The 112,986-nt window shown below is 64.1% G+C and carries 103 protein-coding genes, 1 tRNA gene and 3 pseudogenes (2 of these 107 only partly in view); 54 read left to right on the top strand and 53 right to left on the bottom strand.

The genetic code is table 11. The features are described 5' to 3' along the window. From QQK95_RS24925 to QQK95_RS24865, 13 genes are all read left to right on the top strand, one after another. Window positions 1-686, top strand: partial view of a carbohydrate ABC transporter permease gene (locus QQK95_RS24925; RefSeq protein ID WP_027040434.1) — the 3' portion only. The gene continues 262 nt to the left of window position 1, outside the view; 686 of the gene's 948 nt are visible here — the last part of the coding sequence; its start codon lies off the left edge, out of view; its stop codon occupies window positions 684-686. After that, window positions 683-1,633, top strand: a complete 951-nt coding sequence (locus QQK95_RS24920) for a carbohydrate ABC transporter permease (RefSeq protein ID WP_010913114.1) — start codon at window positions 683-685, stop codon at window positions 1,631-1,633. Before QQK95_RS24925 ends, QQK95_RS24920 begins: the two co-directional genes overlap by 4 nt. After that, window positions 1,630-1,836 carry a hypothetical protein gene (locus tag QQK95_RS24915; RefSeq protein WP_284277033.1) on the top strand — a complete coding sequence of 69 codons (207 nt, stop codon included), beginning with the start codon at window positions 1,630-1,632 and terminating at the stop codon, window positions 1,834-1,836. Before QQK95_RS24920 ends, QQK95_RS24915 begins: the two co-directional genes overlap by 4 nt. 2 nt (window positions 1,837-1,838) lie before the next feature. Continuing rightward, window positions 1,839-2,951: an ABC transporter ATP-binding protein gene (locus QQK95_RS24910; RefSeq protein WP_284277032.1), complete on the top strand. Its 1,113-nt coding sequence runs from the start codon at window positions 1,839-1,841 to the stop codon at window positions 2,949-2,951. Beyond that, window positions 2,944-3,957, top strand: coding sequence for an ABC transporter ATP-binding protein (locus tag QQK95_RS24905; RefSeq protein WP_284277031.1), 1,014 nt, complete (start codon window positions 2,944-2,946; stop codon window positions 3,955-3,957). The genes QQK95_RS24910 and QQK95_RS24905 overlap by 8 nt, the downstream gene beginning before the upstream one ends. Before the next feature lie 72 nt (window positions 3,958-4,029). Further along, window positions 4,030-5,673 (top strand): dihydroxyacetone kinase subunit DhaK, encoded by a 1,644-nt coding sequence (locus QQK95_RS24900; protein WP_284277030.1) that lies wholly within the window; start codon window positions 4,030-4,032, stop codon window positions 5,671-5,673. Window positions 5,674-5,745: 72 nt separating this feature from the next. Next, window positions 5,746-6,348, top strand: coding sequence for a dihydroxyacetone kinase subunit DhaL (dhaL, locus tag QQK95_RS24895; RefSeq protein ID WP_284277029.1), 603 nt, complete (start codon window positions 5,746-5,748; stop codon window positions 6,346-6,348). Next, window positions 6,345-6,734: a dihydroxyacetone kinase phosphoryl donor subunit DhaM gene (gene dhaM, locus QQK95_RS24890; RefSeq protein ID WP_019862866.1), complete on the top strand. Its 390-nt coding sequence runs from the start codon at window positions 6,345-6,347 to the stop codon at window positions 6,732-6,734. The genes dhaL and dhaM overlap by 4 nt, the downstream gene beginning before the upstream one ends. A gap of 20 nt (window positions 6,735-6,754) precedes the next feature. Next, window positions 6,755-7,057 carry an HPr family phosphocarrier protein gene (locus QQK95_RS24885; protein ID WP_019862865.1) on the top strand — a complete coding sequence of 101 codons (303 nt, stop codon included), beginning with the start codon at window positions 6,755-6,757 and terminating at the stop codon, window positions 7,055-7,057. 41 nt (window positions 7,058-7,098) lie between these two features. Further along, complete coding sequence (ptsP, locus tag QQK95_RS24880) at window positions 7,099-8,673, top strand: phosphoenolpyruvate--protein phosphotransferase (RefSeq protein ID WP_284277028.1); 1,575 nt, start codon at window positions 7,099-7,101, stop codon at window positions 8,671-8,673. Between the two features lie 8 nt (window positions 8,674-8,681). Further along, window positions 8,682-9,107, top strand: coding sequence for a hypothetical protein (locus tag QQK95_RS24875; protein ID WP_284277027.1), 426 nt, complete (start codon window positions 8,682-8,684; stop codon window positions 9,105-9,107). Window positions 9,108-9,139: 32 nt separating this feature from the next. Then, a complete protein-coding gene (gene dhaK, locus QQK95_RS24870) occupies window positions 9,140-10,126 on the top strand; it encodes a dihydroxyacetone kinase subunit DhaK (protein WP_284277026.1) in 987 nt (328 codons plus the stop codon). Between the two features lie 71 nt (window positions 10,127-10,197). Continuing rightward, window positions 10,198-11,220, top strand: a complete 1,023-nt coding sequence (locus QQK95_RS24865) for a nucleotidyltransferase family protein (protein ID WP_284277067.1) — start codon at window positions 10,198-10,200, stop codon at window positions 11,218-11,220. A gap of 9 nt (window positions 11,221-11,229) precedes the next feature. Here QQK95_RS24865 and QQK95_RS24860 read toward each other — a convergent pair whose 3' ends face one another. The 4 genes from QQK95_RS24860 to QQK95_RS24845 form a co-directional block, all read right to left on the bottom strand. Next, a complete protein-coding gene (locus QQK95_RS24860; RefSeq protein WP_284277025.1) occupies window positions 11,230-12,216 on the bottom strand; it encodes a phosphoenolpyruvate carboxykinase (ATP) in 987 nt (328 codons plus the stop codon). After that, window positions 12,213-12,647: a lasso peptide biosynthesis B2 protein gene (locus QQK95_RS24855; protein ID WP_284277024.1), complete on the bottom strand. Its 435-nt coding sequence runs from the start codon at window positions 12,645-12,647 to the stop codon at window positions 12,213-12,215. Before QQK95_RS24855 ends, QQK95_RS24860 begins: the two co-directional genes overlap by 4 nt. Continuing rightward, on the bottom strand, window positions 12,647-12,931 hold the full coding sequence (locus tag QQK95_RS24850; RefSeq protein ID WP_284277023.1) for a PqqD family protein: 285 nt from the start codon (window positions 12,929-12,931) through the stop codon (window positions 12,647-12,649). The genes QQK95_RS24855 and QQK95_RS24850 overlap by 1 nt, the downstream gene beginning before the upstream one ends. A gap of 462 nt (window positions 12,932-13,393) precedes the next feature. After that, on the bottom strand, window positions 13,394-13,696 hold the full coding sequence (locus QQK95_RS24845; protein WP_284277021.1) for a hypothetical protein: 303 nt from the start codon (window positions 13,694-13,696) through the stop codon (window positions 13,394-13,396). 153 nt (window positions 13,697-13,849) lie between these two features. On the opposite strand from QQK95_RS24845, the gene QQK95_RS24840 reads away from it, so the two are divergent. Continuing rightward, complete coding sequence (locus QQK95_RS24840) at window positions 13,850-15,757, top strand: propionyl-CoA synthetase (protein ID WP_284277020.1); 1,908 nt, start codon at window positions 13,850-13,852, stop codon at window positions 15,755-15,757. A gap of 132 nt (window positions 15,758-15,889) precedes the next feature. Continuing rightward, complete coding sequence (locus QQK95_RS24835; RefSeq protein WP_284277019.1) at window positions 15,890-16,972, top strand: acyltransferase family protein; 1,083 nt, start codon at window positions 15,890-15,892, stop codon at window positions 16,970-16,972. Between the two features lie 139 nt (window positions 16,973-17,111). Here QQK95_RS24835 and QQK95_RS24830 read toward each other — a convergent pair whose 3' ends face one another. The 5 genes from QQK95_RS24830 to QQK95_RS24810 form a co-directional block, all read right to left on the bottom strand. Further along, window positions 17,112-17,744, bottom strand: coding sequence for a class I SAM-dependent methyltransferase (locus QQK95_RS24830; protein ID WP_284277018.1), 633 nt, complete (start codon window positions 17,742-17,744; stop codon window positions 17,112-17,114). A gap of 86 nt (window positions 17,745-17,830) precedes the next feature. Further along, complete coding sequence (locus QQK95_RS24825) at window positions 17,831-18,244, bottom strand: nuclear transport factor 2 family protein (protein ID WP_284277017.1); 414 nt, start codon at window positions 18,242-18,244, stop codon at window positions 17,831-17,833. An 84-nt stretch (window positions 18,245-18,328) separates the two neighbouring features. Continuing rightward, complete coding sequence (locus QQK95_RS24820) at window positions 18,329-18,928, bottom strand: NADPH-dependent F420 reductase (protein ID WP_284277016.1); 600 nt, start codon at window positions 18,926-18,928, stop codon at window positions 18,329-18,331. Window positions 18,929-18,964: 36 nt separating this feature from the next. Further along, window positions 18,965-19,717 carry an SDR family NAD(P)-dependent oxidoreductase gene (locus tag QQK95_RS24815; RefSeq protein ID WP_284277015.1) on the bottom strand — a complete coding sequence of 251 codons (753 nt, stop codon included), beginning with the start codon at window positions 19,715-19,717 and terminating at the stop codon, window positions 18,965-18,967. 49 nt (window positions 19,718-19,766) lie between these two features. Beyond that, on the bottom strand, window positions 19,767-20,501 hold the full coding sequence (locus tag QQK95_RS24810; protein ID WP_284277014.1) for an SDR family NAD(P)-dependent oxidoreductase: 735 nt from the start codon (window positions 20,499-20,501) through the stop codon (window positions 19,767-19,769). A gap of 267 nt (window positions 20,502-20,768) precedes the next feature. On the opposite strand from QQK95_RS24810, the gene QQK95_RS24805 reads away from it, so the two are divergent. Beyond that, the gene (locus QQK95_RS24805; RefSeq protein ID WP_284277013.1) at window positions 20,769-21,665 is read left to right on the top strand and encodes a LysR family transcriptional regulator; all 897 of its coding nucleotides are present in this window, start codon (window positions 20,769-20,771) and stop codon (window positions 21,663-21,665) included. Between the two features lie 102 nt (window positions 21,666-21,767). On the opposite strand, the gene QQK95_RS24800 is transcribed toward QQK95_RS24805, so the two are convergent. The 6 genes from QQK95_RS24800 to QQK95_RS24775 form a co-directional block, all read right to left on the bottom strand. Then, window positions 21,768-24,155 carry a polysaccharide biosynthesis tyrosine autokinase gene (locus QQK95_RS24800; RefSeq protein ID WP_284277011.1) on the bottom strand — a complete coding sequence of 796 codons (2,388 nt, stop codon included), beginning with the start codon at window positions 24,153-24,155 and terminating at the stop codon, window positions 21,768-21,770. A gap of 286 nt (window positions 24,156-24,441) precedes the next feature. Then, window positions 24,442-25,338 carry a UTP--glucose-1-phosphate uridylyltransferase gene (locus QQK95_RS24795; RefSeq protein WP_019862855.1) on the bottom strand — a complete coding sequence of 299 codons (897 nt, stop codon included), beginning with the start codon at window positions 25,336-25,338 and terminating at the stop codon, window positions 24,442-24,444. A 74-nt stretch (window positions 25,339-25,412) separates the two neighbouring features. Beyond that, on the bottom strand, window positions 25,413-26,396 hold the full coding sequence (locus tag QQK95_RS24790; protein ID WP_284277010.1) for a glycosyltransferase family 2 protein: 984 nt from the start codon (window positions 26,394-26,396) through the stop codon (window positions 25,413-25,415). Further along, window positions 26,386-27,336 (bottom strand): glycosyltransferase family 2 protein, encoded by a 951-nt coding sequence (locus QQK95_RS24785; RefSeq protein WP_284277008.1) that lies wholly within the window; start codon window positions 27,334-27,336, stop codon window positions 26,386-26,388. The genes QQK95_RS24790 and QQK95_RS24785 overlap by 11 nt, the downstream gene beginning before the upstream one ends. Beyond that, entirely contained in the window at window positions 27,336-28,325 is a 990-nt protein-coding gene (locus tag QQK95_RS24780) for a glycosyltransferase family 2 protein (RefSeq protein ID WP_284277007.1), read from the bottom strand. The genes QQK95_RS24785 and QQK95_RS24780 overlap by 1 nt, the downstream gene beginning before the upstream one ends. Window positions 28,326-28,340: 15 nt before the next feature. Next, window positions 28,341-29,513, bottom strand: coding sequence for a glycosyl transferase family 1 (locus QQK95_RS24775; RefSeq protein ID WP_284277006.1), 1,173 nt, complete (start codon window positions 29,511-29,513; stop codon window positions 28,341-28,343). 187 nt (window positions 29,514-29,700) lie between these two features. Between QQK95_RS24775 and QQK95_RS24770 the strand changes: the two genes are divergently transcribed. Further along, a complete protein-coding gene (locus tag QQK95_RS24770; RefSeq protein WP_284277005.1) occupies window positions 29,701-31,197 on the top strand; it encodes a lipopolysaccharide biosynthesis protein in 1,497 nt (498 codons plus the stop codon). Between the two features lie 53 nt (window positions 31,198-31,250). Next, window positions 31,251-32,273: a phosphoribosyltransferase family protein gene (locus tag QQK95_RS24765; protein WP_284277004.1), complete on the top strand. Its 1,023-nt coding sequence runs from the start codon at window positions 31,251-31,253 to the stop codon at window positions 32,271-32,273. Window positions 32,274-32,296: 23 nt separating this feature from the next. Here QQK95_RS24765 and QQK95_RS24760 read toward each other — a convergent pair whose 3' ends face one another. The 8 genes from QQK95_RS24760 to QQK95_RS24725 form a co-directional block, all read right to left on the bottom strand. Continuing rightward, window positions 32,297-33,376: a glycosyltransferase gene (locus QQK95_RS24760; protein WP_284277003.1), complete on the bottom strand. Its 1,080-nt coding sequence runs from the start codon at window positions 33,374-33,376 to the stop codon at window positions 32,297-32,299. Window positions 33,377-33,441: 65 nt separating this feature from the next. Next, a complete protein-coding gene (locus QQK95_RS24755; protein WP_284277002.1) occupies window positions 33,442-33,891 on the bottom strand; it encodes a hypothetical protein in 450 nt (149 codons plus the stop codon). A 13-nt stretch (window positions 33,892-33,904) separates the two neighbouring features. Then, window positions 33,905-35,347 (bottom strand): GMC oxidoreductase, encoded by a 1,443-nt coding sequence (locus QQK95_RS24750; protein ID WP_284277001.1) that lies wholly within the window; start codon window positions 35,345-35,347, stop codon window positions 33,905-33,907. A 64-nt stretch (window positions 35,348-35,411) separates the two neighbouring features. Further along, window positions 35,412-36,743 carry a UDP-glucose dehydrogenase family protein gene (locus tag QQK95_RS24745; protein ID WP_284277000.1) on the bottom strand — a complete coding sequence of 444 codons (1,332 nt, stop codon included), beginning with the start codon at window positions 36,741-36,743 and terminating at the stop codon, window positions 35,412-35,414. Between the two features lie 49 nt (window positions 36,744-36,792). Continuing rightward, window positions 36,793-37,674 (bottom strand): endo-1,3-1,4-beta-glycanase ExoK, encoded by an 882-nt coding sequence (gene exoK / locus QQK95_RS24740; RefSeq protein ID WP_284276999.1) that lies wholly within the window; start codon window positions 37,672-37,674, stop codon window positions 36,793-36,795. A gap of 168 nt (window positions 37,675-37,842) precedes the next feature. Next, window positions 37,843-38,235 (bottom strand): hypothetical protein, encoded by a 393-nt coding sequence (locus QQK95_RS24735; protein WP_284276998.1) that lies wholly within the window; start codon window positions 38,233-38,235, stop codon window positions 37,843-37,845. 288 nt (window positions 38,236-38,523) lie between these two features. Next, a complete protein-coding gene (locus tag QQK95_RS24730; protein WP_284276997.1) occupies window positions 38,524-39,546 on the bottom strand; it encodes a glycosyltransferase family 2 protein in 1,023 nt (340 codons plus the stop codon). Window positions 39,547-39,610: 64 nt separating this feature from the next. Next, window positions 39,611-40,735 carry a nucleotidyltransferase family protein gene (locus QQK95_RS24725; RefSeq protein ID WP_284276996.1) on the bottom strand — a complete coding sequence of 375 codons (1,125 nt, stop codon included), beginning with the start codon at window positions 40,733-40,735 and terminating at the stop codon, window positions 39,611-39,613. A gap of 517 nt (window positions 40,736-41,252) precedes the next feature. Here QQK95_RS24725 and QQK95_RS24720 point away from each other — a divergent pair. The 6 genes from QQK95_RS24720 to QQK95_RS24695 all read left to right on the top strand — a co-directional run bounded on the left by QQK95_RS24720 (window position 41,253) and on the right by QQK95_RS24695 (window position 47,091). Continuing rightward, complete coding sequence (locus QQK95_RS24720; protein WP_010913078.1) at window positions 41,253-41,405, top strand: lasso peptide; 153 nt, start codon at window positions 41,253-41,255, stop codon at window positions 41,403-41,405. A 129-nt stretch (window positions 41,406-41,534) separates the two neighbouring features. Then, entirely contained in the window at window positions 41,535-41,834 is a 300-nt protein-coding gene (locus QQK95_RS24715; RefSeq protein ID WP_284276995.1) for a PqqD family protein, read from the top strand. Window positions 41,835-41,922: 88 nt separating this feature from the next. Continuing rightward, window positions 41,923-42,333, top strand: coding sequence for a lasso peptide biosynthesis B2 protein (locus QQK95_RS24710; protein ID WP_284276994.1), 411 nt, complete (start codon window positions 41,923-41,925; stop codon window positions 42,331-42,333). Beyond that, window positions 42,330-44,252, top strand: a complete 1,923-nt coding sequence (locus QQK95_RS24705) for a lasso peptide isopeptide bond-forming cyclase (protein ID WP_284276993.1) — start codon at window positions 42,330-42,332, stop codon at window positions 44,250-44,252. The genes QQK95_RS24710 and QQK95_RS24705 overlap by 4 nt, the downstream gene beginning before the upstream one ends. Further along, window positions 44,249-45,238 (top strand): phosphoenolpyruvate carboxykinase (ATP), encoded by a 990-nt coding sequence (locus QQK95_RS24700; protein WP_284276992.1) that lies wholly within the window; start codon window positions 44,249-44,251, stop codon window positions 45,236-45,238. Before QQK95_RS24705 ends, QQK95_RS24700 begins: the two co-directional genes overlap by 4 nt. An 8-nt stretch (window positions 45,239-45,246) precedes the next feature. Next, window positions 45,247-47,091, top strand: a complete 1,845-nt coding sequence (locus tag QQK95_RS24695; RefSeq protein WP_284276991.1) for an ABC transporter ATP-binding protein — start codon at window positions 45,247-45,249, stop codon at window positions 47,089-47,091. A 23-nt stretch (window positions 47,092-47,114) separates the two neighbouring features. Here the strand turns inward: QQK95_RS24695 and QQK95_RS24690 are convergent, their stop codons facing one another. Further along, window positions 47,115-47,390, bottom strand: coding sequence for an exopolysaccharide production repressor exox (locus QQK95_RS24690; protein WP_284276990.1), 276 nt, complete (start codon window positions 47,388-47,390; stop codon window positions 47,115-47,117). Between the two features lie 600 nt (window positions 47,391-47,990). On the opposite strand from QQK95_RS24690, the gene QQK95_RS24685 reads away from it, so the two are divergent. Next, window positions 47,991-48,668, top strand: a complete 678-nt coding sequence (locus tag QQK95_RS24685) for a sugar transferase (protein ID WP_202356533.1) — start codon at window positions 47,991-47,993, stop codon at window positions 48,666-48,668. 84 nt (window positions 48,669-48,752) lie between these two features. Continuing rightward, a complete protein-coding gene (locus QQK95_RS24680) occupies window positions 48,753-50,012 on the top strand; it encodes a polysaccharide biosynthesis/export family protein (protein WP_284276989.1) in 1,260 nt (419 codons plus the stop codon). A 175-nt stretch (window positions 50,013-50,187) separates the two neighbouring features. On the opposite strand, the pseudogene QQK95_RS24675 reads toward QQK95_RS24680, so the two are convergent. Next, a pseudogene (locus QQK95_RS24675) lies at window positions 50,188-50,542 on the bottom strand (SDR family NAD(P)-dependent oxidoreductase); the annotation flags it as partial. On the opposite strand from QQK95_RS24675, the pseudogene QQK95_RS24670 reads away from it, so the two are divergent. After that, window positions 50,508-50,782: pseudogene (locus QQK95_RS24670) on the top strand (LysR family transcriptional regulator); the annotation flags it as partial. The pseudogenes QQK95_RS24675 and QQK95_RS24670 sit on opposite strands and share 35 nt — an antisense overlap. A 36-nt stretch (window positions 50,783-50,818) precedes the next feature. Here the strand turns inward: QQK95_RS24670 and QQK95_RS24665 are convergent. From QQK95_RS24665 to QQK95_RS24645, 5 genes are all read right to left on the bottom strand, one after another. After that, entirely contained in the window at window positions 50,819-52,132 is a 1,314-nt protein-coding gene (locus QQK95_RS24665) for an O-antigen ligase family protein (protein ID WP_284276988.1), read from the bottom strand. 270 nt (window positions 52,133-52,402) lie between these two features. Continuing rightward, complete coding sequence (locus QQK95_RS24660; RefSeq protein WP_284276987.1) at window positions 52,403-53,230, bottom strand: SDR family NAD(P)-dependent oxidoreductase; 828 nt, start codon at window positions 53,228-53,230, stop codon at window positions 52,403-52,405. A gap of 71 nt (window positions 53,231-53,301) precedes the next feature. Further along, window positions 53,302-53,787 (bottom strand): acetone carboxylase subunit gamma, encoded by a 486-nt coding sequence (locus QQK95_RS24655; protein WP_284276986.1) that lies wholly within the window; start codon window positions 53,785-53,787, stop codon window positions 53,302-53,304. Then, window positions 53,784-55,988 (bottom strand): hydantoinase B/oxoprolinase family protein, encoded by a 2,205-nt coding sequence (locus QQK95_RS24650; protein ID WP_284276985.1) that lies wholly within the window; start codon window positions 55,986-55,988, stop codon window positions 53,784-53,786. Before QQK95_RS24650 ends, QQK95_RS24655 begins: the two co-directional genes overlap by 4 nt. Window positions 55,989-56,002: 14 nt before the next feature. Then, complete coding sequence (locus QQK95_RS24645) at window positions 56,003-58,144, bottom strand: hydantoinase/oxoprolinase family protein (protein WP_284276984.1); 2,142 nt, start codon at window positions 58,142-58,144, stop codon at window positions 56,003-56,005. Window positions 58,145-58,254: 110 nt separating this feature from the next. Between QQK95_RS24645 and QQK95_RS24640 the strand changes: the two genes are divergently transcribed. From QQK95_RS24640 to QQK95_RS24615, 6 genes are all read left to right on the top strand, one after another. After that, window positions 58,255-59,025 (top strand): helix-turn-helix transcriptional regulator, encoded by a 771-nt coding sequence (locus QQK95_RS24640; RefSeq protein ID WP_284276983.1) that lies wholly within the window; start codon window positions 58,255-58,257, stop codon window positions 59,023-59,025. Window positions 59,026-59,128: 103 nt separating this feature from the next. Beyond that, window positions 59,129-59,878 (top strand): SDR family NAD(P)-dependent oxidoreductase, encoded by a 750-nt coding sequence (locus QQK95_RS24635; protein WP_284276982.1) that lies wholly within the window; start codon window positions 59,129-59,131, stop codon window positions 59,876-59,878. A gap of 229 nt (window positions 59,879-60,107) precedes the next feature. Beyond that, on the top strand, window positions 60,108-61,457 hold the full coding sequence (locus tag QQK95_RS24630) for a glucoamylase family protein (RefSeq protein WP_284276981.1): 1,350 nt from the start codon (window positions 60,108-60,110) through the stop codon (window positions 61,455-61,457). Continuing rightward, the gene (locus QQK95_RS24625) at window positions 61,447-62,976 is read left to right on the top strand and encodes a mercuric reductase (RefSeq protein WP_284276980.1); all 1,530 of its coding nucleotides are present in this window, start codon (window positions 61,447-61,449) and stop codon (window positions 62,974-62,976) included. Before QQK95_RS24630 ends, QQK95_RS24625 begins: the two co-directional genes overlap by 11 nt. Before the next feature lie 194 nt (window positions 62,977-63,170). After that, complete coding sequence (locus tag QQK95_RS24620) at window positions 63,171-64,403, top strand: glycosyltransferase family 4 protein (protein ID WP_284277066.1); 1,233 nt, start codon at window positions 63,171-63,173, stop codon at window positions 64,401-64,403. A gap of 36 nt (window positions 64,404-64,439) precedes the next feature. Continuing rightward, window positions 64,440-66,008 carry a glycosyltransferase gene (locus QQK95_RS24615; protein WP_284276979.1) on the top strand — a complete coding sequence of 523 codons (1,569 nt, stop codon included), beginning with the start codon at window positions 64,440-64,442 and terminating at the stop codon, window positions 66,006-66,008. Here QQK95_RS24615 and QQK95_RS24610 read toward each other — a convergent pair. Genes QQK95_RS24610 through QQK95_RS24600 form a run of 3 tightly spaced genes read right to left on the bottom strand, consistent with a single transcriptional unit; the run spans window position 65,991 to window position 69,117 of the window. Then, on the bottom strand, window positions 65,991-66,989 hold the full coding sequence (locus QQK95_RS24610) for a hypothetical protein (RefSeq protein ID WP_284276978.1): 999 nt from the start codon (window positions 66,987-66,989) through the stop codon (window positions 65,991-65,993). The genes QQK95_RS24615 and QQK95_RS24610 overlap by 18 nt on opposite strands. A 58-nt stretch (window positions 66,990-67,047) precedes the next feature. Then, window positions 67,048-67,623: a DUF1349 domain-containing protein gene (locus QQK95_RS24605; RefSeq protein ID WP_284276977.1), complete on the bottom strand. Its 576-nt coding sequence runs from the start codon at window positions 67,621-67,623 to the stop codon at window positions 67,048-67,050. 54 nt (window positions 67,624-67,677) lie between these two features. Then, a complete protein-coding gene (locus QQK95_RS24600) occupies window positions 67,678-69,117 on the bottom strand; it encodes an aldehyde dehydrogenase family protein (protein ID WP_284276976.1) in 1,440 nt (479 codons plus the stop codon). A gap of 240 nt (window positions 69,118-69,357) precedes the next feature. Here QQK95_RS24600 and QQK95_RS24595 point away from each other — a divergent pair, with 240 nt between their 5' ends. The 8 genes from QQK95_RS24595 (at window position 69,358) to QQK95_RS24560 (ending at window position 78,487) form a co-directional block, all read left to right on the top strand. Next, the gene (locus tag QQK95_RS24595; protein WP_064984434.1) at window positions 69,358-70,017 is read left to right on the top strand and encodes a TetR/AcrR family transcriptional regulator; all 660 of its coding nucleotides are present in this window, start codon (window positions 69,358-69,360) and stop codon (window positions 70,015-70,017) included. Window positions 70,018-70,186: 169 nt separating this feature from the next. Then, a complete protein-coding gene (locus tag QQK95_RS24590) occupies window positions 70,187-72,619 on the top strand; it encodes a GcvT family protein (RefSeq protein WP_284276975.1) in 2,433 nt (810 codons plus the stop codon). 81 nt (window positions 72,620-72,700) lie between these two features. Continuing rightward, window positions 72,701-73,954 (top strand): sarcosine oxidase subunit beta, encoded by a 1,254-nt coding sequence (locus QQK95_RS24585; protein WP_284276974.1) that lies wholly within the window; start codon window positions 72,701-72,703, stop codon window positions 73,952-73,954. A 10-nt stretch (window positions 73,955-73,964) separates the two neighbouring features. Continuing rightward, window positions 73,965-74,231 (top strand): sarcosine oxidase subunit delta, encoded by a 267-nt coding sequence (locus tag QQK95_RS24580; RefSeq protein ID WP_284276973.1) that lies wholly within the window; start codon window positions 73,965-73,967, stop codon window positions 74,229-74,231. Beyond that, complete coding sequence (locus tag QQK95_RS24575) at window positions 74,228-77,113, top strand: sarcosine oxidase subunit alpha family protein (RefSeq protein WP_284276972.1); 2,886 nt, start codon at window positions 74,228-74,230, stop codon at window positions 77,111-77,113. The genes QQK95_RS24580 and QQK95_RS24575 overlap by 4 nt, the downstream gene beginning before the upstream one ends. Continuing rightward, window positions 77,106-77,645: an aminomethyltransferase family protein gene (locus tag QQK95_RS24570; protein WP_284276971.1), complete on the top strand. Its 540-nt coding sequence runs from the start codon at window positions 77,106-77,108 to the stop codon at window positions 77,643-77,645. Before QQK95_RS24575 ends, QQK95_RS24570 begins: the two co-directional genes overlap by 8 nt. Before the next feature lie 129 nt (window positions 77,646-77,774). Then, on the top strand, window positions 77,775-78,326 hold the full coding sequence (locus tag QQK95_RS24565; RefSeq protein ID WP_284276970.1) for a hypothetical protein: 552 nt from the start codon (window positions 77,775-77,777) through the stop codon (window positions 78,324-78,326). Further along, window positions 78,272-78,487, top strand: a complete 216-nt coding sequence (locus QQK95_RS24560) for a helix-turn-helix domain-containing protein (RefSeq protein WP_284276969.1) — start codon at window positions 78,272-78,274, stop codon at window positions 78,485-78,487. The genes QQK95_RS24565 and QQK95_RS24560 overlap by 55 nt, the downstream gene beginning before the upstream one ends. A gap of 46 nt (window positions 78,488-78,533) precedes the next feature. On the opposite strand, the gene QQK95_RS24555 is transcribed toward QQK95_RS24560, so the two are convergent. From QQK95_RS24555 to QQK95_RS24490, 14 genes are all read right to left on the bottom strand, one after another. Further along, window positions 78,534-79,745: an epoxide hydrolase family protein gene (locus QQK95_RS24555; protein ID WP_284276968.1), complete on the bottom strand. Its 1,212-nt coding sequence runs from the start codon at window positions 79,743-79,745 to the stop codon at window positions 78,534-78,536. 154 nt (window positions 79,746-79,899) lie between these two features. Continuing rightward, the gene (locus QQK95_RS24550; protein ID WP_202324854.1) at window positions 79,900-80,385 is read right to left on the bottom strand and encodes a hypothetical protein; all 486 of its coding nucleotides are present in this window, start codon (window positions 80,383-80,385) and stop codon (window positions 79,900-79,902) included. Window positions 80,386-80,505: 120 nt separating this feature from the next. After that, window positions 80,506-81,066: an FMN reductase gene (gene msuE, locus QQK95_RS24545; RefSeq protein ID WP_284276967.1), complete on the bottom strand. Its 561-nt coding sequence runs from the start codon at window positions 81,064-81,066 to the stop codon at window positions 80,506-80,508. 63 nt (window positions 81,067-81,129) lie between these two features. Then, window positions 81,130-82,377 carry an SfnB family sulfur acquisition oxidoreductase gene (locus QQK95_RS24540; RefSeq protein WP_284276966.1) on the bottom strand — a complete coding sequence of 416 codons (1,248 nt, stop codon included), beginning with the start codon at window positions 82,375-82,377 and terminating at the stop codon, window positions 81,130-81,132. Between the two features lie 24 nt (window positions 82,378-82,401). Further along, the gene (locus tag QQK95_RS24535) at window positions 82,402-83,208 is read right to left on the bottom strand and encodes an ABC transporter ATP-binding protein (RefSeq protein ID WP_284276964.1); all 807 of its coding nucleotides are present in this window, start codon (window positions 83,206-83,208) and stop codon (window positions 82,402-82,404) included. A 71-nt stretch (window positions 83,209-83,279) separates the two neighbouring features. Next, window positions 83,280-84,617: an ABC transporter substrate-binding protein gene (locus QQK95_RS24530; protein WP_095200853.1), complete on the bottom strand. Its 1,338-nt coding sequence runs from the start codon at window positions 84,615-84,617 to the stop codon at window positions 83,280-83,282. Between the two features lie 86 nt (window positions 84,618-84,703). Continuing rightward, window positions 84,704-85,744 carry a branched-chain amino acid ABC transporter permease gene (locus QQK95_RS24525; RefSeq protein ID WP_284276962.1) on the bottom strand — a complete coding sequence of 347 codons (1,041 nt, stop codon included), beginning with the start codon at window positions 85,742-85,744 and terminating at the stop codon, window positions 84,704-84,706. 3 nt (window positions 85,745-85,747) lie between these two features. Beyond that, a complete protein-coding gene (locus QQK95_RS24520; protein ID WP_010913045.1) occupies window positions 85,748-86,647 on the bottom strand; it encodes a branched-chain amino acid ABC transporter permease in 900 nt (299 codons plus the stop codon). Then, window positions 86,644-87,570 (bottom strand): ABC transporter ATP-binding protein, encoded by a 927-nt coding sequence (locus QQK95_RS24515; protein ID WP_284276961.1) that lies wholly within the window; start codon window positions 87,568-87,570, stop codon window positions 86,644-86,646. Before QQK95_RS24515 ends, QQK95_RS24520 begins: the two co-directional genes overlap by 4 nt. Before the next feature lie 122 nt (window positions 87,571-87,692). Then, window positions 87,693-88,796 carry a dimethylsulfone monooxygenase SfnG gene (gene sfnG, locus QQK95_RS24510; RefSeq protein ID WP_284276960.1) on the bottom strand — a complete coding sequence of 368 codons (1,104 nt, stop codon included), beginning with the start codon at window positions 88,794-88,796 and terminating at the stop codon, window positions 87,693-87,695. Window positions 88,797-88,961: 165 nt separating this feature from the next. Then, window positions 88,962-90,422, bottom strand: coding sequence for an FAD/NAD(P)-binding protein (locus tag QQK95_RS24505; RefSeq protein WP_284276959.1), 1,461 nt, complete (start codon window positions 90,420-90,422; stop codon window positions 88,962-88,964). Then, the gene (ssuD, locus tag QQK95_RS24500; protein ID WP_284276958.1) at window positions 90,419-91,591 is read right to left on the bottom strand and encodes an FMNH2-dependent alkanesulfonate monooxygenase; all 1,173 of its coding nucleotides are present in this window, start codon (window positions 91,589-91,591) and stop codon (window positions 90,419-90,421) included. Before ssuD ends, QQK95_RS24505 begins: the two co-directional genes overlap by 4 nt. Before the next feature lie 255 nt (window positions 91,592-91,846). Further along, window positions 91,847-91,922 (bottom strand) — tRNA-Ala (locus tag QQK95_RS24495). 172 nt (window positions 91,923-92,094) lie between these two features. Further along, window positions 92,095-92,481, bottom strand: a complete 387-nt coding sequence (locus QQK95_RS24490; protein ID WP_027047671.1) for a TIGR02300 family protein — start codon at window positions 92,479-92,481, stop codon at window positions 92,095-92,097. A 206-nt stretch (window positions 92,482-92,687) separates the two neighbouring features. On the opposite strand from QQK95_RS24490, the gene aroA reads away from it, so the two are divergent. The 4 genes from aroA to QQK95_RS24470 all read left to right on the top strand — a co-directional run bounded on the left by aroA (window position 92,688) and on the right by QQK95_RS24470 (window position 98,694). Further along, entirely contained in the window at window positions 92,688-94,046 is a 1,359-nt protein-coding gene (aroA, locus tag QQK95_RS24485; protein WP_284276957.1) for a 3-phosphoshikimate 1-carboxyvinyltransferase, read from the top strand. A gap of 91 nt (window positions 94,047-94,137) precedes the next feature. Then, window positions 94,138-94,788: a (d)CMP kinase gene (gene cmk / locus QQK95_RS24480; protein ID WP_284276956.1), complete on the top strand. Its 651-nt coding sequence runs from the start codon at window positions 94,138-94,140 to the stop codon at window positions 94,786-94,788. A 209-nt stretch (window positions 94,789-94,997) separates the two neighbouring features. After that, window positions 94,998-96,695, top strand: coding sequence for a 30S ribosomal protein S1 (gene rpsA, locus QQK95_RS24475; RefSeq protein ID WP_284276955.1), 1,698 nt, complete (start codon window positions 94,998-95,000; stop codon window positions 96,693-96,695). Between the two features lie 133 nt (window positions 96,696-96,828). Continuing rightward, complete coding sequence (locus tag QQK95_RS24470; RefSeq protein ID WP_284276954.1) at window positions 96,829-98,694, top strand: hypothetical protein; 1,866 nt, start codon at window positions 96,829-96,831, stop codon at window positions 98,692-98,694. Here QQK95_RS24470 and QQK95_RS24465 read toward each other — a convergent pair. The 4 genes from QQK95_RS24465 to QQK95_RS24450 form a co-directional block, all read right to left on the bottom strand. Next, entirely contained in the window at window positions 98,679-99,386 is a 708-nt protein-coding gene (locus QQK95_RS24465) for an SDR family NAD(P)-dependent oxidoreductase (protein ID WP_284276953.1), read from the bottom strand. The two genes, QQK95_RS24470 and QQK95_RS24465, sit on opposite strands and share 16 nt — an antisense overlap. Window positions 99,387-99,625: 239 nt before the next feature. Beyond that, the gene (locus QQK95_RS24460; protein WP_284276951.1) at window positions 99,626-101,206 is read right to left on the bottom strand and encodes a 5-guanidino-2-oxopentanoate decarboxylase; all 1,581 of its coding nucleotides are present in this window, start codon (window positions 101,204-101,206) and stop codon (window positions 99,626-99,628) included. Continuing rightward, window positions 101,203-101,877: a TetR family transcriptional regulator C-terminal domain-containing protein gene (locus QQK95_RS24455; protein ID WP_284276950.1), complete on the bottom strand. Its 675-nt coding sequence runs from the start codon at window positions 101,875-101,877 to the stop codon at window positions 101,203-101,205. Before QQK95_RS24455 ends, QQK95_RS24460 begins: the two co-directional genes overlap by 4 nt. Next, window positions 101,847-102,719: a dimethylarginine dimethylaminohydrolase family protein gene (locus QQK95_RS24450; protein ID WP_284276949.1), complete on the bottom strand. Its 873-nt coding sequence runs from the start codon at window positions 102,717-102,719 to the stop codon at window positions 101,847-101,849. The genes QQK95_RS24455 and QQK95_RS24450 overlap by 31 nt, the downstream gene beginning before the upstream one ends. Window positions 102,720-102,933: 214 nt before the next feature. Here QQK95_RS24450 and QQK95_RS24445 point away from each other — a divergent pair, with 214 nt between their 5' ends. The 5 genes from QQK95_RS24445 (at window position 102,934) to QQK95_RS24425 (ending at window position 107,374) form a co-directional block, all read left to right on the top strand. After that, a complete protein-coding gene (locus QQK95_RS24445) occupies window positions 102,934-103,749 on the top strand; it encodes an ABC transporter ATP-binding protein (RefSeq protein WP_284276948.1) in 816 nt (271 codons plus the stop codon). 54 nt (window positions 103,750-103,803) lie between these two features. Beyond that, window positions 103,804-104,601 carry a transporter substrate-binding domain-containing protein gene (locus QQK95_RS24440; RefSeq protein WP_140888401.1) on the top strand — a complete coding sequence of 266 codons (798 nt, stop codon included), beginning with the start codon at window positions 103,804-103,806 and terminating at the stop codon, window positions 104,599-104,601. Between the two features lie 205 nt (window positions 104,602-104,806). Next, the gene (locus QQK95_RS24435; RefSeq protein WP_284276947.1) at window positions 104,807-105,472 is read left to right on the top strand and encodes an ABC transporter permease; all 666 of its coding nucleotides are present in this window, start codon (window positions 104,807-104,809) and stop codon (window positions 105,470-105,472) included. Beyond that, complete coding sequence (locus QQK95_RS24430) at window positions 105,472-106,281, top strand: ABC transporter permease (protein WP_284276946.1); 810 nt, start codon at window positions 105,472-105,474, stop codon at window positions 106,279-106,281. Before QQK95_RS24435 ends, QQK95_RS24430 begins: the two co-directional genes overlap by 1 nt. Before the next feature lie 91 nt (window positions 106,282-106,372). Then, window positions 106,373-107,374 (top strand): Ldh family oxidoreductase, encoded by a 1,002-nt coding sequence (locus tag QQK95_RS24425; protein WP_123168727.1) that lies wholly within the window; start codon window positions 106,373-106,375, stop codon window positions 107,372-107,374. A 49-nt stretch (window positions 107,375-107,423) separates the two neighbouring features. Here the strand turns inward: QQK95_RS24425 and QQK95_RS24420 are convergent, their stop codons facing one another. Beyond that, window positions 107,424-108,560, bottom strand: coding sequence for a DJ-1/PfpI family protein (locus QQK95_RS24420; RefSeq protein WP_284276945.1), 1,137 nt, complete (start codon window positions 108,558-108,560; stop codon window positions 107,424-107,426). Window positions 108,561-108,649: 89 nt separating this feature from the next. Between QQK95_RS24420 and QQK95_RS24415 the strand changes: the two genes are divergently transcribed. From QQK95_RS24415 to QQK95_RS24405, 3 genes and pseudogenes are all read left to right on the top strand, one after another. After that, entirely contained in the window at window positions 108,650-109,603 is a 954-nt protein-coding gene (locus QQK95_RS24415; RefSeq protein ID WP_284276943.1) for a GlxA family transcriptional regulator, read from the top strand. Window positions 109,604-109,849: 246 nt separating this feature from the next. Beyond that, window positions 109,850-110,017 (top strand): annotated as a pseudogene (locus QQK95_RS24410) (DoxX family protein); the annotation flags it as partial. Window positions 110,018-110,118: 101 nt separating this feature from the next. After that, window positions 110,119-111,096 carry a complex I NDUFA9 subunit family protein gene (locus QQK95_RS24405; protein WP_284276941.1) on the top strand — a complete coding sequence of 326 codons (978 nt, stop codon included), beginning with the start codon at window positions 110,119-110,121 and terminating at the stop codon, window positions 111,094-111,096. Between the two features lie 27 nt (window positions 111,097-111,123). Here QQK95_RS24405 and QQK95_RS24400 read toward each other — a convergent pair whose 3' ends face one another. Beyond that, a complete protein-coding gene (locus QQK95_RS24400; protein ID WP_284276940.1) occupies window positions 111,124-112,491 on the bottom strand; it encodes a cytochrome P450 in 1,368 nt (455 codons plus the stop codon). A 200-nt stretch (window positions 112,492-112,691) separates the two neighbouring features. On the opposite strand from QQK95_RS24400, the gene QQK95_RS24395 reads away from it, so the two are divergent. Continuing rightward, window positions 112,692-112,986, top strand: partial view of an NADPH-dependent FMN reductase gene (locus tag QQK95_RS24395; RefSeq protein ID WP_284276939.1) — the 5' portion only. 275 nt of this gene lie beyond the right edge of the window; 295 of the gene's 570 nt are visible here — the first part of the coding sequence; its start codon is at window positions 112,692-112,694; its stop codon lies beyond the right edge, outside the window.

Here is a 112,986-nt window from a genome sequence, read left to right as displayed (position 1 = left end):
TCGCCATGCAGACGACGGCGCATTTCGTATTCTGGACCATCCTCTTGCAGACGCTCATCGGCTTCACCCTGGCCTGGCTGATCGACCGGAAATTTCGCGGCCACGCGTTCTGGACGACGCTGATCCTGGTGCCGATGATGCTGTCGCCGGCGGTGGTCGGCAATTTCTGGCGCTTCCTCTACGAGCCGCAGATCGGCCTGTTCTCCTATGTCATCTCGTTCGTCAGCGGCATTCCACCGACAAGCATCCAGATGCTCTCCAACGTGTCGCTGGCGCCATGGTCGATCATCATCGTCGATACCTGGATGTGGACGCCCTACGTGATGCTGATCTGCCTCGCCGGACTGCGCTCCATCCCCGAATACATCTATGAGGCGGCCGAGGTCGACCGCGCTTCCAACTGGCGGCAATTCTGGTCGATCACGCTGCCGATGGCGCTGCCCTTCATCATGCTGGCGGTGCTGTTTCGCGGCATCGAGAACTTCAAGATGTTCGACATGGTCAATCTCTTGACCGGCGGCGGGCCCGGCTCGACCACCGAGGTCGCCTCGATCACGCTGAAGCGGCAGGCTTTCGAGAGCTGGCGCACCGGCTATTCCTCGGCCTTCGCCATCATCCTGTTCGTGGCGGTGTTCGGGTTGGCCAACATCTACGTCAAGGCGCTCAACAAGGTGAAGCAGAGATGAGCCTGACCACTGCCCATTCGGTCGTCGCACCGTCAGCGAATTCGAAACGCATCGCCGGCGCGATCATCATCGCCTATGCGCTGATCTCGATCGTGCCGCTCTTGTGGATCTTCGCCACCAGCTTCAAGACGCCGCCGGATTCGATCGCCTACCCGCCCAAGATCGTGTTCCAGCCGAGCATCGAGGGCTATTGCAATCTGTTTACGACGCGCACGCGGCAGACGCCGGAATACATCAACTCGCTGGGGCCGGCGACCGGCTTCTGCGACGAGACCGTGCGCAAGCGCAACATGGTGATCGCCGGCCCGTCCAACTTCCTGCCGCGCTTCCTCAACTCGCTGATCATCGCCTTCGGCTCGACCTTCTGCGCGGTCTTCCTCGGCACGCTGTCGGCCTACGGTTTCTCGCGCTTCAAGGTGCCGCTCGCCGACGACCTCCTGTTCTTCATCCTGTCGACGCGCTTCATGCCGCCGATCGCGGTCGCCATCCCGATCTACCTGATGTACCGCGAGCTTGGCCTGTCGGACACCGCGCTCGGCATGATCCTGCTCTACACGGCGGTCAACGTGTCGCTGGCGGTGTGGCTCTTGAAAGGCTTCATCGACGAGATCCCGCGCGAATATGAGGAAGCGGCGATGATCGACGGCTATACGCGGCTGCAGGCCTTCTGGCGCACCGTGCTGCCGCAAGCGACGACCGGCATTGCCGCGACCGCGATCTTCTGTCTGATCTTCGCCTGGAACGAATATGCCTTCGCGGCACTCCTGACCTCGGGCACGGCGCAGACCGCGCCCCCCTTCATCCCGACCATCATCGGCGAAGGCGGCCAGGACTGGCCGGCGGTCGCGGCCGGCACGACGATCTTCCTGGTGCCAATCCTGGTTTTCACCATCCTGCTTCGCAAGCAATTGCTGCGCGGCATCACCTTCGGCGCGGTGCGCAAATGAGCATGACCAAATCAGTCAAACGCAAATCGCGCTGGCCGGCCTGGGCCAGGCGCGGCCTGATGGAAAACATCGCCACGGCGCTGATCGCCATCGGCTTCCTGATGCTGTTCCAGCCTTTCGCGCTGTCGCTCTACACCTATTCCTTCATCACCATGCTCGCCGGCACGGTGATGTTCATCATCGTCTCGAAGTTCCCGGAATAATCATGGCCGAGATCCGTGTTCAGCATCTGAGAAAAGCCTTCGGCGATTTCGTCGCCGTGCAGGATTCCAACTTCGTCGTCGAGGATGGCGAGTTCTTCGTCATGCTCGGCCCGTCGGGCTGCGGCAAGACGACGACACTGCGCATGATCGCCGGGCTCGAACTGCCCACCGGCGGCCAGATCCTGCTCGGCGGCGAGGACGTCACCATGCTGAGGGCACGCGAGCGCGACATCGCCTTCGTCTTCCAGCTGTTCGCGCTCTATCCGCACATGAATGTGCGCAAGAACATCGGCTTTCCGCTCTTGGCGCAAGGCATGCCGTCGGCCGAAATCCGCGTACGTGTCGAGGAGACAGCAAAGCTCCTGCGCATCGACCATCTGCTCAACAAATCCGTCTCCGGCCTCGCCGGCGGCGACCGCCAGCGCGTCGCGCTCGGCCGCGCCATCGTGCGGCGGCCGAAATGCTTCCTGATGGACGAGCCGCTCGGCACGCTCGACACCGAGTTCCGTGACCTCATGGTCCACGAGCTGCGCGAGCTGCACAACCGCATCCACGCCACCACAGTCTATGTCACCCACGACCAGATGGAGGCGATGTCGATGGCCGACAAGATCGCTGTCATGAACCACGGCGTCATCGAGCAGTTCGGCACACCGCGCGAAATCTACGACCGCCCGGCGACCATGTTCGTCGCCGACTTCATCGGCTCGCCGCCGATGAATTTCCTGGGGTTTGGGGGCGGGCTCGCCAAGGGCGCCAAGGAGATCGTCGTCCAGGGCGCGAAGGTCGCGGTGCCGGAGGTGCGCGAGGATATCGCGCCAAGCGACATGGCGCTCGGCATCCGGCCCGAACACATCCGTTTCGACGATGCCTCGAAGCTGCGCGGCGCCATCTACGGCACCGAATATCTCGGCACCACGCAGATTGTCGCGGTGGAGACGGCCGACGGCATCATCAAGGCGCGGGTGCCGGCCGAAATCCGGCTCAATGCCGGCGACCATGTCGGCCTGGCGCTGAACAGCGCGCGGCTGTCGCTGTTCGACAAGGGATCGGGCCGCGCCGTGAGAACCGCGGTCCACGACACCGCCTCCCAGGGGAGAGCGCAGCATGGCTGACGTGCACATCAAGGACGTGACCAAGAGCTTTGGCGAGCATGTCGCCGTCAACGGTCTCGACCTGCATATAGCGGACGGCGAATTCGTCGTGCTGCTCGGGCCGACCGGGGCCGGCAAGACGACGACGCTGCGGCTGATCGCAGGGCTGGAAAGGCCGGACAGCGGCACGATCGAAATCGGCGGCCACAACGCCACGACGTTGTCGCCGGCCGAGCGCGACACGGCCTTCGTGTTCCAGCAATACTCGCTCTATCCGCATCTGTCGGTCTACGACAATCTCGCCTTCCCTCTGCGCTCGCCGGCGCGGAAAATCCCGGAGGACCAGATCCGCCGGCGGGTCGAGGACGTGGCGAAGATGGTGCGCATCCATCACAAGCTCGCCAATCGCTCGACCAAGCTTTCGGGCGGTGAAATGCAGCGCGTCGCCATCGGCCGCGCTTTGGTACGCAAGCCCGCCATCTATCTGATGGACGAGCCGCTGTCGTCGCTCGATGCCAAGCTGCGGGCGGACCTGCGACTGGAACTGAAGCGCATCCAGTCCGAACTCGGCGCGACCATGCTTTATGTCACGCATGACCAGATCGAGGCGATGACCATGGCCGACCGCATCGGCATCCTCGCCGACGGCGTGCTGGTGCAGATCGGGTCGCCGCGAACCATCTATTCGGAGCCGGCAAACCTGCATGTCGCGGCAAGGCTCGGCCAGCCGGCGATCAATCTTTTGCCGACCGGCCTGCTGCCCGATGGCGGCGCGCCGGCGGGCACCAGGACGATCGGCGCGCGCACCGAACATCTGACGATCGAGAAGGCCAGGAATGGCCATGCCGACGGTATCGTCGACTGGGTCGAGCACCTCGGCGACCAGAACCATCTGCATGTGACGGTGGGGCCGAAGAAACTGGTGACACTGACCGACCCCGACACCGATCTGGCGCAAGGCGACAAAGTGGTGATCCGCTACCGCTCGCCGCTCTATTTCGGCGCCGATGGACAAAGATTGATGTGAACGGTTTCGGTGTTTGCCCGCCAAGGGGCAACGCCGCATCTGATTGACGATCGCGAATACGGGACGAATTCGATGAAGCACTTTTTCAACCGCAGGGAAACGATCGTCACCGAGGCGCTGGACGGCCTGTTGCGCACCATCGGCTCGGGCGACCTCGCGCGCCTCGACGGCTATCCCGAGATCAAGGTCGTGCTGCGCGCCGATTGGGACAAGTCGAAGGTCAGTATCGTTTCCGGCGGCGGCGCCGGGCATGAGCCTTCGCATGCCGGCTTTGTCGGCAAGGGACTGCTGACGGCGGCGGTCTCCGGCGAGATCTTCGCCTCACCGAGCGTCGCAGCGGTGCTCGCTGCCATCCGCGCGGTCACCGGCCCGGCCGGCTGCCTGCTGATCGTCAAGAACTATACGGGCGACCGGCTTAATTTCGGCCTGGCCGCCGAGAAGGCGCGCGCCGAGGGCTTTCGTGTCGAGATGGTGATCGTTGCCGACGACATAGCTTTGCCTGACATCAACCAGCCGCGTGGTGTCGCCGGCACCTTGTTCGTGCACAAGATTTCAGGCCATCTGTCGGAGGCCGGCCGTGATCTGGCCGATGTCGCGGCAGCGGCGCGGGCGGCGGCGAAGGACATCGTCTCGCTTGGCATGTCGCTGTCGTCCTGCTCGATCCCCGGGCTGCCGCATGAAGACAGGTTTGGCGCGGACGACGGCGAACTTGGCCTGGGCATTCATGGCGAGCCGGGCGTCGAGCGGATTGCCTTGCAAAGCGTCGACAGTTTGGTCGCGATCATGGCGGAGCGCCTGGCGGCGCGGCTCGACCCGAATGCCAGCCATGCCTTGCTGATCAACAATCTCGGCTCGGTGCCGCCGCTTGAAATGTCGCTGGTTGCCAATGCGGTGCTGGCCTCGCCGCTAGCTAAAACCGTCACGCTGACGATCGGCCCCGGCCCGCTGATGACGGCGCTCAACATGAACGGCTTCTCGCTGTCGCTGATCCGGCTCGACGCGGCGCGCGAGGCCGCCCTGCTGGCGCCGGTCGGCCCGCATGCCTGGATGCCGGCCAAACCGGTCGCGGCGCCTGTCATCATGCCTATGGCGAAAGCAGCCGGACAAAGTGCGGCGCACAAGGCCAGCCAGGATGCCGGCAGCAGACGTCTGATCATCACGGTCTGCGAAAAACTGATTTCACTTGAAGCGTCATTGAACGGGCTCGACGCCAAGGCGGGCGACGGCGACACGGGCTCGACGGTGGCGACCGGCGCACGCAGCATTCTCGAGCGGCTCGACACGCTGCCTCTGGCGAACCCGGCGGCGACGCTTGGCGCGATCGGCGACATATTGAGCGCGTCGATGGGCGGCTCGAGCGGCGTGCTTTTGTCGATCTTCCTCACGGCGGCGGCACAGGCCCTCGGCGGCGGCGCCAGCTTTTCCAAGGCGCTGCTCGCCGGCCTTGAGCGGATGACCTTCTACGGCGGCGCCAGACCGGGTGATCGCACCATGGTCGATGCGCTGGAGCCCGCGCTGAAAGCGCTCGACACCAACGGACTGGAAGAGGCGGCAGCGGCCGCCCGGCGCGGCGCCGAGGCGACGGCCGCCATGGAGAAGGCGAAGGCCGGACGGTCGGCCTATGTCGGCACCAAATTGCAAGGTGTGGTCGACCCCGGCGCGCATGCGGTGGCCGAGGTGTTTTCGGCCGCCGCCACGCTGCTCGTCACGGCCTGACGCATGCACCAGTTGTCGAATGACCGTTCTTTCGCTACTGCCGTCAGACTGGAAACCGGGATTTTGGGCGATATGGCGGCGTTGAACCTTGCCAGGCTGATCGCGGTGGCCGCCGATACGATTGCCGCTCACGCCGAGGAATTGACGGCGCTCGACCAGGCGATCGGCGACGGCGACCATGGGCTGAACATGAAGCGCGGCTTCGAGGCCGTGCGGGCCGAGGCTGATGCGTTCGCTGCCAAACCCTTGCCCGACGCGCTGAAGGCGATCGGCACCAAGCTGGTGATGACGGTGGGCGGCGCTTCCGGCCCGCTCTTCGGCACGCTGTTCATGGCGCTGGGCAAGGAGATCGCGGCGGACCCCGATCGCAACAACCTGGCCGCTGCCTTCGGCAAGGCGATCGAGGCGGTGGCCGCGCGCGGCAAGTCGCAGATCGGACAAAAAACCATGCTCGATGTGCTACAGCCGGTGCATGATGCCTTGGCCGGGGGCAAGACGGCGGCGGAAATCGCCGACGTCGCCGACGCCGCCGCCGAAGCGACGATGCCGATGAAGGCGCTGCGCGGCCGCGCCTCGTTCCTCGGCGAGCGCTCGATCGGCCATATGGATGCCGGCGCGCGCTCGACCGCGCTGCTGGTGCGCTCGGTGGGGCAAGCGATCGGGGAAAGCGCATGAGCAATGTCGGGATCGTGATCGTGTCGCATTCGCCGCTGGTCGCGGAGGGCACGGCCGACATGGTACGCCAGATGGTGGGCGAGGAAGTGCCGCTTGCATGGTGCGGCGGAAACGGCCATGGCGGGCTCGGCACCAATGTCGAAGCGATCATGGGCGCCATCGACAAGGCCTGGTCGGAAGCCGGTGTCGCCATCCTTGTCGATCTCGGCGGCGCCGAGACCAACTCGGAAATGGCGGTGGAGATGATCGGCGAACCGCGTGCGCAGAAGATCATCGTCTGCAACGCACCGATCGTCGAGGGCGCGGTGATGGCCGCGACCGAATCCTCCGGCGGCGCTTCGCTGAAGGAAGTGGTTGCGACGGCGCATGAATTGTCGCCGTCGTGAGTGAACGGGATTTCTGAAAAATGTCCGCAGCCGCCGAAGCGACCGTCCTGATCACCCACGATGTGGGCCTGCACGCGCGCCCCTCGGTGAAGTTTACCAAGCTGGCCAAGACGTTTGCCGCCGACGTGGAAATCGCGCTGGCCGCCAACGGGCCGTGGTTCGACGCCAAGAGCATCGTCAAGGTGATGGCCGCCAAGGCGCCGAAGGGCACAGTGCTGCACATCAGGGCCAGCGGCAGCGGCGCCGATGATGCGGTGCGCGCGCTGATCGACCTGGTGCAGCGCGATTTCGACGAGGACGCCGGTCATGTCCGCTCGGCGTGAGGCTGGCGCGCTGCTTCGCCGTCCCGCTGGGAATGCGGGCCATGCGGATTGAGGGCGTTCCGGCCTCGGCCGGCTATGCCGAGGGGCCGCTGTTCGACCTCGACCGTCCGCCCGTCGTCTACGCAGGCAAAGCCACCGCCACGGAAGAGAAGACGTCGCTGGAAACCGCGATCGGCATGGCAGTGAGCCGACTTACGGCCATGGCGGAGGCCGCCGACAGCGACGCCGCCGGCATACTCGAATTCCACATTGCCATGCTGGAAGACGACGCCTTGAGCGGGCCGGCCTTCGCGTCGATCGCTTCCGGCCGGACCGCCGACGTGGCATGGCGAGAGGCGCTCGACGCCGAGATTGCCGGTTACGAGGCCTCCGACCAGGACTATTTCCGCGCCCGTGCCACGGACCTGCGCGATATCAGGGACCAGGTGCTGCGTGCCCTGACCGAGGACGTCGACAGCACGGCACCTACCGGTGCCATCCTCTGCGGCGAGGACATCGCGCCGACGCGCTTTCTCGAAACCGACTGGAGCCATGGCGGCGGCATAGCGCTGAAGGCAGGCAGCACGGCCAGCCATGTCGCCATGCTGGCGCGCTCGCGTGGCGTGCCGATGGTCGTGGGGCTGCGCGAAACACTTGCCAGTCTCGCCGGCATGGCACTGCTCGACGCAGAGCATGGGAGCATCGTGCTGGCGCCCTCGCCGGCGGAGATCGGCGCGTTCCGGCAGTTGTCCTCTTCCTTCGCCGCCCGCCAGGGCATGGCGCAGCGTTTTCTGGCGCGGCCGGCGGTGACCAAAGCCGGCACGGCGGTGCGCGTGCAGGTCAACATCGCCGATCCGTCCGATGTCGACGGCATCGACATCGCGACCTGCGACGGGGTTGGGCTGATGCGCACAGAGTTCCTGTTCGGCAAGAATCTGCCGGATGAGGAGACGCAATATCGCGCCTATCGCAAGGTGCTGGAATGGGCTGGCGACAAGCCGGTGACGATCCGCACCGTCGACGCCGGCGGCGACAAGCCGGTGCCGGGCTTCACCGTCGAGGAAGGCAATCCGTTCCTTGGGCTGCGCGGCATCAGGCTGTCGCTGGCGCGGCTCGACATTTTTCGCGTACAGATCAGGGCATTGCTGCGCGCCGCCCCACACGGCAATCTCAGGGTGATGTTTCCGATGATCGCCATGGCCGATGAGTATGTGAGCGCAGCCGCCCTGTTCGCCGAGGAGCAGGCCGCCCTTGCCGCGCGCGGCGTCGCCCTCAAGATGCCGCCGCTGGGCATCATGGTCGAGGTGCCGTCAGTGGCCATCGCGCCGGAAGCGTTCGCCGGCGTCGCCTTCTTCTCGATCGGCTCCAACGATCTGACGCAATATGTGATGGCGGCCGCGCGGGATAACGCTGCTGTGGCCCATCTCAATTCGGTCCGCCATCCCGCGGTGCTGCGGCTGATCGGCTCGGTCACCGCCTTTGGACAGGAAAACGGCATTCCTGTCAGCCTGTGCGGCGATGCCGGGGGCGATCCGGCAGCGATCCCTTCGCTGCTTGAAGCCGGCCTGCGCGATCTGTCCGTCGCGCCGGCGCAACTCGCCATGGCCAAGGCGGCCATATCACATGTTTCGGTCTAGGCGCCGGCATGGTTGACATCAAACCCGAACCCGGCTCCGAAGAGGCGATCCGCGCCTACAAGACGATCCTGTCACAGGTCATCGACCAGCGACCGTCCGGCATGCGCCAGCGCCTGGCCGACGCGCTCGGCAAGCACCGCAGCTTCGTGACGCAGATTTCAAGCGCGGCCTATACGGTGCCGATTCCGTCGAAGCATTTGCCGGCTATTTTTTCCGTATGCCATTTCAGTCCGGCCGAGCGGGATCAGTTCCTCGCCGCCTACCATCAGGCGCATCCGGGGAAAATGTCGATCGCCGCGGGCATGCGCAAGACGCGGCATGTGTCGCTCGTCGTGCCTGATTTCGGCGACGACAAGCAGAATGCGGCGCTCGATCGGGCGATCAACGAATTCATCCAGAAAATCACCAGCATCGCCGGCAAGGGTGGCAGCTGACCATTCCTTGCCGGGCTGTTTGGGAGGACGCCATGAAGAAATTTATGAACGCGGTAGACACGGTGCTGACCGAGAGCCTCGACGGTTTCGTGGCGGCGCATGCCGATATCCTCGTGCTTGGCGAGGAGCACAAATTCGTCCGCCGCAGGACCTTGCGGCCGGGCAAGGTGGCGCTGATCTCCGGTGGAGGCTCGGGCCACGAGCCGCTGCATGCCGGCTTTGTCGGCCATGGCATGCTGGACGCCGCCTGCCCCGGCCAGGTGTTCACCTCGCCGACGCCGGACCAGATGCTGGCGGCGGCGCAAGCCGTCGACACCGGCGCCGGCTGCCTGTTCATCGTCAAGAACTACGAGGGCGATGTGATGAATTTCGACATGGCGGCCGAGATGTCTGAAGGCGTCCTGCAGGTGGTGACCAATGACGATGTCGCCGTCGAGAATTCGTCCTACACGACCGGCCGGCGCGGCGTGGCGGGCACGCTGGTGGTGGAAAAGATCGTCGGCGCGGCGGCCGAGCATGGCCTGGCGCTGCCGCTGCTGAAGACGCTGGGCGAGCGCGTCAACGCCGCCACCCGCTCGATGGGCGTGGCGCTGACCAGCGGCACTGTGCCCGCAGCCGGCAAACCAACCTTCGACATAGGCGACGGCGAGATGGAATTCGGCGTCGGCATCCACGGCGAGCCGGGCCGCCGGCGCGACAAGTTGAAAAGCGCCGACGCGATCGCCGAGGAGATCTGCACCGCCATCCTTGGCGATCTCGGCGACAAAGCGAAAGGACCGGCGCTGCTGTTCGTCAATGGCTTCGGCGGCACGCCGCTGATGGAGCTTTATCTGATGTACAACAGCGCGCGGCGGATTTTCGAGACGCGTGGCGTGACGATAGTCCGTTCGCTGGTCGGCAGCTATGTCACCTCGCTCGACATGGCCGGCTGCTCGATCACGCTCACCATGCTCGATGACGAGATGACCGGCTGGTGGGACGCGCCTGTGCACACGGCGGCATTGCGCTGGGGCATGTGAGGCTGGCTTCGGTCGCGCTTTTCTGCAACCATCCCGGACAATTCATTTAGCGATAACATTTGTCCTGGTTGATGCTGCCGTCCCTCACTTCCGCCGAAGAAAGTCTGCTGCTGCGCTTCGCCGACCCGGCGGCCGTGGCAGTCGGCGAAGAATTGTCGGCAAAGGCACTGTCGGCGCTGCTCGACAATGCCGAATTCCACGGCGTGCTGCCGATCATGCTGCGCAAATTGCAGGAGCGTGGCGACGCGCATCTGCCGCAGGATGCCGACTTGCGGGAGAAGCTGGGCGATCTGCGTGACAAGGCGACGATCGCCACCGGCCAGTCGATGCTGCTGCAATATCATGGCGACCGCATCCTGAAGGGGATGGCGGCGCAAGGCATTCCGGCGCGGATCGTCAAGGGACCGGTCTTTGCGCGCAAGCTCTATCGCAACGTGTCCGACCGGCCGTTCACCGACATCGACATTCTCGTCGAGCCTGCCAACCTGGCGCGGGCAAACCAGGTGATCGCGGCATGCGGCTTCGCACTCGGCAGCAATGAGGCCGAATCCTACCAGTTGCAGGAATTCAAATGGCTGGAAAAGGAGAATTCGAGCCTGCTGGTCGAGCTGCATGGCGACCTGGTGCATGACACCGGCATGCGGCGGCGCCTGTCGCTGGGTTTCCGCGAGCTGGCCATCATCGACGGCGATGGGGCGGACATGCCGGCCGCGCTCTTGACGATCGCCATCGTGCACGCCGCCGGCGGCCATAAATTTCATCGCCTGCAGCTTTGCGTCGACGTGCTGCAAGGCGTGCGGGCGCTGCAATCGACGGAGGCGGAAGCCCGCCTGCTCGACGCCGCCCGCATGACCGGCATCGAGCTCGAGCTGGCGATCGTGCTCAATGTGACCGGCGAGCTGTTCGGCGAGGGCCGCGCGCTTGAACTCGCGGGGCGCATCAAGCCCGACCTCTCGATAAGGCTGGCCAAAAGGCTGATCACGACGAACACGCTGCTCCGGGTCAATTCCCGGGAAAAGATCGGCTCACGCCTGCGCCGCGATGCCTTCCGCTGGATCCAGCGGCTGACGAAAGCCAGGCCGTACGCAGCCTGAAGCTCCGATTCAGTCCTGCTTGGCCAATGTGGCGCTTATCAGCGCCGCAGCGTCGGCTGGGCGCGCGCCTACCTCCAGCGTGAAGGTCGGCACGGAGGAAACCAGCCTGCCGATCGTTGCCAGCCGGCGCTTCTGCAACGGCAGCAGACCGGTCATGCCGGTGCGGACATTGTCCATCGCCAGCGCCACCATCGCGTCGGTCCGGGCCATGGGCAAAAGCCGGGTCTCGCTGTCGGCGGACCGCGCCAGGTGCAGCAGGGCCGCCACTGGCCTGGCGACCGGGCTTTCGATGCGGACGATCTCGCTCAGTTGCTCCAGCGAGACGGCCTGCTCGCCATTCCTGTCCCATACAGGGCCGAGACACGGCGCAACCTGGGGGATCATTTCGGCGGTCTTCTGGTGGATCTTGACCTGGCGCGGCAGACCCCAGGCCAAGGGCTTGCCCGAAGCGACGTTCAGGATCATGGCATCGTCGGAGCAGAGACCAAAGCCTTGCGTTGCCAGCGCCAGCGAGGTGGTGGTCTTGCCGGTGCCGCTCGGTGCATGGATCAGCACGACGGCATCGTGGCCAGGCAGTGTCAGCCCTGCGGCGTGCAGCATATGCTGGCCGCCGGCGTCGAGTGCGGCGTCCAGCACCAGCATCGACGGCGTCCAGGCGGCTTTCGTACCAGGGCGAACCCGGAGTTTCGCCCAACCTTCATCGTCATTGATGGCGACGGTCTGGCGCCCCGGAAAGACGAGATGGATGGTGCCGCCGTCGGCCGCCATGCGGCAATAGCCATCTTCGGGTATCTCGCCGTCGAAGACGAGCGATCCGCCGGGGTTCTCGTCCAGAACATCCGCCTCGGCGATATCAAGGCGAAAGCCCGGCTCGACGGTACCTTCGATGCGCAGGATGCCCAGCATCCTGTCGAAATCGCGCCACAGCTCGGGGCGTTCGGCCGATATGCCGAGGACTTGGCCGTTGAGGCCATAGCAGGCTGAAGGCCTGGTCAAGCGGCGCGACCCTTCAAGGCATCGGCATGGTGGCGATAGATCTCTACCATGCCGGGAAGGCTGTCACTGACCACCGGCCTGCCGTCGAGGCAGACCCAGCAATGCGCCGAGACGCGCGGCGTCTGCAGCGACTTCGGATCGACGCCGAAACGCAGCTCCGGATCGAAGCCGGCGAGGCGCAGGAAACGATGGCCGAGCAGGCCTTCGCGCAGGCATCTGCGGTCGCGCATCAGCCAGGGATGGCGCACGGCACGGTTGACGCGGGCGACGATGTAGGCGGCGGGCAGGCCGCGATAGGGCGTCGAAGAGGCGAGCGGCGCCCATTTCAGCACGTCCTCGAAGCTGCGCCCGGCGATGAGGACCGGCATAAGCCGCGCGCTTGCCCAGAGATGGCAGCGAAACAGGGCACGCAGGAGCCGACCGTCAGCCATCAAGTGCTTGGGGCGGCAAGAATACCTTCCGAGACCAGATCGGCGGCCAATGCCGCCATATCCTCGTCGAGCGTATCCTTGTCGACCTCGAACTCCTCGCAAAGCAGGCCGATGATCTGATCGAGGCTGCGCGCACCGTCGATCTTGTCGAGAAAGGCTTCGGTCGTGCCGTTGCAGGTATAGAGCTGGCCGCTGCGCGCCAGAAGCACGACCGCACCATCGCCGACATGCTGGACCGAGGCATCGTCCGCCAACCGCAAGATCGTTCCAGAGACAATTTCCATCACCAACCCCAGCCAGCCTGCAAGAACCCCGAAATGAGATAGCGCGGTGGTGGGGCGCTGTCTATCGGCCGACCCGGGGGATGGCTCAAGCTGCCTTGCGTATGACAGGGTCCCGCCGAGGGTAAAATGCGCCATCATCCGTTCCCCGCCGAAAATCATCCCAGAAATAGTCGTCGCCCTGCCGCTCCAGGCAAGTGTGTTGACGGACAGGACCGTTGCTTTTCTTCCCCTAAGTAAGGTAAGGACTCCCGGGGTTTTGGGGAGATAGCGTATGCGTTACAATTGGGAGCGGGCTCCGACGACTTTCGAACGTCATCGGAAAGCGCTGGCGGCAGCCATTTTGATCTTCGGCGGCGTAGGCCTCATGCTTGTGGCCCTGCCGATCTAGTGCAGCCGGCATTTCGCCCAATGAATACCGCTTGTTAGGCGGCTATCGGCCGGCCTCTCAACGAGGCCGTCCGATCACGGCGATGAAGCGGCGGTCGCGCCCTCCTCGGATTCGTCGACGGTCAGGATCGGCTTGCCGCCGACGAATTCATCGCTGCGCGTGTCGATGATATCGATTTCGGAATAACAGGACGCCGAAGCGCCGGCATCGAGCTGGCCGTGCTGCTCGAACGCGAAATAGCGACCATCGGGCGAAAAGCCGATGATGCGCCTGGCGGCGGCGTCTCTGGCCATGGCGGTTGCCGTGGCGAACGCAAGCACCGCGCCGGTCGCCAGCGCAAACACCGATTTTGCCTTGATCGGCGCTGGATGGCGCATCGCTCAGATCCCTCCCCGGGAAGTCCTCACTTCACGGTACGGCGCGCGAGGGGTCAAGCCGGGACGGGTTCATACGAAAATCAGGGAAGACAACGCCGGAAAAAACAGCATAGGCTGTTGGCAAAGACGGCAATGGGTTCCTGGGAGGTGCGGATGGCGTCACGCTATCATGAGGTCTATGACGGCTGGAAACGCGACCCGGAACAATTCTGGGCGGACGCGGCTGGCGCCATCGACTGGTATTCGCCCTGGGACAAGATGTTCGACGCCAGCGCCGGCGTCTATGGCCGCTGGTTTACCGGCGCGACCTGCAACACCTGCTACAATGCCATCGACCGTCATGTCGCCGGCGGACGCGCCGACCAGATCGCGCTGATCTATGACAGCGCCATCACCGGAACGGTGAAAAAATTCACCTACGCCGAGCTGAAGCGCGAGGTGGTGGCGCTGACCTCGGTGCTGAAGAACCGGGGCATCGGCAAGGGCGACCGCGTCATCATCTACATGCCGATGGTGGCGGAAGCGGCCATCGCCATGCTCGCCTGCGCCCGCATCGGCGCCGTGCATTCGGTCGTCTTCGGTGGCTTTGCCTCGCATGAACTGGCCACCCGCATCGACGATGCAAAACCGAAGCTGATCATCTCGGCCTCCTGCGGCCTGGAGCCCGGCCGGATCGTTGCCTACAAGCCGCTGCTCGACAAGGCGATCGAGATGTCCCGCCACAAGCCGGACGCCTGCCTGATCCTGCAGCGCGACCAGCTGCGCTGCGAATTGAAGGAGCATTTCGACATCGACTATGCCGACGCCGTCGCGCGCGAGCGGGCGGCCGGCGCCAATGTCGACTGTGTGCCGGTACTGGCCACCGACCCGCTCTACATCATCTACACGTCAGGCACGACCGGCCAGCCCAAGGGCATCGTGCGTGACAATGGCGGCCACATGGTTGCGCTGAAATGGACGATGGAAAACGAATTCGGCGTCAAACCGGGTGAAGTGTTCTGGGCGGCGTCCGATGTCGGCTGGGTCGTCGGCCATTCCTACATCGTCTACGGACCGCTGCTGCATGGCAGCACCAGCGTCCTGTTCGAAGGCAAGCCGATCGGCACGCCTGATGCCGGCACCTACTGGCGGGTGATCTCGGACCATGGCGTGGTCGCGCTGTTCACCGCGCCGACGGCGTTCCGGGCGATCAAGGGCCAGGACCCCCGAGGCGAGTTCGTTGCCAGATACGATCTGTCGAAATTCCGCACGCTGTTCCTCGCCGGCGAGCGCGCCGACCCCGAAACCATCAAATGGGCGGAGCAGAAGCTCAGCGTGCCGGTGGTCGACCATTGGTGGCAGACCGAGACCGGTTCGCCGATGACCATCAACCCGGCCGGGCTCGGCCTGCTGCCGGTGAAATATGGCTCGCCCGGCGTGCCGATGCCGGGCTACGACATCCTCGTGCTCGACGATGCCGGCCACGAGGTGCCGCGCGGGACGCTCGGCAATGTCGTGGTCAAGCTGCCGCTGCCGGCCGGCTGCCTGCCGACGCTGTGGAACGCCGACGCCCGCTTCCGCCAGGCCTATCTCGACGAGTTTCCCGGCTACTACAAGACCGCCGATGCCGGCATGATCGACGAGGACGGCTATCTCTACGTGATGGCCCGCACCGACGACATCATCAATGTCGCCGGCCACCGGCTGTCGACCGGCGCCATGGAAGAGGTGTTGGCCGCCCATCCCGATGTCGCCGAATGCGCCGTCGTCGGCATCGCCGATGCGATGAAGGGCCAAATTCCGCTCGGCTTCGTGGTGCTGAACGCCGGTGTCGCGCGCGATGGTAGCACCATCGAGAAGGAGGTCGTCGCGCTGGTGCGCGAGCGCATCGGCCCGGTCGCCGCCTTCAAGACCGTGGTGACGATCAAGCGCCTGCCCAAGACGCGGTCGGGAAAGATCCTGCGCGGCACCATGCAGAAGATCGCCGACAAGGAAGCGTGGACGATGCCGGCGACCATCGACGACCCGGCCATCCTCGACGAGATCACCGCTGCGATGAAGGCGCGCGGGATCGGGATTTGAGGCTGACGCGGGAGCGCTCCCGCGCAGCTTTCCTTGCGGCCGGCCCTATCCTGATCGGCAAGCAATACTTTTGTTGTGCAATGCAGCAAGCCACCCTACAGTGTCTGCCGGGGGGCCATCCGACGGTGCGGTATGGCTCAGCAAAAAATCACGTTCGGCGGCGTCGACATCCTGCGGTTTCTCGCCGCCGTTCTGGTCATGGTCTACCACTATGGCTTCTGGGTGTGGGCCTATCCCGATGGCATCTCCGCGCAGGCCACCGGTGGCGTGCCGGCGCAGCCTGGTATAGGCGCCTGGGTCGGGTCCGGCTGGGTCGGCGTCGAAATCTTCTTCGTCATCAGCGGCTTCGTCATCGCCTTCAGTGCCGAGAAATCGACGCCGCTGCGGTTCTTCGAGGCCAGGGTCAAACGGCTGGCGCCGGCGGTCTGGATCTGCGCACCGGTCACCGCCGTGCTGCTTCTTGCCATCGGCCTGAGCTGGCCGACCGATGCGGCGGTCAGGCTGGTCCGCACCGGTCTGTTCGTGCCCTATGGTCCCTGGGTGGACAGCGTCTACTGGACACTCGGAATCGAGATCGCCTTCTATGCCATCGTCTGGGTCCTGCTTCGGCTTGGCCGTTTCCATCTGATGGAGACAGTCGCCATCGTCATCGGCCTGGTCAGCACGCTGTTCTGGTGCCTCTATTATCCGCTCGGCTGGGCCGACTTCGCCGAGACGCGGCTGCTGCAGCTCACTCTGGTGCATCATGGCTGCTTCTTCGCCGTCGGCGTGCTGCTGTGGCTGATGCGGTTCAAGGCGCTGACGGCCTCGCGCCTGGCCTTCTGCCTGCTGTTCCTCGGCGGCGGTGTGCTGCAGATCGCAAGTTCGGTCGACGTCCACAGCATCAAGGTCAATGCCGTGATGCCCTATGCGCCGCCGATCCTGATCTTCCTCGTCGCCATCGCGCTGATGGCGTGGTCGCTGCGGCTCGATCTCAGTTGGATCGGCTGGCGCCGGATCGGCCTGATGACCTATCCGCTCTACCTGATCCACGACGTCGTCGGCGCGGCAATGCTAGGCGCGATGGTTCGTACCGGAGTGCCTTACCTCGTGTCGATGGCAGTGGTCGGCGCGACCATGATCGCGGCAAGCTGGCTGGTGGCGACCGAGGCCGAACCGCGCATCCGGCTGCTGCTTGACCACACGGTGTTCCGCTATCGGCTCAAGCCGGCCTAGCCGCCATCCAATGATGCTGCAGCAGCCTTCGCTGCCATCGTCGCGGGGTCTCATCAGACGAGCTCATCCAAAGCCGACTTCGTGGCGGCAAGCAGGGTCGCCTCGTCGGGGGTCGACATGAAGTCGGCGCCGGGACCGGTCAAGGCTTCACGAACCGATAGGCGAAACGATCGGTCTCGCCCTTGATCGAGGGATCGAAGACCTTGATCGAGCGCTGGTCGTCCCTGTTCGCGAGCATGGTGCTTTCCGCGTCCAGTACGAAGCCGGCTGCCTCCACCTCCTCGCGGACGAAGGCAGGGTCGATCCGGTGCAGCGACTGGGTGTCGCTCGTGCCCGACCCAGCGGCGGCGGCGTGGTCGACGATGACGTAGGACCCGCCGGGCTTCAGCCGCTCGTGGACGGCTCGATTGAAGTCGGCCGCCGTCGCGCCCTTCTTCTGGATCAGGGCGGTGTGAAGATCGTGGTAGAACAGGTGCAGCCACAGGACATCCGCGGGTTGCGTGACCTTCGGCATCGCCACGAGGTCCGCCGAGACGGCTTCGACGTTCTCTCGGCCCGGTTCCTTCGCGAGCGTCCGCATGCGGCCGACCGGATCGTTCTTGAAGTCGGCGACTTCGGCCGGCACGAAGCTGTAGACCCGTCCTTCGGGACCCACGACGTCGGAGAACAGGCGCGTCCAGTCGCCGTCGCCTGGGTAGACGTCGATGACGGTGGAGCCCGCATCCACACGTGCGAACTCGATCAACTCGGATAGCTTGGATTGGTCGTACATCGGAATCTCCTTTACGGTTGGGTATTAGACAAGCGCGCGGCGTACGATGGGGTCTACCCCGAACCGATGGCCGCAGAGGGCCAGCGCTATGCAGGCCCGGCCGCGCCCATCTGCGCGGCGCGCGCCAGTGCTTGCGTGTCGACGTATTCCCGGATGTTGGTCAGTCTGCCGTCCCGGACGGTGATGGCGAAGATCCAGTCGTCCTCGAACGTCTTGTTCGTGGCTTTGATCTTTCCCCTCGCGAAGCCGACGACGAAGACCCGGTCCCCCTGCGCCACGAATTCCCGGGGTTCGGTGGACGTTTCTATCGACTTGGATGCCGTCTCGAGCAAATCCGCCAGCCCGGCGTGTCCGTGGCGCGTTCCGGCCAGCGGCCAGTCCTCGCCCGGAATGATCCACTCGATGTCTTCAGCGACCAGCGCCAGCAGAGCCTCCCTGTCGCCGCGGCCGATCGCGGCGAAGAAGTCTTTCACGGTCTGGATGTTCTTCTCGATACTCATCGGAATTTCTCCATTTCGCACGGATCGCATCGCGCTCGATCCGATCCGTGCATCGTGGCCCTGCCGGAGGGCACGTGGTGTTCCTCAGTCGAACTTGACCAGGTCCTTGAAGATCAGTTGACCCCAGCTGTTTCCGCGCGCCTGGACCAGCAGCCCACCTTCCGACAGCCCGCCGAGTTTGATGGGCGCGAAACCGAGCTTTTCCGCGAGCGCACCAATTTCCGCCGCGGCAGCGTCATCGTCGCTCGCCAGGAATACGACTCTCCTGCCACCATGCACGGCCGGGTCCTGGTCAAGGACGGCAGCAACCAAATGGTTGAAACCCTTGACCAGCCTTGCACCAGAGAATGCCTGTGCGACGAACTTGGAAGAAGGCTGCCCCCCCAGTTGTTCAGGAGGCACGCCGTAGGCATTGGTCACATCCACGATGGTCTTTCCTCGCCAGGTGGCGAGCGCCTTGGCGACCTCAGGGTGCGATTCGAAACGAACTGCCAAAAAGATGATGTCCGCCTTGACGGCTTCCGCCAGTGTTTTGGGAATGATCGTGGGTCCGATCGCGGCCGCAGCGGATGCAAAGCTTTCCGGGTCGCGCGTGGTTGCAACGGATACTTCGATGCCCTTGCGGGTAAACGTCTTGGCCAGGGCCTTGCCGATGTTGCCGAAGCCGATAATTGAATAGGTCATAATGCTTCTCCGATCTTGTTTTAACGCCGGGGTCGGTCAGACCTGCGCCATGCCGCCGTCGACGGCGAGATCCACACCAGTGATGAAAGAACTTTCATCGGAGGCGAGGAACGTGACGGCAGCCGCGATTTCCTCTGGTTTGCCCCTGCGACCCATTGGGATCTGTGACGCAAACTGGGCGGCCGCTTGCTCGGCTTGCTCAGCGGTAAGGCCAGTCGTTGTCTCCAAAGCCGGCGTCTCGATTGCTCCGGGACTCATTGCATTGACGCGGATTTTGCGGTCTTTGAGCTCCAGTGTCCAAGCGCGCGCGAAGTTGCGTACAGCCGCCTTACTCGCGGCATAGGCACTAAACCCCGGAAGCCCCAACACGTTCGACACTGAAGAGTTCAGGATGATCGAACCGCCGTCTTTGAACAGGGGAAGGGCCTTCTGCACCGTAAAGAACAGACCCTTCACGTTCACATCGAAGGTCTGATCAAAATGTGCCTCAGAAGCGACCGCGAGCGGTGCGATTGTCCCCGCGCCCGCATTCGCGAAGAGAATGTCGATGTGACCGTGTTTCTCCTTCACAAGGGCATAGAGGCGGTCCAGATCTTCCAAGAGCGACACGTCACCCACGACCGTCGTAACGTTTCTCATGATGAAGGCTGCGGCCTCCTTCAACTCCTTCTCTCTTCGCCCGGTAATCACGACGTGCGCTCCTTCTTCTACGAAGCGCTTGGCTGTGGCCAATCCGATCCCGCTGCTTCCGCCCGTGATGACTGCGATCTTGCCTTCGAGTTTTTTCATAATTCTCTGTCTTTCTTTGCGCGCGTGCCAGGCACGGACCGCGCTGGGGTCAAAGTTGCGCCAGGCCGCCGTCGACGGCGACCTCGCTGGCGGTCATGAAGCTGCTGTCCGACGACGCGAGAAAGGCGGCCACGGCCCCGATCTCCGCGGGATCGGCCATGCGCTGGAGCGGAGTCATCGCGCCGTAGGCCTTCTGCCCCTCCTCGCCCAGCGCTTCCTTCGCCAGTTCGGTCGCCGTCGCCCCGGGCGACAGCACGTTTACCCGAATGCCTGTGCCCTTAAGATCCTCGGCCCAGGTCCGTGCGAGGTTGCGCACGGCCGCCTTGCTGGCGCTGTAGGCCGTGAATCCCGGGGCGCCCGTGGTGCCGGCGCTCGATCCGGTCAGGATGATCGAACCGCCCGGGCCCATCAGCGGCAACGCCTGCTGGACCGTGAAGATCGTACCCTTCACATTGGTGTCGAAGGTTTCGTCAATGTGCTCGGCGGTGATCTGGCCGAGCAGAAGCGGGCCTCCGGCCCCGGCATTGGCGAAGACGATGTCGAGGCTTCCGCGCTCGGCCTTCACCGCAGCGTAGAGCCGGTCGAGGTCGGCCTCATCCGAGACCGAGCCCTTCACCGCGCGTGCATTGGGCCCGAGGTCCGCCACGGCGGCGTCGAGCGCTTCCTGTCGGCGGCCGAAGATGAAGACGAAGGCGCCCTCCTCGATGAATCGCTTTGCCGCCGCGCGGCCGATGCCGGTAGCGCCGCCGGTGATGACGGCGGTCTTTCCATTCAGTCTGGTCATGACGTGCATTCCTTCCAGGCTTCCGCCTTGCTCATTCGGGAACGCCCCGAAGCCCTGAAGATGGGTCTGCCCGGGTCAGGCATTGAGTGAGGAAGTGCGCACATCGGTGGTGCGAAATCGATCCGGTACTGCTATCAACGGCAGCCGCGACGATAAGGTTCCGCCGTTCGAAAGGTCAGCTCATCGACATATTGCGATAACGGCCCTGTAATGTTGTACGATAGGTTAGAGCTTTGGAAGGCGCACCGTGCGGTGCGGGATTGCACCATGATCGACTGGGATGACGTTCGCTACTTTCTTGCCGTCGCACGCGGAGGCTCGGTGCGGGCCGCCGCCAAGCGCCTCGGTGTCAACCACGCGACCGTGCTACGACGCATCGCCCAACTTGAGGGCCGCCTCGGGGCGCACATGTTCGAAAAGCTGCCTTCGGGCTATCGCCTGACGGCCGCGGGTGAGGAGGTCCTCGATCTCGCAAACCAGATGGAAGCGTCGTCGCACCAGTTGGAGACGCGCGTGTTCGGGCGCGACCAGAGCGCGCGCGGGCTTTTGCGAGTGACGCTTCCGCCGTTCCTTGCCACGCACCTGCTCATGCCGGATCTCGCCAACTTCGCGCGTCTGCATCCGGACATCGAGATGGAAATCCAGTCGTCCGGCGAGGTGGCGAATCTGACCAACCGAGAGGCCGACGTCGCGATCCGCATTGTCACCGACCGCAAGACCCTGCCGCTCAATCTTCACGGACTGAAGGGACCAGAGCTGTTCAGCGCCGTCTACATGTCTCGCAATCGACTAGCCGCGTGGCGTGCGGGCGGGGCTGATCCCATCCGGTGGATCGCCATAGACGATCATGGACTCCCGAACTGGGCGCTCGAGGGAGAGGTTCATACCATGGGAGTTCCGTTCAGGACCCCGGACGCCGAGACGCAGATCGTAGCGGCGCAGCAAGGGATCGGGATGACGAAGCTGCCGTGCTTCGTCGGAGATGCCGACCCTCTATTGGCGAGGGTGCCAGGCACCGACCTGCCCATGCATGGGACACTCTGGCTTCTCACGCACGGAGAGGCACGCAGGACCAAGCGCGTGCGGCTCTTCACCGAGTTCGTATCCCGCAGGCTCGCCGCGTACGCTCCGCTTCTCGCGGGGCTGTCCACATCGCGCGAATGACACCCGGCAGGTCGCCGGCGACGCTTGCAGTGGACAGGTGCCTGCAAGCGGACATCCCCAGCGAGCGACCTGGGTCGTGACGGAAATCCAGGTAGCCGCTGCCTATACCGCTGCCTTGCTGCGAACTTCAGACTTGTCGAGATAGTAGCTCGAATATTTGTCGAAGAATTTTTCCGACGCGCCGAACGATCCGTATTTGGCGAGCTTCTTCAGGTCGACCTTGTTCAGCACCGCGCCGACGATCTTGTTGGCGACATAGGGCTCGGATTCCAGCATCGACCGCACCATGGCGCGCGGCGTGCGGCCCCATTCGGTGACCAGCACGAAGCCGTCGACCAACGGCGCGAAGGCCTTGGCGTCGACCACCGGCCCGAGCGGCGGCAGATCGACGACGATGTATTCGAACGTCTCCTTGGCGTTCTCGATGAAGCGCCGCATTCCGGCCGAGGACAACAGCTCGCTGGTGTGCGAGAAGTTGCCGCGCAGCACGGCGGGGATGATCGCGAGCTTGGTCTGCCGGTCGATCTTGCCGACGGATTGCCAGGTCTGGCCATTGACCACGGCCTCCATCAGCCCCTGCTCGGCCTCCATGCCGAGGCTGCGGCTGAGGCCCGGATTGCGCAAGTCGCCGTCGATGAGCAGCGTCCTGGCGCCGTTGGCGGCGAGCAGCCCGGCGAGATTGGCCGCGACCGTCGACTTGCCTTCGCCGGGAAGCACCGAGATGACACCGACGACGCGACTGCCTTGTCCTTCCATCACGACATCGAAGGCGATCTTGGCGCTGCGCAGCGTCTCGGAGAACATCGACGCCGGCGCGTCGATGCTGACCCGCATGCGCGCCCGTCTTTCGATGGCCGCCGGCGACCTCGCCGTCTTGGCATCCGGTAGAGCCTCGGCCTGCTTGTCGTCCTTGGCGGGCCTGCTGCCGATGGTCGGCAAATAGCCGAGGAATTTGAGGCCGACGCGGTCGCGAACCTCCTCGCCGGTCCGGAAGAACCGCTCGTTGAACTCGTTGAGGCCGCCGAAGCCGGCGCCCATCAGCACGCCGAGCACGAGCGACAGGCCGAGCACGATGACGGTGCGCGGGCTCGAGGCGGAAAGCGGCGTCGAGGCATCCGAAATGATGCGGATCTTGCCGACCGGGAAGGATTGCTGCTGCGCGGCTTCCTCATAACGGCCGAGGAACGTCTGATAGAGCGTGGTGAGCGCCGTCGCCTTCTGGTCGAGGTCGCGCAACTGCACCTGCGACTGGTTGTCGATGGAACTCTTGCCCTGCGCGGCGGCGACATTGGCCCTGAGCGCGGTCTCGCGCGCCAGCGCCACCTCATATTCGTTGCGATAGCTTTCGGTGAGCTGCTTCAACTCGCCAAAAATCTGCTTCGATATGTCGGCCTTTTCCTTGGCAAGCGCCACGGCCTGCGGATGGTCGGGACCGAAATTCGCCTCGACATCCTGCTGACGCTTGGCGACGGTGAGGTAGCGGGTCTTGAGCGCCGAAATGACCGAGCTGCTCGGCTGATCGCTCGATATGGCGGCATCCTTGAAAGCGTTGTCGGAGCCGCTGTCGACGATCGACTTGTACTGCTGATAGCGGGCGCTGGCGCGCGCCGTGTCGGCCTGCGCCACGATGAGCTGGGCGTTGAGGTCGGCAAGCTGCTTGTCGCTCATCAGCTGGCCATCGCTGTTGGCGGACAGGCCGTGTTCGGCCCTGAATTTTTCGACCGCCAGCGATGCCTGCTGCGAGCTCTCGCGCAGTTCCGTCAGCCGGCCTTGCAGCCAGACCGCCGCGCGCTCGGTGGCGTCGAAGCTGGCATCGAGCTGATCGGCCAGATAGGCGTCGGCATAGGCCTTGGTGATCGCTTTCGCCAGGCCCGGATCCGTCGCCTGATAGCCAAGCGCGATGACGTAGCTTCGTCCGACGCGATCCGCCTGGATCTCGTTCTGCAGCTTGAGGATCGCATAGTCGCGGCTCGAGGTGGCGATCAGCGCATTGCGGGTGGCAGGGTCGAGCTTGCTGATGTCACCCATGCCCGGGATGGGCGGGCTGGGACGGACATACTGGATCAGGCCGCGGATCAGGCCGACGCCCTGGGCAAGCGCGGACTGCGGTGGGTTCATGAACGCTTCGTTCTGGTCGAGCTTGAGCTTGTCGACGACCACCGCGGCGAGCCGCGTCGAGGTCAGGATCTCGATCTGGCTCAGAATGGCGGAATCGGTCTGCATGGTCGTCGACGCCGCCGAAATGTCGTCGACGATCTTGTTCAGGCCCTCGTCGATCAACACGCTCGAGACCGACACATATTTAGGCGGGGTTGTCTGCAGATAGAGCATACCCAGGAAAAGACCGATGGCGGCGCACACGGCAACGACCTTGGCCTGCCGTGCAGCCATGCCAAGCAGCCGCTCGATATCGATGAAGTCTTCGCCGTTTCCTGCATCCGAATTCGGCAATGGCATCCTCTTGTCGAGAGGAAAGTTGGCATAATTCATCGTCGGTCCAATCCCAGAGCCCGTTGCGTTCCCGATCATCGGGTTGAGGCTCTATCTCTTTGTTTGGGCATGATCTTTTCCGAAAGCTTCCGGATCATGACCTGTCTCAGTTTTAAGCATGATCTTTCCGGAAACCGGAGACACTCTCCGGGATCATGCTTGGGCTTGCAGGCGCCTCAACGATCGGGAGCATTGCCAAAAAAGCAACGCAAGCTTCATGCCAGACGACGGGGGCCTGTCGGCCCCTTGCCGCCAGCCGTCCGGCAATACTCCCGAAAGATGGGCATTATGCGGCTTCTTCCTGGCGTTCATGCGACCGGACGAACTCCTGAAGCATCTCGAAAACCGGGCCCTTCATGTCGTTGCGCGCGAGCGCGAAGGCGATGTTGGCCTGGATGAACCCTTCCTTGGACCCGCAGTCGAACATGCGGCCCAGGAAAGGCTGGGCAAAGAACGGCTGGTCCTTCGACAGGCGGACCATGGCGTCCGTCAGCTGGATCTCGTTGCCGGCGCCACGCTGCTGGTTGCCCAGCAGCGCGAAGATCTCGGGCTGCAGGATGTAGCGGCCGTTGATGTAGAAATTCGACGGCGCGTTGGCCGGGGCCGGCTTTTCGACCATGGCCGTGACCTCGAAACCGCCGCCAATTTCGGCACCGCGACCGACAATGCCGTATTTGTTGGTCTCGCTGGGATCGCAGCGTTCGACGGCGATGACGTTGCCGCCGGTGCGCTCATAGAGGTCGACGGTTTCGGCGAGACAGCCGCGCCCGCCGAAGGAGACCATGTCCGGCAAAAGCAAAGCGAAGGGCTCGTTGCCGATGACCTCGCGGGCGCACCAGACGGCGTGGCCGAGGCCCTGCGGGGATTGCTGGCGGATGAAGGAGGTGGCGCCGGCCACCGGCAGCATGCTTTCGAGCGCTTCCAGCTGAGTCTTCTTGCCGGTCTGCTCCAAGGTTCCGATCAATTCCGGATGCAGGTCGAAATAGTCCTCGATGACCGCCTTGTTGCGGCCGGTCACGAACACGATGTGCTCGATACCGGCTTCGAAGGCCTCGTCCACCGCATATTGCACGACAGGCCTGTCGACCACCGGAAGCATTTCCTTAGGCATCGACTTGGTCGCCGGCAGGAACCTTGTTCCAAGCCCCGCCACCGGTATCACGGCCTTCCTGATTTTCTTCATCGCAAATTCCTTCTGAGGAGATCGACTTCAGTCCATTCACAGGCCACGAAAAACCCCTCCATGTGCCTGCATCTTCACCTCCCCGCCCCTACGGCAAACTGTGCCGCTACTCGTCGCAACCGCACGGCGATCGGCATGCCCATATGCCTGACCGCCGCCGGGTCGCTGAGCGCCGTCCGGATCGCCTTGAGCGGGGACCGCGCCTTGATGTGCTGAACCATCGCCAGGAAGGAGGCTGCCTTGCGCAGGCTGCGGCCGCGCCGGGCAAAGGCCGCCTGGGCTGCCTCGTCCATCCGATGGGTTTGAGCGAATACGGCATCCGCCTTGCGCATCGCTTCGACATGTTGAAGCTCGAGCACGCGGGAGATGGAGCCGCTGCGAATATGGTAGGCGTAGCCGATCTCCGGCTCGACCACGCATCTGCCGCCCTTGGCGAGCGCCTCGGCAAACAGGATGTAGTCCTCGCCGATCCTCAGTTTCTCATCATAGCGAAGCTGGTTTTCATCCAGGAACCGGCGCTGGAAGATGGGCTTGAGGTAGCCGAGGTTGAACTTCGATTCGAAGACGACGTTACCGGCGATGTAGGTGGCGAGCGTTATCTCGCGCAGGCCTTCCAGATACTGACGCGGGAACATCGCATCCTCGACGACACCGTCCTCGCGGATGACCTGGAGATTGTCGACGGCGATCTGGGCATCCGCCTTTTCAGCGCGGCCGATCATGGCGGCGATGCGGCCGGGGAAGACGGCATCATCGGAATCGAGCACCGCGACCCACCGGCCGCGAGCGACGTCCAGGCCGGCATTTCGGGCGCCGCCGGGACCGCGATTCTTGGCAAGCGCGACGACGCGCACAATGTCCCCGGGATAAGCCCGTGCCACATCGAGCGTGGCGTCGCGCGACTGGTCGTCGACGACGATGATCTCGACGCTGACGCCCTTCTGCGCGATGGCGCTGGCAATCGCGCGGTCGAGCGTCGCCTCGGCATTGTAGGCGGCGATCACAAAGGAAACATCGGGGCCTGAAATATCGGCGGTTGGGGAAACGTCAGGCTGCACGCTTGCCTCCTTCCCCAGACGAGGTCTGGCCGTAGAGGCGGAGTTCGCGGACGCCGACAAGGCCGCTGACCACGCCGACATGCATGATGCCGCGCAGCACGCTGCGGTTCCTGCGCACCGGGCTGGCAACCACGGGAAGGGCCGCGGCGAAACAAAAGGCCGCCTTTGCCGCGGCAAGGCCGACATGCTTGATCAGCCCCATGCCACGCGCATTGCTGCCCAGGAGGTGACCATGCGTCTGGCCGACCCGAAAGCGCCGGCGGCCAAGCCAGTCGAACGCCGCCCTCGAGCGCGGCACCACCTCATCCACCCAGGCTTCTTGAGCGAAGGCGATGCAGCCGCCGGCCTTGACCATCTGGTCGAAGAGTTCGGTGTCCTCGCCGCCGGTCTGGCCGCGCGCCAGGCTGAAGCGGCGGCCGCGCAGGCTGTCCGATCGCATGCGCAGCAGCACGTTGCAGGTGTAGCCGGTGCGGATCTCGCCGCGCACCCAGACCGGCAAGGTCGAGTGGAAATCACCCCGGCGCATCCATTCGGGTGCATCCGGCCGGTAGAGCGCCCGCACCGGGCCGAGCACTGCCGTTGCACCACTCTCCTCAGCCGTCGCCACCAGTTCGACCAGCCAACGGGCGGAGGCAGTCTCGTCGTCGTCGATGAAGGCAAGGAAATCCGCCTCGCTGGCATCGAGACAAGCGTTGCGGGCGACCGAGATGTTGCGCGCGGGCGCATGCCGGTAGCGGACCGGCAGCGCCAATTCCTGCGACAGCGCCGCCACCAACGCCTGCGCGCTCGGCGTGTCGTCATTGTCGGCGACAATGACGCTGACGTCGAAGCCTTCAGGCATCGCCATGGCGGCGAGCGAGCGCAGCGTGTCGGCCAGCTCCGGCCGGCGGAACGTGCACACGCCGATGTCGATGCTGCGGTTCCTGGTCTGAACCACCATCACGCTACCCCGCGTCGCGCGCCGAGGCCGAGAAGCTGCAGCCAGAAGCCGACGGACCAGCCGAAATGCATGACCATGGCCGAGACGCCGGCCAGCGCGATGTCGGCGTTGCGCTGGCGAATGGCCGTCACCAGGCCGTAGCCCAGGCAGACCGAAGCCCAGATCAGCAGCGGCACGGCCGCGATCCAGTGCACGAAGGAGAAGGCCGCCAGAAGAACCACCGGGAAGACCGCCAGCGGCACCATCTGCCGGACCTTCGGGATGACGCGGTGCTTCAGCACATTCTTGGCGCGGCCGCGACCGTAGCCGAGATACTGGAAATAGAGGCCTTTGAGCGAGGCGCGCGGATAGTAGACCATCTGCGTCTTGCCGCTCATCCAGATCCTGTAGCCGGCCTGCCGCAGCCGGTAGTCGAGCTCGGCATCCTCATTGTGGCTGAACGTCTCGTCATAGCCGCCGACAGCACCGAAGGCCGATATCCGCATCAGTGCGTGATGGCCGTGGTCGACCCATTCTCCGGCGGAGAGGTGGCGGTGCTTGGAACCACCGGTGCCGAGTTTCGAATTCTGCGCCGCCGCAACCGATTTCTGCACGGCACCGCTGCCGCTGGTCAGCATCGAGACCACGACCGAATCGGCTGATGTGGCCAGTGCTTCCTCGAGCAACCGGTCACAATAGTCGTCGGGATAGCCGCCATGCGCGTCGATGCGGATGAGATACTCCGCGCCTTCGCCAAAAGTGCCGACGGCGAGATTGATCGCCGCGCTCTGGATGCGGCGCTTGTTGTGAAGCAGGATAACGCGCGGGTCCTTCGCGGCGATCTGCTCGACAATGGCCAGCGTGCCGTCGGTGCTGCCGCCATCGGCGACGACGATCCGGGCGCCAAGGCGTGCCGCCGCCGGGCAGAGCTGGCCGAGCAGCGCACCAATATGGGCTGCCTCGTTCAGGCAAGGGATCACGATAAGGCTGGAGGGAAGCGCTTGCGTCATCGGGCGATGTCCATCCTATGCCAGGGCCGCGGTCGCGAGGGGCTCGCGCATGGTGGTCAGGCGGCGCAGTTTTTCGACCAGCGCGCTGCAATCGCTGCGATCGTAGCTCCACGTCCTCGGATTGCGGGCAAGCACGCGCGCCTTCAGCCTGCCGAAGCGCTGCTCGTCCATCGTACCGAGTGCGGTTTCGAGCGCGTCGGGCGTCGCCTTGGGCAACAGGATGCCGATGTCCTGCTGGCTGAGGAACCGTCCGGTTTCCGTATGGCCCATCGAGATCGGCACCGCCCCGAAGCGGCAGCCTTCATAGAGGCGGTTGGGCAGCAGCCATTCCGAATTCTGCCCCTCCTCGAAGAAATCGATCGCCCAGGAGAAATGCACATCCTGGTAGATCGCCGCCATGTCCTCCGGATTGCGGTAGGGTCCACGAAACGACAGATAAGGCTCGGCGTCGACGAAGGCGTGGAAATCCGGGAACTCGGACAGCGCCGGACGCCCGCGCAGCACGATTTCGAAACGTCCATCCATGCGGTGGGTGAAATCGGCCAGCAGCTTGAGCGAGCGCCGGCAGCGCAGCGCTCCGAACCAGCCGATCCGCCATGGCGGGGCGGCAGGCGCGTCCATCGACTCACGCTCGCCGGGAAGAATGGCCGCTGCCTCGAAATATTTGTTCTCGACCAGCTCGACGGGTGCGGCGACCTGGCGGAAGGGCTTGAAATAATTGGCGATGAAAGCGGGCGAACTGGTCACCAGCAGCTTCACGTCGCGCGCCAGATGACGCTCGGTGGCGCGCAGCGCCTTGCCCAGCATGTCGTCGCGGAGCACGAGGCGATGAATGTCGAGGCATTCATAGACGATCGGCACCGTGGCGCCGAAAGCCGACCTGGCGCGGCGCGCCAGCGCCAGCATTTCCAGATTTCGCGCAATGATGAGATCGGGCCGCGGCGCACCCTTGAGCTTCGAGCCTATCGAAAACGTCGCTTTCGCCACCGCCGCCAGGCGCTGGGCGAATCGGCCGTCGCGCGTCGCGCCGAGGTCGATCGGCTGCAATCCTTCGATATCGGCAATTGGGGTCGCGGTGCGGCGAAAGCCCGCCAGGGTGACCCGGGCGCCGCCTGTCCTGAGCATTGTGATACGTCGGCGAACCGCCGGATCGGAAACATCGTGCACCAGGTACAAGACATGCAGCATGAAAACTCGACCGCTGTTTGACCCCACCCAAAGGGATGCTAGTACAGCTCTTGCTGCATCGCAACATTTTTGGCGCGGCGATGGACATTTTCTGTTGCACTGCAAAATTATTGCCGTAGTTTGGGGCTGGCGGCGGGCGTGGATTTTCAGGGTTCGGAAATCCGCGCAAAAATCAGGAATCCTGAATTTGGAAGCCAACCCATTCGATCCGCCGGAAGGCTCGCTGCGTAAATCGGTCGGGCGCGGCGCGGTGGTGACCGCGATGTCGCAATCGGTGCGGGTCGCGACCCAGATCATATCCGTCATTGTGCTGTCGCGGCTCTTGTCGCCGCAGGATTTCGGCGTCGTGGCGATGTGCGCGCCGGTGCTGGCCTTCATCGCGCTGTTCCAGGATTTCGGCCTGACCCAGGCGACGATCCAGAAATCGGGCATCCGCCATGAGGAGGTGAACTACCTCTTCTGGATCAATGTCGCGGTCAGTGCCATCCTGGCCTGCGTGCTCGCGGGTGCGGCACCGCTGGTCGCGGCCTTCTATGGCGAGCCGCGCGTGGCCGGGCTGGTCGCCGCGCTCGGGCTGCAGATCATGGCCTATGGGCTTGGCGCCCAGCATCTGGCGCTTTTGACGAGACGCATGCAGTTCGGGCGCCTGGCGGTCATCGATGTCGCCAGCGCGGTTGCCGGGCTGGCCGTGTCGATCGCCTGGACCTTCATCGACCGCTCATACTGGGCACTGTTCGCCGGCACGCTGACCGGCGCCGTGCTGCCGACGCTGTGTTACTGGGCAAGCTCGCGCTGGCGGCCCGGCCTGCCGCGCAAGGTCGCCGGCATCGGCGAACTGATCAATTTCGGCGCCGGCATCACCGGCTTCAACTTCGCCAATTTCTTCGCTCGCAACCTCGACAATGTGCTGATCGGCAAATACTGGGGCGAGCAGCAGCTCGGCCTTTATGACCGCGCCTACAAGCTGCTTCTGTTCCCGCTCAGCCAGATCACCAATCCGCTGTCGAAGGTCATGGTGCCGGCGCTGTCCCGGCTGAAGGACGAGCCGGACCGCTACCGCAGCGCCTATCTGCGCGTCATGCCGCTTATCCTTTTGGTGGCGCTGCCCGGCGTCGCCTTCGCCACCGCCATGTCGGATGTGCTGATCCCCTTCGTGCTCGGCGAACAGTGGCGCGCAAGCGCCTCGATCTTCCTGGCGCTCGGCTTCGCTGGGCTCCTGCAGCCGCTCAACAACCCGGCGGGCTGGCTTTTCGTCAGCCAGGGCCGCTCCGGCGACTTCATGCGCTGGGGCATCATCACCGCCGTGACATCGGTACTCGCCTTCGCTCTCGGCTTGACCTATGGCGCGCTCGGCGTGGCGATCGCCTATGCCATTAGCGAGTATCTGCGCACGCCGTTCCTGTGGCTCTATGTCGGCAGGAGCGGACCGCTGCGGGCCAGCCATGTGCTGCGCGCGGCAACGCCGTTCGTGCTCGGCGCGCATCTGGCGCTGGCGGCGGTCTGGCTGATCAAGCCGATGCTGCCGCAACAGCATGTCGTCGCCCTGGCCAGCGGCGCCATTCTTGCCTACCTCATCACCATTGCCGTCGCGCTGGCCTTCGCATCCGGCCGCGAAGCCTTGCGCGAGGCCGTGAAAATGCTGCCGGCAAGACAGCCGGCGGCAACGCCGCGCGAGGCGCAATAATTTCGGCGCCTTTGCCGGCTACCCAATATCCACACGAACATCAGGTCTGATCCATGCACTACCGATCGATCTCCGACATGAACGACACCATCGTCGGCAACCTTCACCGGCTGCCGCGCGACATCGACCTGGTGGTCGGCGTGCCCAGAAGCGGCGTGCTGGCGGCGACGCTGGTCAGCCTTGCGGCGAACATTCCGATGACCGACCTGGATTCCTTCCTGGAAGGCCGGGTCTATACGTCCGGCGTCACCAAGCGGCGCGCCGCGCTCGACCGCAAGGTCTCGGACATGCGCAAGGTTCTGGTGATCGACGACAGCATCGCCGGCGGCAATGCCATGCGCGATGCCCGTGCCCGAATCGAGGCTGCCGGCATCGAGGGTGATTTCATCTATGCCGCCGTGTTCGGCCTGGAGCCGAAGCATCCGGAAACCGACGTCGTCTTCGAGGTGGTGCCGCATCCGCGCATGTTCCAGTGGAATTTCATGCATCACAAATTCCTCGCGCAATGCTGCGTCGACATTGACGGCGTGCTGTGCCTCGATCCGACCGAGGCGGAAAACGACGATGGTCCCGCCTATGAGAAGTTCCTCAGCGAAGCACGGCCGCTTCATGCCCCAACCCACAGGATCGGCTGGCTGGTGACCAGCCGGCTGGAGAAATACCGCGCGCTGACCGAGGCGTGGCTGGCCAGGAACGGAATCCTGTACGACCAGCTGATCATGCTCGACCTGCCGAGCAAGGCGGAGCGCCAGCGGCTCGGCGCGCATGGCAGTTTCAAGGCCGATTTCTACCGCAAATCCAACGCCATCCTGTTCATCGAAAGCGAGCATGAGCAGGCGCTGAAGATCACGGAACTGTCGGGCAAGCCGGTGCTGTGCGTCGAAACCCATATGGTGAGCTTCCCCGACGCGCTCTCGCTGCCGGCACTGGGCCAGGCGGCGCGCAACCTGCCGGCCAGACTGCGGCAGATCAACTCGCAGCAAGGCCGCAAGGGCGCCGCCAAGGCCCTGGCCCGCGCCCTGCTCGGCGCCCGCGGCTACGAAACGCTGAAAAGCCGGGTCAAGCGCCCGGCCTGACCGGCTGGCTTGCCGAGCGCTGGCTACGCCGCCTGGCGGGCGCGCTGCCGCACCGCCCGGTCCAGTATCGAGAAGAAGGTGACGAACTGGCGATCGGGATCCAGCTCCGGACGCGCCGCGAAGCCGCGCGCGAGGTTTGAAACCCGCTCATATTCCTTGTTGTCATTCCACAGCTGCCTGACGGCCGCGACCCAGTCGATGAGCGGCGCGTCATAGTCTAGCACCGTGCCGCCGGGGCCGATGGCTTCGGGCAGGCCGCCGCGCCGCGAACCGACAACAGGGATGCCGCTGCAATGCGCCTCGGACGCGACGCGGCCCCAGGCCTCCTCCCATTTGGAGGGCGCGAGCAGGATCCTGGTGCGGCCATAGATCGTCTTCATGTCGTTGGTGCGGCTCTCAAGCGTGACATTGCCGAGCGGCGCGATCGTCTCCTCGATGCGCGCGCGATGGTCGTCCTCCAGCTTCCAGCTTTCAACGAACAGGAACGGGATTTCCGGGCAGGCGCCGGCAATGCGCACCGCCAGCTCGAAGCCCTTTTCCTCATAGGGATTGATCAGGGTGACGAACTGGCCAGTGGTCGGCGTGCTGTACTGCATCGGGTTGATGGTCGGCGGAATGACCGTCGCCTCGATGCCGTATTCCCTCTTGTAGCTGCGCGCGGTGAACTCCGAATTGGCGATGTAGAGTGCGGAACCCAACTCGCGCAAATCGCCGCCCAGCTCGTGGAACTCGACATTTCTGAGATAGACGACCAGAGGCACGCCCTCAGCCTGCAGCGCTTTGCCGAGCGGAACCGATTTGTGGCACTGGACCACCGTCACATCAGGCTTCAGTTTCTTGACGGCAAACCCTGCCGCCTCCCAGGGAAACCATGTCCTTATCACCGGGTAGCCGGGAAAGCTGTCGACGACCGCCGGTTGCCGCATGAGCTTCATCTTGGCGCGCGCCTTGAAGCCGAACATGCCGTCGCCGAACAGGGCGCAGAGCACCGACGCTTCATGGCCATGTTCGATCAGCTGCTGCACCAGATGATGCGTGCTGGATTGGACGCCGCCACCGAACTCGGGCGGATAGCCGTTGCCGCTGGCAAAGAGGACTTTCATGATCCTGGCTCCTGGTCTTTCGCGTTTCAGTCATGCGGCCGCTGAACAACCGCGTCGGAGGCGCCTCAAGCGCTCTGTGGCGGATCAAGCGTCGCGAACGGATTGGTGCATGAGTTCCATCCGGTAAACCGGATCGGATCGTCGGGCGAACTGCGCCAGGCGTAGTCCGTCAGCATATGGAACTCGGCGACGGCCCAGCGATCGAAATGCCTGAGATCATGCTGCTTCTGCCGTGGCAGCAACCCGCGCGCCCGACCGAGCTTCGTCTTTTCAAGCAAGGTGACGGCATCGCCCAGCTTTTGGCTCGGGAATATCCAGGGATTGCGGTTGCGGAACTCGAGCACGAACTGCTGCAGATGCTCGATGCGCATGTTCAGCGTGCCGAGGTATTTTTCCAGCGTGACGCGAACCAGATCCTCGTCCGAAAACGAGGAAACGGCGGCGTAGGCAACGCCCGTCGAGGCAACGCCACCCGCCAGGATGGCCAGTGCGGAGCGCCGGGTGACTTCGATCATCGGCCCGCTCCTCTCACGCGATCCGGCTCGCCGCCCGCAGGGACAAAGCCGCCGCGGTCAGGCTTGGGTTGGCACAGGAGCAGCTTGGATAGGTGCTGGTGCCGACGACAACCAGGTTTCTCAGCCGGTGATGGATCATGTTGCTGTCGATCACCGAATCAGCCGGGCCGGTGCCCATCCTGAGCGTGCCCTGGACATGCGATTCCGTCGGCCTTATGCCGCGGTCGAAGAGCCGTTCGACCGGGAGCGGGGCAAGCAGTTCGGGCAATTTGTCCAGCGCCCGGGCCATGCCCTTGACCGCATAGTCCGACGGCGCCTTGAAGGAGACGAAGGCATTGTGGTCCTCGTCGAGGGTGACGAAATTTTCGTCATCGAGCAGGTTTTCAGTGACCACGACCAGCGGCAGCGTCTGCCGCAGACGCCCCTTCTCGGGGCGCATCCCGTGCTGCCAGCGGTTCTCGAAATAGACCAGCGCAACCGCGTGCTCGGACCGGTGCGCACCGTCATAGAGGCCGAAATTCAGTCCGGTGGTGATGGTACTGCCGTCGAAATTGTCGACGCCGTCGAGATAGACCTCGAAATTCCAGCCATAGGATTCATGCAGGCCGCGCCCGACGAATTCGTCTCCCAGGCCAGAGCGCAGCATGATCGCCGCACTCTGGATCGCGTTGGCGCCGAGAATGAAGAGGTCGCCGCTGACCTGATACTCCTTGCCGTCATGGATGAAGGTGAGCGAACGGACCGTGCCGCCGACGTGATCGAGCCGCCGCACTTCCGCGCCGAGGCAGACCGAAACGTCGGGATGCTCGAAGACATGCATAAGGCCATTGTTGGCGGTGAATTTCGCGTCGACCGGGCACAGCCAGCAGCGCAGATTGGCACAGCACGAAGTGCGCTGCGCGGTCGGGACCCGGGCGCGGGCGGTCGGCATGACGAAGTGCTGGCCGGGCTGGGCGGCCTTCATCATCTTGTCCGGCGTCGACATGCGGTGCGGCGGTTGCGGAAATGGTTTCGAGCGCGGCAGCATCGCCGCCATGTCGGGATCGCCGGAGATCGACATGATCTCTTCGGCATCGCAATAGAACGGCTCGACATCGTCATAGCTGATCGGCCAGTCGTTGCCGATGCCATAGGTGCTTTTCAGCCTGAAGTCGTTGGGATGGAACCTCGGCGTCTGCGCGAACCAGCAGTTGGTCCCGCCACCCAGTCCGATGGTGTAATTCCACGGCTTGTCGGAGTTGGTCTTGTAGGTCGTCTCGTCGTCGATGTCGGTGTTGGCGTTCTGGCCGAGCTGCCATTCATGCGTGTTGTGCCGACCCCATTCCAGGATCAGGATGCGCGCCTTACGCCGCTTGGCGAACTCGTGCAGGAAGAAGGCCGAACCGAAACCGGAACCGATCGCGATGAGATCGAAATGATCCTTGGTGATTTGCTCTGGCTTTACGTCCAGCACCATCAGCCACCACTCCTTTCCGCGCCAGGCGCGTGTGCCAAATTCTTATTGCTTCCCACGCTCGCTCTCATGCCGCCATTCTGCCGATCGAGTGGTATTCGATGCCATGGCGCGCCACGACCTTGGGGTCATAGAGGTTGCGGCCGTCGAAGATGACCGGCGTGGTCAGCGCGTCCTTCAAGGCATCGAAGGACGGGGCGCGGAAACTCTTCCATTCGGTGGCGATGAGCAGCGCATCGGCGCCGCGCAGGGCCGCTTCCTTGGTGCCGCACAAAAGCAGGTCGTCGCGCAGGCCGTAGATGGCCTGGCATTCCTGCATCGCCTCGGGATCGTAAGCCTGTACGGTCGCGCCGGCCTTCCACAGCGCTTCCATCAGGACACGCGCCGGCGCCTCGCGCATGTCGTCGGTGTTGGGCTTGAAGGCCAGGCCCCACAACGCAAAGGTCTTGCCCTTGAGATTGCCCTTGAAATAGCGGTTCACCTTGTCGAACAGCACGGATTTCTGGTCATTGTTGCGCTCCTCGACGGCGCGCAGCAGCTTGGCGTCGAACTTGACGCCCTCGGCGGTCTTGATCAGGGCGCGGACGTCCTTGGGAAAGCATGAGCCGCCATAGCCCAGACCCGGATAGATGAAGTGGTAGCCGATGCGCGGATCGCTGCCGATGCCCTTGCGCACCTCCTCGATGTCGGCGCCGAGCTGCTCGGCCAGATTGGCCATCTCGTTCATGAAGCTGATCTTGGTGGCCAGCATGCAGTTGGCGGCGTATTTCGTGAATTCGGCGCTGCGCACGTCCATCACGATCATCTTTTCGTGGTTGCGGTTGAAGGGCGCGTAGAGTTCGCGCATCACCGCCTCGGTCCCCTCGCTCGAAGTGCCGACGATGATACGGTCGGGCTTCATGCAGTCGGCGACGGCCGAGCCTTCCTTGAGGAATTCGGGATTGGAGGCGACGTCGAAGCTCAGGTCCTCGCGCCCTCTCTTCTTCAGCGTCTCGGCGATCCTTGCCTTCACCTTTTCGCAGGTGCCGACCGGCACGGTCGACTTGCCGACGACGATCTTGGCGGTGTCCATCTCGCGGCCGATGGTCTCGGCGACCGCCAGCACATATTTGAGGTCGGCCGAGCCGTCCTCGCCGGGCGGCGTGCCGACCGCGATCATCTGGATTTCACCGTGCCGGACGGCGGCTGCGGCATCGGTGGTGAATTTGATGCGGCCAGCGGCGTGATTCTCCCGGACGATGCTTTCGAGGCCTGGCTCGAAGATCGGGACGAAGCCCTGGTTGAGGCGCTCCACCTTGTTTTCGTCGATGTCGACGCAAACAACCTGGTGGCCAACCTCGGCAAGGACCGCCGCCTGCACGAGGCCGACATAGCCAATTCCAAACACCGTCAAGTTCATTCGGTTTCATTCCCATCCATGGCCGCGACCCGTTTTCGATCCGGCCGGTTCAATTCGTCTTTCCCAACTCTTTTACGCTGCATACGAGCGATTCCGGAAACTGGCATGGCTCGCCGAGCGCGGTGAAGGCAACGCGTTCGACCTGCAGCGAAAGCTTGCGGCCCGGATCCGCGAACGCGCCCATCCAGCCCTTCATGGTGTCGCTGCCCCAAAGGCTGAAGAAGATCTTCTGCGCATGGCTGGGCAGCTTCGCCGGGTCGGTGATGGTGTTCACCAGCTGGCCGTTGACGTACCAGCGCAAACTGTCCTTCTCCCAGACGAATGCGTAATCGTTGAAGGCCTTGTCGGTGCCGCCCGGCACCTCGACCAGCTTCTCGTTCTTGCCCTTGCCGTCGATATAGGCGTTGACCTGCACCTTGGAGGTGTCCTTGGTCAGGATCTCGAAGTCGATCTCGTCCCAGGGCTGCTTGTCCGACGGGCCGATATAGGTGAAGAAGGCCGCGTTGAGGCCAGGGCCGGTGTCGGTCTTCAGCCGCGCCTCATAGGTGCCATAGCCAAAGCGCTGCTTGGTCTGGATCTCGCCGCAGGCGAACTCGCGATCCTTCAGCTTCTGTTTTTCGAAGCCGAGCGACAGCACACCGTCCGAAAGGTCGACCAGCCCTTTCGACCAGGTGCAATTCTGATGACTGCCGTTGCTCCAGCCATCGGACACATACCAGCGCGACTTATCGAAGCTCTTGAAATCATCGACGAAAGAGGGAGCGGACTGGATATCCTGCGCATGGGACGGAGCCGCAAAGAGGCTGCCGAGAGCAGCCAGCAGCAACCCGCCGATCAAGCCCAACCGCCGCAGGTCGGCTTGCCGGGTCCCGTGCGCGACGGAGGTTGCGTCAATCGCTGTCGTGGACGTGGTTTTCGAATCCAAATTCATACCAAACTCACCTTTGTGCTGTGCGTCCCCAACCCAAAGTCGACGTTTGAACCGCTTCCAAACGGGCCAACCTTGGTCTCCTCTTGACCCTCCCGAATTCCCTCTCCTGTCTGCATCATACCTTTGAAGCTGGCATCATGCCTTTGAAGTAGTCTCACGCCTTGATCGTCACGCGCGGCCGGCGCCCGCGGGCCTGGCGAAGTCGGCCGAATCGGAAGCCCCATCCTCGTCGAAGACCATATCCAGCGAATGACGGAGCTCCTTCATCAGGCCGTCCTGGCGCGACAATGCCGCGATGCGGCGCTCGCAATTCAGGATCGATTGCGTCAGCGCGCTGACTTCGGATGAGCGCTTCTCGGAAGCGGAGCCGTTTTCCATGGCTTCGACCAGAAAGGCCGCGTTGGTCGCCGTCTTGCGGTAGCGGCTCTCCAGGCCGGTTTTCTCGGCCTTGATCTCGGCGGCGATCTGCTCGAACAGTTTCGCCAGACGGTCGAGGCGTGCTATGTCGGCCTGCCGGTCGCGGGCAGGATCCCTTGATCTGAAGCCAAATATCGAGGCCATGGGCTTAAATTCCTGTCATCGCCGGCTTACCTGCCGACCACTGGCCAATCCCCGCAAGTGGGGCTGAAAAGCTCGTACCGCATTGTCCAACTCCTTTTGACGGGAGAGACGTCGGACCAATCCGATCGGGGGCCAGTTCGGTTGGTCGTTCAATTTGCTGCACCGCAACATAGACTGCCATCGTCGGAGCCGTGAGGCAACCACCCAATTCGTAAACTCATAAATCCGGTGGAAATGGTTTGCGTGGTGTGTGTGCTTTCGGCGGGTGAAGCGGGCATTCCCCGCCCCTTACCGCTCCTTGCCCGCACTGGTCCCGGCCATCAGGAAACGCAGCGGCGGCACGCGCTTTTGCCTGGACACAAGGCCAACGCGCCGGAACAGTGCCTCCAGCTTGTCGGAGGCCACGCCCTGGACGATGGGGACCAGGTTGGATTGACTTGCAAAGGCGTAGGCCGCGGCCGAAGCCAGCCCGCGCTCGGCCTTCACGTCGAGAAAATTGCGCAGCCGGTATTTGTCGCGCACATGCCGCTCGTGCCGCCGCAGCACCGCCTTGGAGCCTTCCGGCAGGCTGTCTATCGCCAGCAGCGCCAGATCGGCGTCGGCCAGCCGCTTCAGGTCCTGCGTCTTGTGGCGGCCACTGAGCGAATCAGCGCGCACGATGGCGCCGTAACCGCAGGAACGGATGACCTTGAACCGCGCGCCGTGGGCGACCGCGCGGGCGTAGAGCTCATAATCCTCGCCCAGCCGCAGGCTTTCGTCGTAGCGCAATCGGTGCCGGTCGAGGAAAGCGCGGCTGATCACCGGCTTCAAGAAGCCAAGCTCGCCTCGCTGCACGCGGCGCCGGGAGATGTTGCCTTCGACGAAGCGCTCGAAGTCGAGGAATTCCGGATCGGCGGCGAAATCCGGGGCGACGATCTTGGTCGCGTCGCTCGTCGCATCATCCCTGATGAGCATGATGTTGTCAGCCGCGAAATCCCAGTCGGCAGCGGCGAACAGGTTGCGGAACCGGCCCTCGAGGAAGAAGTCGTCGGCATCGAGAATGCTGATGAACGGCGCTTTCGAGCCGGCGATCGCGGCATTGCGGGCGAAGGAGGGGCCACGATTGACGTCGAGGCGCATGACCTTGAGCCGGCCGCTGCCGTCGTCGGCGGAGCGGGCGACCTCGGCCGTATTGTCGGTGGAGCCGTCGTCGACGACGACGACCTCCGCCACCTCGGGTTCGCGCAACGCGGACGCAATGGCGACCGCGATCGTGCGTGCCGCATTTTTGGCCGCGATGATCACGCAGACCTCTGATTTCGTCATCGACATGGGTTAGCCTCTTGCACAGGTTCCGATTTGCCCTCGCCCTGTACGTATTGCAACGCCACCGCCATCACGGGCTGGCCGGCCGCTCGAAGATGCGGCGACTTATATCCGCCGACGCTGCCCAGCCGACCTCGGCCAGGTAGCGGACGGGAGCCCTGCCGCACAATTCCCACAACACCGTTCGCCGCTGCGGCCATCTCAAGGACGACAGCCATGGCGCGATGACCATGTTGAGCAGGTCCTCATTGCCGATACGCGACAGGATCGGCTTGGCCCGCTCCGACAGAAGCGTGCCGGTGGCGCCCAGCAGCACGTCGGCGGCGCGCAGGCCGAGCAGCAGCGTGTCGTCCAGCCCCTGGCTCACCGCCGCGTCCAGCACACGCTGCTGATCGGCCTCGCCAAGACGGTTGGCGCTGGCCCTGATATCGCAGACATAGCCGGCGCAGGGTTCGTGGTTGAAAAGTGCCTTGGCGACGCTGATGCAGGACAGCATCAACGTGTCGGCGGCCGACGTGAACGGCACTTCGGTCCCGGTGATCTCGACCAGCCGCTTGCGCCGCAGGAAGCCGTCGGCATCGCGCGGACTGGGCGAACCGGGCTGCTGGAGGCGATAGTGAAGGTCGACCGTGGACGGCCCGTTGCCACGGATCATATGCTGTTCGCCAAGGAAGCGTACCCACCAGACGGAGCGTGACTTGCCCGAGACCTCATAGCCGATCGAGCGCAGCGCATCGCGCGCTCTCGAGAAGCCGGCCGGGGAAACCAGGATGTCGACATCGCCCGAAGGCTTCATGAAATGGTCGTCGTAGAGCAGATGCTGCTGGAAGGGACCTTTGAGAAAGACGAAATCGATCCGCCTGTCGCGCAGCGCCTGATGGATCGCCATCGAATCCATGAGACAGGCGGCGTTCATCGAAACCGTTCGCCGGCGATAGGTGTCGAGCCATTGGAAAAGCTCGGCGGGCCTTTCGCCCACCGGGGCGCGCGACAGCGCTTTCAGAACGAAGGTGGCGACCTTGTTCAGCCTGGCGATATCGGCGACGGCGGTGGCGGAAAGGTTCGGCGTCGACACATCGCCGGCCGGAGTCGCCGCGCCCGAGAAATACAACCGCAGGCAGGCCTGCACATAGGCAATCTCGTCGGCACAGTCGGCGGCGCGCAGTCGTTCATAGGAACTTTCCGGCAAGGCCATTGAGCGCATGGTCTCCAAAATGCGGTTTGCACGACGTTTATGCTGCAGGTGCGAAACAAAGCATCCTCAAAAACCTCGACGCCGTAAAGTCTTTCCTTTCGCAGCGCGAAATTTTGCAACCAGAGCGTTAGCCGCCCTTCCTCGAAGCGGCGCAACATACGGCTGAAATTCCGACCCAATCGAGGCGCTTCAGCTGATCATCGACACCGGCTGGCCAACAAGAACTCCATTTTTTAGCCATGCCTAAAAAAGCGCCATCGCTATGGAATTTTTATGCAAGCAAATTCAATTGCTTAAAGAATCGCCAGTGCTGAAGGCAGACTGCACCGGGCTTCAGCTCGACAGAGGCGGAATCTTAAGCATTCCGCACACGCATGGTGACGCCCGCAACCCGTAATTGATTAACCAGAAGTAAATCCGGCTTGACTCATAAATGTTGCTATGCAGCTATTGCATCGCAGCATGAAAGTGCTGACGGCACTCGACAGGCCGTTTCCAGTCCTCATTGGAGAGTAAAATGGAACAGAATGTTGAAAAGCATGAGTACGAAACGCCAAGCCTGACGGTACATGGTTCGATCGAAACCATCACCCAGGGCGGTGGCGGCAGCACGGCAATCGACGCGTCGTTTCCGGCGCACACCCCGATTGGCGATCTGACGTTCTCCTGAGACTAGCTTGGTTCTGGGGGAGTGACGTTGGGCCTCCAGGATTGAAGATCGTAAATGGAGCCGGGGATGAAAATCCCCGACTTTCCCCCTTGAACTGACGACGCGTAGAGTTGCTAACGAGGTTTTGGCATGAACTGGAACCCATCCGAGCACGATTGCGTATGTGCCACCGGCGAAGCGGTGGCCTGTGAATTCGGCGATGGCCTCGCGCTTCTCAACCTGAAATCCAATATCTATTACAGCCTCAACGGCGTCGGCGCGTTCATCTGGGAGCAGATCCAGGAACCGAAGTCGATCGCCGATATCCATAGCGCCGTGCTTGCGCGCTACAATGTCGACGCCGAGCGCTGCAAGGCCGACGTCGATGCCTTGCTGAAGGGTTTCGCCGAAAACGGACTTGCGAGGCTGCACAATGAGGCACTTGTCTAGGCAGGTTCCGCAGAAGGCCATGATCTCGCGACAGAGACCTGCGACGGAGCAAAGACCGAGGCCGGCGAACCGCCGGCCCGGAAGGGGATTGGCCAGGGTTTTGTCGCTGAGCGGCTCGGAAGCCCTTTTTCTCTGCCACTGCCTGCTGGTGGTCGCGACCGTCCGGCTGGGGCTGACCTTGTTCTCCTACAACCGCGTTCGCGGCATGGTGACCCGGCTCAACGCGCGCCAGTGCGCCAGCATGGGCGAGCTGCGGCTCGTCGCCTGGGGGGTTGCCGCCGCCGCACGGTTCGTGCCGCGCGCCACCTGCCTCACCCAAGCGCTTTCTGGCCAATATATTCTCGCGCGCCAGGGTAATGCCTCCAACATCCGCATCGGCATCGAACGCGGCACGGGCGAGCAGTTGAAGGCGCATGCCTGGCTGGTCAGCGACAACCATGTCGTGCTTGGCGGCTCCGTCGATGGTTTCGCGCATCTGGTCGACCACGGCAGCCGATGAGCGGCGTGGCCGGAATCCTGCTGCGACAGGCCCCCACGCCGGCGGACGCGGCGACCGATATCCAGCGGATGCTGGCCCGCATGCGCCATCGCGGTCCCGACGGAAATTCATGGTGGCTGGACAGCGCCATCGCCCTTGGCCACGCCTGGCTCAACACCACGGATGAAGCCGGCCCCGGCCCGCTGACGATGGCCGGCGGCAAGCTCGCCATCACCGCCGATTGCCGGCTGGACAATCGCGACGAGCTGATGGCGAGGCTCGGCATACGCGACAAGTCGGTTGCGGACGCGACATTGGTGATGCGGGCCTATCTGCGCTGGGGCGAATCCTGCCCCGTGCACCTGCAAGGCGATTTCGCCTTTGCGATCTGGGATGCCGAGCGGCAGCTGTTGTTTTGCGCACGCGACCATTTCGGGGTCAAGCCATTCTACTATCACGCGGCGGACCAGCGTTTTGCCTTTGCCTCCGAGATCGGGCCGATGCTTGGGCTTGACGGGGTCGGCGCACGCATCAGCGAGCACCGTATTTCGGGATTCCTGGCCGGGCTTCCCGACGACCCGCAATCCACGCCCTACAGCGATATCTTCAGCCTGCCGGCGCGCCACAGCCTGACTGTCACCGCGCAACAGGTGGTGCTGCGCCGGTACTGGCAGATCGAACCGTCGGCGCGACCAGTGCGGTCGGATGCAGCGGAGGAATTCGCGCATCTGTTTTCGCAATCCGTGCGCAACCGCATGCGCGGAAGCCAGTCGGTCGGCGCGATGCTGAGCGGTGGCCTCGATTCCTCGTCGATCGCCTGTGTCGCTGGCCTGCAGAACGCCGCCGAGCAGAAACCCAAGCTGCCGACCTTTTCGCTGGTTTTCGAGAAGGGCTCGTCGATGGACGAACGGGCCTTCATCGATGCGGTGCTCGACCAGCGGAAGACCGATCCGACGCTGATCCCCGTCGGCAATTATGCGCCTTTCGCCGAGTTCGAGCGGGTGCTGGAGGAACAGGAAGGCACCTTCCTGGCGCCGGGCCTGACGCTGACCCGCGGCATCTACCGGACGGCGGGCGCCAAAGGCATCAAGGTGCTGCTCGACGGCCATGGCGGCGACGAGGTCGTCTCGCAGGGCCACGGCCATCTGCACGAGCTTGCCAATGGCGGCCGGTGGCTGGACCTTTGGCGCGAGGTCCGCAGCGCCTCCAATACCTATGGCGACAGCACGCTCGGCCTGTATTTCCAGTTCCTGACCCTTTACGGACCGGCCTGGCGCATCGCCAAGGCGAGACAGCTGGCGAACCGCGCCCTGAACAGGATACGCAAGCCCACGCAAATGCAGCGCGGCCGCAGCTGGCGCGACCTGATCAATCCGGACCTGGCCAGGCGGACTGAACTCATCGACCGCTTCCATCGGGCCGGCTACATGCCGCCCGGCGTCCAGGCCAGCGACGCGCTGAGCCATCGCTGGATCCTGTCCAACGGCTATGTGCCGCACTCTTTCGAGGTGCTTGACAAGGCGGCGGCCAATTTCGGCGTCGAACCGCGCTATCCATTCTGGGACAAGCCGCTGGTCGAATTCTGCCTGGCGCTGCCGGGCGAGGAAAAACTCAGCCACGGCTTTGGACGCTATGTGTTGCGCCGGGCCATGGAGGGCATCCTGCCGGCGGCGGTGCAGTGGCGGCGCGACAAGATCGATTTCACCGCCAATCTCGTCAACGGCATGGTGCGCAACCACCGCGACCTCCTGGAGCAGCTGCTGGTTTCGGATGCCGGCCGTATCGCGCCCTATGTCAACCTGCCGCAGGTGAGCGCCGCCTATGCGCGGCTGCTGCGCCAGCCCGATCAGCCGGCGCCGCTGGACATCCAGTATGTCTGGCGTTCGGCCTCGCTGTCACTGTGGCTGCGGCAAGTCCAGCACGGCGGGAGCCCCGCATGATGCCTCGCAACCAGCCGCTCGCCACATCTGCCGGCGATCCTCCTCCTCCCCATGGCGGGATGATGCGGGAGCAGCGTTACTACCAGGCCTACGGCCTGACCATCGCATCCGACGTGGCACTGCCCGAGCTGGAGCCCGCCGAGCCAGCGGCAGCGGATATCCTGATCGCCATCGGCACGATCGACATGCCGAAGCCTTCGTCCGAGGCCGCGACGATCTTCCGCTTCGAGCCCGACCGGCAATATCTGGCGTGGCATGCCGTCGGCGCCTTCCTGATCAGCGATGCCAGCCGCATCGACATCGAGCCGGCGCCCGGGGTCGACGACGCCCTGCTTGCCTTCCCGCTGCTCGGGCCGGTGATGGCGCTGCTGCTGCACCGGCGCGGCCTGCTTGTCCTGCATGCCAGCGCCATAGCGGCGGCCGGCAGAGGCGCCATCTTCATGGGCGACAAGGGCGCCGGCAAATCGACGACGGCAAGCGCGCTGATCCGGGCCGGTCATGAATTGCTTACCGACGATGTCGTGGCGCTCGATCTCGCCAGACCGGACGCGCCGATGATCGTTCCGGGCTTTCCCCAGATCAAGCTTGCCGCCGACGCCGCGGCCGCGATCTCGCTCGGCCAGGCTGAAGTGCGGCCGCAAGTGCATCCGGCGATCGAGAAGATGCAGCATCGCCTGCATGGCGCCTTCTCCGGCTGCATGGTGCCGGCGACCGGGATCTATGTCCTCGAGCGCGGCACAAAGGCCGCGATCACGCCCTTGCCCGGCATTGCCGCCCTGCCGGCGATCATCAAGTTCTCCTATGTGACGCGGTTCGGCCGCGCGGCGCTGTCCGACGATTTCGCGGCGCTGCATCTTCGCCAATGTTCAGCAATCGCTAACCATGTCGGCGTGTTCCGGCTGGAAGTTCCGACCGGCCTCGACAGGATTGGCGAGGCCGTGGCGCTGATCGAAAGCGATCTGGCGGCCAGCTTTCGGCAGCGGTGAGCGCAATCATGTCGAAATCCTCGATCCTTCGCCTGTCGCTGTTTCGCGATGTCGCCGCGTTCGGCGCCGTCATCGCCCAGATCGGCGGGCGGCGGACCTGGACGGCGCTGCTGTTCCTGATCCTCGGCAGCCTGACGGAAGGCATTTCGATCCTGCTGCTCGTGCCGCTGCTGCACCTGGTCGGGCGTGCCGACCAGGATTTCGCGGTGCGGCTGCCGAACAATGATTTCGTGCGCTGGCTGGTGCCGGACGGAACGCTGCAACTGACGACGGTGCTATGCGCGCTGGTCGGGCTCGTTGCCGTGCAGGCAGCGTTCAACCGCTTCAAGTCGGTCTACATGGCCAGGCTTCTCTTCGATTTCATCAACCGCCTGCGCATGAACCTGTTCGAGAGCATCGGCAAAGCGCGCTGGGGCGTGTTCTCGCGCATGCGCAGTTCGGATCTCGACCATGCCCTGACCGGCGACATCGATCGCGTCCAGGGCGCCGCTTTCTCGCTGCTGATGCTGGTGCAGATCGCAGTGCTTTTGGTGGGCTATCTCGTGATCTCGATGTTCATCTCGCCGGTCATGACGGCGTTTGCGGTCGTCATCGGCATCGTGATGTTCATAGCGCTGCAGCCGTTTCGCGCGCGCGCAACCGCTTTCGGGCGCGTCCTGACCAGCAATCGCCAGGATCAGTACCGGACGGTCTCGGAATTCCTCGGCGGCATCAAGGTGGCCAAGAGCCTGAATGTCGAGGCCAGCTATTTCGCGCAATTGCAGGCGACGCTGGAAAAGATGAAGGCCGACAACATCGACTATGTCAGAAACAGTTCGATCGGCACCGCGGTGTTCCAGGTGGCGAGCGTCGTGGGGCTCAGCCTGTTCATCTACGTGGCGCTGGTCCGCTTCAACCTGTCGCTGGCCGAGATTGTCGTGCTGCTCCTCGTCTTCATGCGCATCGCGCCGCGCTTCATGGACATGCAGACCCAGGCCCAGCAAGTGCTGATCAACCTGCCCGCTTATACGGCCATGCGCAGCCTGCAGGCCCGTTTCGACGCCGAGCGCGAACCGGGCCATGCCGAAGCTGAAAATGCCGGCAAGCTGTCGCTCGATACCGGGCTGAATATTCGCGGCGTCTCCTTCAGCTACGGCGACGGCTCCGGCAAGGCGGTGGTGAGCGACATCACCTTCGGCCTGCCGGCCGGCAAGGTCACGGCCCTGATCGGCCCTTCGGGATCGGGCAAGAGCACGATCGCCGACATGCTGCTCGGCCTGCTCGAGCCGACCGAAGGCAGGATCCTGGTCGACGGCGTCGAGATCGATGCCAGCAATCGCCGGCGCTGGCGCGATCAGGTGGCCTATGTGCCGCAGGACGTGTTCCTGCTGCATGACACGATCGCGGCGAACCTGCGCCTTGCAGCGCCGCGGGCCAGCGACGACGATCTGTGGACCGCGCTGCGCGCCGCGCATGCCGGTGACTTCGTCGAACGGCTCGACCAGCGGCTCGGCACGGTGGTCGGCGACCGCGGCGTGCGGCTCTCCGGCGGTGAGCGCCAACGCATTGCGCTGGCGCGTGCGCTGCTGCGCAAGCCGTCGCTGCTCATCCTCGACGAGGCGACCAGCGCGCTCGACTGGCAGAACCAGTCGCTGATCGCCCGGTCGATCGACGGATTGCGCGGTGCGATGACCATCCTGACCATCGCGCACCGGCCATCGATGATCGCCTTCGCCGACTGGGTGGTGGCCATGGAAGACGGGCGCGTCGTGGAAGTCGGGCAGTATCAGCGGCTGAAGGCGAAGCCGGCGAGCCGGCTGTCGAGGATGCTGTCTGGGGAACAGTCGGAAACCGAACCCGCCAATGTGGCCTGAGGCCGCGGATATCCTTGCAGGAACTAGTGCAGGCCGCGCCGGGCGTTGCCCAGCTTCTCGCCTTCGGTCACGTCGGGCGAACTCAGCTTTCTCTCAGCTTCGCGCAGCCTGTCGGCTTGCGTCGGCGCACTCCTGGCGATCATGGCATAGACCAGGACGAAATAACCGGCCTGGATGATCACGGCGCAGATGATGACGCGCATCAGCGTCGTGCCCAGCGAAGCGCCGCCAAGCCATGACCAGGCGACGACGATTGCAAGAGCGAAAATCATCCCAACGATGAATTTTGGAAGCGACATACCCAACAGCCCATAAACCGGCCCGGGTTATATCAAACGATAGCCCCACCCGAGCGCCGTCCCTTGTCATGCGGGCTTGTAAAGGTGCCCGCTATCGACCGGTTGCTTCCGGCCTTTCAACCTGTCGCCACTCTGACAGGTATAATTTGCAATTCTATTAAGGCGAGCAGAAGGCGGCAAGGGCAACCGCACATATTTTTGATTGAGCTTGCGCGATCGACTCTGCCATGCTGCAACGCACACCACCGCAATTCACTCAACCTGAAGCCGCCGACTCGTTTCAGTACAATTCCCAATATTGTGTAGTATTTTATGTTAATAGTCGGGAACTTCGCGCCTTCCTAAAGCTCTAATATGTACCATTCAGGGCCTGCGAGAACGCCTTGCCCCAGATTCGCCCCAAAAAGGTCCGCATTTTTTTACGCTTGCCCATTTATTGTCACAAATGTGCTAAACATCCTGAAAAATGTGCATCGCTAGCTTATTATTTAGTCAATTCATGACGTGACTATTTCAATGGGCCAGGAAATTGTGTGTTGCGCTGCAACATTTTTTTGGTATCGTGTGGTGAACCATTCGTTCAACGCATGGAGTTTCCGCATGAGGGATATTGCCAAGTCGGCCACGGCGGGCTTTTCGCAGGCTGACACCGATTTTCCGCCGCCGATCGGCGGCCTCATCAAGCGCAGCTTCGATATTTTCGGTTCACTGGTTGGTTTGATCGCTCTCAGCCCGCTGTTCATCATGATAGCGCTGCTGGTCAAATTTTCCGACGGTGGATCGATTTTCTACGGCCATCGGCGAATCGGGCGCGGCGGGCGGATTTTCCCGTGCCTGAAATTCCGCACAATGGTTCCGGACGGCGACAAGGTGCTGGCCGCCTACCTCGCCACCAATCCGGAGGCCAATGCGGAATGGATTGCCACCCGCAAGCTGAAGAACGACCCGCGAGTCACCCGCGTCGGCGCGGTGCTGCGCAAGCTCAGCCTCGACGAATTGCCGCAGATCATCAACATCCTGCAGGGCGACATGAGCCTTGTCGGGCCTCGCCCGGTGGTGCGCGACGAGCTGGAAATCTACGGTAGCGCCGCCGTCTACTATCTGAAGTCACGGCCCGGCCTGACCGGCCTGTGGCAGGTCAGCGGCCGCAACGACGTTTCCTACGACAGCCGCGTTGCTTTCGACCGCCACTATGTCGAGAACTGGTCGCTGTTCGGCGACGTGCGCATCATCATCAAGACCGTGCCGGCCGTCTGGATGTCACGCGGCTCTTACTGACCGACCGCCAGTACCAGGCATCCGGCGGCAAGCTCATCGGGCGATGGGGCTAAAACGGATCGGAACGTTCAGTTGAAAAAAGACATGTTCGAAGCCTTTGGCAGCGGCCGCTTTTCCGGCCGCTCTCGGCTTATGGCCACCTGCCTTGCAATATCGCTCGCTTTCCTTCCCCAGGTCGCCATGTCAGGCGAATATCAGCTCGGCTCGCAGGACAAGCTCAACGTCCGCATCGCCGAATGGCAGACCGTCGAAGGCACGTTCCGCGACTGGTCGGCAGTCAACGGCGAATATACGGTCGGACCAGCCGGCACGCTGTCGGTGCCTTTCGTCGGCGAGTTGCCGGCGGCCGGCAAGACCACGGCGGAAGTCGCGGCGGCGATCGGCGAGGCGCTGCAGCACAAGCTCGCTTTGTCGGACAAACCCGAGGCCTCGGTCGAGATGGCGCAGTTCCGGCCCTTCTATATTTCGGGCGAAGTGCAGAACCCCGGGCAGTTTCCCTTTGTGCCCGATCTTACGGTGCTGAAAGCAATCAGCGTCGCCGGCGGCATCAGGCGCAGCGCCGACTACGGCCCCCAACTCGGCAAGGACCTGGTCACCGCCAAGGGCAATTTCGATATCTCCGACGACCAGCGCGTCCGGCTGCTCGTCAGGCGCGCCCGCATCGATGCCGATCTGGCCGGCAAGGCAAGTTTCGAAGCACCGAAGGAGGTCGAGGGCGATCCGCGGCTGCCGACCATCGTCGCCGACGAGATGACGATCCTGACGGCGGATCAGAAGGCGCTGAAGCTGAAGCTCGAGGCGCTCGACGATCTCAAGAGTGTCCTTCAGGCCGAAATCGAATCGCTGCAGAAGAAGATCGTCAACCAGCAGAAGCAGGTCGACCTGGCGCAGCAGCAGCTCACCAGCATCGGTCCGCTGGCGCAGAAGGGCCTGGTCGCCAATGCCAGGCTCCTGGATTCGCAGCAGTCCGTCACCGACCTGCAGGGCAAGATCCTCGACTACGAGACGGCCATCCTCACCGCCAAGCAGGCTATCAGCAAGGCGACGCAGGACGCAATCGATGCCCAGAACACGTTGAGTTCGAGCCTCGCCGCCGATCGGCAGCAGACCGAAGCCGACCTGAACGAGGCCGCGCTGAAGGTTAATATGCAGAAAGGCCTGATCGCCCAGGCCAGCGATCCGGCAACGACAGCCGCCATCACCAACGGCCAGCAGCCTACGCTGCTTTATTCGCTGGTTCGCAATGTCGACGGCAAGACCAGCGAAATCGCGGCGAAGGAAGAAACACCGGTGCTGCCCGGTGACGTGATCAAGGTCAAGCTGGCGCCGCTGGCCAGCCAATAGGTCGCGCGCCTCTCCGAGCGGTTCATCGTTTCACGGAACGCAGGGCCGCTCCGCGATCGTCTCGATTTATTTGTTCCGCGGCGATGCCAGGCGGAAACCCGAAGCCCTCGCGTCCGGACCCGGATCATGACCCAGGCCGCGTGGGCTCTCAGGGACGGCCCGGGCGACCAGAACCTATGAAGGTCGCTCCGCCATCGGTGAACGGCGGCAACGCCTTCTGAACCGTAAACAGCGTGCCGCCCGTATTCAGGCCGAAGGTCGCATCGAAATGCTGCTCGGCAATCTCGCCCAGTGGGACGGCTTCGCCGATGACGGCGCTCGCGTACAGGACGTCGATCCTGCCTTTTTCCCGCCTGACCGTGTCGAACAGACGGTCGAGATCGTCGAGATTGGCCGCGTCGCCGCGCACGCCGGTGACATTCCGGCCAATCAGCCTGACGGCCTCGTCGAGCGGCCAACTGCCCCCGACCGGTGATGAAGACATAGGCGCCTTTTGCGGGCGAGGAGGTCCTCGATCTCGCAAACCAGATGGAAGCGTCGTCGCACCAGCTGGAGACGCGCGTCTTCGGTCGCGACCAGAGCGTGCGCGGGCTTCTGCGCGTGGCGCTGGCACAGCCCCCCGCGACGGACATTGCGATCCGCGTCGTCTACGACCGCAAAACCTTGCTGCTCAATCTTCACGGCCTGAAGGACCGGATCTGTCTGGAGGCGTCTATATGTCCTGCGATCGACTGGCCGCGTGGCGTGCGGGCGCGCCTGATCCCCTGCGTCCGACATGGGGGCGAACCCGGTCGCGAGACGGCCGTTCACACCTGATCGGCGGCGGCCGGACGGCCGACATGCCGTGGCCAGGCCGGCTCGCCCCTTGGCGCATCCGCCGGTTCGAAGGCCGGCGACCACCGCGTGCGGGTGACCGGCAGCCGCGCCAGCTTGAAGTAGCTGAAATACATCAGGAACGAGCCCATGATGTAGGGGTTGAGCACCTCGACCTCGACAAAGGAGCGGATGAGCAGCAACACCATCACGCCGAATAGCACCACCGACTCGGCCTGCCATGCCTTGAAAATCACCGTCGAAACATGGCCGTAGAGCGTGCGCAGCATGATCAGCGAGATCATCACCGCTCCGGTGAAGCCGAGTTCGACAAGCGCCTCGACATAGGTGTTGTGGAAATGGAAGCCGGTGCGGGTGGTGATGTAGAATTCGTTCCACAGCCGCTCGGCCTCGGCGAAGCCCTGCACCCAATAAGCGGCATAGCCGACACCGAGGATCGGCGAGCGCTGCGCGGCGTTCCAGCCCTGCTCCCACAGATAGGTCCGCCCGGTGAGCGTCGAATCCTTGCCGAAGAGGCCAAGCACGAAGTCCATCAGCCCGAGGTTGAGGGCGACAAAGGCCACCACGACGATCAGGCCGGCGCCGACCACGAAGATCACCCGGCGATAGCGCCGTGACAAAAGCTTAGTCATGGCAAGAAGCGCGATCAGCGCCAGGACCGCCGGTATCGAGGCCATCGACGTGGCGGAATGCGAAATGACCAGCAGGTAGGCCGACAACAGCACGACAGGAACAGTCAGCATGAAACTCAGCCGGCCACGCCGCAGGAAAGCGAGGAACACCACGGAAAAATAGATGCCGAGCGAGCCGACGAAGCCGATCTGGTTCTTGGAGGCAAAGGCGCCAACGAAATTGTAGGTGCCGTCAAGGACGTCCTCGGAATAGGCCCCGACCTTGAGCGAATAGAGCATGACGAAGAATATCCCGACCAGGGCGCCGAGCGTCAGGGTCCGCACGCTGACGGTGCGCGCCGCGACATAGGCACAGGCGATGTGGGACAGGTACTGGACCGCCGTTCTGGCAGTGACGCCGGGCGCCTGCGACCAGAAGATGGAAAAACAGATATAGGCCGCGAACAGCAGCGGCAGCCAGGCGCTGGAGAGCTGCCGCAGGAAGCGCCGGTAGTCGACCAGGATGAGCGGAAGCCAGACGGCGTAGTAGGCCAGGATCAGCACCTGGCCGAAAATGACGGAATAGGAGAACGCCCAGATCGAAACGGCAACGGCAAAAGCGCCGTAGACCGAGTTCTTCTCGGGATCGACCAGGAGGGACTTTGGAATTTTCATCTCAGAGTCCCGTCGGCGCGGCCCAAGACCAGCAAGTCCGGCAGGCCGCAAACCGGCCGGCATATCCGCAAACAGGGGCGTGCAATAAACGGCATCTCCATTGTGCAGTGCAATATAACCTATCGCACCGCATGCTCAATGGCAAATCCGGTCACCTTGTCTTACAGGCGCGAACGGGGAGAGATCAGCCGGTGGCTCGCCCGCCAGTTTCCCTGTCGGTTGGATTTTATCCATACCGCCCCTTCCGTGAGGGCCGCGACCGCGAACACGCTACCACAGTGCTCCGCCGGCGATCTGGATGTTTTCCATGGTGATGCCTTTGGCCAGGTCCGAGCACAGGAACACGGCCAGCGCGGCGATTTCCTGCGGCTGCAGCATGCGCTGCTGCGGGTTGCCCCTGGCGATCTCGGCCATCGCCTGCTGAGCGGTGCGCCCCTTGCCCTCGCGTTCGACGACTTGCGCCACGTTGCGGCGCATCAGTTCGGTCTCGACCCAGGTTGGGCTGATCATGACGCAGGTGACTCCATGCGCCGCCCCCTCCAGCGCCACGCAGCGGGTGAGACCGAGCAGGCCGGCTTTCGAAGCGCAATAGGCGGGGTTGTCCTTCCAGCCGACGGAGGCCGCTGTCGAGCCGATGTTGACGATGCGGCCCCAGCCGCGCCCGATCATGCCGGGCAGCACGGCACGGGTGGCGCGGAAGGCGCCGGTCAGGTTGGTGTCGACGATCTTGTCCCACAGCGCGTCGGAATGGCCGCAGACCGGTTGCTCGGCGGTGGTGCCAGCCGCGTTGACCAGGATATCGGCGGGACCGATGACGGCCTCGGCTTCGGCCATGAAACGGTTGGTGACCTCGCTGTCGCGGACATCGAGGTGAGCAGCGTGCACTCTGGTGCCGTGGGCCGACAGGGCCGCGCGCACGCGCTCGATTTCGTCGGTGCCGGGGTAATAGGCGGCGTCGGATCTGTCGGCGCCGGCAGGCGCGATGTAGGAGCCGACGGCGACATTGGCGCCGGCTTCAGCCAAGGCCGCGGCAATGGCGAAACCCATTCCGGAAAAGCCGCCGGTGACGATGGCACCGCGCCCTGCAAGGTTTGTCATCGCGTGCTTCTCCAATGGTTGGGGGCAGGCAATCAGGTTCCGCAGTCTTTGTCGACGCGGTTCAGCTCCCCCTAAAGCGGCTTGCCCAGCCATTCGCGATAGAAGCCTTCGAGATCGGGCTGGAAATCGTGCACGATGGGATAGCCGGGCGCGGCCGCTTCCACCTCGTGCATGGTGCCGCACTGAGGGCAGATGAATTCGCGGATCTCCATCCATTGCGGATCGGGGATATCGCTGTTGGGATAGATCTCGCGCAGCGTCTCCTCGGTGTTGCGCACGATGATCGAAGCCTTGAGCTTCCAGTTCTTGCGATAGTCGCCGAAGGAGTGACCGCATTCGCAGCGCGTCACGCGCTCGTCGCCGCTCTGGCAGATGAAGAGGTGATCCGAGACCGGCAGCAGGATCGGGTCCTTCCAGCCGACGCGGTCCTGCAGCACCGCGACATATTTGAAGAAGCGGTCGTCATCCTTGTAGGCGCTCATGACGCGGCGCGTCTGCGGCCAGGGCAAAGTGCCCGCGACCAGATCGGCGATGACTTCCTTGCTGTACGAGGTCATGGCTTTGCTCCCGGCATGAAGATCGATTTGGCGTCGACGTTCCAGAAATCGCTGAATTCCCTGGTGAAGTGCGACGACAGCTTGATGGCGCTGGCATACATTTTCTTCACTTCCGGAGCGAAATCGGCCTTTTCGACACGGCCGCGTTCGGCGGCGATCCACTCCGAGACCGGCCTTGCCTTGGCCAGCCGCCTGGCACGCATTTCGGCGCGGTGGCGCTTGGTGGTCTCGAGGTTGGCGACGGGATAGCCGTCCTCGTCCTCATCCAGCATGATGCCGAAGATACCTTCGGCCGCTTCCCTGGTGAGGTAGCCGTTCTCGACATCCGCTGCCGTCTTGATAGGGTCGCGCTCCAGCACGTCGCCATAACCGCCGCCGCCGTTGTAGGAATGAGTGAAGACGTCGCCGGTCTTGTGCGGGGCTGTGATGTAAGGGCCTTCCATCGTCACATGCTCGCCCTGCAGCCGCAGTTCGAGTTCCGAGCGATGCGGGTTGGTGCCGGTGTGATGCGCCAGCGGCGCCCGCTTTTCGGCGAGTTCGAAGATATTTGAGTCGCGTACGGCGCGGTGCTTCTGGCAAGTCGGCGCCGGATAGCCGCCGCACATGCCGCCATTGTCGAACACGCGGGAGGAATGCTCCGAGGTAACCAGCCTGAGATGATCGGTCTTGCTGACCAGCCAGGTCGAGACGAAGGAGCAGCCGCCGCGATATTTGCCGGCGCCGCCGGAATTGGCAACGATCGACCGGCCGATATAGACCATCGGCATGTTCTGTTCCCAGATTTCAATATTGCCCATGTCGGATTCCGGGTTCCAGCCGACATAGGCGGTGTCGAGCCCATCCTTGATCGCCAGCGCGCCGGAGCCGGCGGCGGCGCACTCGAAATGCGCCATGCCGAACAGCTTGCCGTACTGGCTGGTGCCGCCCATCTCGATCATCGGGCTGTTGACCTGGCCGACGAAGGCCTCCTCGACAAAGCCGCGCCCGACGAAGGCGCGCGACAAGAGCCGCTGGAATACGCCATAGGCCGGCAGCAGCAAGGCCCATGAGGTGGCGGTCGCCACCATCTCGTTGTCGGGGTTGGTCCAGGTGCCGTGCGGCAGTTTCAGCTCGGTCGCCATCCAGGCGCCGTCATTGACCAGGCCCTCGAAGTTCATGTGCTGGGTGAGCGTCACGAACATGCCGCCATCCATGCCAGCAGGCGTGCAGTTCATCGAATGATAGCCCCAGGGCTGTGTGCCCTCGAAGTCCATGATGATCTTGCCGTCGGTGGTGATCTCCATTTCGATCGGGATGTTGTAGAGCCAGTCGGGATCGCCGAGCGGCTGGTAGCCCGGCTTGCCCTTGGTGACATGGCCGTAGAAGGTGTGGCCGCGATAGATGCCGGGCACGGTGAGCTGGCGGGTGCGGGCGAGCTGGGCGCGGCGGCCTTCCTCGATGAACTCCTTCGACACTTGCATCCAGTAGTCCAGGCCGATCTCGTCGATCAGCGCCTTGACGCTTTCGCGCATGTCGATGCAGGAGGCGACCTTGGCCTTCTCGTCGAGCACCCAGTAGATCGGCATCCTGAGATTGCGCTCGCAGCGGATGACATAGTCGCGGCGGATCTCGTCGTTCTCGCCGACCTTTTCGGCGCAGACGAAGAGGCCCTCGGTAAAGCGCTCCTGGGCCAGCGCCACGTCGCCGCCCGGCGTGATGCCGCCGGCCTCGAGTTCATGGCAGACCGCGCCGGCCCAGCCGACCAGTCTGCCCGAATGGAAGATCGGCACGACGTCCATGACGTCGGGCACCTGAACGGTTCCGATGAAGGCATCGTTGTTGGCGAAGATGTCGCCGTCGCGGATGCAAGGGTTTTCCTCGTAGCCGTTGCGGATCATCCATTTGATGAAGCGGCTCATCGTGTGCACATGCACCATGATGCCGTTGGACAGCGCGATCGCATCGCCTTCCGGCGTGTAGATGGCGACGACCATTTCGCCGACCTCGCGCACGCCCGGCGAAGCCGAGATGCGGCGGGCCATTTCGCGCGCCGAGACGCAATAGGCGCGCAGCTTGGTGTGCAGCGTCTCGAATTTCAGCGGATCCTGGTTGCGCAGCTGCAATTCGGTTATGCCGTCATAGCAGCCAGTCTCTTCCATGAGCCGTTCGGATTCGATCAGCCGCTCGCGGATGCGCAGCGCGGAGGCGGGTTTGTCCAGCATGGCGTTCGCCCTTCTCAAGCGTGAGTGTAGTGCAGCAGCGTCCATTCATCGACATGGACACGGTCCTGCGGATGAACGACGAGCGTGGTGGCGGGGTGTTCGATGATGGCCGGGCCGATGACTTCGTGGCCGGGCTGCAGAAGGTCCATCTCGTAGAGATTGGCCTTGTGCCAGCGGCCGCCAATATAGGCCTCGCGCACGCCCTTATGGGCGGATGACGGATCCGACTTGCCGAGCGGGCGCTTGAGCAGCACCGGCTTGACCTTGTCGGCGGTGGCGATGAGGCCAAGCTCGGTGATGGAGAAGCCGGCTTCGCCATAGCGCGAAACGCGATGGTTGACCTTGGCGTAGACCGCCTCGAACTCGTCGATGACCCTGCGCATGTCGTCGGCCGACTGGATGGCCGGCAGCGGCGCCATCACCTCGACATCCTCGAGCTGGCCGGTGTAGCGCATCATCAGGAACGGCACGGTCTTGATCTTTTCGCGTGCATGGCCGTCCACGATCATCTCGTCGACCGCCGCCTTGGTGAGGTCGTCCCAGACGGCGGTGACCTTCCTGCCGAAGGCGACCAGTTCGTCGTCGCTGGCCCGCGCACCAATGTCGTGCTGCGTCGACACCGAATGCCGGCGCATGAAATCGGCGGTGGTGCAGCCGAAGGCCGAGAAGGCGGCAGCAAACTGGAAGGTGATGATGTCCTTGAAGCCGATGCCCCTGGAGCAGCCGGCAAGATGCAGCGGACCCGAACCGCCATAGGAGAGCAGCGTGAATTCCGAGGGGTGGATGCCCTGGCCTGAGATGACGCGGCGCAAAGCGTTGTTGGCGTCGGCCTCCAGCATGTCGATCATGCCTTCGGCGGCTTCCTCGACACCGACGCCAAGCAGGCGCGAGCATTTTTCCTCGAAGGCGGCCCTGGCCTTCTCGACCTGCAGCACGACCTTGCCGCCGAGGAAATAGTATGGATTGAGGCGACCGAGGATGGCGTCGCAATCGGCGATGGTCGGCTCCGTGCCGCCCTTGGCGAAGCAGATCGGGCCGGGATCGGAGCCGGCGCTTTCCGGCCCGAGCGAGACCTTCCTGGTCAGCGGATCGACCTTGAGGATCATGCCGGCGCCGGCACCGATCGTATCGAGATGCAGCGTCGGCACGTTGAGCTTGAAGCGGTCCATCAACGGCTCGTTCTCGATCCGGGTCTGGCCGCGCGTGATGACGCCCATGTCGAAGGAGGTGCCGCCCATGTCCGAGCAGATCAGCGAATCGTTACCGATCAGCTTGCCGACATAGGCCGCGCCCAGAATGCCGCCGATCGGGCCGGAGATCATCGTTTCATGCAGGCGCGGATGATTGATCGAGGTCAGGCCGCCGAAGGAGAGCAGCGTCTGCACGCCATATTTGAAGCCGTATTTCTTGGAGACGTCCTCGATGCCCTTGAGCTGCTTGCGGCCGCGCGAGGTGGCATAGGCCTCGATCAGCACCGAATTCAGCCGCGACTGTTCACGGATGACCGGGCGGACCTCATGGCTGGTGTAGACGAGGATGTCGGCGCCGGCCTTGGCGATCTCCTCACGGCAGATCTCGGCAATGCGCTTCTCGTGCACCGGATTGACGTGCGAGAAGATCGTCATGATGCAGATCGCCTCGACCTTGTCGGCGATCAGCTTCCTGGCAGCGGCAGCGACCTCATGCTCGTAGAGCGGCAGGATGATGTCGCCGAACTGGTCGATGCGCTCGGTGACGCCATGGGTGCGGCGGCGCGGCACCAACGGATCGGGATGCTGGTGTGTCACCGCGTGCAGCCGGTCGGCGTAGGAATAGTCCGCCCAGGCCTGCAGGCCGCGGCCCATCAGGATCATGTCTTCCAGGCCTTTGGTGGTGATCAGGCCGAGGCGGCGGCCGGTGCGCGACAGCAGCGTGTTGAGCATGCCGGTGCCGGAATAGAGCACGACGTTGACGCCGGAGAACAGCTGCTCCAGCGAAATGCCCCAGGCGTCGGCCGCGTCCTCGGCCGAGGCGAGGAAACCCTCGGCCTCGTTCTTCGGCGTGGTCGCCGACTTGCCGATCTTGAAGTGGCCGTCCTGATCGACAAGGATCGTGTCGGTCATGGTGCCGCCGGCGTCGATGCCGATGACGATGGGGTTGGTAGTGATCTGGTCCACGGGTCGCCTTCCCTCTTCGAGAATGACCGCAGGCTAGATTCGATCGCGCGGATCGCGCCATATGCCTAAAGACACAATGACCGCACGGCGCGGTTCGCCGAGAAAAGGGCATGCGCATGGGCAACATCTGGGCGCCGCTGGCCAGGGCTATCGCCGCCACCGGCACCGACCGGCATGTCGACTGCCTGATCGACCTGATCGGCGCCGACATTGCGCACGACCTGGTGACGGTCACCCGCTACTCAGCGACCAAGACTCCCGAATTCGTCAAGCACCGGCGCTTCTCGGACGAGATGGTGCGGCGCTATCTCGACAATTACTACGTCTTCGACCCGTTCTACGCCTCGTGGCGACGCGAGCGCCGTCTCGGCATCCTGCCTCTCAAGGGACTGGCCGACGAGGAAGCCAGGCGCGGCCAGTACATAGCCGGCTTCCTGGCGCAGTCGGAAATCTGCGATGAGGTCGGCATCATGCTGGCCGACGGCGGCGACTGGTGTCTCGGCATCTTCCTCGACCGCTCGACCAGTTCCTTCAAGGACAGCGAGATTGCCCTGTTGGACGAGCGGCTGCCGGTGTTCGAGGCACTGCATGCACTCGACACCAAGGCGCGCGGCAGCAACTTTTCGCGCACCTCGGCCCCGACCGGCCCCGGCGCTTCGCCGCAGCAGAAGCCGACCATCCCGACGAGCCTGTGGCCGGAACTGTCGCTGCGCGAGCGGGAACTGGTGCAGCTGATCCTCGCCGGTCATCCGACAGCCAACATCGCCGAGCGTCTCGGCATCACCATCGGCACCGTCAAGAACCACCGCCGGCGCATCTACGAGAAGCTCGACATCACCACCGAGCGGGAGCTGTTTTTGCAGTTTTTTCAGCACCGATAGCGCTCCCTGCTGGCCTACCATTATCCCGTTTGGCGAGCCCGATCCCGCCTTGAACTTGGCTGCCATTGACTTCACATTCGCCACCGATTGGGAGGAAGACCATATGCCGAACTTCGCAGGACGCTTCGCTGGCCGGTCGGCCGTCATCACCGGCGGAGCCTCGGGCATCGGCCTGGCGGTCGCGCAAAGGATTGTCGCGGAAGGCGGACGCATCAGCGTCTGGGACCGTGATCCGGCCCAGATCGAACAGGCGAGAACTCTCATCCCTGGCCTGCATGGTGTTGCCATTGACGTCGCCGATGCTGCCGGCGTCGAAGGCGCCGCCGCACGGACGATCGAAGCGCTTGGCGGCGTCGACATCCTGGTCACCAGCGCGGCCATCACCGGGCCGAACATGACGACCTGGGCCTATTCGACCGAGGACTGGCAGAAGGTCATCGACATCAACATCAACGGCGTCTTCTACTGCAACAAGGCGCTGGTGCCGCACATGCTCGAGCGCAATTATGGCCGCATCGTCAACATCGCCTCGATCGCCGGCAAGGAAGGCAATCCCAATGCTTCCGCCTACAGCACGTCAAAGGCGGCGGTGATCGGCCTGACCAAGTCACTCGGCAAGGAACTGGCCAAGACCAAGGTGACGGTGAATTGCGTGACGCCGGCGGCCGTGCGTACCGCGATCTTCAAGCAGATGAAACAGGAGCACATCGACTTCATGCTGTCCAAGATTCCGATGGCGCGCTTCGGCGAGGTCGAGGAAGTGGCGGCGCTGATCTGCTGGATCGCATCGGAAGAATGCTCGTTCACGACCGCCGCCGTCTTCGACGTCTCCGGCGGCCGCGCCACTTATTGATCCCAGCCGGAACATCTCCACATTGGCCGGTGCAACTACAATTCCGCGTGACGAGGCAACGATCGGAACTGGACAGGCGTATAGTCGCCGGCGTTTGAATGGGCGGCGACAGAACAGGGTTTGCGGGAAGCCATGACACAACGAGACAGTTTGGCGATGGCCCATGGCCGCCGTACCGGCGCCGCGCGATCGACGGAGGTCGCGACCATCAGGCTGGAGATCGCATCGCTTGCCTGAAGCAGATCCTGCAACGCTGTCCGATGACGACCTTCTGGACCGCTACCAGCGCGCGGCCTTCGGCTATTTTCTGGAAAATGTGAACCCAGACAACGGGTTGGTCGCCGATACATCGCGGCCGAATTCGCCGGCCAGCATCGCCGTCGTCGGTTTCGCCCTCTCCTGCTATCCGATCGGCGTCGAACGCGGCTGGATGACGCGCGCGGCGGCGGTGGAGTTCACCCTTGCGGCGCTGCGTTTCTTCTCGGCCAGCCCGCAAGGCGGTGGCGACGACGTCACCGGCCACAAGGGCTTCTACTACCACTTTCTCGACATGCGCACCGGGCTGCGCGTCTGGCGCTGCGAGCTGTCGATGGTGGATACCGCCTTGCTGATATCAGGCATATTGGTGGCCAGCGCCTATTTCTCCGGCGGGGATGAGAAGGAAGCCGAGATCCGGCGGCTGGCCGAAGCGCTCTACCGGCGTGTCGACTGGCGCTGGGCGCAAGGCAGCAGCCCGACCTTGCGGCAAGGCTGGAAGCCGAAGAGCGGTTTTCTCCACTATGGCTGGGAAGGCTACAACGAGGCGACCATCCTCTACGTGCTGTCGATGGCCTCGCCCGACAGCCCGACTTCCGACGACAGTTACGAAGCCTGGACGGCGACCTACCAGTGGGAAAACATCTACGGCCATGACGTGCTCTATGGCGGACCGCTGTTCATGCACCAGTTCTCGCATGCCTGGATCGATTTCGCCGGCATCCGCGACGCCTTCATGCGCGAGAAGGGCTCGGACTATTTCGAAAACAGCCGCCGCTCGACCTATCTCCACCGCGAGTATGCCCGTCACAACCCCTATGGCTTCGACGGCTATGGCGAGAACCTTTGGGGGCTTTCGGCTGGAGACGGGCCGGGCGGCTTCCGCGCCAGTGTAGAGCGACGAAGGCACCGGTTTTCCGGCTATGCCGCCCGTGGCGCGCCGTTCGGGCCGGATGATGGGACGATCGCGCCATGGTCGTATCCCGCGTCACTGCCTTTCGCGCCTGACATCTGCCTGGCCGCCCTGCGCCATCTCGGCGAGCGCTATCCCCAAGTGATCGACAATTTCCGCCTGCCGAGCGGCTTCAATCCGACCTTGGCCAACCGGCGAAAATTCGGCAGCGACGGCTGGGTGTCGGAAGGCCATTACGGGCTGGACCAGGGCATCGTGGTGATGATGATCGAGAACCACCGCTCGCGGCTGATCTGGGAGCTGATGCGCTCCAATCCGCACATCCGCCGCGGCCTGGGCAAAGCCGGCTTCACCGGCGGCTGGCTCGCGCAGCCGGCAGGCTCCGCATCGGGAGCTTACGATGGCGCATGAGCAGACAAAGGCCGCTATCTTCCCTGTCGACCGCAACGACGTCGAACTGATCCGGAGCGGGCATCCGCCGCATTGGAAGAACCCTACGCCCGACGGTCCCTACAATCTCGTCGTCATCGGCGCCGGACCGGCCGGGCTGACCGCGGCGCGTGACGCCGCAAGCCTTGGCGCAAAGGTCGCGCTGATCGAACGCGGGCTGATCGGCGGTGCCTGCGTCAATGTCGGCGGCGTCCCGTCGAAGTCGATCATCCGCACGGCCAGGCTCTATGCCGACATGCGCGATGCCGAGAATTTCGGCGGCGACACGCCGACGCGTCTTCCCGTCGACTTCGAGCGGGCCATGATGCGGATGCGGCAGATCCGGCAGCGGCTCAGCCGCGCCGATTCGGCCACGGTCATCGCTTCAGAAGGCATCGACCTCTATTTCGGCGAAGCGCGATTTGGCGGACCGAACACGGTTGAAGTCGCCGGCAAGACGCTGCATTTCAAGAAGGCCCTGGTCGCGACCGGCGCGCATCCGAGCGGGCCGGCGATCCCCGGACTTGCAGAGGCCGGCTATCTCGACAATGAGAGCATGTTCAACCTCACGCAACGTCCCGAGCGGCTCCTGGTCATCGGCGGCGGGCCGCTTGGCTGCGAGACGGCGCAGGCCTTCTGCCTGCTCGGCGCGAAAGTCATCCTGGCGCAGAACGATCCGATGTTCCTGCCCGGCGAGGAACGCGACGCCGCGCAGATCCTTTCGGACGCGCTGGCACGCGAGGGGGTGGAGGTGCGCCTGAACACCGAGGTGGTGGCGGTGCGCAGGGAAGGCGGCAAGAAGCTCGCCGACCTTTTGCGGGACGGCGACACCACAACAATCGCTGTTGACGAGATCATCACCGGCGTCGGCCGTTCTGCCAATGTCCGGGGTCTCGGCTTGGAGGAGGCCGGGGTGGTGTATGATGCCGACGGCATCAAGGTGGACGATCACCTGCGGACCTCCAATCCGCACATCTATGCGGCGGGCGATGTGTGCCTGGAATACAAGTTCACCCATACCGCCGAGGCAACGGCACGCATTGTCGTGCGCAATGCCCTGTTTCGCGGGCGCGAAAGGCTCAGTGAGCTCGTCGTTCCCTGGTGCACCTATACCGATCCGGAGATCGCCCATGTCGGGCTTTATCCGATCGAGGCGCGGCAGAACGGCATTCCGGTCAAGACCTATACGGTGCTGATGCATGATGTTGCCCGCGCCGTGATGGACGGCGAGGAGGAAGGGTTCGTCAAGATCCATGTCCGGGAGGGATCCGACCGCATCCTGGGGGCGACGGTCGTCGCCGCCCATGCCGGCGAGATGATCAATGCCGTGACGCTCGCCATCAGGTCGGGCATGGGACTGCACGCCCTGGCCGACGTCATCCATCCCTTCCCGACGCAGGCACAAGGCATCAAGATGGCGGGCGACGCCTACAGGCGAACCCGGTTCACCTCCCTGCGAAGGCGCCTGGCGGCGCGCTGGCTGGCCTGGTCGAGGCGATGAGCCTGGCGGCCCGGCCCCGGCGGCATGCATCGCGCGCCCTCGCAAGACAGACAATCCGACGCTTGACGAAAGCGCCATTCGGTTAAACAAGTCGAAGCTGATTTCTGTGGCTTCGGGGCCTGGTGAATGTCGTCTGGGATTGAGCCTGCAGCGCAGCTCTTGGTGCGACGCCTTTGGCGTTCGCCTTGAACCGCATGGGGGCGCGACCGGACATCACCAAGGCGGCGCACAACACCGGGCGACGCGTGCTGGTCGTCTCCCACGAACCGGCGTTTCCGCCGACCTCGGGCGCGGATCTGCGTACCTATCGCAATGCCGTGATGGCGGACGGGTTCGGGGCTGCCTGCCTGGTTTCAGTGCGACCCAAGGCCACCGCCATGGCCGCCGCCGATCCGCTGATCCGCGCCGAAACGCTTTCGATCGAGGGCGAGGCGCGTTCGGCTTCGATCGGGTGGTGGCGCATGAGGGCCGAGCATCGCGTTTCGCGCGCCGCCCTGGCCCGGTTGGAGGCGCTGGTTCGGGACTTCCGACCGGACACCGTCGTGGTCGAGAGCATCGGCTTGTTCAAGCTGCTGCGGCCCTTGAGGCCGCTGGCGAGGCAGCTCATCCTCGACATGCACAATGTCGAGTCCGACCTGGCAGGGCAAATAGGCGACGCGAAAACGGCCGGATCGCGCCTTGCCGCGATGGCGGCATCGTTTGGCATCAGGCGTCTCGAAAGAAAGGCGCTCGCCATTGTCGACAGGGTCTGGGTCTGCTCGAACCAGGACCGCGACAAGCTGATGAGCCTTTACCGGCGCAAGGTGCCGATCGATGTCGTTGCGAATGGAATTCCCAACATCGAGGACATTCCACAGGCGCTGCCCACTGAGGCCGCGACCGGCAGCGGCTTTCCGGTGATCCTGTTCATCGGCCATCTCGGCTACCCGCCGAACGTCGATGCCGCCGGGCGGCTGGCCCGTGCCATAGTGCCCCGCATCCGGCAGGCCTTGCCCGGTGCCAGGCTCGTTCTCGCCGGACGCGGCCCGGACGCGGCCGTGCGAGCGCTGGCCGGACTGCCTGGCGTCGAACTGATCGAAAATCCCGAAAGCGTGGCGCCACTTCTGTCCGGTGCGCATCTCAGCATCATACCGCTCCACGCGGGCGGCGGCACGCGCATCAAGATATTGGAGGCGATGGCCTGGGGAGTGCCGGTGATCGCGACGCCGCTGGCGGCCGAGGGCCTGGACCTGATCGAGGACGAAGAGGTGCTGCTGTCGGCCACCGACGAAGGGCTTGCCGAGATGGCCATTGGCCTGTGTCTCGACACCGAGCGCCGCGCAAGGCAGCGCCTGCGCGCGCATCAAGCCGTATGGGCACGGTTTGGCCCGCAAGCGATCCGCGATGCGATCCACGCCGGGCTTGCACTGGACGACGACGGCAAATGACCAGCCATCCCTCATCACGTCACCTGTGAGGCGCCGATGATCCCGCCGATCCTGCACCAGACATGGAAGACCGACAGCGTTCCCGCGCGCTTCCAGGCATATGCCGACAGCTGGAAGCGGCACAATCCGCACTGGGCGGTGATGTTCTGGAGCGACCGCATGCTGCTCGAATTCGTGGCCGAGCACTACCCTGATTTCCTCTCGATGTTCTGCGGTTACACGAACGGCGTGCAGCGGTCGGATGCGGCCCGCTACATGCTGCTGCATCATTTTGGCGGGGTTTATGCCGACATCGACTGCGAATGCCTCGCACCGTTCGATCCGATCATGGACGAGACCCGGATCGTGCTGTGCAAGGAGCCGGCGTCGCATGCGGCCGTCCAGGCGGATTTCCGGGGCCTGCCCCATCTTCTGTTCAACGGGACGATCGCGAGCCCGCCCAGGCATCCGTTCTGGATGCATCTGTTGTCGATGATGCCAGGACTCGCTGGCGCCAAGGACGTGCTCGACGCGACCGGTCCCTGCCTTTTGACCTCCGCCCAGCGCGGCTACGGCGATCAGGAAGCCTTTGCCATTCACCCTTCCGGCCTGTTCGCGCCGGTGACATCGGCCGGAAGCACGGAGGGCGGCGGCGGCACGGCAGCGCTGTCGATCCATCACTGGGCCGGCACATGGTGGATCCCGGAGCCGCCACCGAAATGGACGACCAGGCTGCGCAACCGGGCCTATCGGCTTCGGTACCAGCTGACGCGCGGGACGTATCTGGAGGAGGCCGTGGCCAAAGCCGGCGTCGACAAGGCTGTCCTGGCGGCGCCGCCGCCTTCGGGCCAGAACATCGCTGTTCTGGTGCCGCTTCGCGACGCCGCCGACCTCATCCAGCCCTTCCTCGATGCGCTGGACGGGCTCGACTATCCCAAGGACAGGATCAAGCTGGTCTTCTGCGAAGGCGACAGCCTGGATGGCAGCTGGGAACGGCTGCAGGCCGCGACGGCGGGACTGGCCGGCAAATATCGCGACATTGTGCTTCTGCAAAGACAGGTCGGCACCAGGCTCGACAGGGCAAAACGGGCAAAGCCTGGGACGCAACGCGTGAGGCGCGGCGCCATTGCCAAGGTGCGAAATTACCTCATCGATCACGGGCTGAAGGAAGACGACGACTGGGCGCTATGGATCGATGTAGACGTCTGGCGCTTTCCCGGCGATGTGGTGAACAGGCTGATCGCCACCGGACATCGCATCGCGGTGCCCAACTGCGTCAAGATCGCCGGCGGCAGCAGCTTCGACCTGAACAATTTCATTATCCGACGGCAGACCAGGGATTATCGCTATTACCGAGAGATACGCGGCGGTCTGCACCAGCCTCCCAAGCAGACGCCATACCGCTATCACCTGAGCGATGTCAGGCATCTCGACATCATCGGCCTCGACGCGGTCGGCGGGACCATGCTTCTGGTCGATGCCGCCCTGCATCGCGGCGGCCTTCGTTTCCCCGAAATTCCCTACCGCGACCTGATCGAGACCGAAGCCTTTGGGGTGCTCGCCAACGACCTCGGCATCCGGCCGGTTGGTCTGCCGAAGCTGGAGATCCTACACGTTCCCTGGTGAAGCGGCGGCCTGCCGAAGTTCCTGCCTGAGGGGCTCCAGATAGGCCTGTGGCCTCAGACGTCGCCACAGATATTCCCGCTCCGTCAGATGCGCGACTTTGCCGATCCAGCGCTGTGGTGCTTCCGGATCCCTGACCTCGTGCCAATCGTCGACAATGATGACCGGCAGGCCCTCGTAGAGAGGGTCGAGCGGCGAGGTCTTGGTCACCACGATACAGCCGAGATAGAGCAGCTCCCATGTGCGGTGACAGTCGAGGCCGTTTCCCGTGGTCGAAAGCACGAGCGGATATTGCGAATACAGCTGCCAGATGCCGCGCTGCGAAACACGTCTTTTCAGGAAGTCGACATGCGGGCATCCGTCCAGGGCCTCAAGCAATTCCCGACGCTCGCTCGAGCCGCTGCTGACGCTGAAATCGCAGAATATCCTGGGCTGACGGCGATCCGCGCTGCCTTGCCGGTAGCGCAAGGTTTGCAGTTGCCGCACCAGGCCGGCGGGCGTCGCAAGCGAGCGTGGCGTATGGAGGTCCAGCCCGATCGGAAACGGTTTGATCCGGAGATGAACGCCATCGCAGTTCTGGCTGTACCAGGACACCAGATAGGGGTTGGCGAGAAGCCGCCCGACCGTGTCCTGCGCCAGGTCCGACGGCACCGAGGCATCGCCGTCGGTCGTCAGCAGGATGAAGGGAGCCTTGATGGTCGGCAAGACGACCCGGGCGAACGTATCGAGGTCGCAGTTTCGCCGGTCCCTGGCCAATGTGCTCAGCCGCACCCAGACGATGCCGTGCGCGCCACTGTAATGGTCGCGGAAGAAGGCCTCGCTCTGCGTCGATTCGGTCGGCGCGTTGCGATACCAATCGGGTCCGGCGAAATCGCAGAAGTGAGCGATGCCTTGCGACCACAGCACGGGAGGAACGCCGAGAAATCTCAGCGCCCCGGAACGGACCGCCTTTTTGAGTTTTGCCCGCCAACGCGACATGCCCATCGGCAACGCTTAGCCCAGACACCATCGCGGCCGCAATGTCCCGGTCCCGGCCGGAACGTCAGTCGTGGAGTTCCCGTGAAATCGGCGGGCCGACCGAAAATCCGGAGAATGTGACCTCGAAGCCCTCGCGCTGCGGCGAACAGCACATCATGCCGACATCGACGGTCTTCGAGATCGGGAAATAGGCGAGCCGCACCGGCTTCCAGTGACCGTCCGAAGCGTCGAGATACTGGACGCGGATCGCCTCGCCGTGGCGGGTCAGGCGGATGCTGACGCCGTTCGGACCGGCATGAATGGCGACCAGCGACCAGTCCGATGTGTCGTTGGTGACGACGACGGAGAAATAGGCAAGGCCGTCGGTGTATTCGATGCCGGCCTTGATCCAGTGCGTTTCGCTGAGCCGGACCATCAGTCCGGCCTGGTCATAGAGCACCTTGTAGTCGCCCTTGACGGTGACTTCGGCGGTGAAATCGCCCTCGACCGGCCGATGCAGGAAATGGCCGTTGTCACGCCAGAAACCGTAGAAGGTCTCGCGCCAGAAATCGGTCTCCTTGCCGGTGCGCACGCGCACCGCATCGCCGTCGATGGCGTGATGCGGCGGCGGGTTGAGCCAGGTCAGATCCTGCAATGTCATCGCCTCATGCCGATTCCCGGTGAAGGTTCGCCGGCCTGGCAGGCCGGCGCCCGATCAGCCTGCGAATGTATAGGCGGTCTTCACCGTGGTGTAGAACTCCATGGCGTAGCGGCCCTGTTCGCGCGGGCCATAGCTCGAGCCCTTGCGGCCGCCGAAGGGAACATGGAAATCGACGCCCGCCGTCGGCAGGTTGACCATCACCATGCCGGCTTCCGAATTGCGCTTGAAATGCGTGGCATGCTTGAGGCTCGTGGTGCAGATGCCCGAGGTGAGCCCGAAAGGCGTGTCGTTGGCGACGGCAAGCGCCTCGTCATAATCCTTGACGCGGATGACGCTGGCGACCGGGCCGAAAATCTCCTCGCGCGAGCTGCGCATGGCATTGGTGGCTTCGGTCAGCAGGGCCGGGCTGAGATAGAAGCCGGGCGTCTTGCGGTCGAGCCGTTCGCCGCCGAAGGCGAGCGTGGCGCCTTCCCTGACGCCGATGGCGATATAATCCTCGTCCTGCTTCAATTGGGTCGCGTCGACGACCGGGCCGATCTGGGTCTGCGCATCGAGCGCATCGCCAATCACCAGCTTGCTCATCCGCTCCTTGAGCGCATCGACGAAACGGTCATGGATACCTTCGGTCACGATCAGCCTGGACGAGGCGGTGCAGCGCTGGCCGGTCGAGAAGAAGGCGCCGTTGAGCGCGCAATCGACGGCGACCGCAAGATCGGCGTCGTCGAGTACGACCAGCGGGTTCTTGCCGCCCATTTCGAGCTGAAACTTGCGCATGTGCTCGATGCTTGCGGCGGCGACGCGTTTTCCCGTGCCGACCGAGCCGGTGAAGGTGATGGCATTGATGTCGGGGCTGTCAAGCATCGCCTGGCCGACGACCGAGCCCTTGCCCATGACCAGGTTGAGCACGCCCTTGGGCAGGCCGGCGCGGTGCAGGATGTCGACGATGGACCAGGCGCTCTCCGGAACCAGCTCGGCCGGCTTGAAGACAATGGTGTTGCCATGGGCGAGCGCCGGCGCGATCTTCCAGGCCGGGATGGCGATGGGGAAATTCCACGGCGTGATGATGCCGACCACGCCGACAGCCTCGCGGGTGATCTCGACGCCGACGCCCGGCCGCACGCTCGGCACCATCTCTCCGGTCAGGCGCAATGTTTCGCCGGCAAAGAAATCGAATATCTGGGCGGCGCGGATGGTCTCGCCAATGCCTTCGGCCAGCGTCTTGCCTTCCTCACGCGCGAGATTGCGGCCGATCTCGTCCTTGCGCGCCATGATCTCGTCGGACGCCTTTTTCAGCACCGCGTGGCGGGCCAATGGACCGGAGCGGGACCATGAGGGAAACGCGGCCTTGGCCGCCGCGATTGCCTGCTTGGCCTGTTCGATCCCCGCCGAGGCATATTCGCCGACGACGTCGCCGGTATCCGATGGGTTGATGTTGCGGGAGCCGGCATCGCCGACCCATTCGCCATCGATGAGGTTCTTTCGAAACTGTGCCATATCTGGTCTTTCCTGCTGGTTGGCCGCGCGGCGGCATCTGTGTGAACTGGTATTTGCCAGACAAATGCCTTGTGGGAAAGCACGCACTGGTCGAACAGCCGCGACAAAAGTCCCCGGGTCAGCCGTTGCAGTCAGCCCAGCCGGTATCCGCAGAGCGCTATTCCCGACCAGGCGAATTGCCCTGCACGCCTATGTCCATAGCCTTGATTTGGCTGATGCGGCGTGTCATGCGTCGTACAGATGGCAGCACTCGAAACGACGATCCAGCGCGCCGGCGCCACCGGCAACATCAAGGCCACGCGTGAAGACTGGCTGAAGCTGGCGCTTGAAACGCTGATCTCGGACGGCGTCGAGCGCGTCCGGGTGCTGACGCTTGGCCAGCAGCTCGATGTCTCGCGGTCCAGCTTCTACTGGTATTTCAAAAGCCGACAGGATCTGCTCGACCAGTTGCTGGACTATTGGCGGCAGACCAATACAAGATTTATCGTCGAGCGCGCTTCGCGACCTTCCGCGACCGTCATCCGCGGCGTGATGAGCATCTTCGAATGCTGGGTGGACGAAAGGCTGTTCGATCCCCGGCTGGACTTCGCGATCAGGGCCTGGGCCCGGCGCTCACCCGCCATCCGGCGCGCGCTGGACGAGGCCGACGAAGAGCGCGTCAATGCCATACGCGACATGTTCAAGCGTCATGGCTATGAGGAAGAGGACGCATTCGTGCGCGCTCGCGTCCTCTATTTCATGCAGATCGGCTACTACTCACTTGAGCTCAACGAGCCGATGAGCACCCGTCTCACGCACGTCGCCTCCTACCTGCGCAGCTTCACCGGCCAGGAGCCTCCGGCAGAAGATGTCGAGGACTTCGCGCGATACGTCGAGAAGACGCTTTCCGGAAAACGGTAGACGGTAGTCACCGGCCGACTTGACGTGGCAGTTTTCTGGACGCGGTCCGTAGGGCATCCACCCCCATAGCCAGCACGCCAGCCTGCTCCGGGCCAACCTAGCAACGTGCTAGACACATGTGTACAATGCCGCTAGGTTGCGCCGCCATAACCCGATGGAGTGCGGCAAGATGAAATCCCAATACAGGGCGATCGTAATCGGCGGCGGCGTGGTTGGGACTTCGGTGCTCTACCACCTGGCGAAGTTCGGCTGGAGCGATGTCGCGCTGATCGAACGCGAGGTGTTGACCGCCGGGTCGAGCTGGCACGCGGCCGGCGGTTTCCATGCGCTGAACGCCGATCCCAACATCGCCGCGCTGCAGGCCTATACGATCGACCTGTTGTCGGAGGTCGAGAAAGAGTCGGGTCAGAACATCGGCATGCATATGACCGGCGGCATCTCGGTCGCGTCGGCGCCGGAACGCTGGGAATGGTTGAAGGCCTCCTACCGCATCTTCCAGACCATGGGCATCGACGATGTCCATCTGGTCGGCGTCGAAGAAATCCGGCAACGCTGCCCGATCCTCAACACCGACGGCATGCTGGGCGGCCTCTACGCGGCGCGCGAGGGCCATATCGACCCCTCGGGCGTCGTCCATGCCTACGCCAAGGCGGCAAGGAAGCGCGGCGCCGAGATCATCGAGCACAACCGTGTGCTGGAGCTGAACCGCCGCGCCGACGGCAGCTGGGACGTGGTCACCGAGAAAGGCACTGTCATTGCCGAGAAAGGCACTGTCATTGCCGAGCACGTCGTCAATGCCGGCGGATTGTGGGCCAAGCAGGTCGGCCGGATGGCCGGCATCGACCTGCCGGTTTCTCCGATGGAGCATCACTACCTCGTCACCGAGGCGCTGCCCGAGATCCAGGCGCTCGACCGGGAATTGCCGCTGATCGTCGACCTCGAAGGCTTCACCTATATGCGCCAGGAGCAGAAAGGCCTGCTGCTCGGGATCTACGAAATCAACCACAAGCACTGGAACATGGACGGCGCGCCGTGGAACTACGGCATCGAGCTGATCCAGGAGGATACCGACCGTATCGCCAACGAACTGGCGCTCGGCTTCAGCCGCTATCCCTGCCTGGAGACGGCCGGCATCAAGCGCTGGGTGAATGGCGCCTTCACCTTCTCGCCCGACGGCAATCCGCTGGTCGGCCCGGTGCGCGGCGTTCCCAATTATTGGGTGGCCTGCGGCGTCATGGCCGGCTTCCTGCAAGGCGGCGGCGTCGGCAAGTCGCTCGCCGAGTGGATGATCCATGGCGAGCCGGAAGCCGACGTCTTCGGCATGGACATCGCCCGCTACGGCGACTTCGCCTCCAACCGCGAATACATCAAGCAGACGACCGGGCAGTTCTATTCGCGCCGTTTCGTCATGAGCTATCCCAACGAGCAATTGCCGGCGGGACGGCCGTTGAAGACGGCCGGCGCGCATGACGCCATGGAGGCCGCCGGCGCGCGCTGGGGCAATTCCTGGGGCATGGAAGTGCCGCTCTATTTCGCCCCGCAGGGCTTCGTCGAGACACCAACGCTGAAGCGCTCCAACACCTTCGATATCGTCGGCCAGGAATGCCGCAAGGTGCGCGAAGGGGTTGGCCTGCTCGATATCACCGCTTTCTCGCGCTACGAGATCTCAGGACCGCGAGCGAAGACGTGGCTCGACCAGCTGCTCGCCTGCGCTCTGCCCAAGCCCGGCCGCGCCAAACTCGCGCCGATGCTGGGCGAAAACGGCAAGCTCAAGGGCGACCTCACCGTCTTCAACTGGGGCGACGGCTCCTGGTGGATCATGGGGTCCTATTATCTGCGTCAATGGCATATGCGCTGGTTCGAGCAGCACCTCGGCGACGGCGTCACCGTGCGCGACATTTCGGACGCCGTCGTCGGCTTTTCGCTCGCCGGCCCCAACGCGCGACGGCTGCTCGAGCGGCTGACGCACCAGGATGTCTCGCACGAAGCCTTCGGCTTCCTCGCCTGCAAGACGCTCGATGTCGGCCTGGTGCGGGCCAAGGTCGGGCGGCTCTCGGTCATCGGCGAGCTCGGCTACGAGATCCATTGCCAGGCCAATGAGCATGCCGGGCTGCGCCGCGCGCTGCTGGCGGCAGGCAGCGACCTCGGCGTGACCGAATACGGCTTCGGCGCTGTGAACGCGCTGCGGCTCGAAAAGAGTCTTGGCATCTGGTCGCGCGAGTTCACCCAGGACTATACGCCTGCCGAAACCGGCATGGACCGCTGGATCGCTTTCGAAAAGGGTGACTTCACCGGCCGTGAAGCCGCGCTCAAAGAGCAGAAGACCGGCGCCGGGCGCACGCTGGTGACGCTCGAAATCGACGCCGGGGATGCCGACGCCAGCGGCTACGAACCGGTCTGGAACAGAGGCAAGCTTGCCGGCTTCGTCACCTCCGGCGGCTATGGCCATACGATCGGCAAGAGCCTTGCCATGGCGCTTGTCGATCGCGGTGCGGCGGGCATCGATACGGAGTTGACAACCCATATCGTCGGCGTCGAAAGAAGTGCGCGCGTCATCGCTTCGTCGCCCTACGATCCACTGGGCAAAGCGATGCGGGCATGACCGAACGAACCGCTGCCATCCTGCGGAAGATCCTGCCATGATCCAAGCTCCTTGCCTGAAATCAGGCGCCTCCGGCACACCATGACCAGACGCTATTCCGCCCTGTCGCTGTTCAAGGAGGGTCTGGCCGGCCAGACCGGCTGGAAGCAGGCATGGCGCTCGCCCGAGCCGAAGCCGTCCTACGACGCGATCGTCATCGGCGGCGGCGGCCATGGGCTCGCGACGGCCTACTACCTGGCCAAGAATCACGGCATCACCCGGGTCGCGGTGCTGGAAAAGGGCTGGATCGGCGGCGGCAACACCGGCCGCAACACCACCGTGGTGCGCTCCAACTACTACTATCCGGAAAGCGTCGAGCTCTACGGGCTGGCGCACCGGCTCTATGAAGGCCTGTCGAAGGACCTGAACTACAACGTCATGCTGTCGCAGCGCGGCATGGTCAATCTCTGCCACTCGACCGCCGAAATGGAGATCGGCGCGCGCACCGTCAACGCCATGCAGATCAACGGCATCGATGCGGAGCTGTTTTCGCCCGAAGATGTGCGGCGCGTGGCGCCGATCTATAATTTCTCCCCGGATGCGCGTTTCCCCGTCTTCGGCGGCATCTGGCAAGGCAGGGCCGGCACGGCGCGCCATGACGCGGTCGCCTGGGGCTATGCACGGGCGGCGAGCCGGCTTGGTGTCGACATCATCCAGAACTGCGAGATCACCGATTTCATCATAGAGGGCGGCCGCTGCCGCGGCGTCCAGACGACGCGCGGCACGATCCGCGCGGAGCGCATCGGCATGGCGGTGGCCGGCCACTCCTCGGTGCTGGCGGCCAAGGCCGGCTTCAGGCTGCCGATCAATTCCTATGCGCTGCAGGCCTGCGTCTCCGAGCCGGTGAAGCCGATCCTCGACACGGTGGTGCTGTCGCCAGGCTGCGGCGTCTATGTCAGCCAGTCGGACAAGGGCGAGATCGTCATCGGCGGCGGGCTCGACCGCGTCCCCTCCTATGCGCAGCGCGGCAATCTGCCGACGCTGGAAACCGTCATCGCCGGCCTGCTGGAAATGTTCCCGATCTTCGGCCAGCTGAAGCTGATGCGGCAGTGGGCCGGCATCGTCGACGTCGTGCCGGACTCCTCGCCGATCATCGGTGAATCACCATTACCCAACCTGTTCCTCAATTGCGGCTGGGGCACGGGTGGCTTCAAGGCCATTCCCGCCGGCGGGACGCTGCTGGCGAACCTGCTGGCGACCGGCAAGCACAACGACATCAGCCGTCCCTTTGATCTCGATCGCTTCGCCAGCGGACGGCTGATCGACGAAGCGGCCGGCTCCGGCATCGCGCATTAGAGGTTTCTTGATGCAGCTCTTTCCTTGCCCGTTCTGCGGCCCGCGCGACGAGACCGAATTCCACTATGGCGGCGATGCCGGCAACGCCAGGCCGGATGGCGCCGAGGTGCCCATCGAGCGCTGGGCCGGATATCTCTATCTGCGCGGCAACCCGAAGGGCACGGCGCGCGAAATCTGGGTTCACACGAGCTGCGGCGAGTTCTTCGTGATGGAGCGTGATACCGTTACGCACAAGGTACTGTCGTCGACCGCGTTTGGCGGGGAGCACGCGGCATGACCGCCTCGCGTCTTGCCACGGGCGGCAGCGCCATCGACCGCTCGCGGCCGATCCGTTTCAGCTTCGACGGCGCAAGCGTTGGCGGTTTTGCCGGCGACACCATTGCCTCGGCACTGCTCGCCAACGATGTCGCGATCGTCGGCCGCAGCTTCAAATACCACCGGCCGCGCGGCATCTGGGGCGCCGGCGTCGAGGAGCCGAACGCACTGGTCGATATCGGCGGACCGCAGGCGACGCCGAACACGCGGGCCACGACGGAACCGGCACGCGACGGGCTGGTGGCGAAAAGCGTCAATGCCACGCCAAACGCGCAGGCCGACCGCAACGCCTTCCTCGACCGCTTCTCGCGCTTCATTCCGGCGGCGTTCTACTACAAGACCTTCATGTGGCCGGACTGGCACATGTTCGAGCCGCGCATCCGCGCCATGGCCGGGCTGGGCAAGGTCGACACCCACTGGACCTCGCCGGGCACGGCGGACCAGATCAACCATTATTGCGACGTGCTGGTGGTCGGCGCCGGGCCGGCCGGACTGGCGGCGGCCAGGCTGGCTGCCGGCGCGGGCCTCTGCGTCACGCTGGTCGACGACCAGCACAAACCGGGCGGATCGCTCGGCCATCGCGCCTGCGAGATCGGCGGCAAGCCCGCTTCCATGTGGATCGAGGAGACGGTTGCGGAGCTTACCGCCGGCGGCCACCTGATCCTGCCCGCGACCACCGCCTTTGGTATTTACGACCACAATCTGGTCGGGCTGAACCAGCGTCATTTCGATGGCCGGCGCGACACGCTGTGGCGGGTCCGGCCGCGTCATATCGTGCTGGCGACCGGTGCCATCGAGCGGCCACTGCCCTTCGCCAACAACGACCTGCCGGGCATCCTGTCGGCGGATGCGGCACTCGCCTATCTCAGGCGCCATGCGGTTCTCGTCGGCCGGCGCGTTGTCGTCGCGACCAACAATGACAGCGCTTACGGGGTCGCGGCAGCGTTGGCCGAGGCTGGCGCCGACGCGACGCTGGTCGACATCAGGCGTGACGGCATGCCCAATGCGACGGCCAAGGCGCGGCTGGTCAAAGGGCGCGCGCTTGCCGCCGCCAAGGGCAGGCTGCGCGTCGAGGGCGTGACGCTGGATGACGGCACCAGACTCGACGCCGACTGCGTGCTGGTCTCGGGCGGCTGGACGCCGACAATCCATCTGTTCGGCCAGGCCAAAGGCAAGCTCGCCTGGAGCGAGGCCCGCGCCGCGTTCCTGCCGGGCGATCCCGTCGATGGCATTTCAGTCGCCGGTGCGGCAGCAGGTTCGGTCTCGTTGTCGGAGGTGTTCGCCAGTTCGGAGAAGGCCGTTGCCTCGCACGGCAAAACGAAGGCCGCCCTACCGCTCAGCACGGGACCGGAGGCGACTGGCGGCATAGTCGCAGCGTGGCCGGTGCCCGGCTCGAAAGGGCGCATCTGGATCGACTACCAGAACGACGTGACGGTGAAGGACGTCGAGCTGGCGGCGCGCGAGAACTTCGTCTCGGTCGAGCATCTGAAGCGCTACACGACGCTCGGCATGGCGACCGACCAGGGCAAGACCTCCAACCTGCCCGGCCTGGCGCTGATGGCAGGGATTACCGGACGCGCCGTGCCGGAAGTCGGAACCACAACCTACCGTCCGCCCTTCACGCCGGTGCCGCTGGCAAGCTTTGCCGGCGCGCGCGCCGGTGAATTGATGGCGCCGGTGCGCCGGCTGCCGCTGGAGAGCGTGCATCGCGAGAGCGGCGCGGTCTTCCAGGAATATGGCGGCTGGCTGCGTCCGGCCCATTATGGCGGCCGTGGCGTCGATGCGGATCGCGCCATCCAGGACGAGGCGTTGCGCGCGCGCCGGTCGGTCGCGCTGTTCGACGGTTCGACGCTGGGCAAGATCGAGGTGATCGGTCCCAAGGCAGCCGAATTCGTCGATTTCCTCTACTACAACACCATGTCGACGCTGAAGCCCGGCCGCTGCCGCTACGGCTTCATGCTGTCGGAGAATGGCGTGGTCTTCGACGACGGCGTGCTGGTGCGGCTGGACGAGCATCGCTTCGTCGTCTCCTGCTCGTCCTCGCATGTCGCGGCGGTGCACGCCCGGCTGGAGGAATGGCGCCAGGACCGTTTTGGCCGTGACGCTGTCTATATCCACAATGCCACATCTGAGATGGCGACGCTGACCGTCTCCGGACCGAACGCCCACAAGCTGCTCGAAACAGTCGATCTTGGCCTCTCGCTCGACGATGCCGATCTGCCGCATATGGCGATCGGCCATGGCTTCTATGGCGGCGACGCTGTCCGCATCGCCCGCGTCAGCTTCACCGGCGACAGGAGCTACGAGATTTCGATCCGCGCCGATCGCGCCGAGCCCTTGTGGGCGCATTTGCGCCAGGTCGGGCAGGCATTCGATGCCGTCGTCATCGGCCTCGAAGCGCTGATGATCCTGCGCGCCGAGAAAGGCTTCATCGTCATCGGCAAGGACACGGACGGCACCACGCTGCCGCACGACCTCGGCAGCGAAGGGCCCCGCGTCAAACGCCAGACCGAATATGTCGGCCGCCGATCGCTGTTCACCGAGGAGGCCTCGCGCGGCGACCGCCTGCAGCTTGTCGGGCTGACGGTGCCGTCTGGCGAAGCGCCGCTGCCAACCGGCGCGCATGGCATCAAGCGAGAGGGCGACAGGCTGCACAGCCAGGGTTTTGTCACTTCGAGCTACCACAGCCCGACGCTTGGCCGGCCGATCGCGCTCGGCCTGATCGAGCGCGGCGCGGCGCGCCACGGTGAGACGATCGAAATCCAGCATCTCGGCAAAGTCAGGACGGCAATGATTACCGCGCCTTGCGCCTTCGACCCGGCAGGAGAGCGGCTCCATGCGTGATCTCGCGGAAAAATGGTCCGTCGCGCCGGACTGGCGCAACGCCACGATCGAAGTGCCGGGGCTCAAGATAGGCGCCGTTACCGGGCTGCACCAACGCCTGGTCAGCGGCGACCTCGCGGCATGGGCCGGGGCTTCCGGCTTCGATGGGCCGGCCGTCGGGGCATTCGGCCTGGCGGAAGGCATACGCTATTCGGTCCGCCTCGCGCGCGACCGCCTGCTTGCCGTCTCCACCACCCCCGTCGGCATGGCCACCGGGTGGTTCAGCCAGGAATTCGCCGTGACGGAAATCAGCGCCGGATTGCAGGTGTTCGAGGTCGATGGCCCGGTACTTGATGCTTTCGTCGCACGCGGGACGACGCTCGACCCCAGGCAGCCAAGCGCCAGTGCAACGCTCTCCTTCGCCGGCATCAGCGCCATCGTGTACCGCCATCAGAGCGGCTTGCGCATCCATGTCGATCGTGGCCTCGCCGCCTATCTCTGGACATGGATGGAAACGGCCGCCGCCAACATCGCCGCCGGATCCCGGAATTAGCCGGCCAAGACAGCGCCGGACATCCCGTGGTTGACTGCCGCCCCCGGGTCGGCGAGGGCGCATCTTGCGCAAATCGCTTGCAAGGGCTGGACGCCGTCGCGCAAGGATTCGACTGTGTAATCTCCATTCATGAATCGAATTCGCAGTTTGCCGGAGCAATTGCCGATCATGGTCCAAAAGCATACGAGCCGGTCATCCCCCCACCCCTGGATCGATACGGTCTGGCAAACTGTGTGTTTGAGCGACGGAATTTACAAAGCCACACCGGACGGCTCGTGGGATCTGCTCCGCAGCGTCGCGCCGGACGGGATTTCCGTGGTGTTCTTGAGCGGTCAGGCGACCGAGCCTGTCGACGTGCCATATGTCGAGGGTGAGCACTCGGTTGTCATCTCATTTGCCGCCCATGTCTATCTTGCACATGACAAAGAGGTGCGAACCGGCGCGGCGGTCCGTTTCCTGGATGTGGAGGAAGACGAATTTTCATTGGATGGCGTGAAGCTGCCGCTACCGACATTCCTGAACGCCGAAGTTCTTGTCGATGAAATGATCGCGGCAAGGCTGCTTGCGTCCGACGACGTCGTGGCCAGGGCCTTTACCGAAAAGCCAAGGCCGCCTCCAAACGCTCGGTGCAGCAGCATTTCAAGAACACCACCGGTATTACGCAGAAGGATTTCCAGTTGATCCGCCGCGCGCAGGAAGCGGTTCGGCGCTTGAAAGCCGGCGATAGTGCCGCGGCCGTGGCTTTCGATCTTGGCTATACGGATCAACCGCACATGATCAAATCCATAAAGAAGATCATGGGTTCCCTGCCCTCAAACCTCGATGCAGTCCACAAGATCTGATGCCGGGCGAGCGTTTTCGCCCGGCATCAGAGTTTCGCGGCAGCGCTTATTTCGTGACAAGCGCGGCGAATTGCTTGATGTCTTCGACATAGAATGCGGGATCTTCCCACGCGGCGAAATGGCCCGCCTTTTCCATATCGTGAAATTGCACGACATTTCCCGAGGTCTGGCGGTCCGCCCATTCACGCGGCAAACGAACGCCGCCCGGGATCGGCGCTTCAGTCGCCACCGCCACCGGCACCCCCGTGTTCTTTCCCTTGATGGTCGGCGGCTGCATCGCGTTTTGATTGTAAATGCGGAAGGAGGATGCCGCCGTTTCCGTCAGCCAGTAGATCATGATGTTGGTCAAAAGCTCGTCGCGGCCAAATCGGGCATCAGCCTCATCGCCGACCCCCATCCCGGCCATGAAGCTCATGATCCATGCGGCAAGTCCGACCGGTGAGTCGTTCATGGCGAAGGCAAGGCTCTGCGGCTTTGTCGCCTGGGCCAGATTGAAGGCGCCATGCATGAAGAACCATTGCTGGATCGCCCCGGCATAACCTTGCTCCGGCCCGCTGAGGGAGCCAAAATCCGTGGTCTGGTCCGGGTAGCCAACATCGGTCAGATGGGAGCCGATAAGCTTGTCCGGGTGACGCTGCGCCAGCGACATGGCGATCACCGACCCCAGATCGCCGCCAGCCACGATGAAGCTGCCGTAACCCAGGACGTCATTCATGAGGTGAGCAAGAATGTCGGCCACCTTGTCGGCCGGGACAGCCGTTCTGCCGGAGAAGCCGGTTCCCGGAATGGACGGCACGACGACGTGAAATTCCTCCGCCAGCGCGTCCACGACCTTGTGATAGCGGTAGAAACTGTCCGGCCACCCATGCAGCAGGAGGATCGCCGTCGCGCCCTTCTTTCTCGACGGCTGATGGACGAAATGCAGGTCGACCCCCTCGATATCAACCTTGTAGTTCGGCAATGCGTTCAGGCCCGCTTCGGCCTTCCGCCAATCATAGTCATGGAGCCAGTGGTCGGTCAGCTTCTTCATGTAGTCGAGGTTTGTGCCAGTCATCCATCCGGCTCCGGCGGGCTCATCCGGCCAGCGTGTGTGGCTCAGGCGGGCCTTGAGATCGGCGAGCTGGTCATCGGAAATGGCAATCTTGAACGGCGTCGGCTTGGCCATTGTCGTATTCTCCTGTGAGACGGCGCTGCGATCGGCGAGACCGCCGAGAAGAGCCGCCGCGACGAGGCTTTTGGCAGATTCGCGGCGGTGCATCCTCGCAGCTCCTTGTTCCTTTTCGATGGAGCCAGACTATGGGAACGGCGGCTGCACGGATTGTAAATTTGCGCAAATGGCGGCGTGCGGGATGCACGACGACAAGCGGTGCAGCGTCCCGGCAGCCCGACACGGGAACGACTATTTCCGCTTTCTAGAGGGTGAACGACCAGAACAGGCAGGCGAGCGTCGCGGCGGCGAAGATCACGAAAAACAGGCTGCGCAACAGCACGTTGCGGCGCAGTTCGTTCATGACGAAGTGGCAACCGACGACAGCCACGGCAAACAGGAACCGCCAGTTCAGCAATGCCATAAGAGCGCTGCCCTGACCGAAGGCCCATCGGGCGAGAAGGCCGCCGACGATGGTGGCAAACAGCACGATCACCGTCCAGAAGATCGCGTCGGCGGCATGGGTCAGCACGATGCTGGCCGCGCGGATCGGCAGGATCATCATCAACAGCGCGCTGAAGAAAAAGACGGCAGCGAGCGGAATGAAGGTCCCGGCATCGGCGATGCCGTCGAGCCGCCTGACGCCGATCGCGCCATAGGGGTAACCATGCCGGGCCACCGCAAGGCTCAGCGCCATGAGCAATGCGGTCAGCACGGCGACGAGTGCGAAGGTCGTGAGGGCTTTGCTCATTGTGTTCCTGTCCCGGACGAATCAGACGGGAACTTTGTAGCGGGCGGTCGTAAATTGCACGTAAGCGAGGGCACCACCGGTGCCGATTCCGATCGGTGAAAATCCGCTGCCGTCGGGCCGCTATTCGGCGGCGACCCTGCCTGCCGAGCGGTTGGCGAGCACGAAGCCGACCTCGTCCACCGCCTGCGCTGCGCGCTTCAGGATCGCCTCGGAGCGCAGAACGCCTTCGATGAAATCCTTGTCGGTGGCGTAGACGGCGGTCGGCAAGGCGAAGGCCTCGAAGAAGCCGAACAGCGGCCGCAGCTGATGCTCGACGATCAAGGCATGGCGCTCGCCGCCGCCGGTCGCGGTCAGCACGATGGGCTTGCCCCGCAACGCCGAGGGATCGATCAGGTCGAAGAAGTGCTTGAACAGGCCGGTATAGCTGCCCTTGTAGGTCGGCGAACCGACCACCAGCACATCGGCCGCGAGGATTTGAGCCAGGATCGGCTGCGCCTGGCTGTCGAGGTCGCGCGCCCATCTTGCCGTGCCCAGCGATGGGCCGACATCCTCGATATCGTAGGTAACAGCCGACAAGCCATGGCGGGCGGCGATGTCCCTGGTGACGAGATCGACGAAGGCGCGTGTCTTTGACGGCCGGGTGATGTTGCCGGAAAAGCCGACGACTGTGGGGTTTGACATGGCAGTGGGCCTCTTGGATGTCGAAGTTTGAAGTGGCGGGCCACCCGGCCCGCCGATGGGAAATCAGCTCCAGGCGTGCAGCGGCGGATTTTCGCCATTGAGGAAATATTTGCCGAGGATCGAGTATTTCCAGCGTACCGGATCGTGCAGCGTGTGGGTGCGGGCATTGCGCCAATGCCTGTCGAGATTGTGCTCGGCCAGCGTCGAGCGCGTACCCGCCAGTTCGAACAGCTTGTTGGTGGCGGCAATCGCGATCTCGGTCGACAGGATTTTGGCCTCAGCGGTGACGATCTGCGCGTGCGCCACCGTCTCGGCCGTCGGCTCGGCCACCGCCTTGTCGATCGCAAGGCCGGCCTTTTCCAGCAGCGCCTGCGCCGCGTGCAGGCGCAGCGTCAGGTCGCCGATCGCCTGTATGGTGTAGGGATCGTCCCAGGCATTGTCGACGCCGCTGTCGATCCAGGCGCGGCTCCTGGTCCGGACGAAGTGAACCGTCTCGTCGATCGCTGCCTGGGCGATGCCGGTGTCGACCGCCACCTGGATGATCTGGAAGATGGCGCCGTCGGCGGTCGGTCTGTCATAGCCCTTATAGCCGGGCACGAGATGCGTCTTCGGCACCTTGACGTTGTCGATGATGACGGTGCCGGACAAAGTCGTGCGCTGGCCGAAGCTCGACCAGTCGTCGATGACGGTCAGGCCCGGCGCGCCACGGTCGGCGATCGCATACCAGGCGCGGCCCTCGTCATCGAGCGCCACGATCGGCACCAGATGGGCAAGCAGCGCGCCGGACGAATAGAATTTGCGGCCATTGACGACGACATGGTCGCCGGCATCGGTGAAACGGGTCTCGAAGTCGGCGGCGCGCTTGGAACCGAACTCGGAGAAGGCGTTGCCGAACCGCGTGCCTTTCAGAACCTCGGCGAACAGCAGCTTCTGCTGGTCCGCGTCGGAAACGGTGCGGATGGCGGCGACGACGCCGAGATGGTTCTGTGCGATCTGACCGATCGAGGAATCCGCCGCCGAGATGATCTCGATCACCTTGGCCAGCGTCGCGTAGGACACTTCCGGCCCGCCGAATGCCTTGGGCACGTTGATCGACCACAGGCCGCTCTGCGAGAAGGCGTCGAGTTCGGCGACCGGCCAGATCCGCTCGCGGTCGCGCCTGGAGGAGTCCTTGATGAATTCGGCGGCGAGCGCGCGGGCGACCGCGATCGCTTCGGCGTCATCCCGGATGATGTGGGCCGGCGCCGATGGCCTTGCGACCGGCGGCACGGCGGCGGAAGCTTGGTCTGTCTTGACGGTCGAGACGGTCATGTTGCTGCTCCTTCGAATTTCGTTTCAGGCGACGGCATGGAGATGGGTTGGCTTGCCAGCCGGCGATGGTTGTTGGCCGGCGGTCGATTGACCGAGATAGAAGGCGCGTACATCCTCGCGCTGGCGAAGATCGGCGGCCGCGCCGGCGAGGACGGAGACGCCGTTTTCGAGCACCGTGGCGTGGTCGGCATGGCGCAGCGCAACGGCCGAGTTCTGCTCGGCGACCAGGATCGACAGGCCGGTCTCGCGGTTCAGTTTCCTCAGCGTCTGAAAGATGTCCTGGACGATGAGCGGGGCGAGCCCCATCGACGGTTCGTCGAGCACCAGCAGGCGCGGCCGCGACATCAGCGCCCGGCCGATCGCGGTCATCTGCTGTTCGCCGCCCGAGGTCAGGCCGGACAATGTCCGGCGCTTTTCCCTTAGCCGAGGAAAATAGGCGTAGATCCGCTCCAGATCCTGATTGATCTCGGCGCGGCGGCCGCTGCGGCCGATGCCGCCGGCGATCAGGTTTTCCTCGACGGTGAGGCTCTTGAAGCAGTGACGGCCTTCCAGCACCGGCACCAGGCCTGCGCGTACGAGATCGCCGGGCTTGCGGCGCGACACATCGGCGCCGTCATAGCGGATGGTGCCGGCGTTGATCTGGCCGCGCTCGGCCGGCAGGAGGTTGGAGACTGCTTTCAGCGTGGTGGTCTTGCCGGCGCCGTTGGCGCCGAGCAGCGCCAGGATCTCGCCGCGCCGGATCTCGAAGCTGACGCCATGCAGCGCCGTGATGGCGTGGTTGTAGGTGGCATGGATCGTGTCCACCGCAAGGATGACGTCATTGTCCGGCATGGGCTCTTCTTCCGCGGTTCGAGAACCGTAAGGACCGGGCGCCGCGTTCCGTGGCGCCCGGCGTTGACTGTTCAGTTGGTGGTCACGGCGTTGGCATCATCGGCGGTGCGCAGCTTGATGCCCTTCTCGGCGGCATAGGCTTCGGCCGACTTCTCGATGATTGGCCGCAGCAGCGCCCAGTCCGGCGCGATCCAGTCGGAGACGACATTCCACTTCTTGCCGTCCCATTGCTGGAAGGTCACGTAGCCCTCGCCCTCGTGATTGTCCCAGCTGACATTGATGGAGTGAAACAGGTCCTTGGCGCCGAGCGCCTCGACCTTGGCGGGATCGAGCTTGAGGTGTTCGAAGCCCCAGCGGACTTCGTCGCCGGTCAGCGTGCGGTGGCCGAACTTCTCCTGCGCGACACGGATCGCCTCGACATTGAGGATGCCGTTGACGATGCCGAGATTGTGGTAGACCGAGCCGATGCGCGACTTGTCTTCAAGGTTGCCCTTGCCGGCGCCGTAGACCGTCTTCACGATCTCCTGCACCACCGGATAGGTGTTGCCGGAGGCCTGGGTGGTGATGGCGGTGTAGCCCTTGGCGGCGTCGCCGGCCGGGATGACGTCCTCTTCCGAATTCGACCAGACATTGCCGACGATGTGGTCGACGGGATAGCCGACCTTGACCGCCGTCTTCAGCGCCACCGGGTTCATCACGCCCCAGCCGCGCAGCACGACGAAGTCCGGCTTGGCGCGACGGATGGTAAGCCACTGCGACTGCTGCTCGTTGCCGGGATGCGGCACTTCGATCTGCTGCACGGTGAAGCCGTATTTCTGCGCCAGCAGTTCATAGATCGGGATGGTCTCCTTGCCGTAGGGCGAGCCGTGATAGAGCACGACGATCTTCTTGCCCTTGAGCTTGTCGATGCCGCCTTCCTTGGCGGCGATGTAGTTCACGATGCCCGACGTTTCGCTGTAGGGGTTGAGCAGCAGCGGGAAGACATAGGGGAAGACACGGCCATCGGTGGAATCGGTGCGGCCGTGGTTGACCGTGATCAGCGGCACCTTGTCGGCGGTGATGCGGTCGATCATGGCGTAGGCGATGCCGACCGAAAGCGGGTTCCAGGCGGCGGCGCCGGCATGACTCTTCTGCCGCTCATAGCATTCGACGCCTCGCTCAACCTCATATTGGGTCTCGCATTCGTCCCAGGTCAACTTGACGCCGTTGACGCCGCCGTCGCGGATGTTGATGAGGTTGAGATAGTCGATGAAGCCGCCGAAGAAGCCGGTGCCGCCGGCCGCGTAAGGCCCGACGCGATAGCTCTGCAGCGGGAAATATTGTTCGTCGGCGTGGGCGGCGGGCAAAGCCACCGACACGATCATCGCCGCGGACAGCGCCGCCGCCTTGATGGTACTGAGGAAAGTCATCGTCAGGGTACTCCCGGTATGGGCCGTCTTGGTTCGGCCTCTGGTTCATTTTCCGATTCAGTTCGATGCGGGTTGCCCCGCAGGGCTCATGTCGACTGCCAGGCGAACAGGAGCCGTCTTCGGATCCTGTCCCACAGGGCAACCAGCCCGTCCGGTTCGAGGATCAGAAACAGGATGATGAGGGCGCCGAGCACGATGCGCTGGCTCATGTCGAGCACGCCCGAGTCGAAGACATCGCCGAGCAGGAAGCCGCCGAGGCGCGACAAGCCAAGCGGAAAGACCACGATCAGGGCGGCGCCGAAGAAGGCGCCACGGATCGAGGCAAGGCCGCCGATGATGATGATGAACAGGATCTGGAAGGAGCGGTCGAGATCGAAGCCGGCCGGCTCGACGGTCCTGAGATAGGCGAAGGCCCAGATGACGCCGGCGACGCCGATGATGAAGGACGAGATGGCGAAGGCCAGCAGCTTGGTCTTCAGCACCGGTATGCCGATGATGCGGGCGGCGGTCTCATTGTCGCGGATGGCGATGAAATTGCGCCCGGTCTGCGACGACACCAGCCGATAGGCAAGGAAGGTGAGGATGCTGACGATGGTCAGCGCGAAGAGATAGCGGCCGACAGCGCCATCCAGCGCAAGACCGCCGATCGACAGCCTCGGCGCATCGATGACGCCGGACGCGGACTCGTTGGAGAACCAGCTGAACTTGGTCAGCGCCCATTGCACGAAGAACTGCGCGGCAAGCGTCGAAACCGCGAGGTAGAACCCTTTCAGCCGCAGGCTGGGCAGGCCGAAGACGATGCCTATCGCGGCAGCGACGATGCCGGCCAGAAAGATACTGCCGATCAGCGGCAAGCCTTCAACGCGCAAGTTGAGATTGTAAGCGGCGAAGGCGCCAGCCGCCATGAAGGCGGCGCTGCCCAGCGAGACCTGTCCGGCATAGCCGGTGAGGATATTCAGCCCGACGCCGGCAAGCCCAAGGGCCAGGAACGGCAGCAGGATGGCTTCGAACAGATAGCTCGAGCCGATCAGCGGTACCACGCCATAGGCGAAGGCGAGCAGCAGGACGGACGCCATCCATTTCGGCAGCACCGGCGCAGCGGAGAAATTGCTTGTGATCGCGGTCATGGCTCAGACCCTTTCCACGAGCTTCTGGCCGAACAGGCCGGAGGGGCGAATGAGCAGGAAGGCGAGTGCCACGACATAGGCGAACCAGCTTTCGATACCGCCGCCGAAATAGTCGCCGATATAGACCTCGGCGAGCTTCTCGCTGGCGCCGATCAGCAGTCCGCCGACAATGGCGCCGAGGATGGAATCGAAGCCGCCAAGCACCAGCACCGGCAGAGCCTTGAGCACCACCAGCGACAGCGAGAACTGCACGCCGAGGCGCGCACCCCACAGCAGCCCCGCGACCAGCGCGACAAGGCCGGCCGCGGCCCAGACGGTCGCCCAGATCAGCGGCAACCTAAGGCCGACCGCGAGGGCGGCGAACTGGTCGTCGGCGACGGCACGGAAGGAGAGGCCGATGCGGGTGTAGCGGAAGAACAGCGACAGCAGCAGGACCATGCCGGCGGCCACGACGGCGGCGAAGATGTCGAACTGGCTGATCAGCACGCCGCCGACTTCCAGCGGCACGTCCTCGATGCCGAGATCGAGGCCATGGACCTGCGTGCCCCAGATCAGCTGGGCGGCGCCCTCGATGATGTAGGAGAGGCCGAGCGTGGCCATGAAGAGCGTGATCGGCGGCTTGTTGGTTAGCGGCCGCAGCACCGTGCGCTCGATGGCGATGCCGATCGCCACCATGATGGCGAAGGTGGCCACCAGCGCCAAGGCGAAGGGAACACCGCGCTCGACCAGGCTGACGAAGGTGAGTGCCGCGAACAGGAGCAGCGCGCCTTGCGCGAAATTCAGCACGCCTGATGTCTTGTAGATCAGCACGAAGCCGATCGCGACCAGGGAGTACATGACGCCGGAGAGCAAGCCGCCGACGAGCACCTCGATGAAGAACTGGTAGTCGAAATCGGCGATCATATGCCTGCCCCGTCCTCATTGTCGGAGGCGACGCCGAGATAGGCATCGATGACGCGCTGGTCGTTCCTGACCTCGTCAGGCGTGGCGTCGGCAATCTTGCGGCCGTAGTCGAGAACGGCGATGCGGTCGGACAGGCCCATGACGACGCCGACATCATGCTCGATCAGCACGACCGTGGTGGCGAAGCGGTCGCGCGCGGCGCGCACGAAACCTGCCATCTCGCTCTTCTCGCCGGCGGTCATGCCGGCCATCGGTTCGTCGAGCAGAAGCAGGCGCGGCTCGGCGACCAGCGCGCGGGCCAGTTCGACCCGCTTCTGCAGCCCGTAAGGCAGGGTGCCGGCGAGACGATCGCGGACCGTGGTGAGGTCGAGGAATTCGAGGATCTGGTCGGCGCGGCTCAAGGAGTCGCGCTGCTCGCCACGCGAGCGGCCGATGCCGAGCACCTGGCCGGCAAAATTGGAGCGGACCTTGTAGGCGAGGCCGGAGGCGACATTGTCGAGGACGCTGAGGCCCTTGAACAGAGCCAGGTTCTGAAACGTTCTGGCGACGCCAAGATGCGCCAGCCGCTGCGTCGGCACCTGGCCATAACGGATGCCATCGAGCAGGACATGGCCGCGATCCGCCCGGTAGACGCCGCTGATGACGTTGATCAGCGAACTCTTGCCGGCGCCGTTCGGGCCGATGATGGCGCGGATTTCGCCAGGGTTCACCGACAGGTCGATATCGGCCAGGGCGACGACGCCGCCGAACGACAGGCCGATGCCTTGCAGGGAGAGCAACGGAGCGGCGGCGGTCGCGATCGACCCTGCCGGCACGACGCCAACGGCGGACGGCTGGAGCGTTGACGGCAGGCCGCGCGCAAAGACTTCCGGCGCATAGACCGAGGCGTCCATCATTCCAAGGGCATAGCTGGCCAACGGCATTCCAATCGTCCTCGATTGCTTCAGCGGGCGCACGAATCCCCGTTGCCGCCCGATCGATCGAGCGCGCCTGGGAACCTTCATTGGTGCGCAGGCCGGATTGACCGGCCTGCCTTTTAAAAGGGTTATTCCGCTGCCAGCGATGCAGCCTGTTCGGCGTTCTCCAGCTCGCGAACGAGCGGGATGACGTGCTTGCCGAAATATTCGACCTCTTCCTGGAAGTGCAGGAAGCCGAGCAGGATGAGATCGGCGCCGGCGCGCTTGAGATCGACGATCCGCTCGGCGACCTGCCTTGGCGTGCCGATCAGGTTCGAGCGGAAGCCGTCATTGTACTGGACCAGATCGTCGAAGGAGGATTTTGCCCAGTTGCCCTCGCCTTCCGGCGAAGCCTTGCCGGCGTTCTTGACCTCGTGGCCGAAGGCGTTGACCGCTTCGGGATTGGCCTTGGCGATGATTTCGGCGAGCACCGCCTTGGCCTCGTCCTCGGTCTCGCGGACGATGGCGAAGGCGTTGACGCCAACCTTGACCGGATGGTTGTTGGCCTTTGCCTTGGCCCTGATGTCGTCGACCTGCTTGGCGATTTCGGCCGGCGTGTTGCCGTTGGTGAAATACCAGTCCGAGACACGCGAGGCCATGTCGCGTGCGGCGCGCGAGGAGCCGCCCTGGAAGATCTCAGGCAGAGGCTGCGGCGGCTTCGGCTTCAGCGAATATTCGTTGAAGCGGTAGAAATCGCCACGGAAGGTGAAGCTGTCCTGCGTCCATATTCCGCGCAAGGCACGGATGAATTCTTCCGAACGGCGGTAGCGCTCGTCATGGTCGAGCCAATGCTCGCCAATGGCGTGGAACTCGCCGCGGAACCAACCGGAGACGAGGTTGATGGCGACACGGCCATTGGTCAGGTAGCTAATGGTGGCGAGCTGCTTGGCGGCCAGCGCCGGATTCCAGGGGCCGGGCAGGATCGCCGCGATGACCTTCAGCGTCGTGGTGGCGGCCAGCAGATCATGGCTGAAGGCAACCGATTCATGCTGTTCGTCGGCGCCGTAGCCGGCGGTGAAACGGATCTGGCTCAGCGCATAGTCGAAGCCGGCCTTCTCGGCGATCTGCGCCAGCTTGCGGTTATACTCGGCCGAATGGTTGGTGCGCTGCTCGATGTTGGAAATCACCAGGCCACCCGAAACATTCGGCACCCAGTAGGCGAATTTGACCGCGTCGGTTCCTGCGTGTGCCATGAACTGTCTCCCCTTCAGGCCGTGTCGTTGATCGGTCCGGCGTGGCCGAACTTCGCCGATATTTATTATGTCTACTGATTATGTATACAAAGTAGGATTTTCCTTTTTTGACGCCTGCTTGGGACGGAAATACCAATTTTGCCCGGCGAGGCCGGCTTCAGCTCGTCAGCGCGCGATCGCAACGTCGCCGGCATTGGCGCCGACCGCCGAGGTGGACGGAAACCTGTCGACCAGCCTTGCGATCTCGGCCGCGACCCTCTGGGCATGGCGGGCGACCTCCGGCAGGCCCATGAGTTCACCGAAGGTGCCCCGCGCCAGCGGACCGGCGACGAAAAGCCCGGCGATCGCCTTGCCATCCCGGCCGATGGCGCGGCTGTCGAGATTTGTCTCGATGCCGAGGCCGTGGGCGTCGACCCTGATCAACCCGGCCTCGGCCAGGGAGCGCAGCGCCGGATTGAGCTGAAGCGCCTGCCCATGGGCCGGCCCTGTCGTGTTGATGACGGCATCGAAGCGGGCCGTCTCGATCCGTGTCCGGCCGCGCCGCTGAAAGCTGACCGCGAGGTTCTCGCCCTCGTCGTTCGACGCGACAAGCCTGGCGGCAATGATGTCGAAAGTGCCGGTGGCCTGGCGGCGGTCGAGCACGGAAGCAACTTGCGGGGCGATCCTGAAGCGATGCACGTCCCAGAACACGCGCAGCTGGCGGACCAGCCTTGCCCGTTCCGATGGAGCAAGGGCGGCCCACAGGACCGGCCCCTGCAGGCGCAGCTGGTCGAAGACGGACTGCCAGTTGACATTGGCCTTGCGCGCCGCAGCCAGCGTCGCGCGAATGCTCTTCAGCAGGCCGAGCGCCGAGGTGGCCGGCGCCGATGCGAAATCGCCAAAGGGTTCGCCTCTGACATCGGGATGGCCACGCGAGCGCAGTCCGCGGCGCGACAGCGCCAGGATGCGGCCACGATGGCCGCGGCGATCGAGTTCCGCGACCATGTCGGCCGAGGTCAGCCCGGAGCCGACGATCAGCACCGCAGCGTCCGGCCCGATCCCGGCAAGTGCCGACGCTGCGTAGGGATCGGCGACAAAACCCGGCGCTTCGGCCACGGAAGCAAGCGCTGCCGGGATTGCCGGGGCCGGATGCGTCGCGGCGAGGACGACAATGTCGGCGATGACAGGTCCGGCGGAGGTCTGCACAATCCAGCCGGCGCCATTGGCGTCCGGCGTCACGCCGGTGGCGAGACCGCCGACATGACGGACCGCGCCTGACGCCAGATGGGGTGCGAGGTGCTCGGCGACATAGCGGCCGAACACACGCCGGCGTGGATAGGCGTCGCCATTCTTCCAGATCGCGTCCGCGTCACGATCGAGTTCGCCGGAGCCGGCCAACCAGCGCGCGAAATGCTGCGGGTCACCGGGAGCCATGCTCATTCTGACGGCCGGGACATTGACCCGGTGCGACGGCTCTTCGCTGGAATAGGCGAGACCGCCGCCGATCGCCCGGCGTGGCTCGATCACCGAGATCGACAGGCGCTCCGGCCGATGCGCCTGCGCAAGATGCCATGCCAGCGCCGCGCCGGAAAAACCGCCGCCGATGATGGCGACGCGCAGTCGGCGGACCGGAGGCAGCGTGTTCACGAGGCGCTGGCGAGCGACTTCGGCCGATGGTCGCCGGCGATGGTCTCGCCGAACGGGCCGGTGTTGACGGAGGAGCCGGCGGCTTTGACCGGATGATCGGTCGGCAATTTCGGCAGCACCAGTTCGCCAAAACGATAGGCTTCCTCCAGATGCGGGTAGCCGGACAGGATGAAGGTGTCGATGCCGAGGCGGCGATACTCATCGATGCGCTCGGCGATGGTATCGGGATCGCCGACCAGGGCTGTGCCCGCGCCGCCGCGCACCAGGCCGACGCCGGCCCATAGATTGGGCGCGATCTCGAGCCTGGCGCGGTCGCCGCCATGCAGCGCGCTCATCCGCGCCTGGCCGACCGAATCCATGCGGGCAAAGACCTTCTGGGCCGAAGCGATGGTCGCGTCGTCGAGGCGGCTGATCAGCCGGTCGGCGGCGGCCCAGGCCTCCTCGGTGGTTTCCCGTGCAATGACATGCAGGCGAATGCCGAAGGAGAGTTTTCGGCCGGCCTTCTCGGCCAGCTCTCGCACGGCGTCGAGCTTGCGCTCGACATCGGCGGGCGGTTCGCCCCAGGTCAGGTATTTGTCGATCTCCTGCGCCGCCACTGTCGACCCGGCATCGGACGAGCCGCCGAAATAGAGCGGCGGATAGGGCGTCTGCACCGGCGGGAACAGCAGCCTGCCGTCCTCGATGTGGAAATGCTTGCCCTGGTGCTCGACCGTGTCACCGCTCAGCACGCGCTTGTAGATCTGGAGGAATTCCTGCGTCACCTCGTAGCGCTCGGCATGCGACAGGAAAATGCCGTCGCCCTTGTTTTCAAGCGGATCGCCGCCGGTGACGACATTGATCAGCAGGCGGCCGTTTGAGATGCGGTCGAGCGTGGCTGTCATGCGCGCGGCGAGCGTCGGCGATTGCAGGCCGGGCCGCACGGCGACGAGGAAACGCAGCCGCTCGGTCAGCGGCACCAGCGCCGAGGCGATCACCCAGGAATCCTCGCACGACCGCCCGGTCGGCAGCAGCACGCCGTAATAGCCCAGCGTGTCGGCGGCCTTCGCCACTTGCGTCAGATAGGGCAGATCGACCGACCGGCCGCCCTCGGCGGTGCCGAGATAACGGCTGTCGCCATGTGTCGGCAGAAACCAGAGGACCTTGATGCGGTCCGGAACGTCGCCGGTCATGGCCTGCCTCCCGCGAGTTGGTGGCGATGGCGGGCTGTGCCTGACGAGGTTGAAAGCGGGCGCAGAGAGGCGGGCATGGCGGAATCCTGTCCGGGAAACAGATCGTCCGCACTTTGCTTATTCTATAAACTCTGTAGAGTTAGTTTATTCCAAATCCGCCGTTGAAATTGGAAATTCTCTTCGATCGGTCGAATCCGCGCCTGATCCTCGGCGGGCTCGCTGGCGTCAGTCACTGGCGGATTGAAGGAGACTGTTTGGTGGAGCCAATCGGAATCGAACCGACGACCTCTTGAATGCCATTCAAGCGCTCTCCCAACTGAGCTATGGCCCCACTCCCGGCAGTCAGCCGGCGCCGTTTCCGGCGAAGAGATCAGCGCGGGTTGGAACACCGCGCCGTTAGTGCAGGCGGCTTCTAACCCCGCCTTTCTCAGATATCAAGCCTTGATGAGCGGCTTTTTGTTCACAGGCCGAGAAAGCCTGCAAACGCTTACGTCTCAGGCCTGTCAGACCTCGTCGTCGTCGTCGCCGACGCCGATCATGTCGGCAACGTCGTCGTCTTCTTCCTCTTCGTCGGCAAGGAAAGTGTCATCCTCGTCGTCGCCGAGGTCGACGTCCTCGTCATCGCCGAGATCGGGCAGGTCGTCGCCCTTGACGTCGTCGTCGGCCTCTTCGAGCGAGACGACTTCAACGCCCTCTTCGTCCTCGGCGTCCACTTCCTTCTCGGCCACTTCCTCTTCCTCCTCGAGGGCGGCGATCTTGCCTTCCTCGAAATAGGAACGCGGATAGGTCTTGCCGGTGTAGGGCGAGACGATCGGGTCCTTGTTCAGGTCGTAGAATTTTCGACCCGTCTCAGGGTCGATACGCTTTGTGCCAAGTTCGGTTTTTGCCACGGCAAGCCTCGTCAATAAAAGAGTGGTCCCCTTAACCACTGTTTGCGGCGCTGTCAAAGCCAAAAGCCGGCGTCACAAAACCAAGTCCTGAAAGGCCTCGCGCCAAGTGACGACCATGGGGATGACCATTTCGCCCCGCCGTGATACGAGACCGCCGCAACAAATGAAAAGCGCCGGCACGCCGGCATTCCGTTCAGGGAAATTCCATGTCTCACGCCGCCGCTGCCAAGCCGGCCACCGCCCGCAAATCCGAAGCCCTTTCCGGCACCGCGCGCGTGCCGGGCGACAAGTCGATCTCGCACCGCTCCTTCATGTTCGGCGGCCTCGCCTCCGGCGAAACCCGCATCACCGGCCTGCTCGAGGGCGAGGACGTGATGCGCACGGGCGCGGCCATGAAGGCGATGGGCGCGCATATCGAAAAGCGCGGCGCCGAATGGGTGATCCGCGGCACCGGCAACGGTGCGCTCTTACAGCCGGAAGGCCCGCTCGACTTCGGCAATGCCGGCACCGGCTCGCGGCTCACCATGGGTCTCGTCGGCACCTATGACATGGAAACCACCTTCATCGGCGACGCCTCGCTGTCCGGCCGGCCGATGGGCCGCGTGCTGGAGCCGTTGCGTCAGATGGGCGTGCAGGTGCTGAAGGCGACGCCCGGCGACCGCATGCCGATCACGTTGCATGGGCCCAAGCACGCCGCCCCGATCACCTACCGCGTGCCGATGGCCTCGGCGCAGGTGAAGTCGGCCGTGCTGCTCGCCGGCCTCAACACGCCCGGCATCACCACCGTCATCGAACCGGTGATGACGCGCGATCACACCGAAAAGATGCTCAAAGGCTTCGGCGCCAACCTCTCGGTCGAGACCGACGAGCGCGGCGTGCGCCATATCTTCATCGAGGGCCAGGGCAAGCTGACCGGCCAGACGATCGCCGTGCCCGGCGACCCTTCCTCGGCCGGCTTCCCGCTCGTCGCCGCGCTGATCGTGCCGGGTTCGGACATCGTGATCGAAAACGTGCTGATGAACCCGACCCGCACCGGCCTGCTTTTGACGCTGCAGGAAATGGGTGGCCAGATCGACATCTTGAATCCGCGCAATGCCGGCGGCGAGGATGTCGCCGATCTGCGCGTGCGCTATTCCGAACTCAAGGGCGTCACCGTGCCGCCTGAGCGGGCGCCGTCGATGATCGACGAATATCCCGTGCTGGCCGTGGCCGCCAGCTTCGCCGAGGGCGAGACGCTGATGCAGGGGCTGGAAGAGTTGCGCGTGAAGGAATCCGACCGGCTGTCGGCCGTCGCCAACGGGCTGAAGCTCAATGGCGTCGACTGCACAGAGGGCGAAGCGTCGCTTGCCGTGCGCGGCAGGCCCGGTGGCAAGGGCCTCGGCGGCCACCCCAACGGCCTGGATACGACCGTGCAGACCCATCTCGACCACCGCATCGCCATGAGCTTTCTGGTGATGGGGCTGGCGACGGAAAAGCCGGTGACGATCGACGACCAGGCGATGATCGCGACAAGCTTTCCGGAGTTCATGGGGCTGATGACGGGGCTGGGCGCGGAGATCGAGTGAGCGTCGTGGCAACCAACAGCCCTGGAGATTGGGAGCCGACGTCCCTCCGGTGTGAGCCGGCCGCCAAGCTTTGCGAAGCGTTGGCCCGCCAATGACCGCAACCTTCACCATCGCCATTGACGGCCCCGCCGGCGCCGGCAAGGGCACGCTGGCCCGTCGGCTCGCCGACCACTACCGGCTGAACCTGCTCGACACCGGCCTCACCTATCGGGCGGTCGCCCATGCGCTCATCCAGCACGCGCTGCCGCTCGACAATGTCTCGGCGGCCGAGACCGCGGCGCGCCAGGTCGATATGGCTAAGCTCGACCGGGCGGTGCTGTCGGCGCATGCCATCGGCGAGGCCGCCTCGAAAGTTGCGGTGTATCCTACCGTGCGGCGCATTCTCGTCGAAAAGCAGCGCGCCTTCGCCAGGACGCCGCCCGGCGCGGTGCTGGACGGGCGCGACATCGGCACTGTCGTGTGCCCCGATGCCGACATCAAACTCTATGTGACGGCGAGCGCGGAGGTGCGGGCGAAGCGCCGGCTGGCCGAGATCGAAAGCATCGGCGGCACCGCCAACTTTGCTGAAATCCTCGCCGACATCGTGCGCCGCGACGAGCGCGACATGGGCCGTGCCGACTCGCCCTTGAAGCCGGCGGCGGACGCGCACTTGCTAGATACCAGCGAAATGGCTATAGAAGCCGCGTTTCTCGCGGCCATGGCGATCGTTGACGACGCGCTGGCCAGGAGAAACAAGGCTTGATGCGGGTTTTCTCTCGCGTTTCCGTTGCCGGAAGCGCAGAAAATACCCATATCGGGCACGAACCAGCCTGCCAGCATTCTTCATGCGCCGGAATTGCCGCTTAAAATGCGGCCCAGGGCTTTTTTAAGCCCGGAACGCCGACAGGCCAACGCAACGCTAACCCACGGCGCCCGTCCCGCTCAGAGATGCGGGGCACTCCAGGAGAAACAATGTCAGCTGCAAATCCCACTCGCGATGATTTCGCGAGCCTGCTCGAAGAATCATTCACCACCGGCCACTCCGGCGAAGGTCAGGTCGTCAAGGGCACGATCACCGCGATCGAAAAGGACATGGCCATCATCGACGTCGGCCTCAAGGTCGAAGGCCGCGTGCCGCTGAAGGAATTCGGCGTCAAGGGCAAGGACACCACCCTCAAGGTCGGTGACACCGTCGAAGTCTATGTCGAGCGCATCGAGAACGCGCTTGGCGAAGCCATGCTTTCGCGTGAAAAGGCCCGCCGTGAAGAGAGCTGGGTCCGTCTCGAAGAGAAGTTCACCAAGGGTGAGCGCGTCGAAGGCGTCATCTTCAACCAGGTCAAGGGCGGCTTCACCGTCGACCTCGACGGCGCCGTGGCCTTCCTGCCGCGCAGCCAGGTCGATATCCGCCCGATCCGCGACGTCTCCCCGCTGATGCACAACCCGCAGCCCTTCGAGATCCTCAAGATGGATCGCCGCCGCGGCAACATCGTGGTGTCGCGCCGCACCGTGCTCGAGGAGAGCCGCGCCGAACAGCGTTCGGAAATCGTGCAGAACCTCGAAGAAGGCCAGGTTGTCGAAGGCGTCGTCAAGAACATCACCGATTACGGTGCGTTCGTCGACCTCGGCGGCATCGACGGCCTGCTGCATGTCACCGACATGGCATGGCGCCGCGTCAACCATCCGACCGAAATCCTCAACATCGGTCAGACGGTCAAGGTGCAGATCATCCGCATCAACCAGGAAACCCACCGCATCTCGCTCGGCATGAAGCAGCTCGAGAGCGATCCGTGGTCGGAGATCGGCACCAAGTTCCCGATCGGCAAGAAGATCAAGGGCACCGTCACCAACATCACCGACTACGGCGCGTTCGTCGAGCTGGAGCCGGGCATCGAGGGCCTCATCCACGTTTCGGAAATGTCGTGGACCAAGAAGAACGTGCATCCCGGCAAGATCCTGTCGACGACCCAGGAAGTCGACGTGGTGGTGCTCGAGGTCGATCCGGCCAAGCGCCGCATCTCGCTCGGCCTCAAGCAGACGCTTGAGAATCCGTGGGAAGCCTTCGCGCGCAACCATCCGGTCGGCAGCCAGGTCGAGGGCGAGGTCAAGAACAAGACCGAGTTCGGCCTGTTCATCGGTCTGGAAGGCGACGTGGACGGCATGGTGCACCTCTCCGACCTCGACTGGACCCGTCCGGGCGAGCAGGTCATCGAAGAGTACAATCGCGGCGACATGGTCAAGGCGCAGGTGCTCGACGTCGACATCGAGAAGGAGCGCATCTCACTCGGCATCAAGCAGCTGGCCCGCGACACGGTCGGCGAAGCGGCGACCTCGGGCGAACTGCGCAAGAACGCCGTCGTCACCTGTGAAGTCATCTGCGTCAAGGATGGCGGTCTGGAAGTGCGGCTGGTCGACAGCGGCATCGAGACCTTCATCAAGCGCTCCGACCTCAGCCGCGACCGCGACGAGCAGCGCCCCGAGCGCTTCACCGTCGGCCAGAAGGTCGACGCCCGCGTCATCGCCTTCGACAAGAAGACCCGCAAGCTGCAGGTCTCGATCAAGGCGCTGGAAATCGCCGAAGAGAAGGAAGCGGTCGCCCAGTACGGTTCGACCGACTCCGGCGCTTCGCTGGGCGACATCCTGGGTGCCGCGCTGAAGAAGCAGGGCAACTAAGACGTCAGTCATCGGCGGCACGCCTCGCGTGCAGCCTTATGAATAGACCCGCCGGAGCGATCCGGCGGGTCTTTTTCTTTACGGGAACATAAACTTCCTCGCGTATTTGCCGGTGGTCCAACGGAATACTTCCATGAGCACTGTTGCCGACAATGCCGCTGCGCAACCTTCGCGGTTGCTGCGCCTTTACACCAGCTCGCCTGTCCTGTTCTGCTTTTGCGCAATGGCGATCCTGACGACCGCCTTGTGGTCCCTGGGCTTCCAGCTCAACAATGACGCGGACGATCTCCTCAAGCTGCACGAAATCCGCACCTTGCTTGAAACGGGAAATGTCTTCGACCGCACGCTGCCCGGCATCGTCCAGCCCGAGCCCTATGTCTCACACTGGCCGTGGATCGTGGACCTGCCCTACGCCGCCTTCGCGCGCCTGTTCGCCCCTTTTGCCGGCTTCGAGCCGGCTCTGATGCTGGCAAGCCTTGCCGTCCCGCTGTTGCTGCTTGTGCCCGCGCTCTATTTCTACAACCGGCTGCTGATCGCCATCGGCTTTGCCTATCCGGCCGTTGCATTGCCGTTGGCCTTGATCTTTGCCGCACGGACCTTTTTCGAATTCGCCCCGGGACGCATCGACTATCACAATCTGCAAATCCTGCTTCTGCTGGTGGCCCTGGTTCTCATGATGTCGCAGAACCGCTTTTCGGCTTTCGTCAACGGGCTGCTCACGGCCCTGGCAATTGCCGTCAGCGCCGAATTCGCGCCGTTCTACGCGCTGGTGATGGCGGTCTATGCCTTCGACTGGATCTTCGACCGCGAGGGCGGTGAAAAGAGGATCGTCGATTTCGGGCTGGCCCTGACCGCCGGCGCGATCGGCCTGTTCGCGGCGATCGTGCCGCCTTCTGCCTACGCCGCGGTCAGATGCGACACCTATTCGACGCCGCATGTGACGGCATTGGCCGCGGCCGGGCTTTCATTCGCCGTCGTGCCTTTGCTTGCCGGCCGGCGTGGAGGGTGGCCGATGCGCACAGCAATCCTGCTGGTGTTCGCGGCGGCCAGCGCGGCGGTGCTGGCGGTATTGTTCCCGCAATGCCTGGCCAGCCCCTATGCCTCGATCGACGCCTATGTTCGCGACAACATGATCAATAGAATTCTCCAGGAATTGAGCCTGTTTCGGCGCCCTGATGTCGTCCTGTCGATGAGTTTTCTCAGCATGGCGCTGCTGTTTATCGGCGCGCTTGCGCCGGTCGTCATCTGTGCCAGGCCGGAAGGCCGAAGCCGGCCTCTCGTCATACTGGCCCTGTTCTCGCTGCTCTCGCTGGCGCTTGCGATCGGTTATATCCGCTACTACCGCTACCTTGCGATCTTCTCCGGCATCGGCCTCATCTTCGCCCTGGCGAGCCTCCTGCCGAATGCGAGGCTGGGTCGCTATCTGAAATCTCCGGTGCCGGCGGCATCGCACAGATACGCACTGATCCTGCCCGGTCTCATTTTGTCCGGAGCAATGGTGCTGTACCATTTGTCGGTAAAACCGGCGCAAGCGGCGGTTCCCGCCGCCGAACTCGCAGACGGCTGCTATTCCAGCCCTTTTGAACCGGAACAGGGCTGGCCGTCCGGCGCCGTCGTTCTTTCCCCACCGCTGATCGGCTCGCGTTTCGTCGCCCTTGCCGAAGGTCCCAAGGTGGTGACGATCCCCAATCATCCGTCGGCCAAGGGCATCGAGCGCAGCTATCGCTTCCTCGATCCGGCGACCGCCGACCCCCGCGCGATACTCGATGCGTCCAAGGCAACGCATGTCGCGATCTGCGCCTGGCGAGGCCCGCCATTGCCGGGCCTGGAAGCCGCCTATCCATTCGCGGCGGCGCTGATTGAAGGCCACCCGCCGGCATGGTTGCGGGAGTGCCCGACGAGAGCTTCATCGCCGCTGCGCATCTACAGTTATCGCAATGCCGACGGATCGGATGCCGTGTGCCCGGCTTCGACGCTCGCCGCTCAGGCCCGGCCGTAGAGCGGCACCAGCGTCCCGCTCATCGCCTGGTTGGCCGGCGAGGCGAGATAGGCGATGGCTTCGGCCGCCGCTTCGAGGCTGACCCATTTGCTGAAATCGGCATCCGGCATGTCGGCGCGGTTTGCCGGCGTGTCGAGCGTCGACGGGGCCACGGCATTGACCAGGATGCCCTTGGCCTTGAGCTCTTCGGCCATCGCCACCGTCATCGCCGCGACCGCCGCCTTGCTGGCGGTGTAGGCGACCATGCCGGCGCCGCGCCTGGGGTCGAGCCCGGCGCGCGCGGTGACGTTGACGATGCGGCCTGATGCGCCCGACGCCAGCATCGAGCGGATCGCCGCGCGGCTGCACAGGAAGGTGGTGCGGGCGTTGGTGTCCATCATCTCGGCAAAGGATGCCGATTCGATCTTTTCCACCGGCGCCATGGTGAAGCCGCCGGCGAGATGGATCGAGCCCCACAAGGCAGGAACCTGGGCATAGAAGGCTTCGACCTTGGCGGAGTCCGACAGGTCGACATTGTGCGCCAGCTTGACGTTCTCATGGTCGGCGAAAGGAAAATGCTGGGGTGCCGCGGCGTGTGCGTTCGGCACGTGGCAGATGGCGCCCTGTTCCAGCAGCCGGCCAACCACCGCACCGCCGAGCGCGCCGGTCCCACCGGTCACAACGATATGCCTGCCTTGAAGTGTTTCCGTCATCCTGGACCGCTCCGGTCGTATTTTTATGATTGTGTCGCTTGTTGTGCCGCCCCGACGCGAAGCGTCGCGCCTTTCGGGCGATCACTCAATTGATATCTCGACATGGCAGCCGTCGCGTCTTTGCATGCGTCACTACGCATATTATAGCAATGGCGTCAGCCATGCGGCCGTTGCGGCACAACAGGCGAGCCGACGAAGGGTCCGGTGCGGACGAGAAAATCAACGCTGGGCTGAAGCCTTCAATCGACCGTGATTTCGATGACACAAGGCAATCCGGTTGCCCGGGCTTGCTTCAGGGCCCGTGGCAAGGCGCCGATACCGGCGAGCCGTTCGGCTGATATGCCATAGGCTTCGGCCAGCTTACAGAAATCGGGCGGCGCCGGCGAGACCCCAACGGGCTCGACGCCGACGTCGAGCATCGAGGTCTCGATCTCACGGTAACCCCTGTTGTTCCAGACCACGAAGATGACCGGCGCTCGGGCATCGAGCGCCGCGCCGAGTTCGGGCAAGGTGAACTGGAAGCCGCCGTCGCCGGTCAGACAGACAACCGGCGCGTCGGGTACGGCAAGGGCGGCGCCGATCGCTGCCGGCGGGCCATAGCCAAGCGCGCCGAAGCCGGTGGCGGCGTTGAACCAGCCGCCTGGGCGGTCGTGATCATAGTAGAGGTTGGCGGCGTAGACCGGCTGCGTCGAATCGCCGACGACGATGGCGCCGGGCAAGGCATCGCGGATCATTTCCACAGCATGCACCTGTGCCACATAGGCCGGGCTCAGCTCGGCGAACGCCGCCTTGCGTGCGGCGGCGGCGCGCGCCTCGCCGTCCGGGGCGGCAGGATGAGCGGGGCCGATCGCGGCGAGCAAGGCTTCGATCGCCTCGGCGCAGTCGGCCTGGATGCCGACCGTCACCGGGCGGCGCGCGAGCTGGTCGGCGCCGATGTCGATGCGAATCAGGTTGGAAGGCATCACAAAGCCGCCGTCGCCATAGCCGTCATAGTCGGTCGGGCCGAATTCGGTGCCGGCGGCAATCACCAGATCGGCCTCGGCCATCAGGGCGCGAACCGCTTTCAGGCTTGGACTTGCCGGCACGCAAAGCGGGTGACGATGCAGCAGGCCGCGCGCATTGGTGGTCTCGACGACCGGCGCGCCCAGTGTCTCGGCCAGGCGCCGCAGCGCCGTCTCGGCCCGCTTGGCGCCGCCGCCGGCCAGGATCAGCGGCCGGCGCGCAGCGGCGACCAGCTTCACGGCGCTCGCAATGGCCGCGCCATCCGGCGTCGGGGGCGCCGCGTTGCTCAACAGCGCCGCGATATCGTCAGCCGGCTTGACCATGACATCGGTCGGGATCTCGATATGCACCGGGCCCGGCCGCGAAGATGAAAACAGCGCGAAGGCCTGCGCCAGTGCGTCAGGCAATTCGCTGGCCTCGGTGACGCGCCGCGACAACAGCGCCACCTTTTCCATCATGCCGCGCTGGTCCGGCAGCTCATGCAGGAAGCCCAGCCCCTTGCCCAGCGTCGGCGTGGCATTGACGCCCGATATGACCAGCATCGGCACCGAATCGGCGCGCGCCTGGCCCATGGCGGTGATGGTGTTGGTCAGCCCCGGCCCGGTGATGACGAAGGCTACGCCTGGCCTGCCGCTGGCGCGGGCATAGCCGTCGGCCATGAAGCCGGCACCCTGTTCATGGCGCGGCGTGACGTGGCGGATTTTCGAGCGCGCCAGGCCACGGTAGAGCTCGACCGTGTGGACGCCCGGAATGCCGAAGACGGTATCGACGCCATGCGCTTCAAGCAGCGTGATCAGGGCTTCGCCGAGTGTTGTCATTGATTATCTTCCCTTTCCGGCACGAGGCCCAGTTCGGCCTCGACAGTCTTGATGCCAATCGCCGCCAGTTCGCCCGGCGAGAACATCTCGCCGGCAAGGCAGCCTTCGATCCAGAGCCCGTCGATGATCGCATTGATCGCGATGGCATGGTGGCGCAGCTGGCCTGCATCCGGCTCGCGCCGTTCGGCGGCGAGCACCTCGGCCACAACGGCTTCCACCTCGTTGCGAAAGCCAAGGTAGCCTTCGCGGTGGGCGCGAGCCAGGCTTGGATCCGCACCGGCGCGGCCGATGAAGGTTGCCCAGAGTGAAAACACCCGTGCATCGATGATCGGCACGTTGAGGTTGGCGGTGACGAAAGCCGCAAGGCGCTGGCGCGGCGAGGCATCTTCCATGGCCAACGCCGCTTTCGCCTGCTCGGTCATGCGGCCCATGAGCGCGGCATAGGCTTCCTGCAGCAGTTCTTCCTTGCCGGGGAAATAGTGCCGGATCAGGCCAGCGGTGACACCGGCGCGCAATGCGATGGTGCGCAAGGTGGCGCCCTGCAGACCATGTTCCGCGACGCTGTCCAGAGTTGCCTCGATCAGATCCTGCCGCCGCCGCTCCTCGCCCTCGCGACGGAACCTGCGGCGGGATGGCGCATTCATTGGCGCAGGATCGGCCGCGTCAGGCATGTCGGCCCGCCTTCGCAGGCGATGCAGAGCGCATCCGCCTCGAAGATTTCGACCGTGCAGCCGGCGGATTCCATCGCGGCCTTGGTCTTTGGAAAGCCCGCAACGGCAATGACCTTGAGCGGGCTGGTCGGCAGTACGTTCAGGCTGAGGCCGTTGGAAGCCGCGAACTCTTCGGCATCGCCTTCGACCAGACGAATGCCGCGCGCCTTCAGCATCTGATAGAAGGGGGCCGGCAAAAGCGGTGAATAGACCAGAGCGAGGTCGTCGGCCAGCGGGCTGATCACCGACATCAGATGCAGGCAGGCCTCTTCGCCCTGCCACAACGGAAGGTCAAAGCCGTAGACGGAAACGCCCAGCGGCGTCAGCAGGTTGGAAACCTGCTGGATGCCATCCTGGTTGGAACGGACACCGCGCCCGATCACCAGCGTGCGCGCATCCAGCCATACACAGTCACCGCCTTCGACCTGGCCTGGGGCCTCGACGCGGCCGAGGATCGGAATGCCCAGTCTCCTGTAGGTCTCCTCATGCAGCGAGGGCTCACTGGCGCGCAACGGCTTGCCCATTGACAGAATCAGTGCGCCGCGATCGGTCATCAGCGATGGGTCGTGCGTGAACACCGAATCCGAAAGTCCATCGGCCTTGTCCTCGATCCATTCGATTTCAGCGCCGGAGACCGCCACCAGTTCAGCAAGCGCCGCGTGCTGCGATGCTGCTTTCGCTGGATTGAATCCTGGGCCATAGTGCCAGGCAGCTCTGTCGGCGTCGCGCATCGCGTTGGCCGCCGACCGCATCAGCACGCGTCGCAGCGGCGCTGCCATGGATTGTGATCCGAAAGCGCTCATCGAAGCCCTTTTTTGGCTGAAAAAAACCGAGAAAATTTCATGGAGGGCTATTTATACACTTGCACAACAAGCTCGCAAGTGCCGTAATGAGCGGGATTGACGGGCTCGCGCCGTTGGGTCCATGCTGAAGTCTGGAGCGGGGCAGTACAGCGTATATGTTGATTAGCCGGATAGACGTTCGACGAACTGCCGCCGACGATGCAGAGGCCAGCCGGTGAGCGCGGTGGAAGCTGCCGCAGTCTCATCCGGCAAGGCGCAGAGTGGCGCCGCCGAAGCCATCCATGTCGAAAACCTGCACAAGAAATTCGGCCAGCTGCATGTGCTGAAGGGCGTGTCGCTGTCGGCGCGCGACGGCGAGGTGGTCGCCATCATCGGCGGCTCGGGCTCGGGCAAATCGACGCTGCTGCGCTGCATCAACTGCCTGGAAAATCCGACCAGCGGCATCATCCGTGTCAATGGCGAGGAGATCAAGCTCAAGGCGGACAGCCATGGCCACACCGTTCCGGCCGACCGCAAGCAGATCGAGCGCATCCGCTCCAAGCTCGGCATGGTGTTCCAGAACTTCAACCTGTGGAGCCACATGACGCTGATCGAAAACGTCATCGAGGTTCCGGTGCATGTGCTCGGCGTCAAGCGCGACGAGGCGATCGCCCAGGCCGAAAAGCTGCTGGCGCGCGTCGGGCTTGCCGAAAAGCGCGACGTCTATCCAGCCTATCTTTCGGGCGGGCAGCAGCAGCGCGCCGCGATTGCCCGCGCGCTCGCCATCAATCCGCGCGTCATGCTGTTCGACGAGCCGACCTCGGCGCTCGACCCCGAACTGGTCGGCGAGGTGCTGAAGGTGATCGGCGATCTGGCGCGCGAGGGCCGCACCATGGTGCTGGTCACCCATGAGATGAAGTTCGCCCGCGAGGTCGCGACCCACGTCGTCTATCTCTACAACGGGCTGGTCGAGGAAGAAGGCCCGCCGGAGCAGATCTTCGGCGCACCGAAATCCGAAAGGCTCAAGCAGTTCATCCGCAACATCGGCTAGGGACAGGCCGGGACGGAAGAAAACCGGGAACCAACAACAAACTGGGAGTTTGAAATGAAGACTGTTCTGAAAACATTCGCCGCGGCACTGCTGCTCGGCGTCGCCGCCATGGGCGTGGCCAAGGCCGATCCGGTCAAGATCGGCGTCGCGGCCGAGCCCTATCCGCCCTTCACCTCGCCGGACGCCTCGGGCAAATGGGTCGGCTGGGAGATCGACTTCATCGACGCCGTGTGCGCCGAGGAGAAACTCGACTGCGTCATCACGCCTGTCGCCTGGGACGGCATCATCCCGGCGCTGACCACCAAGAAGATCGACCTCATCGTCTCGTCGATGTCGATCACCGACGAGCGCAAGAAGACGATCGATTTCTCGGACAAGTACTACAACACGCCGACGGCGATCATCGGACCGAAGGACCAGAAATTCGGCGCCACGCCTGACGACCTCAAGGGCAAAGTGGTCGGCGTCCAGGTGTCGACCGTGCACGCCGTCTACGCCAAGAAGCACTTCGGCGCCACCGCTTCCGAAATCAAGGAATACCAGACTCAGGACGAAGCCAACCAGGATCTTGCCGCGGGCCGCCTCGATGCGGTGCAGGCCGATTCCATCGCGCTTGGCGAATTCCTGAAGTCCGACCAGGGCAAGGCCTGCTGCGACTTGAAGGGCATGGTGGCTCCGGATGACGAGGTGCTCGGACCGGGCGTCGGCGCCGGCGTGCGCAAGGAAGACACCGGCCTGAAGGAAAAGATCAACGCCGGCATCAAGGCGATCCGTTCCAACGGCAAGTATGACGAGATCTCGAAGAAATATTTCGATTTCGACATTTACGGCGGCTCGACGCAGTCGAACTGACGCCCCTCGCATGAGCCGGAGGGCATGACGCCAAAGTCATGCTCTCCGGCCTATCCTTCCCACGCATGCTTGCCGCCGGCCGCTGGCGTCGGCGGATAGAGCCAGCAATCCGGGGGCAAAGCTGATCGACGCGTTCCTTGCGGCCTCGGCGGCCGGTATCATCGAACTCCTCTCGCCCGCGCCCGTCGGCTGGGGCGGCACACTCATGCTCGGGCTGCTGCATTCGCTCGAGATTGCCGTCGGCGCCACGATCGTCGGCCTGCTCATCGGGACCTGCGGCGCCTATGGCAAGCTCTATGGCGGGCCTGTCGTGCGCGACCTGCTAGCGGTCTACACCACCGTGGTGCGCGCCGTGCCGGAACTGGTGCTGATCCTGCTGCTCTACTATGCCGGCACCGACCTGATAAACCAGGTGCTGACCGCGATGGGTTACCAGCGTGTCGATATTAGCGGGCTGGTGGCCGGCATAGCCGTGCTTGGCTTCTGCCAGGGCGCCTATTCGACAGAGGTCATGCGCGGCGCGATCCTGGCCATCCCGCAGGGCCAGATCGAAGCCGCCCGCGCCTTCGGCATGTCTCCCGGCCTTCTCTTGCGGCGCATCACGCTGCCGGCGATGCTGCCCTTTGCCATTCCAGGCCTCGCCAATCTGTGGCTGATCGCGACCAAGGACACCGCGCTGCTGGCCGTCGTCGGCTTCTTCGAGCTGACGCTGGCGACACGGCAGGCGGCAGGCGTCACCAAGGCCTATCTGATATTCTATCTCGCCGCCGGCGCGCTTTATCTGGCGGTGACGCTGTTTTCGAACTTCCTGCTTGGCCGTGCCGAGAAATGGGCGCGGCGCGGCATGCCTTCGGTCAAGGAGGCACGCTGATGGCGGGCGAAGCAGCCATCATCAACACGGCGGCGCGCGCCTCGCTCTGGCTGCAGCCGCATCGCATAGTCCTCATCCTGATCGCTCTGGGGCTGGTGCTGTCGGCCGCGTTTTTCATGCGCTGGGACTGGCTGCCGCAATATTGGGAAATGGGCCTGATGGGCATCTGGCGCGCCCTGTGGATCCTGGCCGTCACCTGCGCGCTCGGCTTCCTGATCGCCGTGCCGGTCGGGCTGGCGCAAGCCGCCGGTTCGATCTGGGTCGCTGCGCCGGCGAAAGTCTTCTGCACCATCATCCGCGGCACGCCGCTACTTCTGCAACTGTGGCTGCTCTATTACGGGCTGGGCTCGCTGTTCCCGCAATATCCATGGATCCGCGACTCCTGGATGTGGCCGTATCTGCGGCAGGCCTGGCCGTATGGCGTTCTGGCTCTCACCCTGTCCTTTGCCGGCTACGAGGGCGAAGTGATGCGCGGCGCCTTTGCCGGCGTGCCCCAGGGACAGCTGGAAGCCGCCCGCGCCTTCGGCATGAGCCGCTGGAAGATCCTCCGCCGCATCTGGTTGCCGCAGGCCTTCTACCGGGCGCTGCCGACGCTGACCGGCGAAACCGTGCTGCAGTTGAAGTCGACGCCGCTGGTGGCGACGATCAGCGTGATCGACATCTTCGCCGTCGCGGGCAAGGTGCGTCAAGACACCTATCTCACCTACGAGCCCTTGCTGCTGCTGGCGTTGATCTATATGGCGATCACCGGCATTCTGGTCCTGGCCCTCAGCCGGATCGAGGCGCGGATCCCGGTCAAGGTCGGCTAGGATTTTAGGGGTAGTGAGTAGTGAGTAGTCCGAAGGCGCTCGTTTCTGCTATTCGCTAGTCCCTACTCACTACTCACTAAAGGCGATTGCGATGCAACTCAGTCTCGACCAGGCAAGAGGACTGTGCCGGATGGCCGCACTTGGCGCCGGCGCCAATGAGGAGGCGGCGCAGTCGCTCACCGCCTCGATCATCGCCGCCGAGGCGGAAGGGCTTTCGACAGTCGGACTGTCGCATTTCATCGACTATCTCGAAGCGCTGGAGGCCGGGCGCATCGACGGCAATGCCGATCCGGTGATCACAAGGCCGGCGCTGGCCGTCTATCTCTCCGACGCGCGCGGCGGACTGGCGCATACCGGCTTCGACCGGACGATCGACGACCTTGCCAAAGCGGCAAAACTGTTCGGCGTCGCCATTTTCTCGCAAAAGAACGCCTATACATGCGGCGCACTCGGCTATTTCACCGGCAGGCTGGCGGCACAGGGGCTGGTCTCCTTCGCCGCCACCAACGGCCCGGCCGTTCTTGCCGGCTCGGGCTCGGTCAAGCCGGTCTATTGCACCAATCCGATGTCGTTTGCCGCGCCCGCCGCCGACGGCGCGCCTCTGGTCATCGACCAGTCATCGAGCGCCACCGCCTTTGTCAACATCCGCAAGGCGGCCGAAGACGGCAAGAAAATCCCCGAAGGCTGGGCGCTGGACGCCAGCGGCAACCCGACCACCGACCCGGCCGCCGCCATGAAGGGCGCCATGCTTGCCTTTGGCGGCCAGCGCGGCGCCAACATCGCGCTGATGGTCGAAGTGTTGGCTGCGGGCATTTCCGGGGCCAATTGGTCGCTCGATGCGCCCTGGTTCACCGGCGGGCCCGACAGCCCCGGCACCGGCCTGTTCGTGCTGGCTATCGAGCCCAAGCTGCTCGATCCGGATTTCGAACAGCGCATGAAGGACCAGCTCGACCGCCTGCGCCGCCGCTTCGGCGTGCATGTGCCGGGCCGCGCCCGGGCGGAAGCCGCCGAGAAGGCGCAGGCGCGCGGCATCACCGCGCCCAAGGCGGTGGTGCAGCGTATTTCCGAATTCGCCGAGCGCTATTCGGCCTGAATTGCGACGAATGAATGCCTGGCCGGTGCCGGGCCATCAACAGTGCCTGTCACCGGGGATATTCGAGCTGCATGGCGACGAAGTCGGCCGTGCGTGCACCGTGGCGAGCCGAGATGTCTTGAAGCGCCTGGTCAAGCGCCCTCGCCGGCCGAGGATCGGCCATTGCCGGAACCAGCCGGTCCACCGGCCAGTCGGTGGCGATCTGGTCAGGCAAGATCCGCAAGCCGTCGCGGCTGACGATCGCGCTGTCCTTGCCGGCGAATGTGATCGCACCGGAGCGAAAGGTTCGCGACCAGGCATCGGCGACCAGCGCCAGCGACACTTCGTCAATGCCTGATGTCAGCGGGATACCGAGCTGCTCATGATCGAGGAAGGCAAGCGTGTTGCCAATCGCCGTCAGCGCGAACGGGCGGGTGAACCTGAAGGCGCCACTGTCATGCCGCGCATCCCAGTGCGCCAGGCCCAGATCACGGCCGACGGCTTCGGCCTTGTCGCGGCCGGCGATGGCCTCGATCAGGGTCAGCATCATCGGCATCGACGCGGTGATCCCCGTCGTAGTCGCGACACCCTGATCGACGACGAAGCGCCGGTCGGCGACATAGCGGATCGCAGGATGTTTTTCGCGGAGCTCGCCGACGGAATACCAGTGGGTCGTCGCCCGCTTGCCGTCGAGCAACCCGCTGGCGCCGACCACCTTGGCGCCGGCGCAGATGCCTATCACCATGGCGCCCTTGGCCGCCTGGCTCGTGATCCATTTCAGCACGTCGGCGTCGTCGTCGCGCATCATGGCCGGGACGATGACGTAGTCGGCGCCGTCCGGGTGCTCGGCATCGAATGCCGCCGTCGTCGCATCGGGCTCGATCTGCAAGGCCGGGTGCAATCTCATCGGTCCAGGCTGCGTTGCCAGAGCCATGACATCAGCGACGTCAGCCCGCCGCAGGATGCCGTAAGGCATGAGATAATCGGTGGTTTCGGTGCCGTCGTTGATGCCGATGATGGCGATCAGGGGACGCTGGCGCTTCGGCGGCTTCAATGCCGCAAGCGTTGCGGTGGCCTCCTTGGCATCGATTGCCGGCTGAACGGCAGCCTGGGATGCCGCCGGCAGCGACAGCAGCCATGCGCCACCCAATGCGAGAAGGGCCACCACGACGCCGAAACCACTCCACAGCACGATACGCAAGTTCATGGATCCAGTCCTTCCGATCGAAACGCTTGACCATCAACCTAGCTGCGGTAGGACTTGTCTGAAATGACATATATCGTGCAAAAACTGCCATGACGCGGAAGGTTGGCATCATCATCCACCCCGGCTTCCAATTGCTGGATGCTGCCGGCCCGGCGGCGGCCTTTGAGCTGGCGGAGGATTTTTGTGCCGGGAGCTACACGCTCGATATACTGGCGCCCGGCGGCGGCGAGATCGAAAGCTCGTCCGGCATGCGGCTCGCGGCCCGGCCCTTGTCGATGGAAGAGCCGCTCGACACGGCCATCATCTCCGGTGGCGAAATCATTCGCTCCATGGCTGCCGCGCAGGAGATCGTCACCTGGCTCCGGCGCACGGGCATACGGCGCACGGCGAGCGTGTGCACAGGCGCCTATCTGCTGGCCGAAGCTGGACTTCTCGATGGCAGGCGCGCCACCACCCACTGGTGGAGCACGCACGACTTCGCACGTCGCTACCCCGCCGTGAAACTCGATGCCGAGCGGATCTTCGTCAGGGATGGCAGCGTGTGGACCTCGGCCGGCATTTCGGCCGGCATCGACCTGGCATTGGCGCTCATCGAGGACGATCTTGGCCCGGCCATAGCGCGCCGCGTTGCGCAGCAGCTTGTCGTTCATCAACGCCGCCCCGGAGGCCAGTCGCAATTCTCCGCGCTTGTCGAACTCGGCGGACGGACGGGCCGCTTCATCGAACTGATCGAATGGATGCGCACCGAGCTGGCCCAACCGCTGACCGTGGAGTGCCTTGCCGATCGTGCCGCCATGAGTCCGCGGCATTTTGCGCGCGCCTTCAAGGCAGAAACCGGCACCACTCCGGCCAAGGCCGTGGAACGAATTCGCCTGGAGAGCGCGCGGATCGCGGTGGAAACAGGCCACACGTCGCTCGATCGCATCGCGGAAGAGAGCGGCTTCGGCGATGCCGGGCGAATGCGTCGCGCCTTCCTGAGGAGCTTTGGCCAGCCGCCGCAGGCGCTCAGGCGGGCAGCGGCGGTTTCCCGCAACGGCGGCTGACGACGTGTTCACATAGCCTCGGCGGTGCGATTTTTTTGCGCCCTTGTGAACCTTCCTGCATGTCGCGGCGACCAATGACTGTCCGGGTCGGGTTTGCCCGGTCGGTGTCTTTTGTCGAATGCGTCCAGGGCTGGGGCGGGCGTCTTACGCCACGCTGATACCGTCTCAGGTCAGGCTGCCTCGTTGGACCCTGGTTTCGACATGAGCTTCACCCGGAAAACCCCGCTTCGGCGGGGTTTTCTGCGTTTCGTGCCGCTGGCGACCGTCCGGTTCCACTGGATAACCATGGGCCAGGGTTTCTCCGGTGCTGAAAAGTCGCTTTTGTGGGCCGCGATCCTGCTCTTCTTCGTCATTCGCGGCGGCAACCGCCACTCGGTCGACGCCCGCATCGGCAAGGCGTTCCAACAGACGTGAAACAGGGATGACGCGACGACGCGTCACCCTTTGCCTTTGGCACAAAACCGACTATGAAACGGCTTCAGCCAAGCCATCTGGAAAGTGCGCCGGAGCCAGCCATGACCGAAATCCTGCAGACTCCAAAGCTCGTCGTCGTCTTTGGCGGGTCAGGCTTTGTCGGCCGCCATGTCGTGCGCGCGCTGGCCAAGCGTGGCTACCGCATCCGGGTCGCCTGCCGGCGGCCCGATCTTGCCGGCCATCTGCAGCCGCTGGGCAATGTCGGCCAGATCCAGCCGGTGCAGGCCAATGTGCGCGTGCGCTGGTCGGTCGACCGCGCCGTGCAAGGCGCCGATCATGTCGTCAATCTCGTCGCCATCCTGCATGAGACCGGCCGGCAGAAATTCTCCGCCGTGCACGAATTCGGCTCCCGCGCCGTCGCCGAGGCGGCACGTTCGGTCGGTGCCGGGCTGACCCATATTTCAGCGCTTGGCGCCGACCCAGACTCCGAATCGGATTATGCGCGCACCAAGGCACTTGGCGAAAAGGCCGTGCTGGAGACGATCCCCGACGCCGTGATCTTCCGGCCGTCGATCAATTTCGGACCGGAAGACAGTTTCTTCAACCGCTTCGCCAACATGGCGCGCTATTCGCCAGTGCTGCCGCTGATCGGCGGCGGCCAGACCAAGTTCCAGCCGGTCTATGTCGGCGACGTCGCCGAAGCGGTGGCGCGCTCGGTCGACGGCAAGATCAATCGCGGCGAGGTCTACGAGCTTGGCGGCCCCAATGTGCTCACCTTCAAGGAGTGCATGGAAGAGCTGCTGACCGTGATCGAGCGCAAGCGCCTGCTGGTGCCGGTGCCGTGGTGGGTGGCCAACATCCAGGCCTCGATCCTCGGCCTGTTGCCCAATCCGCTGCTGACCAAGGACCAGGTGATGCAGCTGCGCGAGCACAACATCGTCTCGGAAGCCGCCGCCAAGGCCAATCGGACGCTCGCCGGGCTCGGTATCCAGCCACAATCGATCGCGACGATCCTGCCGAGCTACCTCTGGCGCTTCCGCGCTGCCGGCCAGTTCCAGCAGCGCAAGCCCGCGGCTTGATTCACCACAACCGCCTGAAAGGCACGCCTAGCGAGGCGTGACCTGCATCGGCAGCCCGCCTTGCGGCTGCGTGGTCAGTTTCTGCACCGGCCAGGGTTTCGTTTCAGCCGTGGTGTCGAAGCGGAAGCGTGACAACAGGATGGCAAGCGCGATGATCGCCTCCTGCATGGCGCAGCTGGCGCCGATGCAGACGCGCGGCCCCGCGCCGAACGGCAGATACTGGAAGCGGTCGATCTTCTCACGGTTGCCCGGGTGGAATCGCTCAGGCAGGAAGGCATCGGGCCTGTCCCACAGCTTCCTGTGGCGGTGGACGACCCAGGGCATGACCAGAACGGCCGCGTGTTTGGGGATATAAAGATCCTTCCACATTTCCGGCTCGATCGGCTCGCGGTTGATGGATGGCGCCGGCGGATAGAGCCGGAGCGCCTCGTCGAAGGCGGCGCGGGTCAGCGGCATGGCGTCCAGCCACTTCGTCGGATCGGGTTCCCGCGCCAGCACCTCATCGATCTCCTGCTCGACCCGATTGCGCTCCCATGGCGATTCGGCGAGGCAGTAAAGCGTCCAGCCCAACGCCCGCGCCGTGGTTTCGTGACCGGCGCCGATGAAGGTGATGATGTTGTCCTCGACTTCCGAGCGCGTCAGCCCGTCGGGACCTTCGGCCTTGAGCAGCAGCGTCAGGAAATCCTGCGGCACCGCATCGGGATCGCGCCTGAACTTCTCTTCGCGCATCTTTACCGTATCGGTGACGATCTTGCGGAAATAGGCCATGGTCTTGCGGCCACGTATGCGGGTCAGCCGCGGCAGCCAGTCGGGCGCGCGCAACAGGTCGAGCGGATCGACGCGGCCCATGGTCTCGAACAGGCGGTCGATCTCGTTGGCGAAACTGCCCGGCTCGCCCGCGATCTCGCCGGAGAACAGCGTCTCGGCCAGGATGTCGTAGGTGAGCAATGTCATGTCATGGGCGATATCTGATATGCCGCCCTCTTCGTAGCGGGTGACGAATTCCCTGGTGCGCTTCAGCATCGGCTGGGCGAAACCGAAGATGTGGCGTGGCGTGAATACCGGCGCCATCGCCTTGCGCGACCGCTTCCACACCTCGCCCTCGGCGGTCAGCAGGCCATCGCGCAGGATAGGCCGCAGGATCTTCTGGCGCACCGTCGCCATCTTGTAGTTCCTGGCGTTGTCGACCAGCACATGGCGGATGAGGCCGGGATCGTTGGCGACGATCAGATGGCCGCCAACGCCATTCGCGGAAATCCATGGCTCGTTATAGGTTTGCTCACCCCACAATTCGAGCGGATTGCGATAGACGATGCGGATCATCTCCAGCGTCGAAGGCGGCGTCGTGCGCGGCTTCGGCGCGGGGGGAACAAAGGGGGCGGGCTGAGTGTCCATGAAGTGCTCCGCTGCTGCCAACAATGTAGTGGCTGGCGATCCAGGCGTCCATGTGACCGGACGGCAGGCAATTCGCAACGCGAAGCAGACGCTCCGTTCATCCGATCGTGACCGCCCCGCCGAGCGTGCCGCCTTGTCCGCCAGGACGCTCTGCCGTAGTGACAGTCACCAAGAGATACCGCCTGACAAGGGAGCCCGCCATGAAGCACCAGTTGAGCATCATCATCGGCAGCACGCGGCCCGGACGCGCCGGTCCGGTTTTTGCCGAGTGGCTGGAGACATTCGCGCGCGAGCACGGAAAGTTCGAGCCGGTGCTGACCGACATCGCCGCGTTCCATCTGCCGGTGCTGGACGAGCCGCATCATCCGAGGCTTGGCAATTATCAGAACGACCACACCAAGGCCTGGTCGAAGGCGATCGACGCCGCGGACGCCTTCGTCTTCGTGGCGCCGGAGTATAATTATTTCGCCGCACCAGCGATCGTCAACGCGATCG

The organism is Mesorhizobium huakuii, assembly GCF_030160235.1.
Lineage (GTDB): Bacteria > Pseudomonadota > Alphaproteobacteria > Rhizobiales > Rhizobiaceae > Mesorhizobium > Mesorhizobium huakuii.
The sequence above is the reverse complement of the archived record's forward strand: the minus strand, read 5'-3'. Positions and strand labels throughout refer to the sequence as shown.

What these genes read in the sequence shown, in the direction of transcription:
- QQK95_RS24920 (WP_010913114.1), top strand. Translation starts at nt 683, where the DNA reads ATGAGCCTGACCACTGCCCATTCGGTCGTCGCACCGTCAGCGAATTCG.
- QQK95_RS24915 (WP_284277033.1), top strand. Translation starts at nt 1,630, where the DNA reads ATGAGCATGACCAAATCAGTCAAACGCAAATCGCGCTGGCCGGCCTGG.
- QQK95_RS24910 (WP_284277032.1), top strand. Translation starts at nt 1,839, where the DNA reads ATGGCCGAGATCCGTGTTCAGCATCTGAGAAAAGCCTTCGGCGATTTC.
- QQK95_RS24905 (WP_284277031.1), top strand. Translation starts at nt 2,944, where the DNA reads ATGGCTGACGTGCACATCAAGGACGTGACCAAGAGCTTTGGCGAGCAT.
- QQK95_RS24900 (WP_284277030.1), top strand. Translation starts at nt 4,030, where the DNA reads ATGAAGCACTTTTTCAACCGCAGGGAAACGATCGTCACCGAGGCGCTG.
- dhaL (WP_284277029.1), top strand. Translation starts at nt 5,746, where the DNA reads ATGGCGGCGTTGAACCTTGCCAGGCTGATCGCGGTGGCCGCCGATACG.
- dhaM (WP_019862866.1), top strand. Translation starts at nt 6,345, where the DNA reads ATGAGCAATGTCGGGATCGTGATCGTGTCGCATTCGCCGCTGGTCGCG.
- QQK95_RS24885 (WP_019862865.1), top strand. Translation starts at nt 6,755, where the DNA reads ATGTCCGCAGCCGCCGAAGCGACCGTCCTGATCACCCACGATGTGGGC.
- ptsP (WP_284277028.1), top strand. Translation starts at nt 7,099, where the DNA reads ATGCGGATTGAGGGCGTTCCGGCCTCGGCCGGCTATGCCGAGGGGCCG.
- QQK95_RS24875 (WP_284277027.1), top strand. Translation starts at nt 8,682, where the DNA reads ATGGTTGACATCAAACCCGAACCCGGCTCCGAAGAGGCGATCCGCGCC.
- dhaK (WP_284277026.1), top strand. Translation starts at nt 9,140, where the DNA reads ATGAAGAAATTTATGAACGCGGTAGACACGGTGCTGACCGAGAGCCTC.
- QQK95_RS24865 (WP_284277067.1), top strand. Translation starts at nt 10,198, where the DNA reads ATGCTGCCGTCCCTCACTTCCGCCGAAGAAAGTCTGCTGCTGCGCTTC.
- QQK95_RS24855 (WP_284277024.1), bottom strand. Translation starts at nt 12,647, where the DNA reads ATGGCTGACGGTCGGCTCCTGCGTGCCCTGTTTCGCTGCCATCTCTGG.
- QQK95_RS24850 (WP_284277023.1), bottom strand. Translation starts at nt 12,931, where the DNA reads ATGGAAATTGTCTCTGGAACGATCTTGCGGTTGGCGGACGATGCCTCG.
- QQK95_RS24845 (WP_284277021.1), bottom strand. Translation starts at nt 13,696, where the DNA reads ATGCGCCATCCAGCGCCGATCAAGGCAAAATCGGTGTTTGCGCTGGCG.
- QQK95_RS24840 (WP_284277020.1), top strand. Translation starts at nt 13,850, where the DNA reads ATGGCGTCACGCTATCATGAGGTCTATGACGGCTGGAAACGCGACCCG.
- QQK95_RS24835 (WP_284277019.1), top strand. Translation starts at nt 15,890, where the DNA reads ATGGCTCAGCAAAAAATCACGTTCGGCGGCGTCGACATCCTGCGGTTT.
- QQK95_RS24830 (WP_284277018.1), bottom strand. Translation starts at nt 17,744, where the DNA reads ATGTACGACCAATCCAAGCTATCCGAGTTGATCGAGTTCGCACGTGTG.
- QQK95_RS24825 (WP_284277017.1), bottom strand. Translation starts at nt 18,244, where the DNA reads ATGAGTATCGAGAAGAACATCCAGACCGTGAAAGACTTCTTCGCCGCG.
- QQK95_RS24820 (WP_284277016.1), bottom strand. Translation starts at nt 18,928, where the DNA reads ATGACCTATTCAATTATCGGCTTCGGCAACATCGGCAAGGCCCTGGCC.
- QQK95_RS24815 (WP_284277015.1), bottom strand. Translation starts at nt 19,717, where the DNA reads ATGAAAAAACTCGAAGGCAAGATCGCAGTCATCACGGGCGGAAGCAGC.
- QQK95_RS24810 (WP_284277014.1), bottom strand. Translation starts at nt 20,501, where the DNA reads ATGACCAGACTGAATGGAAAGACCGCCGTCATCACCGGCGGCGCTACC.
- QQK95_RS24805 (WP_284277013.1), top strand. Translation starts at nt 20,769, where the DNA reads ATGATCGACTGGGATGACGTTCGCTACTTTCTTGCCGTCGCACGCGGA.
- QQK95_RS24800 (WP_284277011.1), bottom strand. Translation starts at nt 24,155, where the DNA reads ATGAATTATGCCAACTTTCCTCTCGACAAGAGGATGCCATTGCCGAAT.
- QQK95_RS24795 (WP_019862855.1), bottom strand. Translation starts at nt 25,338, where the DNA reads ATGAAGAAAATCAGGAAGGCCGTGATACCGGTGGCGGGGCTTGGAACA.
- QQK95_RS24785 (WP_284277008.1), bottom strand. Translation starts at nt 27,336, where the DNA reads ATGGTGGTTCAGACCAGGAACCGCAGCATCGACATCGGCGTGTGCACG.
- QQK95_RS24780 (WP_284277007.1), bottom strand. Translation starts at nt 28,325, where the DNA reads ATGACGCAAGCGCTTCCCTCCAGCCTTATCGTGATCCCTTGCCTGAAC.
- QQK95_RS24775 (WP_284277006.1), bottom strand. Translation starts at nt 29,513, where the DNA reads ATGCTGCATGTCTTGTACCTGGTGCACGATGTTTCCGATCCGGCGGTT.
- QQK95_RS24765 (WP_284277004.1), top strand. Translation starts at nt 31,251, where the DNA reads ATGCACTACCGATCGATCTCCGACATGAACGACACCATCGTCGGCAAC.
- QQK95_RS24760 (WP_284277003.1), bottom strand. Translation starts at nt 33,376, where the DNA reads ATGAAAGTCCTCTTTGCCAGCGGCAACGGCTATCCGCCCGAGTTCGGT.
- QQK95_RS24755 (WP_284277002.1), bottom strand. Translation starts at nt 33,891, where the DNA reads ATGATCGAAGTCACCCGGCGCTCCGCACTGGCCATCCTGGCGGGTGGC.
- QQK95_RS24750 (WP_284277001.1), bottom strand. Translation starts at nt 35,347, where the DNA reads ATGGTGCTGGACGTAAAGCCAGAGCAAATCACCAAGGATCATTTCGAT.
- QQK95_RS24745 (WP_284277000.1), bottom strand. Translation starts at nt 36,743, where the DNA reads ATGAACTTGACGGTGTTTGGAATTGGCTATGTCGGCCTCGTGCAGGCG.
- exoK (WP_284276999.1), bottom strand. Translation starts at nt 37,674, where the DNA reads ATGAATTTGGATTCGAAAACCACGTCCACGACAGCGATTGACGCAACC.
- QQK95_RS24735 (WP_284276998.1), bottom strand. Translation starts at nt 38,235, where the DNA reads ATGGCCTCGATATTTGGCTTCAGATCAAGGGATCCTGCCCGCGACCGG.
- QQK95_RS24730 (WP_284276997.1), bottom strand. Translation starts at nt 39,546, where the DNA reads ATGTCGATGACGAAATCAGAGGTCTGCGTGATCATCGCGGCCAAAAAT.
- QQK95_RS24725 (WP_284276996.1), bottom strand. Translation starts at nt 40,735, where the DNA reads ATGGCCTTGCCGGAAAGTTCCTATGAACGACTGCGCGCCGCCGACTGT.
- QQK95_RS24720 (WP_010913078.1), top strand. Translation starts at nt 41,253, where the DNA reads ATGGAACAGAATGTTGAAAAGCATGAGTACGAAACGCCAAGCCTGACG.
- QQK95_RS24715 (WP_284276995.1), top strand. Translation starts at nt 41,535, where the DNA reads ATGAACTGGAACCCATCCGAGCACGATTGCGTATGTGCCACCGGCGAA.
- QQK95_RS24705 (WP_284276993.1), top strand. Translation starts at nt 42,330, where the DNA reads ATGAGCGGCGTGGCCGGAATCCTGCTGCGACAGGCCCCCACGCCGGCG.
- QQK95_RS24700 (WP_284276992.1), top strand. Translation starts at nt 44,249, where the DNA reads ATGATGCCTCGCAACCAGCCGCTCGCCACATCTGCCGGCGATCCTCCT.
- QQK95_RS24695 (WP_284276991.1), top strand. Translation starts at nt 45,247, where the DNA reads ATGTCGAAATCCTCGATCCTTCGCCTGTCGCTGTTTCGCGATGTCGCC.
- QQK95_RS24690 (WP_284276990.1), bottom strand. Translation starts at nt 47,390, where the DNA reads ATGTCGCTTCCAAAATTCATCGTTGGGATGATTTTCGCTCTTGCAATC.
- QQK95_RS24685 (WP_202356533.1), top strand. Translation starts at nt 47,991, where the DNA reads ATGAGGGATATTGCCAAGTCGGCCACGGCGGGCTTTTCGCAGGCTGAC.
- QQK95_RS24680 (WP_284276989.1), top strand. Translation starts at nt 48,753, where the DNA reads ATGTTCGAAGCCTTTGGCAGCGGCCGCTTTTCCGGCCGCTCTCGGCTT.
- QQK95_RS24665 (WP_284276988.1), bottom strand. Translation starts at nt 52,132, where the DNA reads ATGAAAATTCCAAAGTCCCTCCTGGTCGATCCCGAGAAGAACTCGGTC.
- QQK95_RS24660 (WP_284276987.1), bottom strand. Translation starts at nt 53,230, where the DNA reads ATGACAAACCTTGCAGGGCGCGGTGCCATCGTCACCGGCGGCTTTTCC.
- QQK95_RS24655 (WP_284276986.1), bottom strand. Translation starts at nt 53,787, where the DNA reads ATGACCTCGTACAGCAAGGAAGTCATCGCCGATCTGGTCGCGGGCACT.
- QQK95_RS24650 (WP_284276985.1), bottom strand. Translation starts at nt 55,988, where the DNA reads ATGCTGGACAAACCCGCCTCCGCGCTGCGCATCCGCGAGCGGCTGATC.
- QQK95_RS24640 (WP_284276983.1), top strand. Translation starts at nt 58,255, where the DNA reads ATGCGCATGGGCAACATCTGGGCGCCGCTGGCCAGGGCTATCGCCGCC.
- QQK95_RS24635 (WP_284276982.1), top strand. Translation starts at nt 59,129, where the DNA reads ATGCCGAACTTCGCAGGACGCTTCGCTGGCCGGTCGGCCGTCATCACC.
- QQK95_RS24625 (WP_284276980.1), top strand. Translation starts at nt 61,447, where the DNA reads ATGGCGCATGAGCAGACAAAGGCCGCTATCTTCCCTGTCGACCGCAAC.
- QQK95_RS24620 (WP_284277066.1), top strand. Translation starts at nt 63,171, where the DNA reads ATGGGGGCGCGACCGGACATCACCAAGGCGGCGCACAACACCGGGCGA.
- QQK95_RS24615 (WP_284276979.1), top strand. Translation starts at nt 64,440, where the DNA reads ATGATCCCGCCGATCCTGCACCAGACATGGAAGACCGACAGCGTTCCC.
- QQK95_RS24610 (WP_284276978.1), bottom strand. Translation starts at nt 66,989, where the DNA reads ATGGGCATGTCGCGTTGGCGGGCAAAACTCAAAAAGGCGGTCCGTTCC.
- QQK95_RS24605 (WP_284276977.1), bottom strand. Translation starts at nt 67,623, where the DNA reads ATGACATTGCAGGATCTGACCTGGCTCAACCCGCCGCCGCATCACGCC.
- QQK95_RS24600 (WP_284276976.1), bottom strand. Translation starts at nt 69,117, where the DNA reads ATGGCACAGTTTCGAAAGAACCTCATCGATGGCGAATGGGTCGGCGAT.
- QQK95_RS24595 (WP_064984434.1), top strand. Translation starts at nt 69,358, where the DNA reads ATGGCAGCACTCGAAACGACGATCCAGCGCGCCGGCGCCACCGGCAAC.
- QQK95_RS24590 (WP_284276975.1), top strand. Translation starts at nt 70,187, where the DNA reads ATGAAATCCCAATACAGGGCGATCGTAATCGGCGGCGGCGTGGTTGGG.
- QQK95_RS24585 (WP_284276974.1), top strand. Translation starts at nt 72,701, where the DNA reads ATGACCAGACGCTATTCCGCCCTGTCGCTGTTCAAGGAGGGTCTGGCC.
- QQK95_RS24580 (WP_284276973.1), top strand. Translation starts at nt 73,965, where the DNA reads ATGCAGCTCTTTCCTTGCCCGTTCTGCGGCCCGCGCGACGAGACCGAA.
- QQK95_RS24575 (WP_284276972.1), top strand. Translation starts at nt 74,228, where the DNA reads ATGACCGCCTCGCGTCTTGCCACGGGCGGCAGCGCCATCGACCGCTCG.
- QQK95_RS24570 (WP_284276971.1), top strand. Translation starts at nt 77,106, where the DNA reads ATGCGTGATCTCGCGGAAAAATGGTCCGTCGCGCCGGACTGGCGCAAC.
- QQK95_RS24565 (WP_284276970.1), top strand. Translation starts at nt 77,775, where the DNA reads ATGAATCGAATTCGCAGTTTGCCGGAGCAATTGCCGATCATGGTCCAA.
- QQK95_RS24555 (WP_284276968.1), bottom strand. Translation starts at nt 79,745, where the DNA reads ATGCACCGCCGCGAATCTGCCAAAAGCCTCGTCGCGGCGGCTCTTCTC.
- QQK95_RS24550 (WP_202324854.1), bottom strand. Translation starts at nt 80,385, where the DNA reads ATGAGCAAAGCCCTCACGACCTTCGCACTCGTCGCCGTGCTGACCGCA.
- msuE (WP_284276967.1), bottom strand. Translation starts at nt 81,066, where the DNA reads ATGTCAAACCCCACAGTCGTCGGCTTTTCCGGCAACATCACCCGGCCG.
- QQK95_RS24540 (WP_284276966.1), bottom strand. Translation starts at nt 82,377, where the DNA reads ATGACCGTCTCGACCGTCAAGACAGACCAAGCTTCCGCCGCCGTGCCG.
- QQK95_RS24535 (WP_284276964.1), bottom strand. Translation starts at nt 83,208, where the DNA reads ATGCCGGACAATGACGTCATCCTTGCGGTGGACACGATCCATGCCACC.
- QQK95_RS24530 (WP_095200853.1), bottom strand. Translation starts at nt 84,617, where the DNA reads ATGACTTTCCTCAGTACCATCAAGGCGGCGGCGCTGTCCGCGGCGATG.
- QQK95_RS24525 (WP_284276962.1), bottom strand. Translation starts at nt 85,744, where the DNA reads ATGACCGCGATCACAAGCAATTTCTCCGCTGCGCCGGTGCTGCCGAAA.
- QQK95_RS24520 (WP_010913045.1), bottom strand. Translation starts at nt 86,647, where the DNA reads ATGATCGCCGATTTCGACTACCAGTTCTTCATCGAGGTGCTCGTCGGC.
- QQK95_RS24515 (WP_284276961.1), bottom strand. Translation starts at nt 87,570, where the DNA reads ATGCCGTTGGCCAGCTATGCCCTTGGAATGATGGACGCCTCGGTCTAT.
- sfnG (WP_284276960.1), bottom strand. Translation starts at nt 88,796, where the DNA reads ATGGCACACGCAGGAACCGACGCGGTCAAATTCGCCTACTGGGTGCCG.
- ssuD (WP_284276958.1), bottom strand. Translation starts at nt 91,591, where the DNA reads ATGACCGGCGACGTTCCGGACCGCATCAAGGTCCTCTGGTTTCTGCCG.
- aroA (WP_284276957.1), top strand. Translation starts at nt 92,688, where the DNA reads ATGTCTCACGCCGCCGCTGCCAAGCCGGCCACCGCCCGCAAATCCGAA.
- cmk (WP_284276956.1), top strand. Translation starts at nt 94,138, where the DNA reads ATGACCGCAACCTTCACCATCGCCATTGACGGCCCCGCCGGCGCCGGC.
- rpsA (WP_284276955.1), top strand. Translation starts at nt 94,998, where the DNA reads ATGTCAGCTGCAAATCCCACTCGCGATGATTTCGCGAGCCTGCTCGAA.
- QQK95_RS24470 (WP_284276954.1), top strand. Translation starts at nt 96,829, where the DNA reads ATGAGCACTGTTGCCGACAATGCCGCTGCGCAACCTTCGCGGTTGCTG.
- QQK95_RS24465 (WP_284276953.1), bottom strand. Translation starts at nt 99,386, where the DNA reads ATGACGGAAACACTTCAAGGCAGGCATATCGTTGTGACCGGTGGGACC.
- QQK95_RS24460 (WP_284276951.1), bottom strand. Translation starts at nt 101,206, where the DNA reads ATGACAACACTCGGCGAAGCCCTGATCACGCTGCTTGAAGCGCATGGC.
- QQK95_RS24455 (WP_284276950.1), bottom strand. Translation starts at nt 101,877, where the DNA reads ATGCCTGACGCGGCCGATCCTGCGCCAATGAATGCGCCATCCCGCCGC.
- QQK95_RS24450 (WP_284276949.1), bottom strand. Translation starts at nt 102,719, where the DNA reads ATGAGCGCTTTCGGATCACAATCCATGGCAGCGCCGCTGCGACGCGTG.
- QQK95_RS24440 (WP_140888401.1), top strand. Translation starts at nt 103,804, where the DNA reads ATGAAGACTGTTCTGAAAACATTCGCCGCGGCACTGCTGCTCGGCGTC.
- QQK95_RS24435 (WP_284276947.1), top strand. Translation starts at nt 104,807, where the DNA reads ATGCTCGGGCTGCTGCATTCGCTCGAGATTGCCGTCGGCGCCACGATC.
- QQK95_RS24430 (WP_284276946.1), top strand. Translation starts at nt 105,472, where the DNA reads ATGGCGGGCGAAGCAGCCATCATCAACACGGCGGCGCGCGCCTCGCTC.
- QQK95_RS24425 (WP_123168727.1), top strand. Translation starts at nt 106,373, where the DNA reads ATGCAACTCAGTCTCGACCAGGCAAGAGGACTGTGCCGGATGGCCGCA.
- QQK95_RS24420 (WP_284276945.1), bottom strand. Translation starts at nt 108,560, where the DNA reads ATGAACTTGCGTATCGTGCTGTGGAGTGGTTTCGGCGTCGTGGTGGCC.
- QQK95_RS24415 (WP_284276943.1), top strand. Translation starts at nt 108,650, where the DNA reads ATGACGCGGAAGGTTGGCATCATCATCCACCCCGGCTTCCAATTGCTG.
- QQK95_RS24405 (WP_284276941.1), top strand. Translation starts at nt 110,119, where the DNA reads ATGACCGAAATCCTGCAGACTCCAAAGCTCGTCGTCGTCTTTGGCGGG.
- QQK95_RS24400 (WP_284276940.1), bottom strand. Translation starts at nt 112,491, where the DNA reads ATGGACACTCAGCCCGCCCCCTTTGTTCCCCCCGCGCCGAAGCCGCGC.